Below are 115,343 nucleotides of genomic sequence, written 5' to 3'. Positions count from 1 at the left end.
ATCGTGTCCATTCCGCCATTTTTGAAGGTAGCCACGCCACCAATTCCCAACAAAAAGTTGATTTCGATTATTTTCTGAGCTTCCTCCAAGTTTCCCGAAAAACAATGAAATATACCTCTTAAATCGGCCCAGCCAAATTGCTTGATTAGCTCGATACAACGCAAGATAGCATTATGCTCGTTGTTTTTTGAGTTGCGAGAATGAATACAAATCGGCAAATTATATTTCTTGGCCAGAGCCAGTTGACGTAAAAAAACTTCCTCTTGCTGAGCCACAAAAGTCAAATCCCAGTAGAAATCAAGGCCAATTTCGCCAATCATGATAAACTTTCGGCGTTCGAGCCACTGCTCAACTACGGCCAATTCTTCTTCAAAATTCTCTTTCACATAACACGGATGCACACCCATCATGGCATGACATACATCGAGGTATTGTTGTTCGAGAGCCAACATGCCATCAATCGTTTCGTGGTCGCAGTTTGGCATCCAGATTTGTTTTACTCCTGCCGCAAATGCACGTTCGAGCATGGCATTGCGGTCTTCATCAAATTGCTCATCGTAAATGTGAGCGTGGGTTTCTATCATTATTCTTTGGTTTTTTGCTTCAAAACAGCCAAATATTCAATCACTTGGTTGATTTGTTCGGTACTTAATTTTTCCTTCCAACTGGGCATTTTACCTTTTCCGTTGGTAATGATTTCATAGTTTTCGGTGGTAGTCAATACGCTTTTTTGAAGGTTTTTTGCTCCTAAAAGGCGTTTTGTGCCATCTTTTCCGTGACATTTTGCACAGTTTTTCTCGAAAATCTCTTTTCCAGTAGATTCTTGATTCTTCTTGTTAAAACTTATGGCTGACAAGCCAATGGCAATCGAAATGATGATTGTTTTCATGTTAAATTTTTAGTTTTTATTTGAACACAAATCATTTACGTTGGTTTTGTCAATGAAGATTCAAGAATGACGAAAACTTATGGTTTCAAATTATTCAACAAAATTACGATTGAAAAATCAAAAACCTTAACTTTGGCAAAAAACCATTGATGAATGAAAGTTTCGGTAGTAATTATTACGCTTAATAATGTTCGTACGATTAGACAAGTTTTGGAGTCGATAAAAGGTTGGGCCGATGAGATTGTAGTAGTAGATAGTGGCAGTACCGACGAAACCCTAAGTATTGCCAACGAGTTTGGTTGTAAGACTCAATACCGAAAATTTGATGGTTTTGGTACACAAAAACGTTTTGCCGTTGACCAAGCCCAAAACGACTGGATTTTTATCGTAGATTCTGACGAAGTTGTGAGCGAAAAATTAAAAAAAGAAATTGATGTTTCTTTACAAAATCCTGAATATCAAGGATATATGGTGCCTAATACGCTTGTTTTTCTGGGCGGAATAATGCGATACGGGCGTGAGTACAAAATGCCTCATTTACGACTTTTTAATAAAAAATACGGAAATTATAACGACCGAGAAGTTCACGAAGATGTGGTTTTGAATGGAAAAATTGCGACCCTAAAAAATCATGTGTTGCATTATAGCTATGTCGATTTGGCGGAGGTTTTTCAGAAAATGAATAATTACTCGTCTCGTGGAGCAAACGAATTGTATAAAAAGGGCAAAAAAGCATCTTTACTCAAAGTCGTTACGAAGTTTCCTGTTGCATTTTTTACCGAATATATTATCAGGCTTAATTTTTTGAATGGTTATCGTGGTTTTGTTTGGGCTTTCACACAGAGCGTTTATGCTACGATGAAATATTTGAAGTTGAGGGAGATAAAAGAGAATGCTTCAATGATAGAGTGAGTGAATGATAGAATATTTTTAATTCATTTATTCTATCATCCATTCATTCTATCACTCAAAATTAAATTACATGACCAAAATTGGATTAATATCAGATACGCACGGATTTCTTGACGAATCGGTTTTTACGCATTTTAAAGAATGTGACGAGATTTGGCATGCTGGCGATATTGGCTCGCTCGAAATCATCGAAAAACTGGAAGCTTTCAAACCAACCCGCTTTGTGTTTGGCAATATTGATGAAAAAGAAATTCAGTGGAAAGTACCTGAAAATCAGAATTTTACGATTGAAGGACTTGAAGTTTGGATGACCCACATTGGCGGAAGTCCGCCCAATTATAATCCAGCTGTGAAGAAACAATTTAAAATTAAAACACCCGATATTTTTGTTTGTGGGCATTCGCATATATTGAAAGCCATGCGTGACCCCAAACAAAACAACATGATTTTTCTAAATCCAGGAGCGGCAGGAAAACAAGGTTGGCATAAAATGAAAACTTTGCTTAGATTTACGTTGGACACAGGAAAAATGTCTAACTTGGAGGTCGTGGAACTTGGCTTGCGAGGAAAATAACCCTTTGCCCTCAACAATATGAAAAACTATCAGAAACACATAGTTAGCATCTTATTTTTTCTGCTTGCGTTTTCTGCATCTGCACAACTCACGCAAGGAAAACGAATTGAGTTTGACCGTCGAAATGATATTGACGAAGAAAACCTTTTGATACCGCTCAAAGAAAGTGGCGTTTTGCTGATGCAGTCAAAAGTTGAGCCTTACCACCGAAAATCAACCTTTGATTTTTATAAATACGATAGCACACTGACACAAATCTGGAAAACTACCTTCCTTCCTGACCCCGAATTTGATTTAGTGAAAACCTTCCGAAACCAGCAGTTTATGTACGTTTTGTTTAAGAAAACCGACAAAATTGATATTGGTGTTCTGCGGATTGATGTGGAAACTGGTGATAAATCTTATGCTGAAGGTAATTTGCTTACCAACATGGATATTGAGCATTTTGTGGTTTTGCAGAGTAAGGCTTTTATCGGTGGAAAATACAATGACCGCCCTGTGGTTGTGATGTTTAGTTTTTTTGATTATACTTCAAAAGTTTTACCCGAAGTTCATAGTAATAACCTCGCTATCAATGAATTAGATGTTGACGAACACGGTAATTTTTTGTATTTAATGCTAAAAAATGACCGTAATTGTCAGTTTATCGTCAAGAAATATTCTTATGAAGGTAAGTTAATTAAGAGTTTTTCGTTGGGGAATCGAGATACGACGCCAATATCAGGCGAAGTGCTGAATATTGATAAAGAACACCCGATTCTGATGGGAAACTATGCCGATGGTTGTTCGCTTCTTGCTCTTGGTTTTTATATGCAACAGCTGAATGATGATTCCAAAATTCAGTATATCAATTTTGCAGATTTAGATAATTTTTTCAGCTTCTTGAACTCTAAAAGAGAAGAAAAAATCAAGCAGAGAATCAAGCAAAAGAAACAAAAAGGAAAAGACGTGAAGCTAAGATACCGATTGTATCTGCATGATATTATTCCGAGCAACGATGGTTGGATAATGCTGGCCGAAGTTTTTTATCCAGAATATAAAACATCACCAAGTTCGACAGGCTGGAATAACTGGCGAAATTATCGCATCGGGAACGACGTCTATAATAACTTTAGATATTCACACGCTATTGTTTGTGGTTTTGATAAGACAGGTAAGCTGATTTGGGATAATAGTGTTTCGCTGAAAGACATCGAAAGCAGCGAGTTAAACGCTAAAGTTCAAATGACTCAGCAGGATGATTACCATATTTTGGCATATCCTGATGAAAAACTTATTCGTACGGCTGTAATTCGGGGTAATCAAAAAGTAAAAAACTTAGAGAATTTCGACCTAAAAGCCAGTTCAGAATCTGATAGAATTGTTGATGCCGAACGTACAAATTTAGCTGCATGGTATGGCCGTAGTTTTTTGGCATATGGCTATCAAAGCGTAAAACGAAATAATGAAATGATGAATACTGATGTATTTTATATTTCTAAATTGACATATACCCTAAAAAAAGACAATGAGTAAAACTGAAAATTTATAGTATGCTCAGAGAAATCATCAACGATACCGAACGCTTTTCAATAATGATTTTGTGCTTGATATTGGCATTTATTGTCAATTTACTCGCTCAGAATCTTGTTTTTAAAAATATCCTTCGTAAGCTTTCTGAAAAATCGGATATTACTCGCATTAGGTTTTTTCAACATATTACCGCAACCTCAATTTGGTTGATTGGTATTGGGCTGGCTTTATCATTTATCCCTGCTTTCCAAACATTGAGCCATACAATTTTAGCAGGGGCCGGCATGATTTCTATTATTGTGAGTTTATCGTCTCAGCAAGCTTTGAGCAATATTATAAGTGGCGTTTTATTAATTGTCTATAAGCCATTTAAGATTGGCGAAACAATTAAAGTAGGAGATATTACGGGTAAAGTCGATGACATAGATTTACGCCAAACAACACTGATTGACAGCGATGGAAATATTGTTATAATACCCAATGCAAACATGAGCAATCAGACCATTACCAAGATTGTTAAGCAGTAGCTTTGAGTTATTTTATAGCCTTCGCTTTTAGTTTTTTTGCCAATTTTCGGCCACTATCTGTTGGCATTAAATATAAGGCTGTTGAAAGCCAGTCTGAAATTGTACCGTCTTTGGCAATGATACTAACTTGGTGAGGCTCGGCATAGCCAATGCCAGTTTTCGGGTCGAGGATATGAGCGTATTTTTTGCCTTCGATTTCTACAAATTGATAGGCATCGCCAGAAGTCGAAATTCCGCAGTTTTTCAAGAAATATTTTTCTTTATTGATAATAATTTCCCAGCCTGTGGGCGAATCAGTGGGTGAATTTGATACAACAATATTGCCCCCTGCTTCAATCAAGGCCGATTTTATGCCATTTTCTTTCAAAACCTTCATCATTTCATCTTCGGCAAAACCTTTTCCGATTCCGCCAAAATCGAGCCTCATTCCCTTTGTGTTGAGCATAACAGACTGATTTTTCTCGTTGAAAACTATTTTGTCAATGCCAATTTTAGCTTTTGCTTCGCTGATTTGTGTGGGCGTTGGTAATTGTTTTTGGCGTTTCATACGTCGCCAAAGTTGAGTGAGTGGACCAATCGTTACATCAAAGTTTCCTTCGGATAGTTGAGCTGCTTTGGCAGATGCTTGCAGTATGTTCCATAAATCTGCACTTACTTTTACGTATTGACCGCTACCTGATGTGCGACAGAGTGTATTCACTTCGCTATCTTCCCGATAATCGCTCAAGACCATATTCAATTCATCGAGCCTAACATAGGCTTTTTTTGTTATATCTCGTGCCAAAGCAGAATCGGAGGCATAAACTACCACTCTAAACATCGTTCCCATTTGTGGGTGTGTAAATTCAAAGCGTTTCTGTGCAGAAAGCTGCAAAGACAAAAAGAGGAATAGCCCTAAAAAGCTATTCCTCTTACTTATTGTATTTCTCGAAAAGAAAATCTGCATTGTAAAAACATCAAATCAAGATGAAGACTAAGTCTAACTGTGGACTTGTCGACTATTGACTGTGGACTAATTATTTAATCTCAAATAAAGCATCAGCTAAATTTGTATTTACTTGAACTTTAGTAGCTGTAAGAGCCAATTGAGCCATTCCTAAATCTTGGTTTAGTTTATGTGCAAATTTTACACCGCTAACGTCTTTGTAATCAGAGTAGTCAGAAGTGATGGTTTGGCTACCCATTGGAGTTTCGGCCGTAATTACTTGACGAACTTTCAATCCAGAAGCAACGTCATAAAATTCGGTCATCTTAACTTCACCCACGGCAACTTCAAGTTTGTGAGCATCTGCACCACCAACTTTTTCTTTACCAACATATGTTACTTTTGCTCCGATGGCAGCATAGTTAGCTTCTGGAACAATAAATGATTGCATAGCTATTGCTTTCACTTTTTCAGGCTCTGTAATATCCTGCGAGCCTTGCATTCCACCAACTTGTGCTTTTACACCATCACAAACTTGTTTCTGTACTTCGCCCATACCTACAATACTTACTGTTTGAAGAAATTTGTTGGTCGGTTTTTTCTGAATCAAAACTTCTAATGATTGTCCTTGGATTTCGCCAGTCATGGTCATTGACATATCCTTAATTTTGCCGATAGCATCGCTGCCACCTATTGCTTTTACATAATTAGCTATTACTTCGTCGGCAGTTTGAGCAAAAGAAACGGTGCTTACAAATAAGGCAGCTAATACGATACTAATTTTTTTCATTGTGTTTTCTGAGTATAGTTAAAGTTTAAAACTGCGACAAAGGTGTAAAACCGCCGAATATATTCCAAATCTTTTTATGATAATTGGTATTTTAAGGCGGTCTTTTGGTCAGAAACAGTGGCAGTTTTTACTGAGCGGTATCAGAATAGTAAATAAATCCCTGCTCCTGCAAAATAGCCCAGCAGTGCCAAAAGCGAAATCCGCTTCAAATACCACAGAAAATCAATCTTTTCCATCCCCATTACTGCTACCCCAGCAGCCGAGCCAATAATCAAGATACTTCCACCCGTACCTGCACAATAGGCCAAAAACTCCCAAATTTCGTGGTCAGTCGGGAAGCTACTGAGGTCGTACATTCCCATTGTGGCAGCAACCAATGGCACGTTATCAACAATTGCCGAAGCCAAGCCGATGAGCAGAATGATTAAGTCTTGATTTCCGAAAGCATCATTCATATTCACCGCCAAACTTTGCAAAAGTCCAGTTGCTTCTAAACACCCAATGGCCAACAAAATGCCCAAGAAAAACAAAATGCTGCTCGAATCTATCCTGCTGAGGGCATACGAAGCCGTAAATGGTTTGCGTTCTTCTTCATCTTTTTTACTGTGCAGAATTTCGCCCACAACCCAGACAATTCCTAAGCCAAGCATCATACCCATGTATGGCGGTAAATGCGTAATGGTTTTGAAAATAGGAACAAAAAGAAGTATTCCAAGTCCGACAAAAAACATTGTGTTGCGTTCTTTGGCAGTTGTTTCTATGAAATCATCTTCTTCGATTTTTTGATTATCAATGACTTGTCCTCGCATTTTGTAACTCAGATACATGAGTGGAATCACCAACGAAACCAAACTCGGAATAAACAAACTTTTCATGATGTGTAGCGGAGTAATTTGCCCGCCAATCCAAAGCATGGTGGTTGTTACGTCGCCAATCGGTGACCAAGCTCCACCCGCATTGGCCGCAATAATTACGATTCCTGCAAAAAACTTGCGTTGGTCGGCATCCGAAATGATTTTGCGAAGCAGAGAAACCATCACGATGGCCGTTGTGAGGTTATCGAGAACTGCCGAAAGAAAAAATGCCAACAAACCTATTGTCCAGAGTAAAGAAACTGATTTTTTGCTTGAAATTTGGTCGGTGATAATTTTAAAGCCTTGATGAGCATCAATCAGCTCCACGATGGTCATTGCTCCGAGTAAGAAAAAAAGAATTTCAGCAATGTCTGCCAAATGATGTGATAGATTCTCTTGAATCGAGTGGCTTTCCGTGCTGCTCATGGCATAGACTGTCCAACAGACCGTGCCAACGAGTAGGGCAGAAGCCGTTTTATTGATTTTAATTGTGTGTTCGAGAGCAATGGCTGCATAGCCAATGATAAATATAATTGTGATGAGCATGGAGGGTTATAGACTAATTTGATTTCAAAAGTACAAATAAATAAAAGGTTTATCAATCATTTACAAGACCCCATCAAGCCCCGCAACCACTCATTCAAAAAAATAATTGAGCAGATGAAAGTATTTCTCTATTTTTGCTCAACACTTATTTTAATTCACAAATAAACCAACAGTAAAATGAACAAATTAACCCCTTTTGCAAGATTTCTGATAATGCTTGTAATTCTTGGAGCAATCTTTTTCGGTGGGAAATATGTCCTCGAAAATACGTCTTGGGGCAAAAATATGCTTGCTAAAAGTTCAACTGAGCAAACTGATACCGATACAAAAGCTCCTGAGAGTGGCCCTGCTTCTGAGAGTGCAAGTACTGAAAGTTCGAGTTCTTCATCGTCAAACTCAAGCGATACTGAAGCAACTGCTGGAGGAGAATCGAGTTTCAGCTATGTTGCTCCTGAGCCAATTAATGGTAAACTAAAAGGTGTAGTTGAGCTTGGTGCAAGTGGTTTCAACTCATTTATTGTAAGAATTGATAAAGATAAAAACTGGAAGCTCGAAAAAGCAGATTTTGGTAATAGTTTAGTAACTGAAAATATGGCCACGGATGAAGATATTCGTGCTGGTTTGAAGCAATATATCGGTAAAATGCTTGATTTTGGTGTAAGTGGCCGTGATATTCACTTTGTGGTGAGTTCGGGTGCTGTAAAAGCAGAGGTTACACAAAAAATCATCAAGAACTTAAAAGCATTAAATTATTTCGTAAACACAGTTTCGGCTCAACAAGAAGGTGCTTTAGCCTTGAAATGCGTATTGCCAAAAGATTTTGAAGATGAAGCTTTTGTAACTGATATTGGCTCTGGAAACACAAAAATCTCTTGGTTAAACGGTGGTGGAGTTTCGGCGGTTGAGACTTACGGAGCAAAGTATTTCCAAGATGGAACTGATGATGGCAAGGTATATGACGAAGTAAAAGCCAAATGTGCGGGAATTCCGAGCATGAAACGTAAAACTTGTTTTATTATTGGTGGAGCTCCATTTACGATGGCAAAGCAAGTTAGAAATGGTAAAGAGCGTTATACGGTTTTGAAAGCACCGAAAGATTATAAAATGGATGATGCTAAAGGAAAAGCAGGTGTAAATATCTACAAAGCCATCAAAGATGCTACTGGTTGCGAACAATTTGTGTTCGACTGGGATGCTAACTTTACGATTGGTTTCTTGTTGAATTTGCCTTAATTTCAAAAAATATAAGTTTAAACTTAACGTCGGTATTGGTTTTAAACCATGCCGACGTTTTTTTTTGCAAAAAGTTTTTTTGCAAGAATCCCGCAAGTTTTATTTAAATTCCACATCTAATATTCAATACCAAAGCAAAACGCACCTGTTTGGACGAAAAACAACTCATTACTGATTTGCAGAAAGGCTCGCAAAGTGCTTTCCGCCACCTTGTTGATTCATTTCAAAATAAGGTGTTTAATACAGTATTGTCAATTGTGCAGAATGCCGAAGAAGCCGAAGATGTATCGCAAGAAGTTTTTATTGAGGTTTTTGAGTCGGTTGGTAAATTTAAAGGGGAAGCAAAACTTTCAACTTGGATTTATCGAATAGCAACCACTAAAGCCTTAGAGCAGCATCGCCGAAAGAAAGCCAGCAAACGCTTTGCATTTCTGACGAGCCTTTTCGGTGATAACGATGAAATTGTGCATCATCCCGCTGATTTTGAACATCCAGGGGTTGTGTTTGAAAACAAAGAACGAGCAAAAGTATTATTTAATCATATCAATCAATTGCCTGATAATCAGAAAGTTGCTTTTACACTTTGTAATGTAGAAGGGCTTAGTTATCAGGAAATTTCGGAGGTGATGCAACTGTCATTGTCGTCGGTTGAGTCATTATTATTCAGAGCAAAAACAAATCTCCGAAAAACACTAAAAGAGTATTATGTGAACCAAATCATATAAGAAAATGAAAAATCAAGAAGAAATTGAACGCCAAATAGACGAAACCTTAGATGCCCTCGCTGGTATCGAAAGAGCCGAGCCACGTCCGTTTTTTCAGACACGCCTCGAAGCCCGAATGGATATTCCCAGAATGCAACAACGCTACGCTCCACTACCAAAGTTTATGGTACGGCCAGCCTTTGTGTGGTCGTTTCTTGCTTTAGTTGTTTTGCTGAATGTTGGGGTCGTGATTCGATACAGCCAGAAAACAGTTTCAGAACCGCAAGATGCCTCTACTTTTGCCAAAGAATACGGCTTGGGGGCATTTGATACTAATTTATAGAATCATGAAAGAAAACAATAAATACAAGATACTTTGGGCGGCCATTAGCGTGCTTTTGCTGCTCAATATCGGTTTGCTTGTTTGGATAGCTTTCTTTTCAAACGGAAATTTTGCACCACCAAAACGTTTGTTTTTGGAAACTGAATTAAAATTTGATGAGAAACAAACAGAGGTTTACCGAAAACTTCGCCACGAACACGCACAGCAAATGCGAGGAATGCGAGAAGAAGTAAAAGCCATGAAAGAGGCGTATTTTAAAGATTTAGCTCAAGCAAACATATCAGAAGATACGCTACGTGCAAGAGCTAACAAAATAGAAAACAAAATGGCCGAAGCGGATGTAATTACGTTCCGTCATTTTCAGCAAGTTCGCCAAATGTGTACGCCCGCTCAGCAAAAACATTTTGATGAGGTAATTCTCGACCTTATTCGTTCTATTGACCGCCCAGGCCCTCCAGGCGGACCACATCAAGGAGGTCCACCGCCAAGAGACGGTCGCCCACCGATGGACGATATGCCTCCGCCACCAGAAAGATAAAAGAATAACCGATAATACTGCCGAATTTATTCGGAAAAAAATTAAAAAAGACCGCAAGTTTTTAAAAGTAAGTGCATCTAAATTTTAAATTCTAAAAAAACATTGACCAAAGCAGTATTCTATGGATTGAACTTTACGAGTAAAAACACTTTCAACTAATCAATGTTTCACTTTAAAAATCAACTCCAATGAAAAAGTCAGTCATATCTATTTGTGTTATAATTGTCAATGTCATGCTTTTGGTTTCGGCTTGTGGTAATGAGTCTGACTTATCGCCCAATACAACTTCAACCACTGGTACAACTGGTTCGAGTTCGACAACCACAACAACCGCCAATGCAACTACTTCGCTCGAAATCTTCAAGAAGATTTATGGAGCAACAGAGGTCTATATTGAAGGAAACTACGCCGTAATTAAAACCAATGGTTTGCCAGACCACAAAAGCCCATATTATAAAGATACACAGTGGGCTACTGCAAAATACGAAGCTTACAACGGAACAAATACAAAGTTTGCCTTGAATCCTAATAGAATTGCTTCGCAAAGTTTGGTTTTTAAGATTCCTATAAATCCAACAAAAGCAAGTTCTACAAGTGCTACACCGCTCGGCCCGATTGGTGTTTCGCTCAATGGCGTACCGTTTTTCAATCAATATGCGGCAATGAATGCTCCTTTGACCAACGAAGTGAACGGCTTTGACCAATATAACGGACACCCACAGCAACAAGGCCAGTATCATTATCACGTTGAGCCAACTTACCTAACCGCTCAAAAAGGGAAAGATGCACTTTTGGGCTTTTTGTTAGATGGTTACCCTGTTTATGGGCCACTTGAAAAAGGCAAAACCGTAAGCAATAGCGATTTGGACGGCTATCACGGACACTCGCACGCTACTACCGAATACCCGAACGGTATTTATCATTATCACATCACTGACGCAGACCCTTACATCAATGGCAATGGCTTCTATGGCACGGCAGGTACTGTTTCTAAGTAGCCTTTGGTTATTGTTGGCTGCTTGTCGGCAAGTAACCAAAATAACTACTCCGCTGATAAAAGTCGAAGCCAATAATGCTGCTTTTTCGCATAATCAAGGGGTTTTGCTGTATGAAAATAAGCCTTTTTCTGGTACTCAATTCTTGCTTTTTGCTAATCAAGATACCGCCAAAGTTTCGACTTTTGTAGCAGGAAAAGAACACGGATGGAGTAAAACTTGGTACGAAGATGGTCGATTAGCCGAAGAACGTTATTACGAAAAAGGCAAAAAAGAAGGTACACATCGTGCATGGTGGCCCGATGGAAAACTCCGCTTTGAATATCATTTTAAAAACGGCGAACATCACGGCGAGCAAAAAGATTGGTTTCCCGATGGAAAACTTGCCGAAGTGTTTCATTACGTGAATGGTCACGAAGAAGGTCAGCAGCAAATGTGGTTTGATGATGGCTCTCTCAAAGCTAATTATGTCATAAAAGATGGTCGCCGATTTGGCTTACCAGGTGTAAAAAACTGTGTTTCAGTAGTAGAAAACAATACTTTTCGAGCTAAAAAATGATTTTTAAAATTGTAAATATAATTCCCCCTTTGAATGGGGCAGGGGGATGTAAATATATTTGTATTCTATTTCTGGCTTTATTTGCCTGCCAACCCAAAGAGCAAACTCAAAAAGAAAACTTACCTTACTACAATACAGCAGACTTTACACCAAACTGGTACACAAAAAAACAACTTGATACACTAAAGCTGCATAAAATTGCTGATTTCAGTTTTATTGACCAAGATGGTAAAAGAGTATCCAGCGAAAGCGTTAAAGGTAAAATTTACGTAGCTAATTTTTTCTTTACGATTTGCCCAAGCATTTGCCCAACCATGACCCAAAACTTACTGACTGTACATAATACATTTAAAAACGATGCTGATATACTGATGCTTTCGCATTCGGTTATGCCTGCCACTGATACCGTAGCCCAACTAAAAAAATATGCTAATCGCTGGAAAATTGATTCTCAGCGATGGCATTTACTCACTGGCGAAAAGGATGAAATTTATGCTTTAGCCCGACAATCGTACTTTGCCGAAAAAGAAATTGGTTTACAGAAAGACAAAAACGAGTTTCTTCACACCGAAAATGCTTTTTTGATTGATAAAAACGGATATATTCGTGGGGTTTATAATGCAACTTTACCGCTTGATGTTGAGAATTTGGTGAAAGATATTCAGGTTTTGAAAACTGAATGATTTATTTGATTTCAGCAATACCTTTAAAAGTTTTTAACTCTTTGTAGATAACCGATTTTAAAAAATACCACTCCATGATGCCGTTTACATTGTAGGAATAATGTTTATTATCAATAAAATGAATATTAATTCTATCAGGATTCCACTTACGACTCCCCGTAAAACCTGTTAACATAGAGTTTGATTCAGTGTAAAAAGCTTTTTGTGTACTATCTTCAATAGTATAGAAAACCATTAAATTTACTGTGTTCAGTAAATTATCTTCAAGAACAATAGAATTCATTTTTGATAAGCCTTTTATTACTTTTTGCTGGTTATTTAGATTTTTAAAGTTTGAGTTGGTATTATTTTTATTTGAAGTTGATGAAGAACTCGAAAGTACTCCAATAACCAGAACTATTGCAGCCCAAAGTCCAATCTCTTTTCTGACCAAAACTATGGCTCTATATCCAATGTAAATAAATGCGATTAAGAAAGTGATGTTGAGTATTGCGAAAAGTAGGAAAAGCATAGTTGTGAGTTTTAAAATGAATTTCAATTATCTCCAAAATTTAGTCGTTTTTTTGTTTTTCTTCAAATTATCGTATCAGTTTTTTCTGTTTTGGTCTGATAGACCTATCCTTTGCTCTCTTTTTTGTTGAAAATTGCCTAAAAATCATAACTTTGTTAGTGAAATGGGGTTATATTTTTGGCCCTTCAACAAACTAACGCTATATGAAAAAAACTATCCTAACCGCAGCATTTCTTGGCTGCTCAAGCCTTTTTTTACAAGCACAAAACAATTTACTGCTCCGCCAACCAGCCATCAATAAAGATGGTTCGACGGTAGCTTTTTCGTTTCAAGGCGATATTTGGACTGTCCCAAGTTCGGGTGGAAAAGCCGCTCGCTTGACTATTCACGAAGCCTACGAAGGTAATCCAGTTTTTAGTCCAGATGGTACTCAAATTGCTTTTTCGGGAGCACGATTCGGCAATAACGATATTTTTGTCATGCCAACCGAAGGCGGAATGCCTAAACGACTAACTTTCCATTCGGGAGCAGACAATATTTCGAGTTGGACTCAAGCCGATAAGATTGTGTTCTCAACCAACCGAGAGTTTAAGCAAATCGAACGCCCTAACGAAGCCTACGCAATCAACCCAAAAGGTGGTACTGAATATCGCATTTTGGATGCCGTTGGTTTCGACCCAATCTATTCCCCCGATGGCCGATTCATTGCCTTTGTGCGTGGCGATATTAATCCAGTTGCTCGCCAAGAGTATAAAGGAAGTTCAGACCGTGACCTTTGGCTCTACGATACCCAAAACAAAACCTTCCAACAATTGCCAGGTTTCGAGACAAACGATGTTTCACCGCAATGGGCTGGTAGCAATACTTTGTATTTTTTGAGCAGCAATGATGGTGCGTACAATATTTATCGCCTGAAAATTGATGCCAATGGCAAGGCTTCTGATAAACCCGAAAAGCTAACGAGTTTTAAGGATGAATCAATCAGAGCCTTTAGCGTTTCGACTGATGGAAAAACAATAGTTTTTGAAAAAGATATGAATCTTTACACGCTAAAAACCAGCGGAGGTTCGGCTCAAAAACTTAATGTTCAAATCAGTGCCGACGACCGTCTGGATGCTTCCGAGCAAAAGACGTTTTCAACGGGAGCAGGCCAATACGCTGTTTCGCCCAATGGCAAATTATTGGCCTACTCGATTCGTGGTGAAATTTTTGTGAAAGAAGCCGATAAAGAGAAATCGAGAAGCATCAATGTTTCGGAGCATGGGTTTCGTGATGTTGAACCAACTTGGCTGAATGATTCGACGCTTCTTTTCAGTAGCGATAGAGCCAACGGAAACTTCGATATTTATATGGTTCGTTCGGCCGATACAACTCAACGCAATATTTTCAAATCGCTCAAACACGAACTCGTACAAATCACCAAAACGCCGACTGATGAAACCAACATGAGTGTGTCGTCGGATGGTAAAAAGATTGCCTACGTGCGTGGCCGAGGCACTTTTGTAGTAGCTGATATTTCTACTGATGGAAAATTATCTAACGAAAAAACATTGAATGATAGTTGGGCAGCCCCACGCAGTATCGTGTGGAGTCCTGATAATAAATGGTTGGCGTATTCGCTCGAAGACTTATATTTCAACGAAGAAGTTTTTATTCAGGCGGCCGATAATTCTTCAAAACCTGTCAACGTTTCGATGCATCCACGTGGCGATGGTCGTCCGTTTTGGAGTGCTGATGGCTCAAAATTAGGTTTTATTTCGGAACGTAGTGTGGGTCGAAGTGGCGATGTTTGGTTTGTGTGGCTCAAAAAAGAAGATTGGGAAAAAGAAACCCAAGATTGGCAAGAGCGTGAAACGCCAGCCGAAGCAGCACCAGCGAAACCAAATGATAAAAAAGATAAGACTCCGAAGCCAATTAAAATTGATTTCGATAAAATCTATGAGCGTGTTGTGCAAGTTACCAACTTCCCTGGCGACGAAGGTGACCTCGTTATCTCGAAAGATGGAGAAACTTTCTATTACACAACCAGCAGCAGCAATGCCAAAGGTCGTGATTTATTCAGTATCAAGTGGGATGGAAAAGATTTGAAAGAAATCACGAAGGGAGGCTCAAATCCGAGCGGAGTTTCGATGGATAAAGATGGAAAATATTTGTATTACAGCCGTCAGGGAGCTTTGGCTCGTATCGACATCAAATCGAGTGTTTCAGAAAATCTACCTTTCGTTTCAAAAATGAAAGTTGACTATAACGCCGAGCGTACGCAAGTTTTTGAAGAAGCATGGCGTACTATCCGTGATGGTTTCTATGACCCTAAATTCCACGGAAACGACTGGGTAAAATTGCATGATAAATATAAAGAACGTTGTATCAATGCCAGCACGAGCAATGATTTCAGAGATATGTTTAACCTCTTGTTGGGTGAACTCAACTCAAGCCACATGGGGCTTACCGTAACCGACCGAGCCGAAACACAACGTGAAGCAACTGGATTGTTGGGGGCAGAAATTTCGCCTGTAAATGGTGGTGTGAAAATCAATCATGTTGTGCCAGAAACACCAGCTGATAAAGAAAAAAGCAAACTTAATGAAGGTGATATAATTACGGCAGTTAATGGCGAAGCAGTGAGTGAAAATGCTAATTTCCATGAATTACTGAATGGCTTGGTGAATGAAAAAGTATTATTGACCGTAAAAGCCGCTGACGGAAAGACTCGTGAAGTAGCTATCCGACTTACGGCCAATATATCAAATAATTTATATGACGAATGGGTAGAAGGCCGTAAAAAACTGGTTGAAAAATATTCTAACGGACGTTTAGGGTATATTCATATCAAAGGCATGGATTTTCCGAGTTTTGAGGTTGTTGAGCGTGAATTTGCAGCAGCTGGCTACGGAAAAGAAGGTTTATTGATTGATGTTCGTTATAATGGTGGTGGTTCAACGACCGATTATTTAATGACGATTTTGAACTACAAACAACATGCCTACACGATTCCGAGAGGAGCGAGCAATGACTTGGAAAAAGACAAATTGAAGTTTAAAGATTACTACCCAACTGGCGAACGCTTAGTTTATGCTGCTTGGACAAAACCTTCGATTGCTCTTTGTAATGAAGGCAGTTACTCAAACGCTGAAATTTTCTCGCACGCCTACAAAACACTCGGAATCGGTAAATTGGTGGGTGTCCCAACCAATGGTTCGGTAATTTCGACTGGCGGAAAAGGCTTAATGGATGGTTCGTTTGTACGTTTGCCGTTTCGTGGCTGGTTCACGAAAGCTACCGATAAAAATCAAGAACTCGGGCCAGCTGTACCAGATATTATCGTAGAAAACCAACCAGATTGGATTGCTAAAGGCACCGACGACCAACTCAAAGCAGCCGTCGATGAACTTTTGAAAGAGATAAATGCTAAGAAATAATTTTTAAGAAGTAATTTTTTTAACGTCGGCATGGTTCTAAACCATGCCGATGTTTTTTTGATGACTGTTTGGACTTTTCTATAATAATGACTTAAGGATTTTTACTCTTTTTAAGAAGTTTATCAATAGTTATTAGATTTTTTCTAACCCCAATCTTCCATTATTTTTCTCCGCTCATCACAATTACGAAATATTTCGTAATAAAATTTGCAATCATAAAAAATTTCATCTTACCTTTGTTACGAAATATTTCGTAGATAAAATTTTACGCTTTCTAATTTATTGTGTAACCTTTTCTGATTAATAAAGTATTCACAATAAAATAGGCGAAACAACACAACTTTTAAGCAGTCACGGTTCATGAACGTGTGCTGTACCCTATAACATTTTATGAAAAAGCTATAACAATATTTCTTATGAAAAATCTATTACTCGTGTTACTCACGAGCTTGTCGAGCTATGTCTTTGCTCAGACCTACGCCATAAAAGGCACTGCTAAAACCCAGCAAAACGAGGCCGCTTCGTTTGCTACAATTTCGCTTCATAACGCTACCGATTCGACACTTTTTAAGGCAGACATTGCCGATGAAAACGGTGGTTTTAAAATCAATGGAGTAGCCAAAGGAAAGTATTTTGTGAAAATTTCGGCCGTAGGTTTTCGTGCCTTTGCTTCGCCTATTTTTGAAGTAATTGATACTGATATTGACTTTAATCCTTTCGTACTTACTGCCGATGCACAACAATTAAAAGAAGTAAAAGTGGTAGCTTCAAAGCCTTTGATTGAGGTGAAAGAAGATAGAGTGATATTCAATGTAGAGAGTAGTATTAGCTCTACTGGCACAAATGCTTTAGAATTGATGCGAAAATCGCCAGGTGTACAAGTTGATAAAGACGAAAATATTTTGGTAAAAGGAAAATCGGGTGTCAGAATCTATATTGATGGTCGCCCGTCGCCGATGAGTGGGAGAGATTTGGCTTCTACACTAAAAAGTATGAATTCGGCCGATATTGAAGCCATCGAAATCATTACGAATCCATCGGCCAAATACGATGCAGCAGGCGACTTAGGTATTATCAATATTCGACTAAAGAAAAACCGAAAGATGGGAACAAACGGAAACATCAGTTTGGGCGGAATGTTTGGTATAACGCCAAAGTATAATTCTTCTTTGAGCCTCAATCATCGAGATAAAAAGGTGAATCTTTTCGGTACGTATAGTTATAGTCAAGGTGCTTGGCATAACCGAACACTCGATGACCAGATTTTGAATAATATCATGTATAACAAAACTTGGAGAGGCTTGTGGCGAGATACTTCGAGTAACTTGAAGGCGGGTGCAGATTATTTTATTAATTCAAAAAATACCATTGGTTTTAATCTGAATGGTCGTGTAAGTGACCATAACGGCGGTGGAGAAAGTGAAACTTTGATAGGTCGTAGATACGCAACCGTACCAGATTCTTCTGTTTTATATTCACAGACCTCGAACCCCGAAAAGAATAAAAACCTGAATTTTAATATCAATTATCGCTATGCCGATACTACTGGACACGAACTAAATTTCGATGCTGATTATGGTATTTTTAGCTCACGAGGCATTAGCTATCAACCTAACCGATATACTTTTTTGAATAGCGATAGACCATCTTTTGACCGAAATTATGTAACAAAAACGCCCACTGATATTATCATAAAATCGGCTAAGATTGACTACGAACAGCCTTTTAAAAAGGGTAAGTTGTCTTATGGCGTAAAGCTATCGGATGTGACCTCAGATAATACTTTTGATTTTTTTACTAAAATTCAGAATGAAGAAATCAGAGATATTGACCGTAGTAATCAATTCAGATATACCGAGCGAGTATATGCTGCTTACGTCAATTACAACAAATCGTTGGGTAAAAAATGGAATCTTCAAGCGGGTTTACGAGCAGAAAACACGCAGTCGTTGGGTAAGCTGACGAGTTTCAAGCAGAATGATTTAGATAAAGTAGATACTACGTATTTGAACCTATTTCCGAGTGGGGCAATTTCTTATAAAGCCACTGATAATCATTCGTTTAACCTCAATTATAGTCGCCGAATCAATCGTCCGAGCTATCAAAATCTCAACCCGTTTGAATACCGAATTGATGAATTGGTTTATTCAAAAGGGAATCCATTTCTTCGCCCCGAATATGCCAATAATTTCAAGTTGACGCATATTTATAAAGGAAAACTAACAACCTCGTTTGGGTATTGGCGTACAAAATATCCTGTTGTGGGTTTACGTATTCCGTATGATGCCAGCAGAACCTATTTTATTTCCGAAAATCTCGATTATTCTGAAGGTTTCAACTTGGATTTGAGCCTTAATACACAAGTTACAAAATGGTGGGAGCTTAACCTTAACTTGAATGGCTACTATAATTTATGGCGAGCAAAATTAGATAATAACTTGATAATCAATAACCAAACAGTAGCTTTTAACGGAAATGGTCAAAGCACATTTAAGCTAAAAAACAATTGGACATTTGAACTTTCGGGTTGGTATAATTCGCCTTATCGACGCATTGACTATAACTCATCAATGGGTATGCTGGATGCTGGCGTACAGAAAAAATTCTTAAAAGACAATGCGACGCTCAAAGTTGTATTTAGTGATGTGCTAAATACTGCTCGTGGAGGGTATCATTCAGAATATGCAGGTATTGCTACCAATCTCAGATTTAAGTTTGAAGGTCGCTTGCTTCGTGTAACTTTTAATTATCGTTTTGGTAGTAAAGAAATCAAAGAAGCTCGTAATCGTCGCTCTGGGTCAGAAGATGAATTGAGAAGGATAAAAGGCTAATGGTCTTGCCATTTATCCAATAAAAAATCCTTTTATGTAAATGCAAAAATATGTTTTTGACATGAATAATATTGTGCTTTATATTTGCGTTTAGAAACATAATTATGAAATATAAAAAGCGTATTTACTTTACTTCTTCTGAGGAATGTAAACATTTTTTCGCTTCGGTAGTTTTAGGCTATAAGTCATAGTCAAAATCAGCAAAAACACGCATCAATAGCACAAAAGCATTAAAGATTTTCCTGTATGTGACCCATACAGTTTGTTGTTAGATTCATAAAATCCCAGCCGTTTTGTGCTGGGATTTTTATTTTTTGTGAGTGAAGCATAACAAGAATCGACTCAAATATTATTGACATCCGCCTATTTTAGCCGTAAAAATTACTCCAGTGTTCGTTTGAAAACCGGGATTTAACTCAATTGCATTTCCTGATGAATATGTAATCTTAGATAATGGATTAAGAGATGCAACTGATGTGATGGTGTATTTAGTCTTAAACTCTTGAAGTGGAGGATTGATGACGTGTGATGTTAAGTTTAAGTTTTCACTACAATTATTAGTGACCTCAATAGTTTTACTATTAGTGTATTGGGGGCAAGTTTCTTGGCAAATGGCGGTGTAAGTTACAGTCTGTGATACTAAGGCATTTATAATACCTGAACCTGTAAAATAGCCCGAAGTTCCATCACTATTATCGAATTTCCAAGTTACAAGATTTGAAGAACAAGTGGAAACCAATCCAACTGTCTGATTGACATTTACCGTTGATGGCCCAGCAAGTATTCTTCCATCATTTGTTATATTATGAATATTGGCGTCCATCCAGTCGAGGCGATTAGCAATGAAATTCTTCAATTTGTCAACTTCATCCAAAAAGCTCGTACTTTGTGTTGGAAACCATTTTTCTCGGTCTCTCATAGCCGCACTCTGAATGAGATTAGCTAAACTGTCAATTAAGAAAACTCCTTTAGGGTAGGTCAAAAAGGTCTTTCGGAAATCTTTATATTTTTCAATAACTTTATTCTTGAAAACACAATCTTGCATCATACGTTCGGCCCAAAAGAAACGAGGGTCACAAGTTGTACAAGAAAATCTCCAATCCGTTGTGTAATTATCATATAAGCCCAAAGAGGTATCCCATAAGGGTGAGGCTACCATTTTTTTGCCTCTATCTTTATAAAAGTATTGGCTACGAGCAAAGACATCAAGATGAATACTATATTCTTGAACCACAAAGTTTTCAACAAAACTATTTTCATCGATGTAATTTCTAAAACCTAATGTTGGGTCGCTGAAGTTATTACTTTTCAAAGCCTCTTCAAAGTCTCGGATATAAGTTTGAATATAATTTAACTGTGGAGCAACAGGCTCTTTCGGATATACACAATCAAAAAACATATAGTAATTCGATGCGGGCGACGATTGATGAGCTGATTGCCAAGCGTAATCCGAAGTAAGAATTTCTGCTTCACGAGTTGCTTCAATAATATATCCGCCTGAAATCTTAGCAGTGGTAGTATCTACAGCTTCTAATTTTTTAATATTTACTCTGTCTGTTCCTCTTTTTATCTTTTCTGTGAAAACATATAAACCCATGTACTCTCCATTGACAATCACTTCAACGTGTTTTAATCGAGGAGAATAATTGCCAGTTTTTGACCATAAATCATAGATATAGGCATTTTTTAGATAAGTTTTATCATCATAATTGGCAATTAGTACCCAATCGGAGTTTTTGGGAAACCCAAATACTGAAAATTCAAAATCTTCGCCTAAAGAATCGGTTAATTCAATACTGTAAGATTTTTTTGGAAAGGCTTGAGAAGAAGAACCCCGATATTCGATACCCGCAAAACCATCATAGTGAAAATCGGTATCTGATAGGTAATTTGTACTACCATCTGAATGGTATAAAATTTTGAGATTTACACTGATTTTTGGGTCATCTACTATTGTTCCACCATTTGTTTCTATGAGTATGATAGGTAGATTAGAACTTGTAAATTGAGCAAAACACAACTGTGAGATAAGTGTGAGACTTAAAATAAACTTTGTCATTGTACGTGGATATTATTTATACAGCAGAATTATTATCGACGCCAAAGATATAGCCTAATTAGTTATTTATAATCAAAAATTTATTATTCGGTATTTCGCAACTTCTGAGTCATTCTATCTCTAAAACTTTGATAACATCTATGGATAAAATTAGTTTAGCTTTCAAACTAACAAGTTCTAACATGAATTCAAGATAACGACTTATTGTATAAATAAATCATTGCTTCTTTAACAGCAATATCTGCTTTTTTAGGATTGAAGCCTAACTCATTTCTTGCCTTTGAAATATCGAAATCTTGTTGTAAACCCGAAAACATAGCAATATCTTTAACACTTAGCAAAGGTGCTTTACCTGATATTTTACTTCCCAGTTCCATAAACCAAGCAATTATAAAAAGTAAGGGTTTAGGCACTACCATTGGTAACTTAATTTTTAATTCAGGAAATAGATTTTGAGCAATTTTGGTAGTATCCTTTATAGATAAACATTTTTCGTTCGCTAAAATATAGCGTTCTCCGTTTTTGCCCTTGGTGGCGGCTAAGTAACACCCTTCGGCGACATCTTTTACATCTATCCAGTTGAGTGTAATGCCAGTTTCAACAGGAATTTTCTTTTTAAGTATTAAGTCGATGATATTGTAAGAAACACTTAAATTACCATAAGATTCGCTGCCAATCATCGCTGAAGGCAATACCGCAACCAATTCGATACTATACTTTTTGGCTAATTCAAATGCTAATTTTTCTCCATCATTTTTGGAATTGTAGTACGTATCCCTTCTGTCGGGATTTTGTCCAAAGCTTTCTTTGGTTGGAAGTTGAGCGTAATTCAATGCAGCAATTGAACTTACATATACTATTCGTTTAACTCCAGCTTCGGCGGCAGCTTCAATGATGTTTTGAGTTCCTCGAAGATTTACATCATAAATTTCCGTTTTGGGGTCTTTTGCCCAAAGTTTAAAAGCAGCACCTACTGCATAAAATGTTGTCACTCCTTGCAAAGCCATTACGAGAGAATTTTTATCGGTAATGTCTGATTGGACAATTTCGCAATCTAAACCAGCGAATGGTTCTCTATTTTTGATATTGCGAACTGAAGCTCGAACTGGAATACCTTTATCAATAAGCAGTCTCACAAGGTTATTTCCAAGATGTCCGTTTGCACCTGTAACTAAGGCTAAATTGTTCTGTGTCATATTTTATGATTTTAAAATGATGACACAAAATTCCCTAATGATTTTTCAAAAATACTTCGCAAATGTTACTTAATCATTTGTTTTCTGATTCTGCTCAAACTCTTTGGATTCATTCCTAAAAAAGAAGCAATGTATTGAAGAGGAACGTTATGGATAATATGAGGATAGCTATCTATTAATTTTTGGTAGCGTTGTTCTGCTGTAAGAGTTGCTAACTCTTTTGAGCGATTTTCATTATAAGCTATTGATTGTTGGAAAACCCAAATACTGAAATCCTTAAAAGCTTCACTTCTTGAAGTTATAAGGTCTAAATTATTCTTTGATATACGTAGGAGTTCACATTCTGTAATACATTCTACATTTTCCGCCGCTTTTGTTTGGTTGATGAAACTGGAATAGGAAGTAATGAAGCCAGGTGGGCAGTTGATATGTGTAGTTATTTCATCTCCATTATCATTGTAGTAGAACAATCGCATATAACCCGAAACAACAAAATACAAGTATTGAGGAATTCTTCCTTCTTCTTCAATAATTTTGTTTTTAGGAATAATTACAGGCTCAAAATATTCATTGCAGAGTTTAATTTCATTTTCTGAGATTTTGATTTGCTGCCGTATTATATTCAGTAGTTTCTCCTGCATTGCTTCTATCAATATCGCTTTGAAACATTTATTTCAAGGGTTGTTTAGACTATCTCGAACTGTTTTGTATTTTTCACAAAACAGTTCGAGAAGATAATACTCCTAAACCGATAAATTTTTATCAAATCCCTTTCACCATTTCAATCACCCGAATCTGCTCTAAAACTTGTTCGGGTTTGATATAGAGTTCTTTCCCTTCAACTATCGCAGCATGTAAGTTTTGGAAAAGTAAATCCCAGTTGCCAGCTTCGGTTTCGATATGCCCTCTGAAGTGCTGCCCGCCAATTTCAGTATTCAAAACACCCCATTTTTCTTTAGGTTCTACACCAAAACCTTCCATTCTTGGAAAAAGCCCTGCTTTTAGGTGGTCTTCTTGTACATCAATACCATATTTTACAAACGAGCCTTTTGTGCCGTGAATAATGTATCTTGGCCCTTCTTCTCGCACCAAAAGGCTCGATTTTAAAGTTACTTTTAGTTTTCCGTAGTCGAGTCTAATATCAAAAGCATCGTCAATGCTTGAGCCTTCACGCTGCGTGTAAGTCTCGCCCGAAACCGCCATTGGCGAACCAAAGAGTACAATCGTTTGGTCGATGATATGGGCTCCCAAATCATACAAGATTCCGTTGGCTGGTGTAACCTCTTCTTTCCATTTTTTAGGATTTAAGATGGGTTTGTGGCGGTCGAAATGCACTTCAAAGGCAACGAGTTCGCCCAAAAGCTTGTTTTCAATTACTTTCTTAACCGTCATAAAATCGCTGTCGAATCGGCGATTTTGAAAGATAGAAAGCACTTTTCCTTGCTTTTTCGATAACTCAATGAGTTCCTCTGCTTCGGCAACGGTGGCAGTGAAGGGTTTTTCGACCAATACGTGTTTGCCAGCCAAAAGTGCTTGTTTGGCTTGTGTAAAGTGCAAATGACTTGGCGAAGCAATACTCACTAAATCAATTTCGGTATCGGCCAAAACTTCGTCTATGCTGCGAGCTACGCCCACGCTTGGGTATATGACTTGCGGATTTTGCGAACCCGAAACGATAGTTTTTAGATTAAAATCTGGATTTGTAAGAAAAAACGGAGCTTGGAGGTATCTCCCCGAAAGTCCGAATCCGACAAGGGCAACGTTGAGCATAATGGCTTAGAATTTTTGGTTGAAGCCACTAAAGTACAGGCTTTTTAAGGTAAATCCAAAATTCTCATTTTTCTGCGTGAAACATCAATTCGTTGTCCAGTCGAAAGGCACGCAACGTGCCCATCTTTTGTTCGTTCAATACCTGTAAGATATTTTAGATTAACGAGTGTTCCTCGATGAAGACGTGTAAAATATCCTCGTTTGAGTAACTCTTTTTCGTAAGATTTCATGGTTGATGATGCCAAAAAACTTTTGCCATCACTCAAATAAAATCGGGTGTAGTTATCACAACTTTTCAAGTAAACCACTTCATCGGGATTAATACTTTTTTTGCCATAATTAAACCATAAAAAATTGGGATTGTAATTCTTACGATTGGGAATGGTAGTTTTCATGTTAGTTTTAGTTTGATTCGTATTTTCAATAGACTTCAGAGGTGGTGATTATTGTTTATTCAAAAGGAATTGCTACGCTATTGATTAGGTAATTTTTATTAGTGCTGAGGTGGGTGGCAGGATATTGAAAAAGCTTGATATTTGATATTTTAATGGTTTTGTTAGTTACCGTAATTGTGCTGCTACCATCACCAAAAAGATTGGTGAAGCCATCATGTCCACCAATTGATACATAGCCGCTTTCTTGATTGATGCTCGAAGTGCTACTAATTTTAAAAACACCCCCTTTTAAAGCTTCGGCCTTATTATGAAAGGTGACTTGCAGAAGGTCATATTTCCACTTTTTATAGTCAGGTGAAGACTCGTCGCTGTATTCGCACAGAACCGAGAAATTTTTGTTGACAAATTCTTGGGTACTTACTTTCCCATTATAAGTTTTACCATCTATTGTATAAGTACCTTGTTGGTCATTAGTATTGTTAAAATCAAACAAAAGGGCTGATAATAAGAGTGTTACGAATGAAGTTTTCATGGATATAAAGTTTATAGTTAAAGTGCTGTTATCAAATGACCAGAAAAAATACCGAAATAATCATTATAGTTTCCTTGAATAGTTAGAGTAACATTCGATGTTTGATAAGCAGATAATTTTACGGTTTGCCCTGCATTAAGTTTTACATCAACACTTGCCGTACTCGAAATGAATGTATAATTGGTGGTAGGAATTGAATAAGTAGTTTGGGTTAATGTAAAAAGCGGAGAACTTCCAATAATCTCTAAAATAAATGACCCTCCAGTAGCGGTTGCTGAACTCCAAGTAACCAAGGCATCGAAGTGATATATGCCATTGGTTGGGGCCGTGAAAAGATTGGTAGTAGTATTGAAATTGTTGCTCAAATCATATTTTTCGGCGTTTATACCTATTGTTGTATTAGTATTGGGAGGTATCGGAAGAGCCGAATTAAGATAAGCCGAAAAAGCCACTGGACTGATAGTTTTTAGCGTTCCGTTTGCATCGGCCTGTACATTCAAATTACCACTTCCTGCCAAGCCTGATGCCCTAATATTACCAAACACATGTAGTTTTTCTTGAGGAGCTAAAATACCAATACCCAAGTTGCCATTCAGAGTTGGCGTTGTAGAGTAACTCAAGGTCATATAAGGTCCACCATTATTTGTAGTAAACAATAGGCTGTGTGGGGTATGGGTTTGGATATATCCTCCAGAGTATGTCCCAACACCTATTACTCCATCTGTCGCTCGATGGTCTAAGCCAACACCATTTTTTTTTATTTTCAAGAATTCAGTATTATTAACACTTGATGGTACAATCGTAACCGCTTGCCCAAAGATTTTGAAACTAATAAAAAGCGAGATAAATAATGTTTTTTTCATGGCAATACTATTTTTTAGAATTTGATTTTTCAGTATTTGGTTGAATAATTGAAAGTATTGCTTCGATTTTATCAAGGCGAGACTCTAAGGTTTGGTTTTTGGTTTTGAGTGAATTGTTCTCATCTCTCAATTCCTTTATAGATTCAATTAAATGCGGTACAAGACCAATATAATTTACTGATAGAAACCCCTTTTCGTCAGTTTGCACCAACTCAGGGAAAATCTTTTGTACTTCTTGAGCAATCAAGCCCGTCTGTAAATCTCTGCTACGGGCTTCTTCTGTCCAATTAAATTGATAACCGTTTAGTTTGTAAATGCTTGATAAAGAGTTTTTTATGGGTAAGAAATTCTTTTTTAACCGCTTGTCAGAGGTCTGAATTAAGTTACCATTAAGATAGCCATTTCCTGCACTATTTATCCAAAAACGCCAACCATTTCCAATGTAAAAACCTGTTTCGGTATCGGTTTTCATGCCATAAAAAGCTCCGTCTGCACTGCTCAAACTATTAGTTGAGTTGCTCATCCAAATGCCTGAAGTACTTCCATTATGTCTGATTCGAGCTCGGCCATTGATGTCTAATATTTCGTTTGGATTATTTAGGCCAATACCAACGCTCCCGAGACCCGCTACATCATTTATTAATACTTGCGAGCCAACTTTACCTCCTCTGATATAAGTATCTTCTGAGCTATCACCTTTGTAATTAAAGTGAGACCGAAAACCAAGGTTACTTCCTTGAATATCTAAACTTGAAATAGGGTCGGCAATACCTATACCTGTATTGCCATTTTTCAAAATCGTAAAAGCATTCTTTCTATTAGCTTCACTTGTGCCGTTGCCGACTGCAAAAAGTTGTTCATTTGGATTGAATATGTCAGTACTTCCAATTGGTATTACATTGAACGAACCACACGCAAACATTGTAAAATCATTTGCCTCGACTTGCCATCCAAATGCAGTTCCTAAGTTTGCGAGTACTCTTGTCTGTAAACCAAAGGCTGTTGACCAATTTCCTTTAGCTACTGTATTATAACCGCCTGCAAATGACCAATTACCAACTAAACCTGTATCCCAATAATTTGTATTATTTTCAACTGTTCCTGCTCTAAACGCACTTAGTTTAGGCAACCACATTAATCTTGTACCACCACCACTTACTGGTACAGTGTTTCCGAAAGTGGCACAAGTAGAGCAAAGAGCTACATTTTTTGAAATAATGCCATCATCATTTGGTTTAAGCAGGATTGATTGTCCTAAACAATGAAAGTTGAATAGGCTCAGAACCAATAGAAGTTTTTTCATGGCAATAAAGATTGAGAAAAGATTTCAACAAAGGTCATTGATTAAACGGCATCTGTCAATTACGGTTTTCCGTGAATCGTATCACGGAAAACCGTGATTTTTTGTATTTTTTTGCTTTTTAGAGAAAAAAAAAGATAATTTTAGGATAAAATCACGGCCAATGAAGAAGTATCTATATATCCTAACATTGTTTTGTCTAACCCCATATTTCGTGCAAGCTCAAGTATCGAATTTGTCCGAAATTGTGGAGTCGAAACAACGCCTTACAGAGTTGGCTAAAGCCAAGCCTTCGTTTGTGAATGATACTTTGGAATTATTTTATTTAAACAAAATCTGCAAAAACTACTCGTTATTGACTCGGGTTTCGGCAGATACTGGTCTTTATTTTACCCAAAAACTTTACGATAAAGCACTAAGCCTCAAAAACAATGTTTATCAGCTTCGAGCCTTATTCTTGTTCTCTAATTTTTATATCAAAAAGAGCCTTTATACTAAAGCTTTAGAAGCCAACTTAAGTACCCTCAGAAAATGCGAAGAAGGAAATACCGTCTGTGACGATATTTGGAAAATAAATCTGCGTTTTGGACAGATTTATTATAATATCAAAGAATACGAAAAGACGATTGAGTTCCTCCGAAAAGCCATTGACTATCTGGCGGCAAAACCCAATCTTTCGACTGACCTTCAACTTCAAATTGCGGAAGCATATCGGATTTCGGGCATATCTGCTCAGCTTCTTGGACAAAAACGAGTGGCAAAGTCGATGTTTTTGAATGTTTTGAAGTATTGCGAACTCTCAAAAAATGATGTTCAGATTGCATTTGCTCAGTCGGTAATGGGCGATTATTATTTGGATGTCGAGCAGAATGCCGATGAAGCCCAAAAGTATTTAGATGAAGCCGATAAACTTTTTTCTAATAAAGGTTATTGGCAGGGAAAAGCATCATTATACTCAAGTTATGTCTCGCTTTTCAAACTAAAAAAAGACCCGACTAATGCCGAAAAATACGCTAAATTAACGCTTTCAAACGCCAACGAATCGAAAAATAATGCCGTAAAATTGCAGGCTTTGATAGATTTATCAGACATTGGCTTGATGCAAAATAATCCACAGAAAGCCTTGATGTTTTATAAAGAAGCTATCGCTTTGAGAGATAGTATTCAAAAGAATCAGAAACTCAATGAGCTGGTGGAAATTCAGAAGCGATATGACCTCGAAAAAATGCAAATTCGTTATGAAAACGAAAAGCTGATTCAGCAGAAAACGACAGATTTTCTACAAAAGCAATATGAAATAACGAAGCTGAAAAGTGAAAAACTTGCTCAAGATTTTGCTTTAGAAGCCATTAGTCGAAAACTTGAAAAAGAACACGCTTTGGCTACCGAACAGGCTTTGAAAATAGAAACTGATAAACAAAAAAACGAACAAGAAAGGCTTTCTAAACAAATAAAGGTCAATGATTTATCGAATAAACTGAAGCTCGAAAATCAACAACAGAAATCACTTTTGATAATTGTTGGGTTGATTTCTTTACTGGGTATTTCGGCAATCATTTATAGCTTTATTTTACGCAAAAAAAATAAAGAATTATTGGCTAAAAATCATGAGATTCAAGAAGCGTTGCTGAAGGGGCAAACCATCGAACGTAAGCGAGTAGCCAGCGAACTACACGATAACGTTGGCTCGTTGCTTTCGGCTGTAAGAGTAAGTTTATTGACACTTAATAGCGAGAAACTACCTAACCACGACCAAAAAGTATATGCCCAAATACAGGAGATGGTAGAAAATGCCTGCCGAGAAGTACGTCTGATTTCGCATAATTTATTACCTGAAGAACTCGAAAAATATGGACTTGAAGTAGCACTCGAAAAAATGGTTGAGCGACTTAATTTTTCTACTCCTATCGAATTTACGCTCAATACTAAAGGTTTAAAAGAAAATTACCTCGACCGTAAAGCGGCCTTTCACTTATATTCGATTTGTCTCGAACTTATCAATAATATCTTGAAACACTCAGAGGCGACTGATGCTGCCATGACGTTTCGCAAAAAAGATGAATCATTAGAGCTTTTTGTGCGAGATAATGGCAAAGGCTTACAAAATTATATGAAGGGCAAAGGACTAACGAGCGTTGAAGAACGAGTAGAAGCCATGAATGGCATATTAAATATTGAGTCAGAAATAGGAGAGGGGACACGTACGCACATAAGCGTACCTATTACTCAACCAGTTTATGCCTCATCGCAAATTTGATGAGCCCCACCACATTTTTAACATCCAGTTTTTTCATTAAACTCTTGCGATGACTCTCCACGGTATTGACACTCACAAAGAGTAAATCAGCAATTTCATTAGTCGAATATTCTTGGGCAATTAATTTTAAAACATCAATTTCTCGGGCTGATAACTGAGCTAATTCTTTGTCAATCAAAGATTTATCTTTTTCGCCAGTTGTGATTATTTTCAGAACCTTTTCACTATAATAAGGTAGCCCTTGATGCAGTTTTTTGATAGCTTCTTCGAGTTCGGTTTTATCAGTATCTTTCAATAAATAACCCGATGCTCCCGCCGAAATAGCTTGTCTAATTTTAGGAGGTTCGTCGTCAATCGTCAGAATTAGTACCTTTATATTGGGGAATTTTTCGTGTATTTTGGCTGTGAGCTGGATGCCATTCATTTCGGGCATTTGTAGGTCAGAAATAACCACATCGGCCGAGTTTGTTTCTAAGAAATTCAAAACTTCATTTCCACGCTGAAAAACATTGATGCTGGCAACTTCCTTCATTTGCATCAACAACGAAGACAGTGATTGGCCAAAAAGTTGGTGGTCATCAACTAAAATTATCTGCATGAAAAGAGTAAAGTCTGATTTTTCAGAGCAATTTATAGCTTTTTGCAATACAAAAAAAGAAAACAAGCAAATGACATTCCCTGGCAGATATTACTTTTCAATATTTTACCCCTATATTTGAGACAAATTCACAACCAAACAAAATGGCAAACTGGGTAAAAGTTTTTGAAACCAAAAATGTGTTCAAGGCCGAATTATTAAAAAATGAGCTACTAACCCACGAAATAATGGGCGTTGTACTCAACAAGCAAGATAGTAATTATCTCATCGGCTACTACGAAATACAAGTACCCGACGAACAAGAATCAATAGCAAAAGTAGTAATCGACATATTCAACCAAAATGACCTCGAAGCTCAATCAACTTCCTAATCTTGCTCAAAGAGCAATTGCGGCCGTAGTAGGTGTTTCTATTATTTTAGCAGGTGTACTTTATAATGAGTGGACTTTCTGGATTTTATTTCTGGCCATCAGTATTCTTACCCAAAGAGAATTCTACAAATTACTTAAACTCGACGAAAATCATCCATTAAGTGTCTATGGTATTTTTTGTGGTGTTGTGCTTAACGCACTCACATTTTTTATTGAGAAAGAGCTTCTGCCATTCAAGTTTTATTATCTAATAGTTCCGTTACTTACAACTACATTTTTTATTAAACTTTACCGCAAGAAAGACACCAAACCCTTTGCCAATTTGGGTTACACATTCTTGGGTATTATCTATGTGGCAGTTCCGTTTGCACTAATCAACGAAATGGTATTGACCGATAACCGTGGTTATGCTCCGCAGCTAATTTTGGGTTGTTTGTTTATCCTTTGGGCCAACGATACTGGGGCTTATTTTGCAGGAAGATTTCTTGGAAAAAGAAAACTTTTTGAGCGAGTTTCACCCAAAAAAACATGGGAAGGCTTCTTTGGTGGGGCAATAACTTCATTGATTGTAGCGTTTATTCTAACAAAGTATTTCGATAGCTTGTTAAGTTGGCAATGGTACGGCGTAGCTATCATTATTTTTATCACAGGCACACTCGGCGACCTCGTTGAATCGCTCTTCAAACGCAGTATAGCCATCAAAGATTCAGGGAATACCATTCCAGGGCATGGTGGGTTTATGGACAGATTCGACGGACTATTGCTTTCAATGCCTTTTATTGTTACATTTCTGAAAATTTTCGGTTGAATCACTCACAATGAGAAATACAATTACACTTCTGTTGATATTTATGGCCTTGATAATGAGCGACTTAGCTTTTTCTCAAGGAGAAGTAAAGTACATTACATTTTCGGGTTTAGTTATTGATAGCCAAACCAAAGAGCCACTTCCGGGAGCTTACATTACGATTCCGAGAGCAGGCCGTGGTACGCTCTCAAACAGTAAAGGGTATTTTGTATTGGGTGTTTTTCCAGGAGATACAGTTGTGTTTAGTTATTTAGGTTTCAAGAAGCAGTTTCATATCATACCAAAGAAAACAGACGTTGATTATTCGGTTTTTGTTGAACTTCAGACCGACTCGAAAATGTTAAAAGAAGTTAAAGTTTATCCTTTTAGTACCGAAGAAGAATTTAAGCAAGCATTGGTCGATATGAAACTACCTGACGACCGAGAACGTAAAATTTTGGCCGAAACCTATAGCCCAGAAAATATAGCAAAAATGGCTTCAGTACATGGTATGACTGCCGATGCCAATTATAGATATAGTCAAAATCAGTTCATCAAACAAATGGAAAATAGAGGCCAAGTAACAACCAATCCTTTACTAAATCCGTTTGCGTGGGCTAATTTCGTGAAAGCTGTCAGAGGTGGTGCATGGAAAGACCAATCATGGAAAGCAGGAGCAGCAGCTGCCCCTCGTGACAACGTAACCCGTGACCAGTTCTTCCGAAATAATACTAAGAAAGATTGATGATTGTTGTTTTTTTGTGCAATAGTTGTATTTAATCAAGAAATAAGGGAGTAGTTAATATTTTTTTACTACCTTTGTTTTCCGATAACCATAAGTTTTTTCGGAACTCTTTTATAATTCTTCGATGAATCACAAACCTTCTGATGCCCTTCTGCTCCTTGAAGATGGCACTTTTTTCAAAGGAAAAGCACTCGGCAAAATTGGTACTTCGGCTGGCGAAATCTGTTTTAATACAGGTATGACTGGCTACCAAGAAATTTACACAGACCCTTCGTACTACGGTCAGGTAATCGTAAATACTACTTCACATATCGGCAACTATGGCGTTGTGTTAGATGATGAAGAAGAATCATCGAGTGTAAAAATTAGTGGAATGGTCTGCAATGCTTATGCAAACCACTATTATTCTCGTTCGACCGCTGATTTTTCATTACAAGAGTATTTCGAGCGTGCCAATATCGTAGGTATTTGTGATGTTGACACTCGCCAAATCGTACGCCACATCCGTGATGCGGGCGTGATGAACTGTATTATCTCTTCCGAAATTCTCGACCCAGAAGTTTTAGCACTTGAACTAAAGAAAGTGCCTTCGATGGATGGCCTTGAGCTTTCTTCGGTTGTAAGTACGAAAGAGGCTTATTATTTGGGAAGTGAAGATGCAAAATACAGAGTAGCTGTATTAGATTTTGGAGTTAAGAAAAGCATCTTGAATAACTTCGTAGAAAGAGATTGTTACTGCAAAGTTTTCAATGCCAAAACAAGTTTTGAAGAAATAGCAGCATTTAATCCAGACGGTTATTTTCTATCAAATGGCCCTGGCGACCCATCGGCAATGCCTTACGCAGTTGAAACCATCAAACAGGTAATCGAAACGAATAAGCCTGTCTTCGGTATTTGTCTTGGTCATCAGTTATTAGCTTTGTCGAGCGGAATCGGAACATATAAAATGAAGAACGGTCACCGTGGATTGAATCACCCTGTGAAAAATCTACGTACTGGCCTTTGTGAAATTACTTCACAAAACCATGGTTTTGCCGTAAAGCCTGACCAAGTTTCGAGCATTGAAAATATCGAACTTACACACGTAAACTTGAATGATAATACTATCGAAGGTATCCGTAGAAAAGATAAACCAGCGTTTTCGGTACAATATCACCCAGAAGCTTCACCTGGCCCACACGATTCTCGCTATCTATTCGATGATTTCGTGAAGATGTTAGGATAAAATATTATTTCCTTAAACCTGTAAGGCATCTTGAAGACCTTACAGGTTTTTTTATATCTTTGTAGAAAAGGAGGTGAAAAATGTCTGAAGTTGTAAGAAGAAAATCGAAGAAACCATTTATTCCAAGAAGCAAAGACTCCAAGCTAAATCTTTATAGCCCGGATGATATAATGAAAGCAGGAGGGTTAGCGGCTTTTAGTAAATTAATCGGATATGATAAGCCGATTGCTCCGCCACATATCCATTTTACTGAAGAAGAATGGGACGATATGATGAAATATTTAGATTGATGACATGGTTTTGTTAGATACAAATGTAATTATTGGTTATATTAGAAAAGATGTTTCTTGTCCGCCAGAAAGATTTATTTCAATTATAACCGTTGGAGAATTAAAAGCATTTTCGATTAAAAGTAAGTGGGGAGCAGAAAAACGATTAAGACTAAATAAATATTTGCAAACACTGCAAGTACTTGATATTGATGAAAAAATATCAGATATATACGCCGAAATAGACGCTTTTAGCCAAGGTTTGCATCCCGAGAAAAAACTTACAATTTCTTCTCGAAACATGGGAAAGAATGACCTATGGATTGCTGCAACAGCCTACTTTTTTGATATTCCTCTACAAACTACTGACAATGATTTTGACCATCTGACTGAATTTGGTCTGAAACTTGATAAAGCATCTCTTTGATAATCAATTATTTATGAAATTATACAGCACAAACCACCAAAGTTCTGATGTTGATTTAGCCGAAGCGGTTTTTCGTGGGCTACCACCCGATAACGGACTTTATATGCCAACTGAGTTTAGACCATTGCCTCCGACTTTCTGGGAAAATGTTCAGAATCTTAGCTTGCAAGAAATTGCTTTTGAAATAGCCAATGCCCTAATCGGTGAAGATGTTCCGACCGAAGATTTACGTCAATTAATCAATAATGCGATAGATTTTACTGCACCGATTGTGGAGGTTGAGGCAAATATTTACTGCTTAGAGCTTTTTCATGGCCCTTCGATGGCATTTAAAGATTTTGGGGCAAGATTTATGGCTGCTTTGATGTCGTATTTTCTGCAAAAATCTCAGAAGCAAATCCATATTTTGGTAGCAACTTCGGGCGATACAGGTGGAGCTGTGGCTCAAGGCTTCTATAAAACACCAAATATTGATGTCACGATTCTTTACCCAAGCGGAAAAGTAAGCGATATTCAAGAAAAACAACTCACAACTCTCGGCGAAAACGTAAGAGCTTTAGAGGTAAACGGCACTTTTGATGATTGCCAAAAACTCGTGAAATTAGCTTTTTTGGATAAAGAATTGACTGATAAGTTTGATTTAGCTTCGGCCAACTCAATCAATATTGCTCGTCTGATTCCACAAGCATTTTATTATGTAAATGCGTATGCTCAACTAAAGAAATCGGGAGTTGATTTACCAGTCGTAATGTCGGTTCCGAGTGGAAACTTTGGTAATCTGAGTGCAGGAATCATCGCTTGGAAATTGGGCTTACCAGTGCATAAATTTATAGCTGCTACCAACGTTAATAAAGTTGTACCAGCGTATTTAGAAAGTGGCGTTTACGAGCCAATAAGCCCTTCATTATCAACGATTTCTAATGCAATGGATGTTGGAAATCCGAGTAATTTTCCACGCATGAAAGCCTTGTTGGATAATGATTTAGACACAATGCGTAGATTGGTAGTTGGTTACTTCTACGATGATGAAGCTACCAAAGTGGCCATGAAGGACGTATTCGACCGCACGGGCTATGTAATGTGTCCGCATACGGCCGTTGCGTATTTGGGTTTAAAGGCTTATACAAATACACTTTCAGAGCCAGTTAGTGGTGTATTTTTCTCAACGGCACATTATGCTAAATTTTTGGATGTGGTAGAAGAAGTAGTTGGAAAACAAGATATTCCAACACGCCTTTCAGATTTATTGAGTTTAGAAAAACAAGCAACACCAATGTCAACGGAGTTTTCTGATTTCAAGGCTTGGTTGATGGCAAATTTGTGATATATTTCATTGTTTTTTCTTCGTTGCCTTCGACTACGCTCAGGCAACGAAGAAAAAAACTTACATCTCAGCCTTCATAGTTTGGCTCGTAAATGTACTTTCAAAAATCTTATCGGCATTGCCAGTTTCAAAGCCATCTCGGCGATGAACCCTTTCGATTTTATCAATAGGTATTCCCGCAAATTGTGGCAACACTTTTCTTTCGGCAAATTCTACATAACTTCCCGAAATTGCGTGCGTACTTCCATCGGCAAATTCCGCATCAATCATTTCTGCTACCGTCGAACTTTGCAATAAACCCCCATCTGGACTGATTTTTATTTTTCCACCCGCATCATTGAGTTTTACTCCAATTCGCTCTAAAAAGGCATTAAATTCTTGAATTGTGCCGTAGCCTTCTTTCAGATTATGCACACTAATGGTATAATGATTGAGGTAATATCGGTTATAAATTACCCAAGCGGCATACTCGCTTTCTTGTTGGAGAGCTTCGTAATCTTCCCAAGTGGGTGTTCGCCACAATGGTTGATGCAGAAATTCATCAACGACCACGCCATCATTTAAATCCAAACTATCGGCTGGGTCAGATTTTACCTCGTCGGTATAACTTCTGATGATTCTTTGGGCATTTTCTGATAAATCATCTACTCGAAGTTCGCTCACAAAAATTCTTGGGAAATGAGGTTGGGGTGGCGAAAACCAATAAGCATTGAGTTTTTTGCCTTCAAAATTGAAAAAATCACGTTTTTCGTAACCGAAATGCAAGAAGATTTTCTCGAAAGATTGAATTCCTAACTGCGGAACGCCCATTGTACGAAAAGCTACGTGGTCGTTTTCAATCTCATTCCGCTCCGAAATAATTCCTTCGGCAATCATGGCATCGGCTACTTTATTTACATCGGGTACTCGCTCGCTGTATCTTCGCATCAGTCCGTTGAGTACGTATTCTAAGGTTTCTATTTTACTGTTTTTCATTATTTTATATACCAGTTGTAATGCAAAAGAAAAACTGTTGACCGTAGTCTGTTGACCGTGGACTACTTCAATCTTTAAAAAACGAACCGTTTTGGGTTTCAAGATAAGAACCGAAATCTATATCTTCTTGTTTCAAAAATCCTTGTTGTGGTAATTTTCCATCGGCTACCATTTCTACGACCGCAGCTACCGAAGCGGCTGTTGTCCACGAAATTGCTCGCCAATGTTTACCATCAATTTCGATTGGTTTGTAGGCTCTGTAAAATTCTTCACGAGCCAGTTCAGTGCCTTTCCAACCCTCAACAACCGCATAAACATAAACCACATCTTCTTGCACAGGTGGTTTTGCTTCGGTCAGGATTTGCTCTAACAATTGTCGTTTATCTTTCAAAATTAGCTCATAAAGTAAGAACTTCATCAATTTTGCGTGGCCTGGGTAGCGAATTGTTTTATAATTGAGTGTATCAACTTTCCCTGCAAAGGTTTCGCACATTGTACCAAGTCCACCAGAAGTGCTGAATGCCTCAAATTCTTGTCCTTCGATTTGGATATGCTCAATACCATCGAGAGAAGTTACCATTTTTACTTCGCCATTATGAATCACTTCGGCGTCATTGATGTATTCGTTTATCACACCCGCAGGCGACCATGTAAACGAATAACCCATCAAACCATTCGGAAAACGAGGCAAAGCACCCACTCGAAGCTCAATATCACGCAGTTTGGTGAAGCGTTTGGCTAAATCCGCTCCTACGATTCCGATTAGACCTGGAGCGAGTCCACACTGTGGAGCCATGACTGCCGTAGAAGTTTTGGCCATTTCTCTGATGGCCGAAGTTGTGGGTACATCTTCGGTCAAATCGAAATAATGAATGCCGAGTTTATGAGCCGTTTGGGCAATTGGCAAGTTAAGGTTGTAGGGCATGGCCGATACAACCGCATCAAAATCTTTGAGGGTGGATTCTAAAAAACTGATGTCGTTTACATCTCCGAGTAAGACATCAAAGGGCAATTTGGTAGAAGGTTGGCGTAGGTCAATACCCGTAACGGCAAAGCGTTTTGCGAGTAATGTACCAACCAATGAACCTACCTTGCCCATACCAATGACAAGTACGTTTTTCATTGTTAGGAAAAAGATTAAAATGTTATAGATGAAGTATAAATGCGACAACGAACAGCGAGTCATAAACTCGACAAGATAGACCAGAAATCTGCCCTACAACTGAGAAACTTTGTCGGGAATAAACGTAAAAAGATAACCTAACAGAAGTCAGGAACAAATGAGCAGGCACTACGTAGATAGGCGAGGCGTGCTAAGAGATATTTTAGGTCTTTAAACAATTGAAGAATAATATTTTTGTGCAAATGTAAACAAGTAAAAATTATTTGCAAGAAAAAAAGCGAGAAAAAAGAACCCTCCCTATTGGGGAGGGTAGGGAGGGGCTATTAAATCCTATCTTTGTAAGTTTCGTAACCAAAGCTTTTTAGTAACTTAAACTCATCGTTTTCCTTCCAAATACCGATGGATGGTAAACCAACGCCATTGAAAGTCGTAGTTTTTACCATTGTGTAGTGAATCATATCATCAAAAACTACGCTATCGCCCACTTGTAGAGGCTTATCGAAAGAATAATCTCCCATGTAATCGCCTGCCAAACAAGTCATACCACCCATGCGGTAAGTAGGTTTGCCTTCAACGGCATCGGTTGCTCCCCAAATGCGTGGTTTGTAGGGCATTTCGAGCGTATCGGGCATGTGAGCGGCAAAAGATACATCAAGAATAGCTACATCAACTCCTTGGGCATCAACGATGTCTAAAACTGTTGAGGTCAGATAGCCCGTCTGCCAACCAATGGCTGAGCCTGGTTCGAGAATAATTTCTATGTTATAAGTTTCTCGTAAACGTTTGATTAAGGCAATCAAATGTTCGTGGTTATAGCCTTCACGAGTCATTAAGTGTCCACCACCGAGATTAAGCCATTTTACTTGGTGTAACAAATCGCCAAATTTATCTTCGATATGCACCAGCGTGCGTTCGAGTGTGTAAGAATCATTTTCGCAGAGGGTGTGCGAGTGTAATCCTTCGATGCCTTCTGGGAGTTCTTTGCCCAATAATTCACGAGTGACTCCAAGTCTTGAACCTACGATACACGGATTGTACATATCGGTTTCAACCTCAGCGTATTGTGGGTTAATTCTGATTCCGCACGAGATTTTTCGTTCAAAACCTTGTACTTGGTCTTTAAACTGATTCCACTGATTCAAGGAATTGAACGTAATATGGCTACTATTGGCCATGATTTGCTCAAATTCTGCTGGTTTATAGGCAGGGCAGTAGGTATGTGCCAAACAACCCATTTCTTCTACAATGAGGCGAGTTTCGTTGAGCGAACTGGCGGTTGCTCCCGACAAATATTGCTTGACCATCGAGAAAGTAGCATACATCGAAAAGCCTTTTAAGGCGACGATGATTGAAGCACCCGATTCGGTTTGAACTCGGTTTAATAATTCAAGATTTCGGCGTAGGAGTCTTTCTTCTAAAACGTAGCACGGCGAAGGAATTTGAGAAATATCTATTGGCATTTTAAGGCAAAATGAATAATGTAAAAATGAATAATGCTTTGAAACGCATTTTTGTTTCACAAAATTACTTATTTAATACCAATCCATAACAAAAAATAGCCCGAACAATGTTGTGCGGGCTGTTTGTGTTGATTTAGGTAGAATAATTAAGAAATCGAAATTTGTTCTTCATCTTTTATAAACCAATAACTGCCTATTTTCTCTAAAAGATAAACTTTTTCAAAACCACACAAACCACCACATCGAAATCTACAAAATATCAGGCCTTTATTTTTATTCTTGTTAAAAAAAGGTTCAGATAAAGCTATCTTTCCTATTTCGCAACTGTCTTTAGGGGTTTTACCTACTCTAAAATAACGAGATTTAACATTATTTAGGCTATAAGAAAGATGTGTTTTTAATATTTCTAAGATTGCACAGCTATCATAATCTGTAAATTCATTATAGAAAGGAACTCTTTCTAAGTTTGCTGCAAATTTAAACTTTTCAATATGTTTTGTGTCATTTTCTAAATAGCAAGCAGAGTTCTTACCAGTAAAAAAAACACCTTCCAATAAATTCTTCTCTTCTTCAAATTCATTATGTATTTCGAGATATTCTTCATCTGTTTCTGCTTTTCTATAGAGTGGACGATATTTATCTACTAATTTTCCATATGCATCGTTAGCATCCCTATTCAAATAGTATCCATAGAATTTGTGCCGAACTAAATCTTCTACAATATCATTATAAAATCCTCGACCAACTTTTTCGGGTTTGGTTTTACAAGTCCAAAATGATATTGAAACAATAAAAATGAAGAGAGATATTTTCATGATTTGGTATTGGTTGATAGTTTCTGGATTTTAGTGTTAGACGGGAATAGGCGTGTTAGAAAAACGTTGTTATACGGTAGAGACAGGGTATACCCTGTCTCTATATTGTTCGATTTTATTGTATATTATTATACAAATATCTAATCATCAAGTCTAAAAAAAACAGGAATTGTAAATTTTACTCTTACATTTCTGCCGTTTTGTTTTCCTGCAATCCATTTTGGCATGAGTTTTACTACTCGCATGGCTTCTTCATCACAACCAAAACCGATTCCCTTCATAGTTTCGATGTCGGTAATGCTACCATCTTTTTCAACGATAAAACTTAAGAAAACTTTACCTTGAATATTGGCACGTTGAGCGGCCGTAGGATACTTTAGATTTTTGCTTAAGAACTTGTACATTTCGCTATTTCCACCCATAAATGATGGTTGTACTTCGACGGTTATAAAAGCTGTGTTATCTTCTTCAGGAAGCTCAACTATTGTTTTTTCAACGGATTTTACTTCAGTAGGAGGGGCTGCTGCAATTTCGTCTGTTTCAATTCCATCTTGTGTTTTATCGCTTATAACTGAATTTTCTATTGCATCATAATCTGGTGGAGGCATTTCATTATTTGTCTCTTCAACTACTTCAGGAACAAGAAATGTGATGGTTTTTACTTGTTCTACTGGCTTTGGAGGTTCTACTTCCTTAGGTTTTTCGAGTTCTGGAAGTGGTTCATCAGGAATTTTTTGAGCAGTCAAATCCACCGAAACAATTCGTTCAGAATTTTCTTTCTGTCTCGCAAAAATAAAGTTTGTAAGTAGCATTAGCCCAAAACAACCGACACCAATCCACAAGGCACGGTTGAGGTTTTGAGAGTATTTGGTGCGAAGCTCATAAGCACCATAATCTTTGTTGCGTTGCTCGAAAATGATTTCATCGAGCGTAGTTGGATTGGGTAAAGCAGTAGCTTGCACCCCTTGTGTGTGAGGTTTCATTTTAGTAAAAGTTTAAGTTGAACATTTGTAGTTTCGCTGAACTACGATACAATGTTAGGCAAGAAAAATGAATTGTGCAAGCAAATGGATAAAAATATTTAGATATTTATCTAAATATTTATTTTTTTTAAATTAAAAAGAATCACTAATCTAAAAGAAAAAGTGTCAGATTTCGTAGTTGATGTAACGAAATCTGACACTTTTGAAGGTACGAAGCAACAGAAGAAATGCTACAGGCTATCATAGTAAGCCAATACTTTGGCTACATCAATATCATTTTTGAATGAAAGGTTTTCTTTTTTGATGAAGGCTTCTATTTCGACTTTTTTATCTTCCAAAGCATCCAAAACTGAGCTTTTCTTTAATTTTACTTTCACCAGTGAATTATCTGTCTTACGAATGAAATATTGTGAATTATCGACATAAGAATCATAACGGCGGTCGGCACTGTATCCGCCTTGATAATTTGCTTTCAGAATATTTTTACTCACATATTTTAGCAGTGAAGATTTGTTTTTATACAATACCATCAAAAAGCAAACAGGTACTGTTCCGCCATCAGCTTTGAGATTTTCAACTTTTACGAATGGATAACTCACATTTTTGCTGACATCATTTATCGTAAATGCCGTGATTTGATTTGGGAATATAATAATGGAGTCTCCTTGCGGACGCTTCATTAATAATTCTTTGGTTTGAGTATTGTATTTTAACAAATGGCTTTTCTTGCCTGCATCGCCATTCGTGAAAACTAACTGCCCCGAAAGCCATTCATCAATAAAATAGGGAGTGCCTTGCATTCCTTCGTATCGTAGGTCATAAGTTCTTACTACACCAGTGCCTCCGCCAGTTTCTTCGTTGCGTTGCAGAGAATTATAAATCATGGCTGCTTGCACTGAAGGCTCGTCTTTGGCATTAACGTTTTTTTTCGGTTCTTCTTTTTTTTCTTGAGCGAAAGCTATGTTTGATAGGAGTGTAATGATTATAAGTGCTTTTTTCATAAGTTTAGGTTTGTTTCTGATGTAAATATAGTGAGCGAACAGAATATTTGCTCCACAGGAACGAAAAAATCCTGCCATTTTGTGTGGCAGGATTTAATTATATTTTCTAAAACTTTCTATCGACCATCGTCTGTGGACAATCGACTAAAATTTTAATATTCGTGAGGTAAAACTCCGTTTACTTGCTCATGCCATGGTAAACCTTGCGTATTGAGCAAAGCCATGAATGGGTCTGGGTTGAGTTCTTCGCAGTTCCAAACACCCGCTTTTTGCCAGTCTGGGTTTGTGAGCATCAACATCGCACCAATCATGGCTGGTACGCCAGTTGTGTACGATACTGCTTGTGCTTTTACTTCTTTGTAGCACTCGGCGTGGTCGCAGTTATTCCAAACGTAGTAGGTTTTATCTTTTCCGCCTTCGATACCCTTGATTTGACAACCGATTGAGGTTTGACCCGTATAGTTTTCACCCAAAGTATCAGGAGCTGGTAATACCGCTTTCAAAAACTCTAACGGAACGATGTCCATGCCGTTGAACTTCACAGGGTCGATGCGAGTCATACCCACGTTCTGAAGTACTTCGAGGTGAGTCAAGTAAGCTTGTCCGAACGTCATCCAGAATCTGGCACGTTTCAAAGTTGGGAAGTTTTTTACCAAAGACTCCAATTCTTCGTGGTATAAAACATAAGACTCTTTCGGGCCGATTCCTGGGTAATCAATGGCTTTGTGGATTGACATTGGTGGAATTTCTACCCATTCTCCGTTTTCCCAATAACGTCCGTTTTGAGTAATCTCACGGATATTGATTTCGGGGTTAAAGTTTGTAGCAAATGCTTTTCCGTGATTTCCTGCATTACAGTCGATGATGTCGAGGTAGTGCATTTCGTCGAAGTGGTGTTTGTTGGCATACGCACAATAAACTTGTGTTACGCCTGGGTCAAATCCACAACCCAAAAGAGCCATCAAGCCAGCTTCTTTGAAACGGTCTTGGTAAGCCCATTGCCAGCTATATTCAAACTTAGCTACATCTTTTGGCTCGTAATTTGCTGTATCGAGGTAGTGTACGCCAGTTTCCAAACAAGCATCCATGATGGTAAGGTCTTGGTATGGAAGGGCCACATTGATAACCATTTTTGGTTGGAAACTTTTAATTAAAGTTACCAATTCGGGTACGTTATCGGCATCGACTTGTGCCGTTTGGATTTTTACACCGTGCATTTCCTCAATATCAGCTGCAATTTTATCGCATTTTGATTTTGTGCGACTTGCCAACATGATTTCGGTAAATACTTGGGAGTTCATCGCACATTTGTGAGCGACAACGCTGCCGACTCCACCGGCACCAATGATAATAACTTTTGACATTCTTGACTCTGATTAAACTGGTTTATCAGATTTCCCTGATTTTATGATGAATTTGATTCGTCGGTATATGTTTAAAATGCTGAACAACAAAAGTTTGTTTAAAGCATTTTAGCATACACAAAGTCTTGCAAAGATACTACTTGAAAAAGAAATGAGGGTATAAATCAGGTAGGTTTTTTGAAAATATCAGTTACCGTTTAATAAATTTAACTTGATTGAGAAATCTTTTTTAATTAAATTCGTTTTAGAAAGGTAGATATAAGTTTAGATGTCGAAATGTATTTTGTGGCTTTTATATAAAAATTGCGTCCAAATAAAAACTCCATATAAACTAAATTGATTTGCCATGAACAGAGCAGCTAAATCTGAATCCCAAATGAAGTACGCTGAATTATTATTAATCAGCGGCCTGACCGTAGCAGTGGCTATCGGGCTGTATTTTACCAATGTTAAACTTTGGTAAGTGTCCAAATTATTATTTCCTTATCTAATATTTATAAACAAAAATCCCCGTTCTCGAACGGGGATTTTTTTATTTCTGTCTCTACAAATGCTCTAATTACGCAAGAGCAGCAACACCTGGGAGAGTTTTGCCTTCCATATATTCGAGCAATGCACCGCCACCGGTCGAAACATAAGAGACACGGTCGCCGTAGCCAGCATTGTTGATAGCCGAAGCTGAATCGCCACCACCAATAAGCGAGAACGCACCGTTTTCTTCAGTTGCTTTTACTACCGCCTCGGCGATAGCGTTTGTACCAACTGCAAAATTCGGGAATTCAAATACACCCATTGGGCCATTCCAAAGAATAGTTTTCGATTTTAAGATTGTTTCGGTGAAAAGTTTTACTGATTCTGGACCAATATCAAAACCTTCCCACTCATCACCAATCTGACCAGTTGCTACGGTTATTCTGTTGGCATCGTTCGAGAATTTATCACCACAAACATTATCAAGTGGCATGATAAGGTTTACACCCTTTGCCTTTGCTTTTTCGATAAGCTCTAAAGCGAGTGGCATTTTGTCGGCTTCCAAAAGAGATTTTCCGATTGAACCACCTTGTGCTTTTGTGAAGGTATAAGTCATACCGCCACCAATGATGAGGTTGTCAACAGTATCCAACAAACGCTCAATCAATAAGATTTTATCAGAGATTTTTGCTCCACCCATGATAGCCGTAAACGGACGCTCAGCGTTGTTTAAGATTTTCTCGGCGTTATCTACTTCGGCTTGCATAACGTAGCCACAAACACGGTCTTCAAAGAATTGACCGATGATAGCCGTAGAAGCATGAGCTCGGTGGGCAGTTCCGAAAGCATCATTTACCCAAACATTACCGAGTTTCGATAATTTTTCGGCAAATTCAACATTTCCTTTTTCTTCTTCTTTATAAAAACGAAGGTTTTCGAGCAAAAGCACTTCGCCTGGTTGTAAGCTGGCAGCTTGCTCGGCAGCCGATGCTCCGATACAATCATCAGCAAATTTTACTTGTAAACCTAAAATAACAGAAAGTGGGTTTACTAAGTGTTTAAGAGAGTATTTTTCGGTTGGACCATCTTTCGGACGCCCTAAGTGCGACATTAAGATACATGAACCACCATCTTTCAAGATTTTCTTGATAGTCGGGATAGTGGCAGTGATACGAGTGTCGTCAGTGATTTCGTACTTTTCATTAAGAGGCACATTGAAATCTACTCGAATGAGGGCTTTCTTGCCCGAAAAATCATAAGTGTCTAAGGTTTTCATTCAATAATGAATAATTAAGTGAATGGGCGTCTGAGCAAATAAGTAAATTTACTCATTTTTTGCGGCTCAAACATTATAAGAGGCTTTTTGAGAATCTTTTACAAATATAAATTTTCTTTTTGCTTTCATCACGAAATTCTACTACGTTTCTTTCGTTATTTATTGAAAAAACATAGAAAAGTTATATTATTTCTTTGCTAAATAAAATCTCGTTTTGCTTTGCTGGCAACTTTTAGTGAATGCGTGTCGTCTTTGTTAGTAGTTTTGGAAATATTTACAGAATGATGAAATCTATATTTATATTTTTGTTTTTGGTAGTAGGTATTTTCGCTGAGTTGAAGGCTCAAGATGATGAAGAATACTATAAACCACCAACCAAACGCTTGGATGTAAGAAATAATGCTTATCCGAACCTCAACCGCAAGGAAATGAGCTTGTATATGGGGCTTGAAGGTGGCTTTAAACTCAACTATGCTTCGCTTAGTAATACGATTGGTAATTTAGTGAACAGCCAAAATAATAACGATTTTGCTTGGGGAGTGTCGGTCGGATATAATCTGGATAATAGATGGGCGGTTGAGACTGGCTATTTGAAGAATCCTGTTTATTTCATTCAGTCGATTGCATCGGGAAGAGGCGTGCCTTTTACTTATCGAATCGGGGCAACTTTACATACAATACCTGTGAGATTTAAGTATAAAGTGGCAAATCTTGATGGGATTACTAAAAGTGCAGCTTTGTACATTGGTGGTGGTGTATTATTGAATACGAATGCTAAAGAAAAACTGATTTATACAAGAACCTTTACGGGGGTATCGGGTAGTCCTGCAAAACGTGATACTATTCGACTTACATCAGATTCTTATATAACAAAGAAAATGACGGCTGCATTTGAAGTGCAGACCGAGTTACAAGGACGAATTGCGAATGGTTTTTATATAAGTCTTTTTGGAAGAATGAATATAGGGCAGAGTGGCGGACTACGCTCTGACGTAGTTTATACGCAAAATTCTAATAAAATTGATGGTGCAACGCAGTCTTTGAGAGGAATAAGTTATAATTTTGGCTTGTTGTTGAGAATTGACCTTGCGAGAGGTTATAAATATCTGAGTAAAGTTGAATGAGCCATAAAGTTATTATAGTTAATCGCCACTATCCTCCAAACCCTGGAATTACGGGAGAATCTGCATGGGATTTGGCTAAATATCTCATCGAAAAACATCAAATCGAAGTACATATCGTAAACATCGAAGGTAACGACGATGGCGGTGGAGCTAAGCGAACTCCTGTGGGCAAACTACATACTTTGCAAACACTTTATGATGGTAAAAGCAAGCTACTGAAACAACTGGCGGGATTTTTGGATGGTTTTATGCTTATCAGAAAGGCGAAGAGTATCGACAAGAATGCTGCTATTATTGTAATGACGAGTCCACCATTGTTACCATTTTGGGCTTCGATGTTATTAGGGAGCAGGACGCCGCCCGGCGGGACGCCACCCAAACGAAAGTGGGCGTTGTGGTCAATGGATTTATTTCCCGAAGCCTTCGTAGCGATTGGCATGATTGCCGAGAAAAGTGCTGTTTATCAGTGGTTTTTAAAGAAAACATATAAAAATGCTCCTAATAAATTAATTGCTCTGGGACGAAAGCAAGCGGAGGTTTTGGGAGAAAAGTATATTGATAAGTCAACAGTCCACGGTTTACAGTCCACAAATAAATTAGATACAACCATTCTTCCTTGTGGTGTTATTTTTCATCAGACTTATGAAAGTCAGTTACCTGTTTGGCGAAAAGAAAATGATAATAAAATCTATTTTGGTTATTGTGGTAATTTGAATGATGCACACAATGGGCAGTTTTTGATAGAGTTTATCAAGGCTTTTAACCCCGAAAAGCATCATTTAGTTTTGGCTCTTTACGGCAAAAAAGCTCAAAAAGTGCTTGAATTTGCTAAAAACTATGAAGGAATAAGTACTTTGCCGAATGTACCAAGAAGCCAACTCAATTTTTTAGATGTACATTTGGTGAGTTTATTGACAAAATACACGCATCTGATGATTCCGTCGAAAGCGGTCAGTGCGGTGGCGGCTGGTGGAGCGATTTTGTTTTGTGGTAGTCAAGAAAGCGATAATTGGGATATGCTACAAGAGGCCGCTTGGCTGATTCGTGAAGATGCCGATTTGAGTGAACAGATTAAAGAATATTTAGGCAATTTGACAACCGAAGATTTAGCCATTAAAAAGCAAAATGCACAGAGGTTAAACGCTGATTTACAACAGAACGTGCTGAAAGCCTACGAAGAAATTGCTGATTTTGTAGCACAAGTTTCCTAACTTGTGCTTTGGGCGAAACAAGTTAGGAAACTTGTGCTACAAGATTTCGATAAACCCCTAAATACTGCTCAATCACCACTTTTTCAGAATAATTATCCAATACCTTTTGGCGAGCATTTTTTGATAATTCTTCGTAATTTGCCTCAAATAAAACCCATTGCATACCTTCGGCCAAACTCTCAGCCGATTTGTATTTTGCTAAGAAACCTGTATTTGGGTATTCAATCATTTCAGGAATTCCTCCAACTTCAAAACCTACGGCTGGTGTGCCACAAGCCATTGCTTCCATGATGGTATTGGGTAGGTTTTCTTGAATCGAAGATGTAACAAAAACATCGGCAGCTGAGTAAATAGAAACTATTTGATTGACATCCGAAATCCTGCCTAAAGCGTGAGCTTTAAATGGTAGTTTTTGAATTGTTTCTGCATCACTTTCGCCCAAAACTACTAATTCAATATCTTGATTATGAGAATATTGTGTTTTTAAAATCTCCAAAGATTCTTGAAAATAGCTAAATCCCTTCCAAATAACCGAAACCTTTGCCGCTACAAAAAGTATGAGTTTTTTATCAATCGGCAGCCCCAGTTTTGCTCTTGCCTCTACCTTATTTTGTGGCGAAAAGAGATTTGTGTCCAAAGGGTTTGGAATTGCTTTTACCGTAAAATCTTTAAATAAACTACTTTTTTTCGCCCTATTACTCAGCCATTGGCTACATCCTACTATTGCAGTGCCGTTCCCTGAGCGTAGTTCAATGTTGTTCCCTGAGCGAAGCCGAAGGGCGAAAATTGCACTTTTCCATTGCCAAATCCTATTCGATAAATCAGTTGGATATGGATTTTTGAGATATTGCACACAATTTCCACAAGTATCTTGAAAGTTTTCGCAGTCTCCACTGTGGTGGCAGCCGCCCGTAAAAGCCCACATATCGTGCAGTGTCCAGACGATAGGTTTGTTGAGTGCAAAAAGTTTTTCGAGCGATTTTAATGATAAAAAACCAAAATTTATCCAATGCAAATGAATGATGTCAGCCTCTTGCACGAGCGGATGCTCAGAAATATCAATACCCGAATTGGCTGGCGAAAAAGCAAATCTGATTTCTTTGTTTTTTTCTTGAAATTTGAAAAATAAACGCTCTTGTACGAATCGTGCGAATGCCAGTTTTTTTTGTAGCCAAGTTTCGGTAATCGCTTTTACGTTTGGGTTATCTCGCTTTTTTTCTTGCACCAACATTGTTGCTTCTATGCCTTCGGTCTGATTGAGTGTTTTGAGTAATCGCAAGCAAGCAATGGCGGCCCCGCCCATGGCATCGTCGGTATTGATAAGTAGAATTTTCAAACGAAAAGAAATTGATTGATAAATTGAATGCGAATTACGTGATTTTTTACGAAAAACCACCAAGGTCTTTTACACGACTGGATGGTTTTATTTGTATAAATTGTGCATTTCTTGAAAAAAGTTGTGGCGTAATTGTAAGTTTTGCATCGACTTGACGACTAATTGTTCAAACGAATCTAAAAATCAATATGGAAAAAGACTTTGTCGAAATGCTCAATACTCATCGGGGAATCATCTTTAAGGTGTGTAATCTATATTGCCACGATGAAGAAGCGAAGAAAGACCTTTTTCAAGAAATAGTTTTACAGCTATGGAAAGCGTATCCGAGTTTCAGAAACGAGTCTTTGAATACTTCATGGATGTATCGAGTTGGACTAAATACGGCTATTTCTAATTTGCGAAAAGAGACTAAAAAGCCTGATAAAAAGGCAATTACGGCAGAAGAATTCCAGATTCCGGATATGAGTTTTGATACCGATGAAGAAGAAAAATTGGGCATGCTCAAGTTGGCAATCGAAAAGCTTTCGGAAGTAGAAAAGGCCATAATTATGCTTTATTTGGAAGAAAAAACTTACGATGAAATAGCCGAGATTATCGGTATTTCTAACTCAAATGTGGGCGTAAGATTAAATAGAATTAAACAAAAATTAGAAAAAATCATAAAATCAAATACACTATGAACTTAGAAGAACTAAAATCAGCTTGGCAAGTTTATGACCGCAAACTTCAAGCATCGCAGGCAATCAACGAAAAACTAATTTTTAGTATGATTAGAGAGCGGTCGAATTCGAGAGTTTCACGCATCAAAAGAGAAAACATTTTATTAATGTTGCTGATGTTTTTGGAGTTCTTTTTCTTAGTGGCGGTTTTCGCAGGAAATCCTTTTGATTTTAAGTTTTTGTGGCAATATGTGCCTTTTTTGTTTATTTTAATTGGAAATCTGATGGCTATCGGTGTGCTTTTTAGAGCTTATAAAATGCTGAAAATTGATATTACAGATGCCAATTTAAGGTCGTTCTTGAAAAATCTGATAGTCACATTTGAGAGCAACAAAAAAGCCGAAGGTTGGTTTGGAGCAATTATGTTTGTGTCGGGATGTTTGACAATTTTCTCATTTTTGCCCCATAAACTGGCAACCAAAAGTCTATCAATGGCAATAGTTGATACATTGATTCCGTTGGCTATTTCGGTAGCTATTTACTTAATAGCTTATAAAATGGGGGCTTTTAATAATCAAAAAGAGATTGAATTTAAAAAAGATTTGAGCGAATTGGAGAAATTACAGCAAGAATTGCAAGACAATTAATTCAATGAAAGCCTTAAAACTTACAAGCGTTTTTTTTCGTTATATACTCATAAACCATGTATTCTAATGAAAAAAACGTTTGTTATTATCGGCTTTTGCGGTTTCACTTCTTTGCTGGCTTTTAGGTGTAGAGAAGCCGAAGATGCTCCTACAACTACAACCACAACGCCAACCACACCTACAACAGTGGTAGTCACTCCTCCAACAACCGTTTCGTATCAGGCAGTTGAGGCTTTTCCGAAATTATCTTTCAATTCGCCCGTTGATTTTACCCACGCCAATGATGGCACTAATCGTGTATTTGTGGTTGAACAAAGAGGTGTAATTCAGGCTTTTGAAAATAGCACTACCACTGAAACTAAATCGGTATTTTTGGATATTACCAGCCGAGTTGCTTCGGGTGGCGAAATGGGGTTGTTAGGCGTCACATTTCACCCTGATTTTAAAAATAATGGATTTTTCTTTGTGAATTATACCCGAAATTCTCCTCGTCGTCAGAGTGTAATTGCAAGATTTAAGGCTAATGGTCAGACTGCCGACCCAAGCAGCGAAACTATCTTGTTTACTTTCGACCAACCCTATACCAACCACAACGGTGGCCAATTGGCTTTTGGAGCAGATGGTTATTTATACATAGCTACGGGCGATGGTGGAAGTGGCGGGGACCCAGAGAATTATGCTCAGAATCGAGCCAGTTTATTGGGAAAAATGCTACGAATTGATGTAAACTCGACTGAGAAAGGAAATTATGGTATTCCGAAAGATAATCCTTATGTAGCTAATACACAGGGTTTTAGAGAAGAAATTTATGCTTATGGACTGAGAAATCCGTGGCGTTTTAGTTTTGATTCTGTCACAAAAGATTTATGGACTGGCGATGTTGGCCAAAATAAAATAGAAGAAATTGACATCATAACAAAAGGCGGCAACTATGGTTGGAAAGTGAAAGAGGGAAGTTCGTGCTATTCGGGAGATTGCTCGCAGACCAATTTAATTGCTCCGGTTTGGGAATATCAGCAAGGCAATGACGGCCGTTCAGTAACAGGTGGAATTGTGTATAGAGGTAAAAAATATACTGATTTAGTAGGAAAGTATTTCTGTGGAGACTACGTAAGCGGAAAAATTTGGGCTTTGACTTACGATGGCAAAACCGTGACAAAATCTGATGAAATTACGACTGTAATTGCCGTTTCAGCCTTCGGGCAAGATGCCAACGGCGAGATTTATATACTCAATTATAGTAATGGAAAAGTTTATACGCTGGCTAAGAAATAGTAGTTTTTTATGAATTAATCGTGGCAAATCTTAATGATATGCCACGATTTTTTATTGATATTTTATCAGAAAAACTTAGTCACTTTCAACCATAAATTCTTCATTGCACCGTTCAATTCGGGCGAAATATTGCTCCAATAAATAATTACTCCATACAATACCGTAAGAGCCGCCGAACGATAGCCCATATCTACGATTGACATCATTTTATTGCCTCCCAATTCGGGTAAAAATCTGATAATCAACCAAGAAACTGAGGCCACAACAATAACTTTTACCAAATCAAAAGTAAAAGGTTGCATGCCGAGTTTAATCAAAACTACTAAATAACGAGCCAAATTATAATAAACCGTAGCGATGGCCAGTGCAAATGCTGCACCATTCATGCCGTAGATGGGTATCAGAAAATAGTTGAGAGCAACTGTTATGAAAATCAGCCCAACCATTATATAAGTATCGTAGATGTAGTGTTTCGAAAGAGCCAAAATCGTTCCGTTCAGTCCCGTTGCCAAGTCGAAGAGTTTTCCCAGACAGATAATAATCACCACCATTTTTCCAGCGGAATATTCAGGCTTTAGGAAAAGAAAAAGGTTATCAATATTGAGATAAATGCCGAGGAAAATCCAACAACCGACAATCAAAGCGGTGGTGCAACTTTTCTTGTAAATGGTAGCTATATTAGACAAGTCACTGTTGGCAAACGAATCAGCAATCAAAGGTTGAGCCGCTTTATTTACTGCCAAAAGCGACATCCCCATTACGCTACCAAAAAATGAAGCGGTGTTGTAGATACCTGTTTCAGAAAAAGTAGTAATTCCTGCCAGCATAATTTTATCGATATATAAAATCACCATTGATGAAAAGCCTGTCAGAATCGTTAAGAAACTATAAAAACCAAACTCCTTGCTAAAAGCGGGCGTCATTACTGAAAAATTAGGTTTTAACGAAAAGCCTTCGAGTTTACTCGCTTTCCAGAGCATGGGTACCACATAAAACGATACCGCAAATACCCATACATACATAAATTGCTGAAAATCAACTATTTGAAATATGAAGAATAATATCGCAACTAACTGAAGCAATCGCTGTAGAAACTGAGCCAAGAAAGTCCCAGTTACGGTATCGTAGAGGTTTTTTGCGTAATTATCAAGCAGATTGAATAAGAGCGTGGCCAATGTAAGCGGCAACAAAAAATAGAAATTATCGGCAAAAAGCGTAGAGTTTTCTTCATTTTTAATGATACTTTCTTTCAATAATATAAGACCGAGAGTTGTGATGATAAAACCGAACATTCCCACGGAAAGTCCTAAGAATAGATAACCATTATGGCCGTTTTTTGCATTTCTGAAATGTGGAAAAAAACGACTTCCTGCTGCATTAAATCCCAATGATGAAAGTTGTACCAAAACGTACATATAGGAAAGCAAAACGGCTAAAAGTCCATTTTGGGCGGGTTCAAGATAATTACCAATTAAGAAAAACTGTGTGACGAATCCAACCAACACACCTCCATAAGAGAAAATTGTACCAAGAAAAGCCTGTTTTTTTATGACATTCATGAATTGTACAACAACTTTCCAAGTTGTTCCTTTGAGTGAAAATATATACCAAGTAAAATCGGTTTTAAACCTAAATCAAAATAATTGGCTTACAATTTGCAAAGTTAATCATCAAAATAGACAATATTTGCAGTAAAATTGAATTGTTTAAATAATGGCCGTTTCGGAAGAAATAAAAACCGCACCATTGGTGCTTGATAAAAATGATATTTGGCGTGCTTCTCACGCTGAAAAAATGTCCTATCCCGAAGAGGGAAACAACTATTGTTTTGCGGTTGAAGACAATAGTTTTTGGTTTAAACACCGAAACGATGTGATTCTGACGCTTACGCAACGCTTTAAATTTGCCAAAAACTTTGCCGATGTGGGCGGAGGAAATGGTTTTCAAGTTAAATTTTTGTCGGAAAAGTATCCCGAAAAACAAATATTTTTAATCGAACCAGGTTATGCAGGTTGTTTGAACGCCAAAAAACGAGGCGTAAAAGAAGCCTACAACATATTTTTTCAAGAGTTTCCGTTTGCCGAAAAGCAAATTAATGCGGTCGGACTCTTTGATGTGATTGAGCATATCGAAAACGATAAGGCATTTTTAACCTCACTTGCTCAGTATTTGCCTTCGGGGTCACACATTTACATTACCGTGCCTGCTCATCAGTGGCTTTGGTCAGAAGTTGATGACGAAAGCGGACATTATCGACGTTATAACCTCGAAATGTTTGATAAACTCGCCAAAGATTGCGGGCTTGAATATACTTATGGTAGCTATATTTTCTCGTATTTGCCGCCAATAATGGGCGTTTTGCGTGCGATTCCGTTTCGTCTCGCCAAACTTTTTGGCAAAACTCGCAAAAATACCCTCGATGCCGAGTTTGACAATCATACGCCATCAAAACTTGCTACTGCGATTTTCGATAAGATTCATAGTTGGGAATTAGCTCAACTGCGAAAGTCAAAAATGTCGTTCGGAGCAAGTTGTGCGGTGGTTCTAACTAAAAGATAATTTTGAGGCGGTTCGCCGCCCGTTCAGAATGAGTGAATGATAGAAAATGAAAAACCATTCACTCATTCACTCATTCACTCATTCAACATTCATTTTCTCGTGATTCCTTTCAACAAACCATACCTTTCGGGCAACGAGCTACAATACATCGGAGAGGCCGTGCAATCGGGCAAAATCTCTGGGAATGGTGTTTTTACTAAAAAATGCCAGCATTTTTTTGAAGAAAAATACGGTTTTCGTCGCTGCCTGCTCACGACTTCGTGTACGGATGCCCTCGAAATGGCCGCCATTTTGTGTGATATTCAAGCGGGTGACGAGGTAATTGTACCATCTTATACTTTTGTTTCTACGGCCAATGCTTTTGTGTTGCGTGGAGCAAAAATTGTATTTGCCGATAGCTCTACCGAAAACCCAAACCTCGATGCTGATAAACTTTCGGCCTTAATTACGCCTAAAACCAAAGCAATTGTGGTGGTGCATTATGCAGGAATTGCTTGCGATATGGACAAAATAATGGCAATTGCCGAAGCCAATAATTTATTTGTAATAGAAGATGCCGCCCAAGCCGTTGACTCATTCTATAATGGTCGTCCGTTGGGAAGTATCGGACATTTGTCGGCTTTTAGTTTTCATGAAACCAAAAATATTATTTCAGGCGAAGGCGGAATGTTGGTTATCAACGATGAACGTTTCGAGAAACGTGCCGAAATTATTTGGGAGAAAGGAACCAATCGTTCGGCATTTTGGCGTGGTGAAGTCGATAAATATAATTGGGTAGATATTGGTTCATCGTTTTTGCCTTCGGAAGTGGTGGCTGCGTATTTATTTGCACAACTCGAAAATCTTGAAAAAATACAAGCAAGACGCAAACAGATTTGGGCGAAATATTATAACGATTTCTCTTTTTTAGAGCAATCAGGTAAGTTAAAACTGCCAATAGTGCCAAGCTACGCCACTAATAATGCCCACATGTTTTACTTGCTCACCGATTCGATTGAGCAACGTGATGCCTTGATTGGTTTCTTGAAAAAAAACAAAATCTATGCTGTTTTTCATTATATTTCGTTACATAGTAGTCCATTTTATAAAGAAAAAGCGGGTGATGTTTCGCTGCCCATAAGTGATTATTACTCTGATTGTTTGGTGCGTTTGCCTTTATTTTACGAACTAACCGAAGTAGAACAACAATTGATTATTGATAAAATTATTGAGTTTTATAATTCGTAAGTTATGACAAGTATTGATAAGCCTTTATCAATGCCATTAATTTCTATTACATGCCTCTTTTTTTGAATAAATCATTTATTATCAGTTTTTTATCATTGCTGCTTTTCTTCGGCTTTATTGTGTTTTTGGGCGAAGATGCGTCAATCAGAGTGCATGATAATCTGGAAGCAAACATTGCTTGGTATAAATCATTGGCCGACCAGCACCTACTTTTGGCGAGTTCGTACACACCCAACGAAACCGTGATGCAAGCTCCACGCATTGCGTTTGGCTCCGAGTGGAGTTTGATAGCGTGGTTGTTTGTGTGGTTTAAGCCAATTGTTGCCTATAATATCAATGTGATTTTGATGAGTTTGGTGGCTTTTTTTGGTACCTATTTGTTTACAAAAGATACCCTCAAACTTTCGCCCAAAATTGCTCCTTTCATAGCTTTAGGATTTGCTTTATTACCTTTTTGGTTTTCTGGTGGACTGAGTTCGGCTGGGCAGCCATTGTTATTTTGGAGTTTTGATAGAATCTTAAAAAAACACAATTCTGTTATTGATTGGATTATCTTTTTATTATTCCCTTTTTACTCTTCATTGATTCTATCGGGGTTATTTATGATGGTTTTGATGGTGGGTTATTTAGGAGTAAATTTTCTTAAAAAGGAACGAAAAATAGCCTATGGTACGGGAGTTTTATCTTTAATAATTCTTACAATTGGCTACATTTTAGTAGATTATCGTTTGTTTTTAGATATTCTTAAAATCGGAACACCCGCTGGGTTTACTCCGCATCGAGTCGAGTTTGTGCAGGGAAATACGTTTGCTGAAAGCATAAAAGCTGCCAAAAACTCCTTCTTAGGTGGGCAAAATCACTTCCCTTCTTTTCATACTTATTTGATTCTACCGCTCGTATTTTTCTATTTGATATATGGTTTTTTCAAACAAAAGAAACTTGTCACAGTAGTTTTTTGTCTCGTCATTCTTGGAATTATTGCAATAATAGACGGCTTTTGGAATTTCACAGGGTTTGAATCACTAAAAGATAAATTGCCAATTTTAAAAGCCATTCAACTCGACCGCTTTTACTCACTTTACCCGAATCTTTGGTTTGGTGTTTTTGTGTTGATAATCAGAGAATTACCAATAAAAATAGCCATAATTTTAGCCAGTATTCAGGTTATGATTGTGTTATTTTCGAATCAATTAGTTGGTGATTACATCAAGAAAACCATTCATGGAAGAGACTACGTTTCTTACCGAGAATTTTATGCCGAAGACCTTTTCTCGAAAGTAAAAACGGTATTGAAGGAAGACGAAAATCCGAATAAACGAGTCGGAATGGTGGGGCTTCACCCTGCGGTTGCACAGTACAACCAAATTCCAACGATTGATGGTTATGTGGTGCTTTATTCGTTGGCCTATAAACATCAAATTCAAGCAATTATTCAGCCCGAATTGAATCAAAATAAATTCATAAAAAACTATTTTGAGCAGTGGGGGAGTAGATGCTATTTATTTGATAATGAAGCTGTTATTGCGGGTGATGGTATTCTGAAAAAACAAAAATGCTGTACTGAAAGCTTAGATTATGACTTCGATAAATTGAAGCAATTAAAGTGCGGTTATATTTTATCAGCTGTTGAAGTGAGGCATCCGTCAGAGCATTTGAAACTGCTTTCAAAAGTAGAAGATGCCAACTGGCGAGTGTGGATTTATAAGATTATTTAGTTCACTGTCGATAGTCCACAGTTTTTAAACTTAAATTTCTTTGACTTTTCGTTGATTTGTATGAGAAGAGCGACGGCATCGCTCGAAGCGATGCCGTCGCTGGGCTTTGTCAATTTAATTTCGAATGAATCAATGAAGAAACATTCCTTTAGTCTCATTACATAGATAAATTTATCTTTGCAATAAATTGATATTCAAAATTTTAATTCACTGTTGACCGTCGTCTATCGACCGTGGACTATTTCTTCAACCCTATAAAGTTTCATGAAAAATTATACTTACACGCTTTGTATCGTCGTAGCGGCTACTGTTGCTTATTTCTTTCCCCAATATTTTACCGAAATCAATGGTTTTCAGTTAAAAGAGTTAATCATTCCGCTGTTGCAAATTATCATGTTTGGTATGGGAACAACCATGACTTACGATGATTTTATGGGTGTAATCAAAATGCCGAAAGCCGTTGTGGTGGGTTTGGTTTGCCAGTTTACGATTATGCCATTTCTGGGCTTTGCTATCGCCAAAAGTTTCAATTTTCCACCTGAAATTGCTGCTGGAGTTATTTTAGTGGGTTGTTCGCCCAGTGGTTTGGCTTCCAATGTGATGTCGTATATTGCTAAAGCCAATGTTGCTTTATCAATCACGATTACTTCGTTTGCTACGCTGCTTGCACCGATTATGACACCTTTTTTGATGAAAATGTTGGGTGGTCAATTCATCGAAATTGATTTTTGGAGCATGACTCTCGATATTTCAAAAATGATAATTGTGCCAGTTGGAATTGGCTTTTTACTCACAAAATTACTGAAAGGAAGAGGCGAGTGGCTGCAAAAAGTGCTACCAATCATCTCAATGGCGGGCATTGCTTTGATTATTGTAATTATTACGGCAGCAGGTCAAAAATCATTACAAACCGTTGGTTTGGCTTTAGTTTTTGCTACGTTTTTGCATAATATCGGTGGTTTTGTTTTGGGTTATTGGGGAGCAAGATTATTCAAATTACCCGAGCAAGATTGCCGAACCGTAGCCATCGAAGTTGGCCTACAAAATGCAGGTTTAGCATCGGGTTTGGCCAAAGCAATGGGAAAACTCGCCACAGTCGGTATCGCTCCAGCACTTTTTGGCCCAATTATGAATACCAACGGCTCACTTTTGGCCAGTTTTTGGAGTACGAGAAAGCCTTAGTTGGGCCTTCGACAGCGTCGGCTGTCCGATTCGCTCAGGCACCAGCTAAGGCTTTACTCTATTTTGGGTATCCAAGTGGGGCATTTTTCGGTGCCTGAGCGAAGCCGAAGGGCCGAAAAATCATTTCAACTTCGCCACATTACTCATGGCACTTTCATTCTGCAAGCGGTCGAGTGCCGTAACAACATAAACATAGTTTTTCTCTTGATTGAGTGTTTTATCAGTGCAACTCAAAATTCCTTCGTTTCTCACAATCTGTAAGATTCTTGCTGGATTTTCGAGGTTTATTTGTTCATTTTCTTCAAAACGATACACCACAAACGCATTTACTTCGTCGCCATCTTTGGGAGGAGTTGCTGGGGCTTCCCAAGTGATAGCTACACCCAAATCAGCAATTTTACGAATCTTTACATTCTGCGGAGCATTTGGTGGAATTTTATCTTTCCACGGCATTGTTGGCATCAAAGCAGGATAGTAATAAAGTTTTTTTAGAGAATCGTTGACCGATAATTCATTATTGATGACCTGCTTAGAACTAAAATACATACTACCCGAAATCTGCGGTTTAGTACGATTGTATCGAATCTGACGAGGAATCTGATTGGCCTTATCCCAACCAATTTCTTTACTACCAGCTTTTACACGATACACGCCGTGTCCGATATAAAGATGGCGACCAAACGAATTCTTTGTCCACCAATCGGTCATGGTTTTGTACGGAACTTTATCAAACTCAAAGCTGAAATAAATCTGTGGCGTGATGTAATCCAGCCAGCCCTCTTTTGCCCATTTGCGGGTATCGGCATATAAATTATCATACGAAGGTTGTCCGCCTTGTGTGGCCGAACCAATTGGGTCAGTTGAAGCATTTCGCCAAACTGCTGATGGGCTTATTCCAAATTTTACTTTTGGTTTTTCTCGTTTAATGGCCTCACTGACATTTTTTACGACCATATCCACATTATAACGTCGCCAATCTTCTATATTTTTGAAGCCATTACTATATTTTCTGAAAGTATCTTCGTCTCGTAGTTTCTGATTTGGCTCGGTGTAGGGATAAAAATAATCGTCGAAATGAATGCCATCAACATCGTAGTTACGTACGATTGTCACGACCACATCCGTTATATAATCACGGACTTCGGGAATGCCCAAATTAAATAATTTATAGCCACCATAAGTCAAAAACCATTCGGGTTTGGTTTTTGTTATGTGTTCGTCCATGATGCTCTTTGATGCCTTATGTACGCCACGATTCATATTGAGCCACGCATGAAACTCCAAACCTCGTTGGTGGGTTTCTTGAATCATAAACACCATTGGGTCGTAGTAGGGTTCGGGAGCTTTGCCTTGTTCGCCCGAAAGCCATTCTGACCACGGTTCTTTGCCACGAGCATAAAAAGCATCGGCTGCGGCACGCACTTGTACCAAAACAGCGTTCATTCCATAGCTTTTTTGCTTATCGAGTATGGTTCTAAATTCTTGTTGTTGGGATTCCGAACTCAGACCTTTTCGGCTTGGCCAGTCAATATTATCGACGGTTGCTATCCAAACTCCACGAAATTCACGTTTTGGACCAGTAGGTTTTGAAACTATTTGTTGGGTTACCTTTTTATTACATCCGCTTAGAAAAGCGTAGATTATCAGACAAAAAGCAGCTTTTTTGAAGTGCATCGAAATACTTTTTTTGAAATTTTGTTCAAAATTAGAGAAAAATTTAACCCAAAGGTTATTTTTTGTTACTTTTGCTTTAAATAGTCCACGGTCAACTGTCCACAGTCCACAAATCAATTAACATTCTTTTTTAGATTAACGACATTTAAACTTAAATCTGTCATAGCTCCTTGAAAGACTATCGACAAAAATATACACTGTGAAAGAATACGGAAGTAATATACAAAAACTAACAGACTACATCGTGAGTCTGCCTGACCGTGAACAACGCACAAAATATGCCCATATTTTGATTGAGTTGATGCGTCAGATTCACCCAAATATGCGTGAGGGAATTGATTATTCTAAAAAACTTTGGGATGACCTTTATATCATTGCCAATTTTGATTTGGATGTTGACAGTCCATTTCCGCCACCACCAAAAGAGATTTTGGGTAAAAAACCAATGACCGTTCCGTACAATCAGCATCAGCTAAAACACCGTTTGTATGGCCGAAATTTAGAATTATTGGTAGTAAAAGCCATGATTACGCAAGATTACGACGAACGCAAGGCTTTTATTTCGTACATGGTACGCTTAATGAAGAGTTTCTTCCAAGTTTGGAACAAAGACACCATCGAAACGGCCGATTGTTTACAACAGATTCTCGAATTATCAGGCTTTAAACTTCAAAAGGAAATCGACGAGCTTCGTCGTGATGGTTTGATGGAATCATCGCCGAGAGATGGCAGCAGCAATCGCCAACGTACACAACAAAATCAGTCGCAGGGCGGAAATAACTACCAGTTTAGAGATAATCGTGGTGGCGACCGTGACAATCGTGACCGTAATCGTGGTAATGACCGTAACGACCGCAACAAAAATTTCGGCAACGGCAATTACAAAAACGACCGTAACGATAGAAACAACAATAATAAAAATAACAATAACCGCAGACCGAGATAAGTGCTGACGCACAATTGAGAATTAAAAATTGAGAATTAAGAATTATTGAAACTAAGGTTTCCTGATTCTATATACTCCTTTTCTCATTCTCAATTCTACATTCTCAATTCTTAATTCCATAAAATGGCATCTTTTAAAATTACAGGAGGACGAAAACTTAAAGGAGAGATTATTCCGCAGGGAGCAAAAAACGAAGCATTACAGATTTTGTGTGCCGTTTTGATGACCAAAGAACCCGTAACGATTCATAATATTCCGAATATCCGTGATGTAAACAAACTCATGGAATTGCTCGAAGATATGGGCGTAAGTCGCAATAAAGTAGGCGATGGCTCATACCGTTTTCAAGCCGATGCCGTGAACTTTGAATACTTCGAGACAGCCGAATACAAAGACAAAGCAGCTTCATTGCGTGGCTCAATCATGCTCTTGGGGCCGATGTTGGCACGTTTTGGCAAAGGAAAAGCTCCTCGCCCAGGTGGAGATAAAATTGGTCGTCGTCCGTTGGATACGCACTTTACTGGTTTTCAGAAACTCGGTGCCGAATTTATCTACGACCCGAACGATGCTTTCTACACAGTAGATGGTTCTAAAATGAAAGGTGCGTATGTTTGGATGGACGAAATTTCGGTAACAGGAACAGCCAACGTTTTGATGGCTGCCGCAATGGCCGAAGGCACGACCACCATTTATAACGCCGCTTGTGAGCCGTATCTACAACAATTGTGCAAGATGCTCAACCGTATGGGAGCAAAAATCAGCGGAGTTGGCTCAAATCTCCTCACGATTGAAGGAGTGAGCGAATTGGGCGGTTGCGAGCATACGATGCTACCAGATATGATTGAGATTGGTAGCTTCATTGGTTTAGCGGCCATGACCCAATCAGAGATTACGATTAAAAACTGTCAGATTCCAGAACTCGGTATTATTCCTGATGTATTCAAGAAATTGGGAATTAAGATGGAATTCCGTGGCGATGATATTCATATTCCTGCTCAGACTCACTACGAAATCAGTTCATTGATTGATGGCTCGATTCTGACGATTTATGATGCTCCGTGGCCAGGATTTACACCTGATTTGATTTCGATTATTTTGGTAACGGCTATTCAAGCCAAAGGTGCGGTATTGATTCACCAAAAAATGTTTGAAAGCCGCTTATTCTTTGTCGATAAATTGATTGAAATGGGGGCTCAAATCATTTTGTGCGACCCGCACCGTGCCAACGTGATTGGTTTGAACCGTGAGCATAATTTGCGTGGAATCAGAATGACATCGCCTGATATTCGTGCGGGGGTTTCGTTGTTGATTGCAGCACTTTCGGCCGATGGTACAAGTACGATTGATAACATTGAGCAAATTGACCGTGGCTACCAAGATATCGACAAACGTTTGAATGCGATTGGTGCAGAAATTATTAGAATTTAATTCCACTGACGATAGTCGATAGACCATAGTCAAGAAGGATTTTATTGAAAGATAATATTTTACTTACTATTGAAAAATGGGTTGTTTCGGCATCCCATTTTTTTGTTTAAAAGCTAAGTTGCTGATTATCAGCCTAAAAGCTAATTGCTAATTGCTTACAGCAAAAAACATTAAAATATTTTTGAAAATTTCTTGGGTTGAGTTTTGGATTTGAAAAATTAAATTCTACCTTTGCAGTCCCAAAGCGATTTGCCCGGATGGCGGAATTGGTAGACGCGTTGGTCTCAAACACCAATGAGGTTACACTCGTGCCGGTTCGACTCCGGCTCCGGGTACTCTAAGTATCAAAAAAAACCGTAATATGCTGATAATTAAGCAATTACGGTTTTTTTATTTCTCAAAAATCAGAATTGTTAGTAATAGCGTTAGTAACACAGATTTTAAGCCTCTGATTCAATTTCTTTTTTGGATAAAACTTGAATCTCACCACTTAAAAATCTTTCTTGAAAATCGGCAAATGCTTTAGTTCGTCTGATGGTATCATACTTTACTCTCCAATCGGTATCGTCCCACACAACAGCATTGATGTAATGATTAATTTCATCTTGAGAAACATTGCCTTTTAAATTCCTCCTTAAAAAACAAAAAGTGATTATATCGAAGTTTTCCCAGTTTAAATTTTGGTATTCATCTAAATAAAACACAGTCATTTCTTGGTCTTTATTAGGTGAAGGGCTTTTTTCAGTCGCTCTTTTGTGGTGTGCCTGTTGTTTACAGGTGTTTGAGCAATAAAGAGAATCACTTCTTTTAGCTTCAAAACTTTTGCCACATTGTTTACATTTTTTCTTTTCCATTGGAATATATTGGTTTGTTAATAGTTATAAAATACGTTTGATATTGGTATGAAATCCGTTAAACGGTTTCTATGGGTTTTCCTAACAGATAATCGTTAAAGTCCTTACTATTAGGGTATAGTTTTTGAGACTGATTTACTACGCTATAACCTTTGTTAATCAATTGATTTACAGTAGATTGACCACTTTTGTCGTTATCAAGAAAAGAATTGATAATTTGATTATCGGTTAGGGTCTTTAAGAATAATTGTAGATTGTTATTAGTATTAAGTACAATAGTAGTATTATTAAATGCTTTGGTATTATAGTACTGAAGTGCTGAAAGAAAATCGAAGAATCCTTCAAATAAATTAACAGTTTTTGTGCCTTTATCAAATACGGTTATTCCGTTAGCGGTCTTGGCTTTAAACTTTAAGGCATTTCTCAATTCATAACCACCACTATTATTCTGAAAGCCTACTGCAAAATACCTTTTGCCGTTATTGCTGAAGTGTATTTCTTTTAAATAGATTTTGCCTAAATCTATATTGATTCCTCGTTGTTCTATATATTGAATCAATGAAGGGTTTGTAATTGATTGAACGCTCTTTATTTCAATCTTTGATTCCTTGATAGTGTTATTACCGCTAAAAGAAAAAGATAAATCAGAAACGTTGTTTTCACGTCTCGGATACTTCTCTGTAACGTTGCTATTAGGTGCAAAACAGGTGCTTTTTAGGCTCTGTATTCGCTTGACTGCTTCAATGAAAGGTATTTGTTCAATTAGTTCAACTAATCGAATTATATCGCCTTTTTGACCGCTTGAATAATCATTGAATACGTTCTTGTTTGGTTCGACCAAAAACGATGCTGTTTTCTCGTTGGTTAATGGTGAATAATACACCATTTGCCTGCCAACTTCTTTAAATGGATGTATTCCATTACTGTTTAGATAGTCAATAATAGAATATTGCTTTACTTCTTCGATGTCTGATTTATTTATAAACATTGTACTTTTCTTTTAGCGGTAATAGAATTTAATGCGTTTTGGCGTGATATAGCTGTTTTTTTGGAACATTTGGAACAAAGACATTTTTGGTATTTTTTTTGGAACTTTGGAACACTTTTGGAACATATTTGGAACAGTATAATTAATTGATTATTAAATACTTATTGTCATTTGTTCCAATGTTCCAAGATTTTAAGAAAAATATAAACCAATCATTTTCTTGTCTTTTTGTTGTTCCAAATGTGTTCCAAGCACTTTTTATTTTGGAACAAAATCGGCTTTTTTGGAAATTAATTGTACTTTTCCAATATTTAAGAAAATGTGGTTTTGTGAATCTCCTGAGCGTACATATACCAGGTACTTTCACGCTTTACCGTCCCTAATCGAGTTATATTGAAATAAAGCTCTTTCACGGTTCTTTTGTAGTCTTTTTCTACACGCATCGGTTGCACTTTTCTTTTTGTTGGTGGTTATCCTTCCACAACCGCAAACACAAACTTTCGTATTGTGAATTGTTTTAGGATTCGTAGAAGTCGCCACGTCCCAAATAGCTTTAGCAATCACATAGGATACGCCTAAATGTACGCCATTACCTACGGCTTGATATTTAGCAGAACGTGTAAATGAATCTAATTCGGGTGTAGTATTGAACCCCTGTAATTTGCAAAAATCATCAAACTTTCTACGGTCTTGTTTTTTGCCTTCAGATGCAAGCACAATTCTTTGTTTTGTATCTGACTTTTTGAAGTCGAAAACATTTAAAATCATACCGTCAAGACTACCAAATTGGAAAGTTCTATTTCTACTTTGTTCAAATCCTAAATCGTTAGGTGATAAATTAAACCGTTGAACATGATAGCCGTCGATTGCTACCGTTGGCACTTGTAGAACATTTTCTAAGAGAAACCAATTAGGCTTGCACTCATTAACAATACGGCAAAAATGCCATAGCATTTCAATAGAATTGCCTTTAGGTGTTCGATTCAATAAGCTAAAATCTTGGCATGGACTACCGCCAATTATACCATCGAATTTGCCTATCATTCCTTTAAAGTTTCTAATGTCCCCACTAAGTAGTTTTTCGGGTGCAGCAACAACACAAAAACCGTTTTCAGTAAATCCATTATCCAACATTCCTATTCCTTGAAAAAGTGAAAGTATTAATTTCATAGTCAGTTATTTTATTTGAAAATCTGTGATTCAGCTTTACTACTTTACCGCCAGGAGAATCACATTTAGAAATGAAAAAGTAGGATTTTAAGGCTTTATAAATGATTCTCTTTTGAAAATGAAATGCCAATTATTTTCGTTTTCGGGGAAGAAATTACCTTCTTTAGTTCTTTCGGCTCGTTTTAGGCTATGGAAAGAATATCGGTTTTTCTTTTGTTCTGTTAGTCCAAATTCTTCGATTAGTGAGCGTTTGATTTTTGAACGGTCTAAAAACCTAAATCGGTCTTCAAGTTCGTCATACAGGTTACTTACAGAATACCTAAGTTCGTTTTCTTCATCGAAGTAGTTAAATGATTCTATCATTAGGTCTCTAATCGCTTTACCTGTGGCGGTTAGACTATTATCAAAATAGTATTGGAGTTGGTCGGTGTGGTATGCTTCGGGTGCAAAATACATTCTTCCAGCTTCTTCGTGTACTAATTTGCGGTTAGTTAAAAAGTATAAGAAAGCAGGCATTTCATTCATAAAATCCGCTTCAATGTTTGGGTTTTCTTTTATCCCTTTTTCTGCAAATGTTGGTACTTTAAAAACTGCAAATCTTGTTTCACCTTTTTCTATTGGTAGGGCTTTGCCTTCTTCATTGCTTAAAAAGATAAATTTGCCGAAAAAGTCAATTTGCTTTTGGGCTTTGTTTTTTTCGTTGGCGGTTATTTTGCCTGTTTCAGTACTGAAGCGTTTAAGCATTTGCATTATGCCATTCTTTTCTAAAGAGGTTTCATCTACAATAATGGCTAATCGTTTGACCCAAATAGAGTTGAAATCACTTTCTAATTCAGCGTTTCCAAGTTTGGCGGTATTATCTTGAAACATTAATTTAAGCAAGTTCCCAAAGGTACTTTTGCCCGTTCCTCGCTCTTTTGATTCCAATAATAATATTGGTAGTCGTTGTGTCGGTTTCATATATAGTATTTGCAAATAGTCTAAAATAAAGTCTATTTTATTACCAAATACATGATTTAGATAATCTAAAATAGCATCAAACTTGCCTTCTTTTGGTTCGTGTGAAATCTTATAATATTCATTAAAAAATCCTTGCACTACTTGTTGGTAGCGTATGTGTGAAGGCACAAGACAAAAACCTTCATATTTCTTAATTGACCTAAAAAAGTCACTATTTTTGCCCAAATCGTCTTGCACAGTTCCTTTGTCTCTTTTTACATAATTACGGTGTAATTTCCCATCTTTATCAGGTATAAATACTTCTTTCATGTATTCATCGCCTACACGGATAAAGCGTTTTGCTAATTCTTCTTTATCTTGAAATAGTTGATTATCATTATTTTTGCTCATATATTTGAAAAGCTAAAGATTTGATAGATTAGTGTAAAGCCCTATTCATGCCGTCGAATAGGGCTTTTTTGATTAAAGTCTTATTTGGTTAAATTCCTGTATTTTATCCGCTTGTATCAAAAGGGCTGTATTATGCTCTTTCAATATTCTACATTCATCAAAATTTGATTCGTATAGTTCTTGGTACTTTAGCTGACAATGGACAGACATTCCATATAACTCGACTAAAATATTATACTTTTCAACCAAATTTGCCATGTTTGAAGGTGTTGGCTCTATTGTTTGAGCATCTATTTTGCTTATCATTGTGGTAGTGCTTTGAGTGGTTTATAATAGATTATTATCAATTTTTGAAAGTTCGTTGAACACCCTGTTTTTCTTGATTTTTCGATAGTGTTTCAGATGCTTTGTAGTTTTGTGACCCATGAAATAGGCTATATTTTCATCGGAGAAACCCGAAATATTAGCTAAGTGATTAGCGTATGTTTTTCGGGCTATCTTGGAGGTTAGACGAATGTAGATACCAACGATTTTTGCAGCTTCTTTAAGTTCTCGGTTTAGTTCGGTCAAACTACACTTTGGGAGGTCGTTAATGCTTTTGTATTTGTCCAAAATCTTAATGGCAAAATTTAGCATTAAGGCATCGGCTTCCGAACCCGATTTTTGCCTTTCTTGCTTAATAAAATGCCTACCGTTTTCTAAATAGTAGTTATCATTTGTTAGTCGTGCATAGTCACAATGGTCGATTCCTGTGCCACACATAAACAGAAACATATCGACAATCTTTTCTAATCGTGGTGTAAATGCGTGGTTTTGCAGGCGTTCTAAATGCTCAATATCCAACGATGTAGTATTGATTCTTTCATCGAACTTTAGGCGTAGGGCTGTGAGTTGATTATTAGGAATGTATTTTTTGATAATAGCAAAATCTAATACTCTTTTCACAAGTCCAAGAACACGGCTTGTGTGATTATTGCCACTCTTGTTCCTAAACATGAATAGCTTAAATTCTTCAGCTAAATCATAGTCAAAATCTTGACATTTAATATTTTCCTTTTTGGATTGCTTTAGAAAAGTAATTAAATGCCTACGGTAAGTATTATGATTCTTTTTAGTTTGGTGCTTATTTCCATATTCGTTTTGGCGTTGTAAATACGCATCTAAAACCTTCAAGAATGGAGGTGTTTTATCTGCTTTAATAATTTTGCTTTCTAACTTACTTTTGTAGGCTTCAATGATTGTTTTGGCTGTTACTTCTTGGTTGCTTGCAGATAATTGGAGTTCAATTTGTTGTAAGGTCGAAGTGATTAACCTTAGTTTGGCGTTTATTGGCTCGTTTTCAACGCCATTAAAGCACTTTTTCTTTGCGTTCCATTGCTTTTCTTGACCTTTTACAAATGAATTAAACTGTGCCTTTTGACCATTACAGGTGATAGTTATATAAACAGAAACTTCACCGCTTTTACTTTCTGACTGTCGGCGTATCCATTGGAGATACGATACTTGATTGATAATAAATGGATTATCCATATATTTGAGTGTTTAAAGTTAAAATTTAAGTTTACAAGCCCCGACCTACTGCAATAGGAAAGGGCTTTTTGTATTTCTAAGGGTGAATGTCTAAAAAAGGTCTTTTGGATTTATCTTAAAGTAGTCTGATAAAGCCTTTATTTCAATCCGTGTTGGCTCTACTTCATTTCGCATAATTTTTGCAAATCGGTGTTTATTAATGCCAATAGTTGAGTAAAACATGGCATTAGGTTTAAATTCAGTATTAGGTAGCATGACTGATTTTAGAGATTCATTAATCAGCTGAGAAATTGGAGTTAATGTTTTATTTTGCATAATGTTAGTTTTTGTTTGTGCAAATATTGAATTTAAATTTAAAAAATGCAAATTTTAAATGTGCAAAATATGATTTTATCTATAAAATATAAATTCTGATTTTTGTATTATGAATAAGATTTATGCAAATATTAAAGCTATACGTCTCGCTAAGGGGTTGAAGCAAGAAGACGTAGCCGAAAAACTTGGATTAGCCCCAAGCAATTATGGACGTGTAGAACGTGGACTTACGGAAATATCCGTTGAAAGATTAGAAAAAATTGCAGAAATTTTTGAGATGTCGGTTAGTAGCGTTTTAAACTATGATAAAGAGAATCCGGTCGATTTTAAGGAGGATTTTGAATATTATTATAATTTAAGTAAAAAATTAGCGAAACAAGTCGAAAAATTAAAAGAAGAAGACGACCAAAGAGACGAAGAAGAAATTGAAGACTATCGCAGAAAATCAAGAGAGATTGATTCCTTAAAGACTAAGATTAAACAACTTCAAGATAAGATAAAAGAGAAAGAAAACATTATTCAAGAAAAAGAGAATATTATAAAAGATAAAGATAGAATGATTGGAATTCTTGAAAAAGCTATTGATATGATTGGGGCAAAATGATTATTATTTAGAATATCTCAAAATACAAATTTGTTATTTTGAATACTAAAACTCACGAATTATAAAAGTTTGTTGCTATAATGACCGAAGTTGAAGTTTCTTTTAAATTTATTAATCAAGGTTAAAAGAATAGTCTCGATACTTTTGTTTTTGCTGGAATTTGATTTTAGTCACATCTTATTTAGAAATTAAATCCCATATATAATAACAAGGCATTACTACTCCCAGTTTTCCTCCTGTATTATCTGAGTGAGTATGAGTGATAACTCCAATCATTGCAGTCATACTAAAATGACTTCTCATTATCCCCGAACCAGACTTCGTTGCCCTAACAAAAACGCTTGAACCACTTGCTCCCTGCATACTGGGTTTGTCTAAATAAAAGTATTCAACGTATTCATTAGTTTGTAATGACTCAAATACTCTTGATTCAAATATCTTAGTTGAATTTATTATACTTGATATTTCGGCAGAAAAACTTACAGGCGATATCTTTGGTGAATTGATGTCAAAATTAGGAAATCCATAAAAATAAGTTTCATCACCTCTCATTAGTGCATCTAACGATTTTGGAATACGTATGGAATTAATAGCAATTTGTAATAAAAACTGTTCCCAGTCTTTATTAATTGGTTCTACTTCCAAAGAAGAGATATCTGCTTTTGGATGATGTGTCCAAATTGTTGGCAAGTTTTTGCTTATGAAAATTATATCTATCTTAATTGGAACGCTATCTTTTCTAAAAGAAAAGACAACTTGTGCATGATTACTTAAATTTGAAGCAACGTGTTTGGCTGTAATTATGAAATATCGGTTATCATGACTTATTAATGTTCCCGTGCCAGATAATCTACATTCATTGTCATATAGAACAACTATACTTGTTGATATTTGGTCTAATGATAGATGAGGTAAGTCGATTTGTGAAAACCCAGCTTGAGAAATTAAAAAGAAAATAAATAAAAAATATTTGCTCATACTATTGTAGAAATAATACATCTGTTCCTATAAACAAAACAAGGATAAAATGATTTATGTTCATTCAAGAGGCTATTTAATTTTAGGCAGAATTTTGGTTCCATGCTAACACCATTACTAACAATTTACAGATAATACTATGCAAAGTGCTTAAAGTCAGATATTTATGGAGTTGATTTATTTGCCGGCTCCGGGTACTTAGAAGCTCTTAAATCATTGATTTAGGAGCTTTTTTTATTTGGTTTTAATTGAAATTTTTATAGATTTGAAACCGATAAGAGCGGAGTCACTAACACATTTACTAACAGAATATCATGAGTGCAGCACAGGGATTCTATGAGGTTTATAAGGCATTGCCAAAGAAGGTGCAAAAAGAGGTAAAACTTCTCATTGAAAATGACGAAACCGTAGAAGTTTCACTAAAAGCTATTGAAAAGGGTTTGGAAGAAGTGAAGCAAATTCGTGATGGAAAATTACCACGAAAAACATTTGCTGAACTCAAAAAAGAAATGGTTAATGAAAAATGAAGTAATTGTTACACCTCATTTTGAACGAAACTACAAACGATTTGCCAAGAAGTTCGCCTCGCTTGGAGGTGAGGTAGATACTTTAGTTAATGAATTGCTCAAAAACCCAACTTTGGGAGAATCTTTAGGGGCAGGTTTATACAAAATTCGTGTGGCCGTGGAGAGTAAAGGAAGTGGAAAAAGTGGAGGTTTTAGGGTAATTACATACTTAATAAATCAGACCAAAGAAGGAACTGATATTTATTTGGTAACGATTTATGATAAATCTGAAGAAAGTACCAAACAGAAGAATGTTCTCCTGAAATTAATAAAAGATATTTTATGAAAAGCCCTTAAATCACTGATTTAGGAGCTTTTTTATTGATAACAAATCAGAGTAAATATTTCTCGGCAACAGACAAGTTGGAAACTTGCCCTACAAAAAACTGACCACTTGGTGGTCAAACTTGAATAGCCCTAAATGAAATTCAGGGAGAAAGAATAGGAGAGATTTTCCGACTCTGGAGGAGTCGAACTTTTATTGTTTTTATTCTCGGCAACTGACATTTGGAAACTTGTCCTACAATTAGACACACATCATTTTCATTCGCAGAGTAAACCCATAATAAGCCTCTCTGACAAACTTCTACCTTTGTTAGGCTACTAAAAACCATATATTTATTCGATTGACGGCTAAGATATACTTTCTCAATTTTGTAGAATAAATTATCTAAAAACGAAAGTCATGAAAAATAAACTATCCAGAAAGCATCAAACCCTACTCAACGATGCTCCCAAACAAATCATAAGACTGGAGGCCGACATCAATTACACGGTATTTTATATGCAAAGTGGCAAAACCCAAGTGATGTCGTATTCGCTTAAAAATTATCAAGACAGCCTTACTTTTTCATTCGTTCGAGTTAATAAATCGTGTATTATTAATCTCCATTTTTTAGCGAAATAGATACTTCATCCAAGAAAATTTTGCTTAAAGATGGGTCAGAGTTTGTGATTTCAAGAAGACGATTGGAAGAAGTGTGCCGTAATATTTCTAATTATTAAACTCATTAAACCTTTATAGTCATGAAAAGACTACTTATTATATTCGTTTCCGTAATCAATTTTGCTTGGGGGCAATCAGTTTCTATCACACCTACTTCCTTGAAAAAAAATACGGATACTTATCAAAACGACATAGAGTTGAATCAATATGGCAATACAAGTGCGATAATTACAGGTAGGGCTGCTTCGGGTACGGCTGCTTCGCCAAGTAATACTGTTACGAGTACTGAACTTTTCAGGATTGGTGCGGGTGGCTATGCCAATAGTGCATTCACTCCCACAAGAACAAGTATCGGATTTTGGACCTCTGAGTCATGGACAAGCACGGGTAATGGAACAAGAATGGTGTTTTATACTACCCAAAATGGTACGGCTCTACAAACCGCAAAAATGCTCATAGACCATAATGGCAATATTGGCATGGGGACTGTTACACCATCGGCAAGGCTACATTTGAGTGGTACTGAAACCGAAAAAATGAGATTAGAAAATACTTCGACTTTAGCTACCAATATTACAAACGATATGTATTTCAAAACGGGTAGTTATTTTACGGGAGCTATTAAATCGATTGGTGTTACTTCGCAATCTGCCCGTATGGGTTTTTATACTTTTGCAGGAACCAATACACAAGATTTATTGGAAAGATTAAGCATAACAGATGGTGGAAATGTTGGAATCGGAGCGACGGATCCATTAGAAAAATTGCATGTGTCGGGAAATATACGTTCGTCGGGTTTGGCAGGGACAGGCGTTAGACAAGTTTTTGCCGATGTAAACGGTACTTTGAGTACGGGTGTACCACAAGTTATGGCTTACGGAGCATATCAATTAGCTACTGCGGATAATAGTGCATTAAATAATCTGATACAATTTAATAATCGTGATGCGTATGGAAATACAGGCTCAGATAGCGACTTCTCGATGGGTATTAATTTACCACAAGGGTCTGTTATAAGCAATATCATATCGTATGTAATTGATAATTCTGCCGTGGCAGATATTGCTATGGCCTTTTACAAAAAGAATCATACGACAGGAAGTATTTCTAATCTCTTGTTTATTACAACAAGTGGCATCAATTCAACAACTCTACAAACCACGAATATACCAACTACCGAAACAATAGATAATAATATTTACTCGTATTTTATTAATTTTTACCCTGTCATTAGCTCAGGAATTACTCCAAACTATTGGCAAGGTACTTCTATGAAAATTAGGAGTTTGGTTGTGAAATATAATTTGTAATTTTAAAAACAAATTTATTATGCCTAAACTGTTTTTATTCTTCTTGTTCTTTAGTACCAGTAGTCTATTTGCACAGCATATTGGACACATCGCTCAATGCGATATTGATATGGCCAATCAAAGTGCAAAAAATATGCGGCCAAATGCGGTTTCGATAAAAACTGTCAGAAAATCTCCTGCTGTACTAAATGCTAATACCGCTAATTTTCTTTTAGAAGCGATTATTACGGGAGGTACCCCCTCATCTATCGAATTTGAGTTTGATGGTAGCACTACTCGTACCAAGCTCCTTGATAATGCCACAAATGGCGATAAAATAGCTGGTGATGGAACGTACAGTATTACGATAAGTAAACCAAGTGCGGGCTGGAATCATGATAAAGTATTAGGCTATATTTATCTATTCGAAAACGGCGTACAGCAACTACGATTTAATATTTTTACAGAAATTCGGACTGCTGCAATGCCATCGCCAACTATCAGAAAAATCAATAATAACATTCAATTTACGGATTATATATTTAACATCACGGACGATGTTGGTTCTAAAAATTTTGCCAATGAAGCGGTTCTTGCCAAAGAATTTTATAAGTATCACCGAGATGAGTATGATTTTCTAAATTTTATTTTGGTTCCGGGTTATATAGATAACCGTTTTCATTCTTCGTTAAGAAATTCGGTACAAGGAATCGGACAAAGCAACCTTAATGCAGGCGACCAATATGGTAGTGCTGCAAGACTCAAAGGTTTTAATTATGCTCCACAATTATCTATTTTTGATGGTATCAATAATGGTTTTAACCACGAGACAGGGCATCAGTGGATAAATTATGCAAAAAACAGTTTTCTGAAAGATGGGGTGCCTCACATGCCCGCAAGTAATATAGCCAGTGGTGTGATGGGCATAAGCATTGGTGGTGCTGGCGGAGCAGGTGGCGATTTTCATAATAATTTTGTTGAAGAAGGAAATTCGTATCGATTAGTAGCTAAAAATAAAGCGGAAGATGATATTTTTAATGAATGGGAATTATATCTTATGGGGTTAATTCCTGCCTCTGAGGTTAAGAGTCAAGCGATAATATTTAAAGACCAAAGTAAATATCCATTGGGTTCGATTTATCCTAAAACGGATTTCAACTATTATACTATCAATGATTTTATTGCTCAAATGGGCAATCGTGTGCCTGATTTTACCCAGAGCCAGAAACAATTTACGATGGCAACGATTGTGGTTTCTGAAAAACTATTATCGGACGATGAAATGGCCTATTTGAATCATAACCTGAAACGTGCCGAAAGTAATGTAGCAGTAGAAATACGTAATGGACTTACGATGTCGCTTGCGAAGCCATTTAGATTGGCAACGAGAGATAAAGCCACCATGCGAACCTTACTAAACACTAACGTAAATTGTACTACAGTTCCTGCCAAACCAGTTATTACTTCAATCAATAATTTTAAGGTTTGCGAAGGCTCACAGACTGAATTATCAGTCAGTCTCAAAACGGGCGAGCAGGCAATTTGGTATTATAGAGGTGTTCCTTTAGATAACAGAACAGGTAAAATTAATGCCAATGAAACTTCTGGCGGATATACCGTCAGTATCAGAGGGGCTGATGGGTGTAATAGTTTAGAGTCGGATGAAGTAAAACTGGTAAAATTGCCTCAACCTACCAAGCCTGTTATTACCTCAACCACTAATTTCAGATTTTGCGAAGGCTCACAAACCGAGTTGGCGGTGAGCCTCAAAACAGGCGAACAAGTCATGTGGTATTACAATGGTACTTCACTCAATTTGCAAACCAATAAAATAAATGCTAAAGAAACAACAGCTGCATATACAGCAGTTATTCGTAATGCCGAAGGCTGTGAAAGTCCAATTTCAAATGAGATAAAGTTGGTAAAAATCACGCTAACTCCACCACAAATACAATCAAGTAATGGTACAGAAGTAGATTTTGGCAAAACAACTATATTATCTACAACTGCTACAACTGGCTTGAGTTTTCAATGGTTTAAAGACAATAACCCAATCGCCAATGCTACCAATAGTAGCTATACAGTTAGCGAAAATGGCAATTATACACTCAGAATAACAAATGCAGAGGGCTGCACGATTACTTCTGCTCCTACTCAAGTAACCATAAAACCGCAAGTTTTGGGCTTAAATGAAGAAGAAATTAATCAAAAATTAAAGCTTTCTCCCAACCCTGTAGAAGATAATCTAAAGATTGAAATTTATGCGTCAAAATCATCATTCGTCAGTCTATCCATTGTAAATATTGCTGGTAAATCTGTGTATAAATCAGCCTATATTGCATTAACTAACGGATGGAATAGCATCAAACTCGATATTCAAACACTTTCAGCAGGGTCTTACTTTTTGTTAGTTGAGAATTCAGAAAAAATGTATTCTAAAAAATTCTTGAAAGTGAAATGAAGATCTGAATAGGTATGATATGACTCGTAACTTAGTATTTAACTCCTTCAAAATAAAACCTATAAAAAATTACCATTTCTATTCAATTTATGGACAGTTACATTACTAACTCTGAATGAAATTTGAAGAGAATTGGTACTTTTTTATCATCCAAATATCATTTTCATTAGTAAAAACAAAACCGAAGGACAGAACAGACAGCCCAGACCTGTGTAGAAAGTGGCCGTTAATGCTCCGTAAGGCACTAATTTAGAGTCGGTGGCTGCTAAACCTGCCGTTACACCACTGGTTGTTCCCATCAGTCCACCAAAAACCATGGCTGTATGTGGGTTGTTTAGGCCTATGTATTTGGCAATAAATGGTGTGCCAATCGTTACGGCTACGGCTTTCACTACACCCGCTGCAATGCTCAAAGCCATCACATCAGAGTTTGCTCCGATGGCTGCACCCGTTACAGGACCTACGATATATGTACACGCACCCGCACCGATGGTGGTGAGGCTAATAGCATCGGTATAACCACCGAGCAATGCCACTACAACTCCACCTAAAAACGATAAAACAATGCCCAAGAAAAGTGATAATGCCCCAACCCAACCTGTGCGTTTCATGACAATAAAACTTGCACCCATAGCAGTCGAGACAATGGCAAAGTCACGTAGCATTGAACCGCCCATTGTGCCAAAGCCCGAGAATATTTTGATGTCGGCAATGCCTTTTTCACCTTTGGTATAAACGCCACCGATATAGGCCAAAACCAAACCCATAAGAATGGCGATAGCCGAAGCAGGGATTTTTTTGTTGGTAAACTTATCAGAGATAATGCCTGACACATAAATGATGATACCCACCAAGAGGAAAGCCACCACCAAACCATTTTTTTCGAGGAACTTTGCGATGATTTCCATGTTAGTCGAGTTGGGTATTTTTTGAAAGTTTAGCCAGTAAAGGAATCGTGATAGCACAAATAACGATAGGTACAAGGCCCGCCAAGACCGCAATGAATCCACTCGAAACGGCAACTCGCACATTTTGGGTTGCCGACATTGCTACTACGATAGGAATATACATCTGATTCCAGAACATAATCCCGTTTTCGGTATTTCGGTCGAGATAGTCCTTTTTATTGAACCAATCGCTGAGTAAAATCAGCAATAACATCGCAAAACCAACACCCCCAACATTGGCATCAACTCCGATGATTTTACCCAAAAATTCGCCAAAAAGTTGGCCAATTACATAACAAAAAGCCAAAATGGCTACTCCGTAGATTATCATTAATTTAGGTTAGTTTGTATTTGTCGGACATCAGTCGCAACATGGTTAAGAACAGAATATTTCTCCGTGAAATTCAGTGCAATCCGTGTCTCCGTGGTAACCGACGCTTAGTAAATCGTATTTCAGTTGAATAGTTTCTTCAAATCATTCTTAGTCACCTTGCCCATGGCGTTGCGAGGGAGTTCTTCTACAATTTTGTATTGGCGTGGAGTTTTGTAGGCAGGCATTTTTTCACGCATCCAAGTATTGAGGGCTTTTAGGTCTAAGTTTGTATCGTTTACGATAATGGCTGCCGCTACGAGTTCGCCCCATTCTTCGTTCGGAACCCCCACTACGCTACAATCTTCTATGGCAGGGTGCGTACGAAGTATTTCTTCAATTTCCAAGGCAGAAATCTTATAGCCACCCGATTTTATAATGTCGATGGAATCACGACCTAAAATTCGATAATAGCCTTTTTCTACTACTGCCACATCGCCAGTTTTAAACCAACCATCCTCTGTAAAAGCCTTTTGAGTAGCTTCGGGTTTATTCCAATATTCCAAGAAAACATTTTTGCCTTTTATCTGAATCTCGCCAGCTTGTCCACGTTTCACCACCACGTTGTTTTCATCAACCAGTCTGGCCTTTACACCCGCAAGTGGTTTTCCGATGTACCCAGCTTTGCGTTCTGCATCGTACGGATTACTGATTCCCATGCCGATTTCGGTCATTCCATAGCGTTCGAGTAGGGTATGGGTACTTATTGTTTTCCATTTTTCCATCACCGAAACAGGCAAGGCTGCCGAACCAGAAACCATCAAACGGAATTTGGCAAGTGTATCGGTAATTTGTGTCTGTTGGTCGGCCGAAAGACTTTCCCAGTGCGAAATAAGTTTAAAATAGATAGTAGGAACGGCCATGAAAACATTGATTTTACCTTTCTGAAATGCTCCAAAAACACCCTCGGCCGAGAATGAAGGCAAAAACTCAACCGTCGCACCCGACCACAAAGCACACGAAATAACATTGATAATGCCATGAACATGGTGAAGTGGAAGCACACATAAAATATGGTCTTTGGCCGACCATTGCCACGATTTTACTAAGGTCGAAACCTGTGCTTCGATGTTGGCGTGAGTTGTTACGACACCCTTTGGAAGGTTTGTCGTTCCACTCGTATAAAGTATCATTGCCTTGCGGCTTGATTGTAAATTGGGTAGTTTTTTTAGTTCGATAGTTGCTTTATCAACTTCGGGCAAAATAATAAAACGAAAGCCTTTTTCGGCCGCCAATGGGCGTAAGATTTCGGCATATTCAGCACCTGCAATCACAATTTCAGCCCCAGTATCTTCAATGACATATTGCAAAGATGGTAGCGGATAACTAATGCACAGAGGCACGGCAATTCCACCCGCACGCCAGATTCCCCTTTGAATACTCACGTAGTCGAACCCTGGTGAAACCATGAATGCTACTCGTGTTTCGTTGAGGTCTGATGTATTTTGAAGCAACAAAGAGGCAAATTGGTGCGAAGAATCAAGTAAATCTTTGTAAGTATATGAATGATTATCGGAAATGATAGCTTGGTTATCAGGGTTTGAGGTAGCGTTTTTTACTAATTTGAGCATGACTGGGCTTGGCTGAATAAGTTTTTTAGGAATAGGTTATCAATCGAAAAAAGAACGGCTAAAAGTATGAAATTTTGGTGAAATATTTGGACTACGGTCGCAGAATTTTAGTATTTCGGTTTTATGCCAACTTACACACAGCATTAATAAAACAATAAATTTTGATAACGAAGAAAAAAAATCACCATTCCTCGAAAAAAATATCAATAATTGATTTTAGTCTCATTGTTTTTTGAAACCTCAAGTGTATGAATCAATTAGGAATAAAGAATAGTACTCTGAAAATCAGCTACTTTACTCTCTAAACAGATTATTCGAGGGTGGTAAAAATATATGACTATACGTAATAGGCATGATTGTTGATTATGAAAAATTATTGAACGGTATCGTTTATGCTCTCCTTTATTTTCCTCCAAAAACACCCAATCTTCTCTTGTATTCGCACAAAGGTTTATTTATGGCATATTTTTTGGTAAGAAAAATTATTAAGCGGTATTATTTTATTTATTCTTAGCCGCTGAATAATTTTTTAATATGATAGTTAGAATGAAACATCTATCCAAAGTTAGTTTATTCCAAAGGCTATTAGGAATTGCTTTCCATACCATGAAAGCCAATAACTCGCCTCGATTGATTACATATTCGTATCGAATGTTGTTGGGTTTATTGCTATTTTTAGTAAGTAATCATTTATCGGCACAGTCTGGTACTTTTAGCTGGAGTACATCAGGTGTTGGTAACGCATGGGCGGTAAGCGACAATACAAAAACCTACAATATTACCTACACCGAAGGAGGAGTCACTAAAACGATGACTGTTACGATGACTATCATCGACCCACATAACAGAAACTACGATTTAGACGTTTATACGACTCACCCTTTTGATACTGGTGGTGGCTGTTTACCTTATCCAGGGTCAACAGAAACAGATAATATTACAGGCAATGGTACAATAACAGACCCTTGGGATTCTGACTGTGGAAGTATCTTTACTGAAACAGAAGGTGCTTATGGCACAGGGTATCTTACTTTTGCCATAAAAACGCTTAATTCTGCTGAAGATGTTACTATCAGATATACATTCTCCAAACCAATATTTTTAGATAATTATACGGTTGGCGATATTGATTATGTTGGCTTGGCTTACAGTAATTCAGTAAACCAATATGAAGCACCAGGTAACTCATACCAAGATGAAGTGAGTTTCACTGCTTCGGGTATTGGAGGAAATGTGCCGATTGACATCGTTGCTGGAGCGAACCTTACCAAAACAGGACAAACTGTAAAGGCAACATATAACACGAGTACAACAGGAGATGTTGACCCTAACTTGGCTGCAAATACAGCAACTTTATCAACAGCAAAAGCTATTACAAGTTTTGATGTAGCTTATTCAAATGGCCCTGAAGATGCAAGTGCAGAACAAAATAATCCTTCTTTGTATTCATGGTGGTCAGTGACAGCAGGAAAGGGTGCTACAAATGGAGTAAGTGATGACCACGCTATCCGAATTTCAGGTTTTACTTTTACGGTTTGCCCTACTTTTGTATATCCTTCAATTAATGCCACTATTTGTGCTGGGCAATCGGCAACGGTGACAGCAACTCCATCTAATGGTACAGCACCTTACACATATTCTTGGAGTACAGGCTCTACGGCAGCATCAATAACTGTTAATCCAGCTGCAACAACGCAGTATGTTGTTACAGTGACTGATGCAAATGGCTGTGCGGAAACAACAACTGCCCAAGTAACGGTGAATCCACTTCCAAATGCTAATGCAGGTTTAGATAAAACATTAACTTGTACAACAACAAGTGTAACTTTAAATGGAAGTAGCACTACATCAGGTGTAAGCTATTCGTGGACAACAACTGGTGGAAATATCGTGAGTGGTGCGACAACTGCAAGCCCAGTAGTAAATGCAGCAGGAACATATATATTGACAGTAAGAAATACAACAACAAACTGTACTGCAACTGATGCCGTAGTCGTAACATTAGATAATACCGCACCAAATGCTAATGCAGGATTAGATAAGACTTTAACTTGTACGACAACAAGTGTAACATTGAATGGAAGTAGCACTACATCAGGTGTAAACTACTCGTGGACAACAACAGGTGGGAATATCGTGAGCGGTGCAACAACAGCAAGTCCAGTAGTAAATGCAGCGGGAACATATATATTGACTGTAACCAACCCAACGACAGGTTGTACAGCAACTGATAATGCTATTGTGACTCTAAACAATACACCACCGAATGTAAATGCAGGAGCAGACAAGACATTAACTTGTACAACAACAAGTGTAACCTTGAATGGAAGTAGCACTACATCAGGAGCAACTTACGCATGGACAACAACGGGTGGCAATATAGTAAGTGGTGCAACAACTGCAAGTCCAGTAGTGAATGCCGCAGGAACTTATGTATTAACAGTAACCAATCCAGCAACAGGTTGTACTGCAACGGATAATGTTGTAGTAACTCTGGATAACACCGCACCAAATGCTAATGCAGGTTTAGATAAAACATTAACTTGTACAACAACAAGTGTAACGTTGAATGGCAGCAGCACAACATCAGGAGTAACTTACGCATGGACCACAACAGGAGGAAATATAGTAAGTGGTGCAACAACCGCAAGCCCAGTAGTAAATGCAGCAGGAACATATATATTGACAGTAACCAACCCAGCTACAGGTTGTACGGCAACTGATAATGTAGTAGTAACATTAGACAATACTGCACCAAACGTAAATGCAGGATTAGATAAAACTTTAACTTGTACAACAACGAGTGTAACATTAAATGGAAGTAGTACAACATCAGGAGTAACTTACGCATGGACCACAACTGGAGGCAATATCGTGAGTGGAGCAACAACTGCAAGCCCAGTAGTAAACGCAGCAGGAACATATATATTGACAGTAACCAACCCAACGACGGGTTGTATAGCAACTGATAATGCTGTTGTGACTCTAAATAATGCCCCACCAATAGCTGATGCAGGTTTAGATAAGACAATTAATTGTACGACTACCTCAGTAACTATCGGTTCAGACGGAATTTATCCCAATGCAACTTATAGTTGGTCACCGAGTACAGGTTTGAGTAGTTCAAGTTCAGCCTTACCGACAGCTACACCAACAGTAACGACGACTTACACCTTAACCATCACAGATAATGTAACAGGTTGTACAGCAACTGATGCAGTGGTAGTAACAGTAGATAAAATCCCACCAACAGCATCAATCACAGGAACAAATAATTTGACTTGTGTGGTAACATCGGTAACGAGAACAGCTTCAGGCGGTGGAAGCTATTCATGGGCAGGTCCAAGTTCATTTACAGGAACAACGGCAAGTGTTAGTTTAACAACCGCAGGAACTTATACAGTAACAGTAACGAGTGCTAACGGTTGTACAGCAACAGCTACAACAGTAGTAACTTTAGACAATACCACACCAAATGTAAATGCAGGAGCTGACAAGACTTTGACTTGTGTAACAACAAGTGTAACGTTGAATGGCAGCAGCACAACATCGGGAGCAACTTACGCATGGACCACAACAGGTGGCAATATCGTGAGCGGTGCAACAACGGCAAGTCCAGTGGTTAATGCTTCGGGCACTTATGTATTGACAGTAACAAATCCAACAACAGGTTGTACGGCAACAGATAATGTAGTAGTTATTACAGACAGCAATTTGCCAAACGTAAATGCAGGATTAGATAAGACTTTGACTTGTACAACAACAAGTGTAACGTTGAATGGTAGCAGCACAACATCGGGAGCAACTTACGCATGGACCACAACAGGTGGCAATATCGTGAGCGGTGCAACAACGGCAAGTCCAGTGGTTAATGCTTCGGGCACTTATGTATTGACAGTAACAAATCCAGCGACGGGTTGTACAGCAACTGATAATGTAGTAGTTATTACAGACAGCAATTTGCCAAACGTAAATGCAGGATTAGATAAGACTTTGACTTGTACAACAACAAGTGTAACGTTGAATGGTAGCAGCACAACATCGGGAGCAACTTACGCATGGACCACGACAGGTGGCAATATCGTGAGTGGTGCAACAACTGCTACCCCAGTAGTAAACGCAGCAGGCACATATATATTGACAGTAACGAACCCAGCTACAGGTTGTACGGCAACTGACAATGTAGTAGTAACTTTAGAAAACACAGCACCAAATGTAAATGCAGGATTAGATAAAACTTTGACTTGTACAACAACAAGTGTAACGTTAAATGGCAGCAGCACAACATCAGGAGCAACTTACGCTTGGACAACGACAGGTGGAAATATTGTAAGTGGTGCAACAACTGCAAGCCCAATAGTCAATGCAGCAGGTACATATGTATTAACAGTGACGAACCCAACAACAGGTTGTACGGCAACTGATAATGCTATTGTAACTCTAAACAATACACTACCGAATGTAAATGCAGGAGCAGACAAGACATTAACTTGTACAACAACAAGTGTAACCTTGAATGGCAGCAGCACTACATCAGGAGCGACATATTCATGGACAACAACTGGTGGTAATATCGTAAGTGGAGCAACAACTGCAAGCCCAGTAGTAAACGCAGCAGGCACATATATATTGACAGTAACGAACCCAGCTACAGGTTGTACTGCAACTGACAATGTAGTAGTAACATTAGACAATACTGCACCAAACGTAAATGCAGGATTAGATAAGACATTAACTTGTACAACAACAAGTGTAACCTTGAATGGTAGTAGCACGACATCGGGAGCAACTTACGCATGGACCACAACAGGAGGCAATATTGTAAGTGGTGCAACAACTGCAAGCCCAATAGTCAATGCAGCAGGTACATATGTATTAACAGTGACGAACCCAACAACAGGTTGTACTGCAACAGATAATGTAGTAGTTATCACAGACAGCAATTTACCAAATGTAAATGCAGGATTAGATAAAACTTTAACTTGTACAACAACAAGTGTAACATTGAATGGAAGTAGTACTACATCAGGAGCAACTTACGCATGGACCACAACAGGAGGCAATATCGTGAGTGGTGCAGCAACAGCAAGTCCAGTAGTAAACGCTGCAGGTACATATATATTGACAGTAACGAACCCAGCGACAGGTTGTACAGCAACAGATAATGTAGTAGTAACTCTGGATAACACTGCACCAAACGTAAATGCAGGAACTGACAAAACTTTGACTTGTACAACAACAAGTGTAACGTTAAATGGCAGCAGCACAACATCAGGAGCAACTTACGCTTGGACAACGACAGGTGGAAATATTGTAAGTGGTGCAACAACCGCAAGTCCAGTAGTCAATGCTTCGGGAACATATGTATTGACAGTAACAAACCCAGCGACAGGTTGTACTGCGACTGATAATGTAGTAGTAACTCTGGATAACACTGCACCAAATGTAAGTGCAGGAGCTGACAAAACATTGACTTGTACAACAACAAGTGTAACGTTGAATGGCAGCAGCACAACATCGGGAGCAACTTATGCTTGGACAACAACGGGAGGAAATATTGTAAGTGGTGCAACAACCGCAAGCCCAGTAGTAAATGCTTCGGGAACATATGTATTGACAGTAACGAACCCAGCGACAGGTTGTACTGCAACGGATAATGTTGTAGTTATCACAGACAGCAATTTACCAAACGTAAATGCAGGTTTAGACAAAACATTGACTTGTACAACAACAAGTGTAACATTAAATGGAAGTAGTACAACATCAGGAGCAACATACGCATGGACCACAACAGGAGGAAATATTGTAAGTGGTGCAACAACAGCAAATCCAATAGTAAATGCAGCAGGAACATATGTATTAACAGTAACCAATCCAGCAACAGGTTGTACTGCGACTGATAATGTAGTAGTAACTCTGGATAACACTGCACCAAATGTAAATGCAGGAACTGACAAAACTTTAACTTGTACAACAACAAGTGTAACGTTGAATGGAAGTAGCACAACATCAGGAGCAACGTACGCATGGACCACAACGGGAGGAAATATCGTAAGCGGTGCAACCACAGCAAGCCCAGTAGTAAACGCAGCAGGAACATATATATTAACAGTAACCAATCCAGCAACAGGTTGTACTGCAACGGATAATGTTGTAGTAACTCTGGATAACACTGCACCGAATGTAAATGCAGGAACTGACAAAACTTTAACTTGTACAACAACAAGTGTAACGTTAAATGGCAGCAGCACAACATCAGGAGCAACGTACGCATGGACAACGACAGGAGGCAATATCGTGAGTGGAGCAACAACCGCAAGTCCAGTAGTAAACGCAGCAGGAACATATATATTAACAGTAACCAATCCAGCAACAGGTTGTACTGCAACGGATAATGTTGTAGTAACTCTGGATAACACTGCACCGAATGTAAATGCAGGAACTGACAAACCTTTAACTTGTACAACAACAAGTGTAACGTTAAATGGCAGCAGCACAACATCAGGAGCAACTTACGCTTGGACAACAACAGGAGGAAATATAGTGAGTGGTGCAACAACGGCAAGTCCAGTAGTAAACGCCGCAGGCACTTATGTATTGACAGTAACAAACCCATCTACAGGTTGTACCGCAACGGATAATGTAGTAGTAACGTTGAATAATACTCCACCAGTAGCTGATGCAGGTTTAGATAAAACAATCAACTGTACGACTACCTCAGTAACTATCGGTTCAGATGGTATTTATCCCAATGCAACTTATAGTTGGTCACCGAGTACAGGTTTGAGCAGTTCAAGTTCAGCCTTACCAACAGCTACACCAACAGTAACGACGACTTACACCTTAACAATCACAGATAATGTAACAGGTTGTACAGCAACTGATGCAGTGGTAGTAACAGTAGATAAAACCCCACCAACAGCATCAATCACAGGAACAAATAATTTGACTTGTGTGGTAACATCGGTAACGCGAACAGCTTTAGGCAGTGGAACCTATTCATGGACAGGTCCAAGTTCATTTACAGGAACAACTGCAAGTGTTAGTTTAACAACCGCAGGAACATATATAGTAACGGTAACGAGTGCTAACGGTTGTACGGCAACAGCAACAACAGTAGTAACTTTAGATAATATTGCACCAAATGTAAATGCAGGAGCGGACAAAACTTTAACTTGTACAACAACAAGTGTAACGTTGAATGGAAGTAGCACAACAGCGGGAGCAACTTACGCATGGACCACAACAGGAGGAAATATTGTGAGTGGAGCAACAACCGCAAGCCCAGTAGTAAATGCTTCGGGAACATATGTATTGACAGTAACGAACCCAGTTACTGGTTGTACTGCAATAGATAATGTAGTAGTTATCACAGACAGTAATTTACCAAACGTAAATGCAGGAACTGACAAAACATTGACTTGTACAACAACAAGTGTAACGTTGAATGGTAGTAGCACAACATCAGGAGCAACGTACGCATGGACCACAACAGGAGGAAATATAGTAAGTGGTACAGCAACAGCAAGTCCAGTAGTAAACGCTGCAGGTACATATATATTGACAGTAACGAACCCAGCTACAGGTTGTACCGCAACGGATAATGTAGTAGTAACATTGAATAATACTCCACCAGTAGCTGATGCAGGTTTAGATAAAACAATCAACTGTACGACAACCTCGGTAACTATCGGTTCAGACGGTATTTATCCCAATGCAACTTATAGTTGGTCACCGAGTACAGGTTTGAGTAGTTCAAGTTCAGCCTTACCAACAGCTACACCAACAGTAACGACGACTTACACCTTAACAATCACAGATAATGTAACAGGTTGTACAGCAACTGATGCAGTGGTAGTAACAGTAGATAAAACTCCACCAACAGCATCAATCACAGGAACGGAAAATCTAACTTGTTCAGTTACGTCAGTAAATCGTACAGCCACAGGCGGAGGAACTTATTCATGGGCAGGTCCAAGTTCATTTACAGGAACAACTGCAAGTGTTAGTTTAACAACCGCAGGAACTTACACAGTGACTGTAACAAGTGCTAACGGTTGTACGGCAACAGCTACAACAGTAGTAACTTTAGACAACACCGCACCAAATGTAAATGCAGGAGCGGATAAAACATTGACTTGTACAACAACAAGTGTAACATTAAATGGAAGTAGCACAACATCGGGAGCAACGTACGCATGGACAACAACAGGAGGAAATATCGTAAGTGGTGCAACAACAGCAAGTCCAGTAGTCAATGCTTCGGGAACATACATATTGACAGTAACAAACCCAGCGACGGGTTGTACTGCGACTGATAATGTAGTAGTTATTACAGACAGTAATTTACCAAACGTAAATGCAGGTTTAGACAAAACATTGACTTGTACAACAACAAGTGTAACGTTGAATGGAAGTAGCACAACATCAGGAGCAACGTACGCATGGACCACAACGGGAGGAAATATAGTAAGTGGTGCAACAACGGCAAGTCCAGTAGTAAACGCAGCAGGTACTTATGTGTTAACAGTAACGAACCCAGCTACAGGTTGTACCGCAACGGATAATGTAGTAGTAATATTGAATAATACTCCACCAGTAGCTGATGCAGGTTTAGATAAAACAATCAACTGTACGACTACTTCAGTAACTATCGGTTCAGACGGTATTTATCCAAATGCAACATATAGTTGGTCACCGAGTACAGGTTTGAGTAGTTCAAGTTCAGCCTTACCGACAGCGACACCAACTACAACGACGACTTATACCTTAACAATTACAGATAATGTAACAGGTTGTACAGCAACTGATGCAGTGGTAGTAACAGTAGATAAAACTCCACCAACAGCATCAATTATAGGAACGGAAAATCTAACTTGTTCAGTTACGTCAGTAAATCGTACAGCCACAGGCGGAGGAACTTATTCATGGGCAGGTCCAAGTTCATTTACAGGAACAACTGCAAGTGTTAGTTTAACAACCGCAGGAATATATACAGTAACGGTAACGAGTGTAAATGGTTGTACGGCAACCGCTACAACTGTAGTAACAAGTGATTCAACCGTGCCACAGCCAACGACAGCTTCAGCCGAAAGATGTGGAGAAGGAACTCTAACACTTTCTGCAACTGGATGTACTGGTACTTACAACTGGTATTCATCAAGTACAAGTAATGTTAGTCTTGCTACAACAGCGGCCTTCACAACCCCTGTACTTTCTACTACAGCTGTCTACTATGTTAGCTGTACTGTTGGTTCGTGTACGAGTTCTCGTTCTTCTGTGACGGCCGAGATTAATCCAATTCCGTCGAATATAATAGCAGGAAGTAACAGTTCTGTTAAAGAAGGAAATCCAATTAATTTGACAGCAACATCGACTAACGGAACAAGTTACTCATGGGCAGGACCAAATGGCTTTACTTCAACGGTGCAAAATCCAGTAATCAGTGGTTCGACAGAATTAATGGAAGGAGTTTATACCGTAACAGTGAGTTCGCCTACAGGTTGTACCGCAACAGCTACGACAAATGTGATAGTCTTTAATCTATCTAATTTGCCAGAGTGTACAGAACAAGCTCAGCCAACAGTTTCTGCAAGCAGTAATAGTCCAGTTATTTCAGGAGGAACTATTAATCTTTCATCAGTTGCAACGGGTGCTATTGATAACGCTTGGACTGGACCAAATGGGTTTACTTCAAGTTTACAAAACCCAAGTATTTCAAATTCAACACCTTCAATGGCAGGAGTTTATACTGTGGCTGTAACTGTTGATGGAATCTGTAAAGTTACCGCAACTACAAACGTAATTATCAAATGCTTAGAAAACCCATTGGCAAGTAGTAATACGCCGATTTGTGTAGGAAACTCTCTTAATTTATCGGCATCGGGAGGTAATTCATATTCTTGGACTGGGCCTAATAATTTTACATCGACCCAACAAAATCCAACAATTAGTAATGCCCAAACTACTGCTCAAGGAGTTTATACAGTTACATTAACGGGAGTAAATTGTACAACAACAGTTACGACTAATGTTGTAGTAAATCCTCTTCCAAATGCAGAGGCAGGCATCGACAAAGTAATCAACTGTACAACGAGTTCAGTACAAATTGGTTCAGATGCCGTTATACCAAATGCAACGTATTTGTGGAGTCCGAGTACAGGATTGAGTGCAACAAATAGTTCAATCGTGACGGCAACTCCAACAACAACTACTACTTATATATTAACAGTGACAAATAACCAAACAGGTTGTACTGCCACCGATGCAGTAGTAGTAACAGTTGATAAATCAGCTCTAAATGCTGATGCAGGTATTGACAAAACAATTAACTGTACAACAACATCAGTAGAGTTAGGCTCAGATGCAGTTATACCAAATGCGACATATTTGTGGAGTCCAAGTGCAGGATTGAATGCAACAAATGGTTCAGTTGCCACAGCCACTCCAACTACCACGACTACTTATATCTTGACAGTGACCAATAATCTTACAGGTTGTACAGCCACCGATGCAGTAGTAGTGACAGTTGATAAATCAGCTCCAAATGCTGATGCAGGCATTGATAAAACAATTAACTGTACTACAACATCAGTAGAGTTAGGTTCGGATGCGGTTATACCAAATGCAACATATTTGTGGAGCCCAAGTACAGGATTGAATGCAACAAATGGTTCAGTCGCCACAGCCACTCCAACTACTACAACTACTTATATTTTAACAGTGACAAATAATCTTACAGGTTGTACGGCCACCGATGCAGTAGTAGTGACAGTTGATAAAACAGCTCCAACAGCAAGTATTACACGAAATGATAATTTGACTTGTACTGCTTCATCAGTAACAAGAGTAGCAAGTGGTGGTGGTACTTATTTGTGGTCAAATAACTTAGGTACATCGGCTACCGCAACTATTTCAGCCGCAGGAACTTATACTGTAACAGTAACTTCGGCTAATGGTTGTACGGCAACCGCAACTACGAGCGTAACTGTTGATACTGGCGTGCCAACGGTTACAATAACAGCAACTGAAGATACATTGACTTGCTTGAAAACACAGTCAGTATTGACAGCCAGTATTACACCAGCAGGTACTTATACATACTTATGGAGTAATGGAAGTACAGCATCAAGCATTAATGTAAACGATGCGAGTACATATTCGGTAGAAGTAACAGCTCTCAATGGTTGTAAAGCAAGTGCATCTGTCTTGATTAGAGAATTTAACACTGTGACGGCTCAAGTAGATGTAAAAGATGTTGATTGTAAAGGCGGAAATAATGGTTCAATTACAGTAACTGGCTTTGATGGAATCGCACCATATAAATTCAAACTAAATACTGGAGCATTCCAATCAAACAATGTGTTTGCAGGTCTGACTGCTGGAACTTACGCAGTAGCTATCCAAGATGCGGGAGGTTGTACGGCTTCGATTAATGTAACCGTAAAAGAGCCTTTAACAAGCGTAGCCTTGACCGTGACACCAACTAACTTGAAATGTAACGGTGCAACTGACGGCCAAATCCAAGCAACAGCAACAGGAGGAACGCCATCGTACACTTTTGCAATCAATGGTGGCACTGCTCAATCGAATGGCTTATTTACAAATTTAGTTGCAGGAACATACACAATTACAGCAACCGACACAAAAGGATGTTCGACAACGGCCACAACCGAAATAACACAGCCAACCAAACTGGCAATTACGGCCGTAGGTTCGATGATTGATTGCTCAACTCCAAAAGGTACAATTACAGCAACCGTAACGGGAGGAACACCAGCTTATCAATACTCAATTGATGGCACAAACTTCCAACCATCAAATAGCTTTGCTAACTTAAATGGTGGAACATACACGATTACCGTAAAAGACCTAAATCTTTGTGTGGGAACAGTTACAGCAGCTATTACAGTGGCTGATACCGTGAAACCAACGTTTACGTCAGTTACAGCAACAATGGCTACTTGTACGGCAGGAACAGCCAATAATGATGGAAAACTAACAATTACGGGTGTGGTGAATGGAGTGAAATATCAATACTCAGCTGGTAATACATTCAATGCTTCAACGGCAGTTCCAGCGGTTGCGGCAGCAATTCCATCGAATGGCGTATTGACTAATACACTTACAAACCCAACTGCAAACTCGCAGATGTACACCATCAGAATCTTCAATAACAACGGTTGTTATAAAGATGTAACAGTCGAATTATTGAAACGAGTATGTGATTGTAAAACCGATATTTGTGTACCTGTTTTGATTAATAAAACAAAAACAAGGTCTAAATAAGTAGAAGGACGAATTTAGATTTACGAATGACGAATATAAGGCATTTATTATCAATCATTTAAGTCTTTTCAAATTTAAAGTAATTTCATCTCTTTACTTAATATTGAGTAATTAAATAAAAGAAATGCCCCTTGATGTTGAATCGAGGGGCATTTCTTTTATTTAGGTATTGCCAATAGCAGTTACTCCCATTCCCAAGCATCATCATTGATGAGTTCGGCAACTACTGCCGTCCAACCTGTTTGGTGTGAAGCTCCAACACCATGAGCAGTATCACCGTGGAAATATTCATAAAAAAGCAACAGGTCTTTGTTTTCTGGTCTTTGATAAAACTCTTGGTAAATGCCATGCACGGGTCGAATTCCAGCGTTGTCTCTTTCAAAAATCGAAACAATTCGTTTGGCCAAAGTATCAGATACTTCTGCTAAATTCATAAATACGCCCGAATTTGTTGGAAATTCAATTCTAAAACTATCACCATAAAATTGATGGTGTTTTTTTAATGATTTGATAATCAGGTAATTGATTGGCGTCCAGACAGGGCCACGCCAATTAGAATTACCTCCGAACATACCCGAATCCGAATCGCCTGGAACATACGAAATCCCGTGGATAACACCTTCAATATTTACTACGTAGGGGTGGTCTTGATGAAATTTCGATACCGCACGAATACCGCCTGCCGATAAAAATTCATTTTCATCGAGCATTGCCGTTAATAACGCTGAAAGTTTTCTCTTATCAACCAACGATAGCAATATATTTCCATCTTCGGTTATCTGTTCGTTTGGTAGAAATTTGTGTGCCTTCTGCCGATAATTTTTTATATAATTCATTCTTTTTGAAAAGTCTTTGAGCGTTGCCATCTTCTGTTGGTCAATGACCGAAACCGCAAACAATACGCTCAAACCCACAACCGACCTTACTTTCATCGAGATAGGAGCTTGGTTATTTAGCTTCAAAGAATCATAAAAAAAGTGTTCGTTGGCATCCCATAGTTTTTCATTAAGCGATTCTGCAATCAGAATAAAATGCTCATAAAACTTGGTAGCTACGTCCTCAAAACTTTGGTCGGTTATAGCTATTTCTAAAGCAATATCCATCATATTTAGAGCATACATAGCCATCCAAGCGGTAGCATCTACTTGCTCTAAATTGGCATCATCGGGTAGGTTACTTCGGTCAATAGCTCCAATATTATCTAACCCTAAAAAACCACCACTAAAAATATTATTTCCATTTTCATCTTCTCTATTAGCCCACCAAGTGAAATTAATGAGTAATTTCTGGAAAATACGTTTCAAAAAATTAATGTCAGTTTTTCCATGAATACTTTTTTCGATACGATAAACAGACAAGGCTGCCCAAGCATGTACGGGCGGATTGACATCAGAGAAATTCCACTCATAAGCAGGTATCTGCCCGTTTGGACTCATGTACCATTCACGCATAATCAAAATGAGCTGGTGCTTGGCAAAGTTCGGGTCAACAATCGCCATTGGCACGCAGTGAAAAGCCAAATCCCATGCGGCATACCAAGGGTATTCCCATTTATCAGGCATCGAAATAATGTCTTCATTCTTCAAGTGCTTCCAGTTGATATTTCTGCCTAACGTACGCTCGTAAGGAGGAATAATTTGATTGGGGTCTCCTTCAAGCCAACGTTCTATATCGTAGCAGTAATATTGTCTGCTCCAAAGCAAACCCGCAAAAGCCTGCCTTTGAATATTCTTGACATCAACTGATTTTTCGTCTGAAAAGAAACTACTATAAAATACATCAGCCTCAGTTTTTCGATTACTGAAAGTTTTCTCAAAATCATCATTGAAAGGAGCTGAATGAGGTTCTTGCGAAAGTCTGAGTTTTATTTTTTGAGAAGAATCTCCTTCAAGATGAAGTTGATAAACTGGCGAAAATTTTGTCCCTAATTTGTTCGTAATCAACGAATTGAACAAGTTGTAGTTGCCTTCGCAAATCGCTTCATGGAAGGCGTCTTTTACAAAAATGCTATTTGTTTCTTCGTCAAAAAGTCGCTTCGTATTGGTTTCGTTTTCAGTAAAAAAAGTGTGGTTGGCATCATCAAAATATAGGTAATAATCCCCCAACGTCTCGTGAGTGGCTTTTGCACAATTTTTTGAAATCAAATTAATTTGTGGTTTTTGGTTCATTTCACCCGAAATCCAGCGATTTCTGAACCATAAAGTTGGCAAAACAGTTAAATCGGCACTTTCGCTACTTCGGTTGACGATTTCGATATTAATGCAAATATCCTCCGAAGTATTCTTGGCATACTCAACAAATACATCGAAATACCGATTATTGTCAAAAATGCCCGTATCCAAGAGTTCGTACTCCAATTCTTGTTTTGAGCGATTGCGATTTACTTCGAGTAGCTCTTCGTAGGGAAATGTGTCTTGTGGATATTTATATAGAAATTTCATGTAAGAGTGCGTCGGCGTATTATCTAAATAATAATAAAGCTCCTTCACGTCTTCGCCATGATTTCCTTCGGCATTGGTAAGCCCGAAGAAGCGTTCTTTCAAAATCTTATCTTTGCCATTCCAAAGAGCTAAAGCGAAACATAAATTCTGCCGATTATCCGAAATACCTCCTAAGCCGTCTTCTCCCCAACGATACGCACGAGAGCGTGCTTGGTCATGTGTAAAATATGCCCAAGCATCTCCGTTTTCGCTATAATCTTCCCTGACAGTACCCCATTGTCTTTCTGAGAGATAAGGCCCCCATTTTTCGAGCGGAACCGCCTTTTGGGCATTAATATCCAGCCGTTTTTGTTCTAAATTAAGCATCTCTATCAACCTCCAGTAGCAAATCCTTCAAAAACAGTCATTCCTCCATCAATAAACATACTACTTCCTGTTATATAATCAGAATCGTCAGAGGCTAAGAAAACGGCTAATTTGCCAATATCGCTTGGTTGACCAATTCGGTTGTAAGGAATAAGCGACATTAAGCTATTTAAGGCTTCGGGAGTTTCCCAAGCTGCTCGGTTGATTGGAGTCTGAATAGCACCCGGACAAATACTATTTACTCTGATTTTGCGGTCGCCATATTCTTGAGCGAGGCTTTGCATGAGCATTTTTATTGCTCCCTTTGAGGCCGCATAATTGACATGACCAGCCCACGGGATTAACTCATGGACCGAACTCATACAAATGATTTTTCCAGTTGCGAGCGAACGCTCTGGCACAGGCCCTCGACGCAAAAACTCTTTGATGGCTTCTCTGGCACACAAAAATTGTCCTGTAAGATTTACATCAATTACCAGTTGCCATTGGGCTAAGGTCATTTCGTGAAACTTGGCGTCTCGCTGTAAGCCCGCATTATTGACCAAAATATCAATCGTACCGAAGGTTTCAATCATTTGTTGAAACATGGCTTGTACTTGGTCTTCTTTGCTTACATCGGCCTGAATAGCGATGGCATTGCTACCAAAAGACTTTATTTTTTCGACGACGGCATTAGCAGCATCTGGATTTGAAACGAAATTGACAACCACATTTGCACCAGCTTCGCCCAAGGCAATCGCTACGCCTTCACCAATCCCCGAATTCGCTCCTGTAACCAGAGCGGTTTGACCTGATAATTTTTTTTCTGCCATTTGCTTAAAGATTTTTGTTTTATAAACGTAGAATATCTAAAGTTGTTTGCTTGCAAATGTATCAGAATCTTGTAAAAAGGCTTTAAAAAGGAAATTAAAGGATGATTAAAGTTGGAAAACTGAGTTTAATTTAAAACTCTTGCCATCATACCTTCTTTTAAGGCATAACTCGAAACTCTAATGCGTTGGATTTCAAGTGTTTGAATAATGAAACGAATCAAGCACATGGCTACTACAATCATATCTACTCGTAGCTCAATCATACCTGGAATTTGCATTCTTTCGGCGTGATTTTTAAAAATCAGTTCGTCATAAGCCCAATAAAACTCTGGGAGTGAATATTCAAACGCAACTTCATCGCTGGCAGGAAGTTGCCCTTTTTCTTTTATGTATTGCATATCAATGAGCGTATCAAACGACCCTGACGAACCAATCAAGACCTTCGGAGCGTATTGGTGACAAGCATTGGCCAAAGGCAATAGTTTTTCACGGAAAAAATCATCCATCATTTGCACCGAACGCATCGAAATCGGGTCAGATTTCATGAATTTATCCATCAAACGCTGCCCACCAATCTCGAAACTTTGCTTCCAAAATATCTTTTCATCATTGCAGATAATAAATTCTACGCTCCCGCCACCAATATCCATTATCATCGAAGTTTCAGGAATACTCATGGCTTGTTTTACGCCCAGACAAATCAATTCAGCCTCTTCATCGCCCGAAATAACTTGAATTTTTATGCCTGTTTCATCCAAAACTCTTTCTATAAATTCCGTTTTATTACCAGCATTCCGAATCGCACTTGTGCCAGTAGCAAAAACATTCTTTAGTGCAACCGATTGATTATCAATTACTTCTCGGAAACCTTTCAATACCCCCAAAGCTCGTTGGATACCTTCCTCCGAAATCACTCCTTGGCTAATTCCGCCCATCCCAATCTTGGCAGGAATCGAAGATTTATAAAGTGTTTCTGTGCCTTCAACAATCAGCAAATGAAATGTATTTGTGCCTAAATCAATAATGGCTGTTCGCATAACGCTCAGTCCCTAAAGGGAAGTTTTATTTTAAATTTTCACAAATGTAGTGTTAAACCTGTAAGGTTTTCTCAAACCTTGCAGGTTTTGCTACGAAAGTTTGTTTTTTTAATTAAATTTTACGAATTTTGCACTCCCAAACAAAAGGAGGTGTATTTATATGTTAGTAATCAACGTAAAGGAAAACGAATCTATTGATAAAGCTTTGAAACGTTTCAAGAAGAAATTTGAGAAAACGGGTGTATTGCGTCAACTACGCAAGCGTCAGGCGTTTGAAAAACCATCAGTAGCTCGTCGTAACGAAATTATTCACGCTACTTATGTGGGTAAATTGAGAAGCAACGAAGAAATGTAATATTATTGAGCAATTCAATTTGTTTCAAACAAGTATTGCAATCTAATATATTTAAACCATATTAGTAGATATTGTCATTGGAAAATAGTTATTGGTTATTGGTTGGTTATCTTTATTCGCAAATTGCTTATATTTTCAAACTGATTATAATTTTTAACTGTTCAAATTAGTTATTTACCAATAGCTAATCACCAGTAACTTATTTCTATTAATATGGTTTCTTATTTTCTACAACATATCAAATACGAAAAACGCCTCAGCCATCATACCGTTACGGCTTATGAGGGTGATTTGAAGCAGTTTTCGGCATTTCTACTATACCAGTACGAATTTAAAGAACCAGAGAAAGCCGATTTTCAGATGATTCGCTCTTGGATTGTGGCTTTGGTCGACGAAAAAATCGAAAACCGTAGTATCAATCGAAAAATTGCTACACTCCGCACTTTCTACAATTTTTTGCTTCGCCATAAGGCAATCATTACCGACCCAATGCTCAAAATCAAAGCATTGAAAACCGATAAAACGCTCCCTAAATACGTCGAAGAAAAACCCATGGAAAATCTGCTCGATGATATTGAGTTTTCGGACGATTTTTCTGGTTTGCGAGATAAACTCGTTCTTGAATTGCTCTACGGAACAGGTATGCGTTTGGCCGAATTGATAGGTTTGAAAATTACCGACCTAAATTTATATAATAATACATTGGTAGTTCTCGGAAAACGCAATAAACAGCGAATCATTCCGGTCAATAAATCGTTGGTTGAAGCCATCAAAAAATACCTTACGCTTCGCACCGATATTATTGACGACACCACTAATACTTACTTGATTGTGACTGATAGCGGAACGCAAGCATACCCGATGTTTATTCAGCGTTTGGTGAAAAAATATTTGTCATTAGTGACATCGCTCGAACAACGCAGCCCGCACGTTCTGCGGCATACCTTTGCTACTCATTTGCTCAATCGTGGAGCAGATTTGAATGCTATCAAAGATTTATTGGGACATACGAGCCTTGCCGCTACGCAAGTTTATACCCATAATTCGATTGAAAAACTCAAAAAAGTCTTCAAGCAAGCCCACCCGAAGGCGTAAGAATAACAAAATTGAATTTATTGAAGAAACACATCCATGAACAATACCATTCTGATAATTGATGATGAAGAAAAATTGAGAAATCTTTTGGCCAAAATCCTGACAATGGAGGGCTTTGAGGTTTTTCAGGCGGGCGATTGTAAAAGTGGGCTAAAGCGATTGGAACAAAATGCCATTGACGTGGTTATTTGTGATGTAAAACTGCCCGACGGTCGTGGCGTGGACTTGACCAAAACAATTAAAGATAAGTACCCAACCGTCGAGGTTATTCTGCTTACGGCTTACGGAAATATCCCCGATGGTGTGCAAGCCATCAAAAACGGAGCATTCGATTATATCACAAAAGGCGATGATAATAATAAAATCATTCCTTTGCTTCATAAGGCTATCGAAAAAGTGAGTTTATCAAAAAGAGTGCAGCAGTTGGAAAAACAATTGGGCGAAAAACACTCCTTTGATAAAATTATCGGTAAGTCGAAAATCATGCTACAAACCATTGATTTGGCAAAAAAAGTAGCCGAAACCGACACAACCGTGCTGCTCACAGGCGAAACTGGAACTGGAAAAGAAGTTTTTGCTCAAGCCATTCACCAAGCCAGCAGACGCTCTAACCAGAGTTTTGTGGCTATCAACTGTTCGGCGTTTAGTAAAGATTTGCTTGAAAGTGAAATGTTCGGCCACAAAGCTGGAGCGTTTACGGGTGCAGTGAAAGACCAAAAAGGCTTGTTTGAGGAAGCCCACAACGGCACTATTTTTCTTGATGAAATCGGTGAAATGGCTTTGGACTTACAAGCGAAACTCTTGAGAATCATCGAATCGGGCGAGTTATTGAAGGTCGGAGAAAGTAAACCAATCAAAGTAAATGTCAGAATCATTGCCGCCACTAATCGAGATTTATTGAAAGAAATTGAAGCAGGGCATTTCCGAGAAGATTTATATTATAGAATTTCGGTTTTTCAGATAAAACTTCCCGCACTGCGAGAAAGAATTGTTGATATTGAGCTACTAACCAATCATTTTGTTACGGTTTTTTCACACAAAATGAATAAAAAAGTACGAAAAATTGAAGAATCTTTCATCGAAACTCTCAAACTTCATAACTGGAACGGCAATATCAGAGAACTAAAAAATGTAATCGAACGAAGCATTATTTTGATGAATGATGATGAGTTAAAAACTGAAAACCTACCACTGGAAATTCAGCATGCTTCGCAATCTGCCAGTGCTACTTCGGGCAAAATCCTGACAAACTTTGAGCTGGCTAATGCCGAAAAAAGCCATATTCAGAAAGTACTTAACTACACAAACGGCAACAAAACCAAAACCGCCGAATTGCTCAATATTGCTCTCACTACTTTATATCGCAAAATCGAAGAATACAAACTTTAGGTATATCACCCTTTCAAAACGATAGTACAGACCCTTTCATTTTGAAAGGGTTTTTTATTTTACAAAATCCGATAAATTTTATAAAAAACTGATAATAAGGTACTTATAGATTGTTTCCTACTGCTGGCACATCTCTTGAAACTATATATAGAAACAAATAATTAAAATCATGTTTCTAACAATCACACTTACAGTTTTAGGGCTATTGGGTTTCGCCCTTTTCTACAAATCCATTAAATTCTTCGAAAACATCTAAGCCATGATAGCATTATTCATCGTCTCAATCGCCGTGTTTTTATACATGTGCTATGTATTACTAAAACCCGAAAAATTCTAAAACCATGAGATGGCAAAAAATCAAGGCTGCGTTAGTCATAATCATTATTTGGTTGATTGCTCTATCAATGTTTTATGCGGTTTTATTAAAATTTAAAATTTTATATAAATTCTAACACAAAATGAACTCAGAAATTCTCGGCGTAGTGCTAATGTTTGTGCTAACACTGGCCATCGCTTTACCTTTAGGAAGATACATCGGCAAGGTTTTTAACTACCAAAAAACTTGGTTAGATACTATCTTCAATCCGATTGATAAATTGTTTTTCAAGTTAAGCGGCATCAATGAATCTCAGCAAATGAACTGGAAACAGCATTTAGTTGCCCTCATAAGCATCAATGCTGCATGGTTTTTACTGTCGATGATAGTATTGACCAATATGGCTTGGCTACCACTAAATCCAGACAATAACCCATCAATGAGTGGCGATTTGGCCTTTAATACTGCCATTAGTTTTATTTGCAACACCAACTTACAGCACTACTCAGGCGAAAGCGGAATGTCATATTTAGGTCAACTCGTATTGATGTTGTGGCAGTTTTTGAGTGCTGGTACAGGCATTGCCATTGCAGCGGTTGTATTCGTGGCAATGAAAGAACGAACAACTGATAAGTTGGGTAATTTCTACTCATATTTTGTGCGTAGTTGCACTCGTATTTTATTTCCGATTGCGGTTGTGGTTGCTACGGTGCTGGTATTCAATGGTATGCCAATGACTTTTGAAGGGAAAGATACCGTAACTACGCTGCAAGGCGAAACCGTACAGGTGAGCCGTGGGCCAGTGGCAGCTTTTACGGCCATCAAACATTTGGGTACGAATGGAGGTGGTTTTTTTGGAGTAAATTCGGCACATCCGTTCGAGAATCCGAGTTATTTTACCAACATCGTCGAAATGATTACTCAGATGCTTATTCCATTCGCATTGATATTTGCTTTGGGCTATGTAATTAATCGGAAGAAACTTTCTTGGATGATTTTTGGAGTAATGACCATCGGATTTACGCTCTTAGTTGTGCCAACTATTATCTCAGAAATGAATGGAAATCCTGCCATTACTCGAATGGGAGTCAGCCAAAATCTCGGAAGCATGGAAGGTAAAGAAATCAGATTTGGCTCACCAGCTTCAGCTTATTGGAGCATCGCAACAACCGTAATTTCTACGGGAAGCGTCAATGCTATGCACGATAGCTTCACGCCTTTGAGTGGCATGAATCAAATGTTGGGCATGATGATAAATGCTTTTTATGGCGGTTGTGGCGTTGGAATGCTCAATTTCTATGTATTCATCATTCTGGCGGTATTTATTAGTGGCTTAATGGTAGGTAGAACTCCCGAGTTTTTGGGCAAGAAAATCGAAGCGAAAGAAATGAAAATAGCAATGGTAATTGCTCTGCTCCACCCGTTTTTGATTTTGGTTGGTACTGCCATCGCCAGCTATTTATACACTCATAATCCTGCTGAATATGCGGGTTGGTTGAGCAACCCAAACAACCATGGTTTTAGTCAAATGTTGTATGAAATTACTTCTTCAAGTGCCAATAATGGTAGTGGTTTTGAAGGTTTGGGCGACAATACGCCTTTCTGGAATATCGCTTGTGGCATTGTGATGCTCTTGGGGCGTTTTCTGCCAATCATCGGGCCAGTGGCCATTGCTGGTATTTTAGCCAACAAAAAATATACTCCCGAAAGCAACGGTACACTCAAAACCGATACTATGACTTTTGGCTTGATGGTCTTTGCGGTCATTGCCATCGTAGCGGCTTTATCATTCTTTCCAGCTTTGGCGTTGGGGCCAATCGCTGAATATTTCCTGCTCTAAAATTTAATAAACTTCTTGAAGGGGTATAATTAAAGGTTACTTAAGTCGCTTATTATAAGTGTTTTATGTAATTAAACATTCAGCATTTAACATTAATCATTACCTAAAATGTCAGCTAATAATCAATCAATATTTCAAAAAGACTTGATGCAAGAAGCCATCAAACAGTCTTTTGTAAAACTAAATCCTAAAATAATGTTTCGTAATCCTGTGATGTTCACGGTCGAAATCGGAACGGCAGTTATGTTTTTTGTGTGTGCTTGGATTCTCGCAGGCGAGCAGTCGCAAGGTAGTTTTGCTTACAATTTCACGGTCTTTATTGTTTTGTTTCTTACCTTACTATTTGCCAATTTTGCCGAAGCCATTGCCGAAGCAAGAGGCAAAGCCCAAGCCGATAGTTTAAGAAAAACAAGAGAAGAAACGCCCGCAAGGCTCGAAAATGGACAAGTCATTTCATCAGCAAAATTGAAAAAAGGAGATGTATTTGTCTGCGAAGCGGGCGAAATAATTGCTTCCGATGGTGAAATTATAGAAGGACTTGCCACGATTGATGAAAGTGCTATTACGGGCGAGTCGGCTCCAGTAATCAGAGAAGCAGGTGGTGATAAAAGTTCAGTAACGGGCGGAACTAAGGTTTTATCAGACAAAATAAAAGTACAGGTAACGACCGAGCAAGGCGAAAGTTTTCTTGATAAAATGATTGCTTTGGTCGAAGGGGCTTCTCGCCAAAAAACACCGAATGAAATCGCCTTAACTATTCTATTGGCAGGATTTACGCTCGTATTCATCATCGTTACGGTCACACTCAAACCATTTGCCGATTTTTCCAAAACGCCTATCACGATTGCGGCTTTTATTTCATTATTTGTCTGCTTAATTCCAACCACAATTGGTGGTTTATTATCGGCCATCGGAATTGCAGGAATGGACAGAGCTTTAAGAGCAAACGTAATCACAAAAAGTGGTAAAGCCGTAGAAACAGCGGGCGATATTGATGTACTTTTATTGGATAAAACAGGTACGATTACGATTGGAAATAGAAAGGCAACAAAGTTTTATCCATTTGATATTGATGAAAAAGAATTCATCAAAGCGGCAGTATTAAGCTCAATGGCCGACGAAACCCCCGAAGGAAAATCTATCATCGAATTGGCGGGTGTGAATCCTGCGAGTTATCAAATACAAAATCCGACTTTTATTAAATTTACTGCCGAAACTCGTTGTTCGGGCGTTGATTTTGATGGAAATCGTATCAGAAAAGGTGCTTCAGATGCTATTAAAGGCATTGCCGAAAGAGCAGGAAATGTTTACCCGAAAGGCGTACAAGAGTGCGTGAAAGTTATTTCAAGTAATGGCGGAACACCTTTAGTAGTAGCCAAAAACGAAAAAGTAATTGGGGTGATTGAACTCCAAGACATCATTAAAACGGGCATTAGCGAACGTTTTGAACGCCTCCGCAAGATGGGAATCAAGACCGTAATGGTAACGGGCGATAATCCACTCACCGCAAAATTCATAGCCGAAAAAGCAGGGGTTGATGATTACATTGCCGAAGCCAAGCCCGAAGATAAAATGAATTATATCAAAAAAGAGCAATCGGAAGGTAGATTGGTGGCCATGATGGGTGATGGTACAAACGATGCCCCAGCTTTAGCCCAAGCCGATGTAGGTGTGGCCATGAACAGCGGTACACAAGCCGCCAAAGAAGCAGGAAACATGGTTGATTTAGATAATGACCCAACCAAATTAATTGAGGTCGTTGAAATTGGTAAACAATTACTCATGACTCGTGGAACACTGACTACTTTCAGTATTGCCAACGATATTGCCAAGTATTTTGCTATAATCCCTGCCTTGTTTATTGTGGCTATTCCAGCTCTGCAAGGTCTCAATATCATGCACTTGCACAGCCCAGAAAGTGCCATTTTATCGGCAGTGATTTTCAATGCAATCATTATTCCGATGCTTATTCCTTTGGCTTTGAAAGGTGTTGAGTATAAGCCAATTGGAGCAAGTGCCTTACTCCGTCGTAATCTCTTGATTTATGGTTTGGGTGGCATCATTATTCCATTCGTAGGTATTAAACTTATTGACGTTGTAGTAGCAATGTTTATTTAAAATCTTAAATTTCAGAAATCATGGACGCATATATTTTTTCAGCTTTCCGTCTAACAATCGTAAGTTTATTGTTTTTTGTCGGAATCTATTCAGCTATCGTTTTTGGGATTGCTCAGTTTGCTCCCAATCATGGCAAAGGAGAAATTATTTCTCAAAACAACAAAACATATTATGCCAATATTGGTCAAACTTTCACCGATGATAAATATTTTCAATCTCGTCCGTCGGCGGTAGCTTATAATGCCGCAGGAAGTGCAGGAAGCAATAAAGCACCTTCAAACCCAGATTATTTGAAGGAAGTTCAAGCCCGAATTGATACATTTTTGGTGCATAACCCAGGTGTACAAAAGTCAGAAATTCCTTCCGATATTGTCACCGCAAGTGGAAGTGGTTTAGACCCAAATATTTCGGTACAAGCCGCAAAGATTCAAATCAAAAGAATTGCAAAAATTAGAGGAATTGCCGAGGCTAATCTCAAGCAATTGATTATTTCAAACACCGAACCGCCATTACTCGGATTATTCGGCCCTGAAAAAATCAATGTTTTAAAGTTAAATTTGGCACTCGATGAGTTAAAGAATTAGAGTGGTTTTGCTTGCAAAGTATTCATATATCATTTTCTCACAGAAAGTTGATGGAGTCTGAAATTTCCCCTCCTTAAAAAGGAGGGGTGTCCTGACGAAGTCGGACGGGGTGGTTCTTAGCCTATGGGTGCTTTGAAAAATGCTTAGTTGGAACAAACCACCCCGACTGGGCGTCCCCGTCAAAATTCGACTATGTCTGAATTTTGCCACCGAAGCGTCGGTCGCCCCTCTTTAAAAAGGAGGGGAAACTAAGAATAGAAACAGTTAATGAGATATCTCTTTATATAGAAGTCAAATGTTTTTTTCATAAATCCAACTATAAAATCAATGAATTATTCGAAAATTAAATTATTTATGCTGTTTTGTCTGATGGCATTTAATAATTCCCTTTACGCACAAAAAGATAGTATAAAATCAAATTTGGTAATCAATGCTTATTTAGAAACCTACTATACTTTTGTAGCTAATCAAGCCAGCCACACACGCCCGAGTTTTATTTATTCACACAACCGTAGCAATGAAGTCAATATCAATTTAGGATTTATCAAAGCTGCCTATCAAAACGATGCTCTGAGAGCAAATTTGAGCATTGCCACGGGAACTTACATGAATGCCAATTATGCTGCCGAAGTAGGCGTTTTGAAGAACATTTATGAGGCGAATGTGGGGGTAAAAGTAGCAAAAAATAATAATTTATGGCTGGATATGGGCGTAATGCCCTCGCACATAGGTTTTGAAAGTGCCATCAGTAAAGATTGTTGGAATCTTACCCGAAGTCTGATGGCCGATAATTCACCTTACTTTGAAACTGGGGCAAAACTTTCTTATACTTCCCGAAATGAAAAATGGTTTTTTGCGGGTTTGGTGCTAAATGGCTGGCAGCGAATACAGTTAGTTGATGGAAATAATCAACCTGCTTTTGGACATCAAATAACTTATAAAAATGCAAAGCTAACGCTCAATAGTAGCTCATATCTCGGAAGCGACAAGCCAGATAGTGTAAAACAAATGAGGTATTTTCATAATTTTTATGCCATCTATCAGGCAACTGATAAAATCGGATTTACTGTCGGACTTGACTATGGCGTAGAGCAAAAACAAAAGGGTAGTAGTAGATACAATTCTTGGTACAGTCCAATTTTGATTTGTCGAATAACACCTAACTCAAAGTCTGCTATCGCTGCCAGAATTGAGCATTATAATGATAAAAATGGCGTAATTATAGCAACAAATACTCAAAATGGTTTCCAGACTTGGGGATATTCGTTAAACTATGATTATAAAATAAATGAAAATTTATTATGGCGAGTAGAAGCCCGAACTTTCAAAAGTAAAGACATGATTTTTATGAGTGATAATCGACCGCAAAATTCCAATGTGTTTCTAACTACCTCGTTTGCCATAGCTCTATAAATTGTTTTTTGAAAAGCAAAATACCAATGGAAGAAACTAAAAAATCTGCCCAAGAATTTCTCAATTTAATCAAGAAATCGAAGCGGGGGAAATTCAAAGTGTATATCGGAATGAGTGCGGGCGTAGGAAAAACCTACCGAATGTTGCAGGAATCACACACGCTTTTGAAGAATGGCATCGATGTGAAAATTGGTTTCATCGAAACGCACAACCGCAAAGAAACACACGATTTACTGGTAGGCTTACCGCTTATTCCACGCAGAAAAATATTTTATAAAGGCAAAGAACTGGAAGAAATGGATGTTTCGGCCGTAATAAATGCCTGCCCAGAAGTCGTGATTGTCGATGAATTGGCACATACCAATATAGAAGGTAGCAAAAACGAGAAACGTTGGCAAGATGTGCTTGAAATTCTGGAAGCAGGTATCAGCGTTATTTCGGCTTTGAATATTCAGCACATCGAAAGCCTCAACGAAGAAGTGAAAACTATCACGGGCATCGAAGTAAAAGAGCGAGTTCCTGATAGCATTATTGCCCAAGCTGATGAAGTAGTAAACATCGACCTAACGGCCGACGAACTTATTTCACGCTTAAAAGAAGGGAAAATTTATCAGCCCGATAAAGTAGAAATGGCCCTGAAAAACTTCTTTAAGAGTGAGCATATTTTGCAGCTTCGTGAGTTGGCACTGAAAGAAGTAGCCTCGCAAGTTGAGCGAAAAGTTGAGTCCGAAATTACGAAAGTCAATACTATCAAACACGAGCGTTTTTTGGCTTGTATTAGCAGCAATGCCAATACAGCCAAGACCGTTATTCGTAAAACTGCTCGCTTGGCCAACTATTATAACAGTAAATGGTTTGTACTTTACGTGCAGACACCCAAAGAGTCGGCCGATAAAATTCCGTTGGATAAACAACGACATCTCATAAATCATTTTAAATTAGCCACCGAATTGGGAGCAGAAATCATCAAAGTTGAAAACTCTGAAATCGTAAAGGCAATTATGCAGCAAGCCGAAGAACGTAAAATTTCAACGATTTGTATCGGAAAACCGCATTTTAGCTTAATTAAAATCATTTTAGCAACTAATGTTTTCAACGAACTCCTTAAAAAACTCTCCAGTAGCGATACTGACCTTGTAATTCTAAGCTAATGAAAATCAAACATAAACTCATTTCGGGCATTGGACTTCTGTTTTTAATGATAACCCTACTTACGGTTATCGGGTCGGTGTTTATTCATAAATTATCGACTGAAACCAAGAATATTTTGGTGGCAAATTATAACACCATCGACTATTCCCGAAATATGCTCATTGCACTCAATGGAAACGTTTTTTCTGAAAAAGAGCTAAAGTTTTTTGAAGAAAATCTAAGGAAACAGCAAAGTAATGTGACAGAAGTAGGAGAGAAGGAACTCACCGATAAACTAAGCAATGATTTTGAGCAACTAAAGAAAAACAATGTTGATGCTGAAATAATCCGAACAATCCGTAGCGATATTTCTGACATAATATTGCTCAATATGCAGGCTATTCAGCGAAAAAGTAGTATCGCCGAGAGAACCTCCGATAGTGCCATTGCTTGGATTGGACTAATCGGTGCAGTTTGTTTCTTAATCGCCTTTACGCTTTTGGTGAATTTACCCAATAATATTGCTAATCCAATTTCCGAACTGACCAAGAGTATCAAGCAAATTGCTTCCGAAAATTATTCAGAAAGAGTACATTTTGAGGGCCACAATGAGTTTGGCGATTTGGCGAAATCATTCAACACAATGGCTCAAAAATTGGAAGAATACAAAGCTGGGAATATCGAAAAACTATTGATGGAAAAGAAGCGTACCGAAACTCTCATCAATAATATGCGAGAGCCAGTAATTGGCTTGGATGAAGATAATAGAGTGCTTTTTATGAATAATAATGCCTTGAAAATCACAGGATTGAAATCTGAAGATGTACTAAATAGGCCTGTTCAAGAGATTGCAACTAATAATGATTTGGTTCGGACACTCACCAAAGATTTATTCATCAATGCAGATAATAGCATTATACATAAAATTGAACCTATTAAAATCTACGCCGACAATAAAGAAAGTTATTTTGAAAAGGAACTGATTCCGATAAATATCATTCCGACTGGCGAAGAGCATGAAAAAAGCATCGGGAATGTGATTTTGTTGCAGAATATCACCGAGTATAAAGAACTGGACTTCGCCAAAACTAATTTTATCGCTACGGTTTCGCACGAATTTAAAACGCCAATTTCATCAATCAAAATGAGTGTGCAACTCTTAGAAAACAATCAAATTGGTCTATTGAATGCAGAACAAAAAGATTTGATTGACAGCATAAAAGACGATACAAATCGCTTGCTGAGAATAACGAGCGAGTTGCTAAATGTGACACAGGTCGAGAGTGGAAGTATTCAATTAAATCTTTTACCGACCAATACGCAAGAAATGCTGAATTATGCCATCAGTGCGAATAAAAATGCGGCTGAACAAAAGCAAATTCAACTTCGCACCAGTACGCAGACGCCCGCACCAGAAGTTTTTGTTGACAGCGAAAAAACCGCTTGGGTACTAACTAACCTGATTTCCAATGCCATTCGTTATTCTTACGAACATTCTACTATTAATATTAATATTTCTTCAGATAAAGATAGCGTCAAATTCTTAATCATTGATTCTGGACAGGGCATTGCTCCACAATATTTATCCAAAATCTTTGACCGATATTTTAGAATTCCCGGCACACAAAAAGAAGGGACTGGTTTGGGGCTAAGCATCAGCAAAGAATTTATCGAAGCTCAAGGTGGTAAAATTGAAGTCGAAAGTGAATTTGGAAAAGGAAGTAAATTTTCGGTGATTTTACCACTCCATGAAGCAGCTACTGAACCGACTTATTAATGAAAATAGTTAAATAAACAAGGAAGTCTTCGCTCAAAGCGAAGGCTTCCTTAAACTTCCTAAATTATTAAAAAAACTACTTCACCAAATTCCAACTCAAAGCAGTTCCTGCTTCAATATCTTGCGTGGCTGTTTTGCCTAAAATCTCATCATAATATCTTGTGTGTAAGCCATTTGATGGGCGAATCGAACGTACATTTTTTTCGCTGAAAACATCTCCCGCTTTCATTGGCTCGACTACGTAAAGTGAACGTTTATATTGCAAACTCTTTTGTTCTTTTTCTGACAAAATATAATTCACTTTTCCCATTGCCAAAAATGCTCTTTCCGACTCAATGACCAAGTTTTTGAGTTCCTCTGGTTCGAGCGAAAAAGCAGAGTCAACACCACCATCGGCACGGCGAAGCGTAAAATGTTTTTCTAAAACTCTCGCCCCAAGAGCTACAGCCGCTACTGCTGCCCCAATTCCCATTGTATGGTCTGAAAGCCCGATTTGGCAATCAAAAAGGTCTTTCATGTGCGGAATCGTAAGCAAATTGGTGCTTTCGGGTGTAGCAGGGTAGGTGCTGGTGCATTTCAACAAAACCAAATCTTTGCAGCCATATTTACGCAAAACCGCTACTGATTCTTGAATATCGGCAATACTCGCCACACCCGTACTCATGATTACTGGTTTGCCAGTTTGAGCTACTTTTTTGAGCAAAATATGGTCGGTATTTTCAAATGACGCAATTTTATAGCATGGTACATCCAGACTTTCAAGAAAATCAACGGCTGTAGTATCAAATGGACTACTAAACGCCAACATTCCGTGAGCTTTGGCTCTATCAAATATTGGTTTGTGCCATTCCCACGGCGTGTAGGCCATTTGGTAGAGTTTATGCAAATTTTGGTTTTTCCAAAGTGAATTTTGGTCTTTTATCACAAACTCATCGGAAGTACCATTGAACGTAATCGTATCGGCGGTATAAGTTTGTAATTTGAGGGCGTGAGCTCCTGCTTCAGCGGCAGCATCGACAATCTCGAAGGCACGCTCAAGCGATTGATTATGATTGCCTGACATTTCTGCAATTACAAATGGCTTGTGGTCAGGACTGATGATTGTATCTTGAATTTTAAACATATTTCTTTTCCAAAAGATAGCTTGCTTCGTTGCTGATAATTAACTCGTTAATTATCTCAAAACCCGCCTTTTTGAACGAATTTAAGGATGCTAAGTTAGTTTTTTTGATGTATGCGTGGATATTTTTTGCTTGAAATTCAGTAAAGAAAACTTCACAAGCACTTGTGAGCATCGGTACTGCTAAACCCAAGCCTCGAAAGTTCTTATCAATCGAAATTCCGATGATGTTTTCATCTGTTTTCTGTTCGATTCTGATTTGGCCAATTGGAATGTTTTCTTCGTTTTCAAAAACTAAAAGTAAGGCTTTTTTATCTTCAATTTTTCTCGAAAACCAATTTATATGCTCTTGATAATCAACTTCTTGCGTGTTGAATGAATTGCTGCGAGTAGCAGGGTCATTTGTCCATTCAAAATATAAATCGAGGTCTGATAAATTAGCTTTTCGGTGATGAATCTGCATATTTGGTATGAATCAAAACGTCGATAAATTTTCCTTCAAAATAACAATGTTCTTTTAATCGAGCTTCTTCTGTAAAGCCATTTTTGAGCAACATTGGGTATAAATGTGGGCGTAAATCAAAGGCATAGGTGAATATTTTATGAAAATTGATTTCTGAAAAAGCCACTTGCTGGATTAAACTTAGATAACTGCTCCAATGATACTCAAAAAAGTCTTTTTCGAGAGCGGTTTCCATGATGAATGAAATTTCAGCATTTCGGTCAATCCAGTTGATATGAACCAAGCCACCGTAGCCAATACATTCACCGTTTTTTAAGAACGAAAAAAGCAACTGACTTGGTTTCTCTTGTTCAAAAAGTTTCGAGACTACATTATCGAAGTAATTTTTTTGGTCGGCTTCAGTGAGTGGTTTTGCTTGGCGAAGATGATAAATTTGCTCATTTCTCCATTGCATTATCGAAAACTGGTCTTCATCTCGAAGTGGTATCAACGTAAATTCATTATATTCAAAACGTTGATTTTTTAAACATTTGTAGGCTCTCATATCTTCGATTTTATTCGATATTTAAACTCCGCTACTTTCCAATCTTCTTCGTTGTCAATATCGTGAGCATTCATTTCTGAAATAACAATTCCGCTGGTGTTTTCGGTCAAAATAGTGCGGTTTTTTAATAGTTTTTCAGTTTTAAAGAAATAAAACTGCCCTGCATCATGGTAAAGTGGCGTAAGGTCTTGCGAACGCACTTGGGCGTTTTCGGGGTTTTGCCAACGGAGTTTATTATCTTGAAAAATTACTCCTCGTTGTGGAGGGAATGAGAATTTCTGAACTGGATACACCGAATCGAGCTTTTGAGATTGAAGCAAATCAAATGCTTTTTGTAGCGTTTCTGCCGAAACGAATGGGGCAGTTGGATAAATGCAACAGCCTATTTCAAAAGATTTACTGATATTTTTATATGCATCCAAAACCTCTACCAAAACATCAACGGTGGTTGCGTAATCATTGGCGTTTTCGGTGCTTCTAGTGAACGGGACGTTCGCTCCACAATTTCTTGCAATTTCTGCAATTTCTTCATCATCCGTCGATACCATTACTTCGTCGAATAGTTTGCTTTCTAAAGCTGCTTCTATCGAATAGGCAATGATTGGTTTTCCGAGAAAATCCTTTATGTTTTTTCTCGGAATTCGTTTGCTTCCGCCCCTTGCGGGTATTATAGCGATAGTCATAAATTAGCTTATTACTTGATTTTCTAATTCTGTTTTTTGACGTAAATGGTGACGGTAGTGCATTTCGTGTAAATAATACCATTCTTTGGCATCGAGCCAGCCCATTGCTACTTGTAGGGCTTTATAAGAGCCATCATCATTGCTGACGGCTTCGATTAAATTCTGAGAATCAACCAAAATTTTTGCTAAAATACTTTTGTATTCTTCTCTTGTTTTGGCAACTGGCTCTGGCCCACGAATTGCATCGGGAATTTTGAGCTTTACGGGAGGAAAACCACCGTATTTGAATTGCTGCTCACCAAAATGAGTTTTTTCTCCGCCGAGTTGTCCTTTTCGTTTTTCGAGACAACGTACACAGTTTGCCAAGAAAAAGAATTGTGAAGAAACCGTCAGATGTTCATACATTTGTCCAAGCGACCAAGTTTCATCATTAGTTTTGAAGAAAAAATGTTCGTCAGAATAATCATCGAGGCTATTAATGTATTGATTGACGATAGTTTCGAGATTTGGATAAACTTCGGTCGGAGACATATCAGTGAGCAGTTAACAATTATAATGTGCATTTATCCGTGACACGCCCTTTTACAATTTGCAAGTAGGCGTACCACGGAATTTGTAAGTGCTTATTTATACATTTTCTCGTAATACTTTGTATAATCGCCGCTTGTTACGTTTTGAAGCCATTCTTTGTTGGCGAGATACCACTCAACGGTCTGAGTAAGGCCTTCTTCAAATTGCAAAGATGGCTCCCATCCGAGTTCTTTCATAAGCTTATTAGCATCAATGGCATAACGTAGGTCATGTCCAGCACGGTCAGTTACGTAGGTGATGAGTTTTACAGAAGTTCCTTCTGGGCGACCTAATTTTTCGTCCATGATTTTGCACAAAAGATGCACTAAATCAATGTTTTTCCATTCGTTAAAGCCACCGATATTATAAGTTTCACCGTTTCCTCCATTATGATAAATTACGTCAATGGCACGAGCGTGGTCTTTTACAAAAAGCCAGTCACGCACGTTTTCGCCTTTACCATAAACTGGAAGTGGACGATTGTGCATAATGTTATTAATCATCAACGGAATCAATTTTTCGGGGAAGTGATTCGGCCCGTAATTATTTGAACAGTTTGAGATAACAACTGGTAATTTATAAGTATTATGATATGCTCTTACGAAGTGGTCAGAAGAAGCCTTCGATGCCGAGTACGGCGAACGTGGGTCGTAGCTTGTAGTTTCTAAGAAAAATTCCTCAGGGTTATGTAGTTCGCCATAAACTTCATCGGTTGAAACATGGTAGAAACGTTTACCCGAAAAATCGCTTTTCCAAGCGTTTTTAGCTGCATTTAGCAAATTCACAGTTCCGATAACGTTGGTCATTACAAATTCCATTGGATTGGTAATTGACCTATCAACATGAGATTCGGCTGCTAAGTGAATAACACCCGAAAAATTATATTTTTCAAACAAACTATTGATGTATGCTGCATCAGTAATATCGCCATGCTCAAAAGTATAATTTGGTGATTTTTCGATATCGGTCAAGTTTTCGAGGTTTCCTGCGTACGTAAGTTTGTCAAGGTTAACTATCTGATAGTTTGGGTATTTCGTAACAAAAAGTCTGACTACATGAGAGCCAATAAAACCTGCTCCGCCTGTTATGAGTATTGTTTGATTCGAGTCCATAATTGAAATTTTCTAATTAATATATCTACAAGTCATATGATAAAATTGCAAATTCAAAATTATCTGACCAGCCAGTTTTTAATGGTAAATTTTGCCTTTTTCTTCCTTCGAGAGTCATACCAACTTTTTCTAAGACTCGAACCGAACCGATGTTTTCAACTGCACAACCTGCTCCGATTCGATGAAGTTTGAGTTCATTAAAACCAAAGTTGATGATTGTTTTTAATGCTTCGGTTGCGTATCCTTTGTTCCAAAAATCAGTATGAAGTTTATACCAAACTTCAGCATTTCGATATTTTTCTTTGCCCAAATTAAGTGCTATTAAACCAATAAACTGATTTTCTGCTATTATCGTAAAAGTAAAAATCCGATTATCTTCTTTTTGGTTTTCTGAAATCCATTGTTCTAAAATTGCTTGTGTTTGCTCAATATTTTCTGGAATTCCCAAGGCATTGAACTCATCAGTTTCGGGCAACGAATGTAATTGATGAATAGCTTCTAAATCAGAAATATCAATTGGTTTTAAATGTAACCTTTCTGATTTTAAGTAGATGTTATTCATTACTTCTTCATCAATTTCTTTTCCCAACGCCACGCGTCTTTTAGACTTTCGGCGAGTTTTTTTTCTACTTTCCAGCCCATAACTTTTTCAGCTTTTTCTACACTTCCGTATATTTTCTCTACATCACCCGCACGGCGTGGCCCGATTTCGTAATTGAGTTTAAGTTTATTTACTTTCTCAAAAGTTTTAATAATTTCGAGAACTGTGTTGCCTGTTCCTGTTCCTACATTAAATACATCGTAGTAGTTCTCCGCCTGTTTATCAAGCAATTCGAGTGCCGAAACGTGAGCTTTTGCCAAATCTACTACATGAATAAAATCTCGGATGTTTGTGCCATCAGGTGTATTATAATCACTACCAAAAACAGTCAGTTTTGGTCTGATTCCTGCGGCAGTTTGTGTGATAAACGGCACTAAATTGCTCGGTACGCCATTGGGGAGTTCGCCAATATGTGCTGATGGATGAGCTCCAATTGGATTGAAATAGCGAAGTGCGATAATTTTAAGCGGATTTCCTGCGGTGATTGTGTCACGCAAAATGTCTTCGCACATTGTTTTTGTATTTCCATAAGGAGAGGTAGCTGGTTGACGAGGCGTTGCTTCGGTTACGGGAATTTGGTCGGGTTGACCGTAAACCGTACACGAAGATGAAAAAACTAAATTTTTTATACCCAATTTTAGCATTACTTTTAAAACATTGAGCGTTGAGCCGAGGTTGTTTTCGTAATATTTGATTGGTTTTTCGACAGATTCTCCAACAGCCTTGTAGGCCGCAAAGTGTATGATGCCTTCGATATTTTCTTTTTTACAAATTTGTTCTAAAACCTTGATGTCATTGCAGTCTTTTTCGTAGCATTTAATCGATTTTTTGACAATTTTCTTGATACCTTTTAGTGCAGATTTGTCAGAATTATTGAAGTTGTCGATAATAATTGGTTCGTGTCCAGCATTGATTAGTTCTACAACTGTGTGTGAACCAATGAAACCAGCTCCGCCCGTAACTAAAATTTTCATAAAAAAATGTTTGTTTTTTTTACAAAAGTATGAATTTAGCACTTGAATTGGAAATGCTTCGTATAAATATGTGTTTTAAGATAGTCGTTGGAGTGCTAAAGTGTTAGTAGCCAGTTGTTTATGTTTCTGTGCGAGCGTTTGAACACTTTTACGTATTAGTTTTGAGTAGCGATTTAGACCAGTGAAAATAGATAACCTAAAAAGACATCAACAAATAAAATGAACGAATCGGAAATTAAAGCTTTAGTTACCTTGCTCGATGATGAAGATAGTGAGGTGGTGCAGCACGTTGAGAGTCGCTTACGGACTTTGGGTGGTTCGATAATTCCTTTATTAGAAGACCACTGGCAAGGAAATGGGTTAAACCCAATTTTACAGAAAAAAATTGAAGATTTGATACACGATTTGCAGTATAATACTGTAATCGACCGCTTGGTGGCGTGGAAAAATAACGGCCACGAAGACCTGCTCGAAGGAATGTGGATTGTGGCAACTTATCAGTATCCCGATTTGAATATCGACAAGCTTCGCCAATATATCAATGATATGTATTTTGATGCTTGGCTCGAACTTCGAGAAGACATGCACCCGCACGACCAAATCAGGGTGTTGAATCAGATTTTCTTTGATAAATACAAATATTTGCCAAATACTAAAAATTTTCATTCGGTGGCAAATTCGATGCTTAATCAGGTTTTTGATTTGAAAAAAGGAAATCCGATTTCGTTGTGCGTTATTTATTTGCTTATGGCTCGTCGTTTAGGGCTTCCTGTAAGTGGCGTAAACCTGCCGAGTTTGTTTGTGCTTACTTACAAAACACCGCAAATTCAGTTTTACATCAATATTTTTAATCGTGGACTGATTTTCTCGAAGGTTGATATTAGTAATTATATCAAGCAGATGCAGCTTAAACCACAGGATTCTTTTTTTCAACCTTGCTCAAACCTGGATATTGTATCGAGGGTTTTACGAAATCTGATAGTTTCGTTTGAGAAAATCTCTGACCTCGAGCGTGCCAAGGAAGTTGAAAGTATTTTGAAGGCAATTTCGTAGGGGCGTATCGCATACGCCCAAAGCTATTTCCCTGTTACTACCAGAATATAACCATCTATTTTCTCGATATAGATGCTATATTTTTCATCTAATTCATTGATTGTCAGCTTTCCTGTGATTTTTTTTTGCTCTTTTTGGAATGGGAAAACGTGCAGGTTTTCATTGAAAATTACCTTTCGTTTGCCATAGAGTTTATAAAGAGCCTCTTTGGCCGACCAGTAAATACAGAGTTTCTCAATATCTCCTTCGGCATTGATTCTTTCGGATTCAGACAAAAATTTGTGTGCAATTCTTTTTAGTTTCTCCGAGGGCTTTTCCATATCCATTCCCAGTGCTTCGCTTGGGTGCATGACGGCCGCTACGTAATTTGAAGTGTGCGTTATCGACATTTGCCAGTTGCTACCCACCAAGTAGGGTTTTCCGTGTTCATCTTTCTTGACTCCTAAATACTTTATACCAAGTGAATTTGCTAAGTATTTGATTACGAGCCTACTACAAAAGAATTCAACTTGTTTTTGTGGATGGCTAATTGATGCCAGTTCAGCATCGGTCAGTATTTCCGAAGGCAGCATCGCCTGTAATTCATCGTGCGATTCGGTGATTTGCCAAACTGCCAATGAAATATCGTTTTCGTATTTTTTTTCTAAGATTATGGGCATAACACATACTTTGGATTCAAAGATACGGATAAAAATGTATCACTAACCACTAATATTGATAATGAGCCGTTTATAAAAAAAAGGCTTTAAAATGGAAGTATGTATTGCAAGGTATAGTGTATAACATTATATTTGTTTGAAATTATGAAAATCTTTTAATTTAAACATTACTCAAATGAAAAAGCTCAATTACTTTCTTGGATTTATTTTGTTTGCGACTCTTGTATCGTTTCCTTTTTTGAAGAAAGAAATGAATGGCGATAATATCAAGGTTTCGGTCAATGAAACAAAAGAAGAATATCGCTTCGAGGCCAGTTTCAATAAAGATAAATCAGATGCCGTGTCTGAATACATGGATGATTATTTAGACCAAAAAATCTTTGAAAATGCCCAAGTTGATGCCGCAATGAGGCTTAATGACGGTACACAAATTTATGTCAAAACCGATGATGGCGAAGTGAAAATTAGGTTAGATAAGCAATTAAACTCAAGAGAATCTTATGAGAAAATCAAGAAGATGGGAGAGGGGATAAAGCGAATTTTGACAAAGAAATAAGCATTTTAGGTGTATATTTGGGCAAAAACTACAAACTATGACAATCCTAAGAAAAATTACCTTCAGTTTTATTTTTTGCGTATTCATTCTTGATGTTTTTGCTCAAAAAAAAACTCAATTCAAAGTAATTGCTTTTTATACGGCCAAAAACGACAAAGCTCATATCAGTTTTGTGCATGAAGCCAATCGCTGG

General features: G+C 38.0%; 101 protein-coding genes and 1 tRNA gene (2 of these 102 running past the window's edge). 53 read left to right on the top strand and 49 right to left on the bottom strand.

Features of this window, described 5'->3' with window-relative positions:
- Both IEX65_RS01485 and IEX65_RS01480 read right to left on the bottom strand, forming a co-directional pair.
- Positions 1-584: the 5' portion of a TatD family hydrolase gene (locus tag IEX65_RS01485; protein ID WP_188763922.1), read on the bottom strand. It extends 205 nt beyond the left edge of the window; only the first 584 of its 789 coding nucleotides appear in the window; the start codon lies at positions 582-584; its stop codon lies beyond the left edge, outside the window.
- Positions 584-889, bottom strand: coding sequence for a c-type cytochrome (locus IEX65_RS01480; protein WP_188763920.1), 306 nt, complete (start codon positions 887-889; stop codon positions 584-586). The genes IEX65_RS01485 and IEX65_RS01480 overlap by 1 nt, the downstream gene beginning before the upstream one ends.
- 153 nt (positions 890-1,042) lie before the next feature.
- Here IEX65_RS01480 and IEX65_RS01475 point away from each other — a divergent pair, with 153 nt between their 5' ends.
- The 4 genes from IEX65_RS01475 to IEX65_RS01460 all read left to right on the top strand — a co-directional run bounded on the left by IEX65_RS01475 (position 1,043) and on the right by IEX65_RS01460 (position 4,414).
- A complete protein-coding gene (locus tag IEX65_RS01475; protein WP_188763918.1) occupies positions 1,043-1,801 on the top strand; it encodes a glycosyltransferase family 2 protein in 759 nt (252 codons plus the stop codon).
- A 70-nt stretch (positions 1,802-1,871) separates the two neighbouring features.
- The gene (locus IEX65_RS01470) at positions 1,872-2,375 is read left to right on the top strand and encodes a metallophosphoesterase family protein (RefSeq protein ID WP_188763916.1); all 504 of its coding nucleotides are present in this window, start codon (positions 1,872-1,874) and stop codon (positions 2,373-2,375) included.
- 18 nt (positions 2,376-2,393) lie between these two features.
- The gene (locus IEX65_RS01465) at positions 2,394-3,890 is read left to right on the top strand and encodes a hypothetical protein (protein ID WP_188763914.1); all 1,497 of its coding nucleotides are present in this window, start codon (positions 2,394-2,396) and stop codon (positions 3,888-3,890) included.
- A 17-nt stretch (positions 3,891-3,907) separates the two neighbouring features.
- Positions 3,908-4,414 carry a mechanosensitive ion channel domain-containing protein gene (locus IEX65_RS01460; protein WP_188763912.1) on the top strand — a complete coding sequence of 169 codons (507 nt, stop codon included), beginning with the start codon at positions 3,908-3,910 and terminating at the stop codon, positions 4,412-4,414.
- A gap of 7 nt (positions 4,415-4,421) precedes the next feature.
- On the opposite strand, the gene IEX65_RS01455 is transcribed toward IEX65_RS01460, so the two are convergent.
- The 3 genes from IEX65_RS01455 to nhaD form a co-directional block, all read right to left on the bottom strand.
- Entirely contained in the window at positions 4,422-5,288 is an 867-nt protein-coding gene (locus tag IEX65_RS01455; protein WP_188763910.1) for an FAD:protein FMN transferase, read from the bottom strand.
- A gap of 142 nt (positions 5,289-5,430) precedes the next feature.
- On the bottom strand, positions 5,431-6,129 hold the full coding sequence (locus IEX65_RS01450; protein ID WP_188763908.1) for a LolA-like protein: 699 nt from the start codon (positions 6,127-6,129) through the stop codon (positions 5,431-5,433).
- Positions 6,130-6,269: 140 nt separating this feature from the next.
- A complete protein-coding gene (nhaD, locus tag IEX65_RS01445; RefSeq protein ID WP_188763906.1) occupies positions 6,270-7,529 on the bottom strand; it encodes a sodium:proton antiporter NhaD in 1,260 nt (419 codons plus the stop codon).
- Positions 7,530-7,706: 177 nt separating this feature from the next.
- Between nhaD and IEX65_RS01440 the strand changes: the two genes are divergently transcribed.
- From IEX65_RS01440 to IEX65_RS01410, 7 genes are all read left to right on the top strand, one after another.
- Entirely contained in the window at positions 7,707-8,762 is a 1,056-nt protein-coding gene (locus IEX65_RS01440) for a hypothetical protein (protein WP_188763904.1), read from the top strand.
- A 149-nt stretch (positions 8,763-8,911) separates the two neighbouring features.
- Positions 8,912-9,487 carry an RNA polymerase sigma factor gene (locus IEX65_RS01435; protein WP_188763902.1) on the top strand — a complete coding sequence of 192 codons (576 nt, stop codon included), beginning with the start codon at positions 8,912-8,914 and terminating at the stop codon, positions 9,485-9,487.
- A 4-nt stretch (positions 9,488-9,491) separates the two neighbouring features.
- Positions 9,492-9,809: a hypothetical protein gene (locus IEX65_RS01430; RefSeq protein ID WP_188763900.1), complete on the top strand. Its 318-nt coding sequence runs from the start codon at positions 9,492-9,494 to the stop codon at positions 9,807-9,809.
- Positions 9,810-9,813: 4 nt separating this feature from the next.
- On the top strand, positions 9,814-10,347 hold the full coding sequence (locus IEX65_RS01425) for a Spy/CpxP family protein refolding chaperone (protein WP_188763898.1): 534 nt from the start codon (positions 9,814-9,816) through the stop codon (positions 10,345-10,347).
- Between the two features lie 188 nt (positions 10,348-10,535).
- Positions 10,536-11,345 carry a YHYH protein gene (locus tag IEX65_RS01420; RefSeq protein WP_188763896.1) on the top strand — a complete coding sequence of 270 codons (810 nt, stop codon included), beginning with the start codon at positions 10,536-10,538 and terminating at the stop codon, positions 11,343-11,345.
- Positions 11,302-11,901, top strand: a complete 600-nt coding sequence (locus IEX65_RS01415) for a toxin-antitoxin system YwqK family antitoxin (protein ID WP_188763894.1) — start codon at positions 11,302-11,304, stop codon at positions 11,899-11,901. The genes IEX65_RS01420 and IEX65_RS01415 overlap by 44 nt, the downstream gene beginning before the upstream one ends.
- On the top strand, positions 11,898-12,584 hold the full coding sequence (locus tag IEX65_RS01410; protein WP_188763892.1) for an SCO family protein: 687 nt from the start codon (positions 11,898-11,900) through the stop codon (positions 12,582-12,584). Before IEX65_RS01415 ends, IEX65_RS01410 begins: the two co-directional genes overlap by 4 nt.
- Position 12,585: 1 nt before the next feature.
- Here IEX65_RS01410 and IEX65_RS01405 read toward each other — a convergent pair whose 3' ends face one another.
- Positions 12,586-13,095 (bottom strand): hypothetical protein, encoded by a 510-nt coding sequence (locus IEX65_RS01405; RefSeq protein WP_188763890.1) that lies wholly within the window; start codon positions 13,093-13,095, stop codon positions 12,586-12,588.
- Between the two features lie 203 nt (positions 13,096-13,298).
- Between IEX65_RS01405 and IEX65_RS01400 the strand changes: the two genes are divergently transcribed.
- Positions 13,299-16,514 (top strand): S41 family peptidase, encoded by a 3,216-nt coding sequence (locus tag IEX65_RS01400; protein WP_188763888.1) that lies wholly within the window; start codon positions 13,299-13,301, stop codon positions 16,512-16,514.
- Positions 16,515-16,930: 416 nt separating this feature from the next.
- Positions 16,931-19,345 (top strand): TonB-dependent receptor domain-containing protein, encoded by a 2,415-nt coding sequence (locus IEX65_RS01395; protein ID WP_188763886.1) that lies wholly within the window; start codon positions 16,931-16,933, stop codon positions 19,343-19,345.
- Between the two features lie 349 nt (positions 19,346-19,694).
- Here the strand turns inward: IEX65_RS01395 and IEX65_RS01390 are convergent, their stop codons facing one another.
- From IEX65_RS01390 to IEX65_RS01355, 8 genes are all read right to left on the bottom strand, one after another.
- On the bottom strand, positions 19,695-21,404 hold the full coding sequence (locus tag IEX65_RS01390; RefSeq protein WP_188763883.1) for a CotH kinase family protein: 1,710 nt from the start codon (positions 21,402-21,404) through the stop codon (positions 19,695-19,697).
- A 188-nt stretch (positions 21,405-21,592) separates the two neighbouring features.
- Positions 21,593-22,600, bottom strand: coding sequence for an NAD-dependent epimerase/dehydratase family protein (locus tag IEX65_RS01385; RefSeq protein WP_188763881.1), 1,008 nt, complete (start codon positions 22,598-22,600; stop codon positions 21,593-21,595).
- A gap of 65 nt (positions 22,601-22,665) precedes the next feature.
- Entirely contained in the window at positions 22,666-23,241 is a 576-nt protein-coding gene (locus tag IEX65_RS01380) for a Crp/Fnr family transcriptional regulator (protein WP_188763879.1), read from the bottom strand.
- Between the two features lie 121 nt (positions 23,242-23,362).
- Positions 23,363-24,370 carry a Gfo/Idh/MocA family oxidoreductase gene (locus tag IEX65_RS01375; RefSeq protein WP_188763877.1) on the bottom strand — a complete coding sequence of 336 codons (1,008 nt, stop codon included), beginning with the start codon at positions 24,368-24,370 and terminating at the stop codon, positions 23,363-23,365.
- Positions 24,371-24,414: 44 nt separating this feature from the next.
- On the bottom strand, positions 24,415-24,765 hold the full coding sequence (locus IEX65_RS01370) for a LytR/AlgR family response regulator transcription factor (RefSeq protein WP_188763875.1): 351 nt from the start codon (positions 24,763-24,765) through the stop codon (positions 24,415-24,417).
- Positions 24,766-24,820: 55 nt separating this feature from the next.
- Positions 24,821-25,297 carry a hypothetical protein gene (locus IEX65_RS01365; protein WP_188763873.1) on the bottom strand — a complete coding sequence of 159 codons (477 nt, stop codon included), beginning with the start codon at positions 25,295-25,297 and terminating at the stop codon, positions 24,821-24,823.
- 17 nt (positions 25,298-25,314) lie between these two features.
- On the bottom strand, positions 25,315-26,160 hold the full coding sequence (locus IEX65_RS01360; RefSeq protein WP_188763871.1) for a C1q-like domain-containing protein: 846 nt from the start codon (positions 26,158-26,160) through the stop codon (positions 25,315-25,317).
- Positions 26,161-26,167: 7 nt separating this feature from the next.
- A complete protein-coding gene (locus tag IEX65_RS01355; RefSeq protein WP_188763869.1) occupies positions 26,168-27,463 on the bottom strand; it encodes a tail fiber domain-containing protein in 1,296 nt (431 codons plus the stop codon).
- A 160-nt stretch (positions 27,464-27,623) separates the two neighbouring features.
- Here IEX65_RS01355 and IEX65_RS01350 point away from each other — a divergent pair, with 160 nt between their 5' ends.
- Entirely contained in the window at positions 27,624-29,717 is a 2,094-nt protein-coding gene (locus IEX65_RS01350; RefSeq protein ID WP_188763867.1) for a tetratricopeptide repeat-containing sensor histidine kinase, read from the top strand.
- Here IEX65_RS01350 and IEX65_RS01345 read toward each other — a convergent pair.
- The gene (locus IEX65_RS01345) at positions 29,683-30,315 is read right to left on the bottom strand and encodes a response regulator (protein WP_188763865.1); all 633 of its coding nucleotides are present in this window, start codon (positions 30,313-30,315) and stop codon (positions 29,683-29,685) included. The two genes, IEX65_RS01350 and IEX65_RS01345, sit on opposite strands and share 35 nt — an antisense overlap.
- Before the next feature lie 143 nt (positions 30,316-30,458).
- Here IEX65_RS01345 and IEX65_RS01340 point away from each other — a divergent pair, with 143 nt between their 5' ends.
- From IEX65_RS01340 to thrC, 7 genes are all read left to right on the top strand, one after another.
- Complete coding sequence (locus IEX65_RS01340) at positions 30,459-30,686, top strand: putative signal transducing protein (protein WP_188763863.1); 228 nt, start codon at positions 30,459-30,461, stop codon at positions 30,684-30,686.
- Complete coding sequence (locus IEX65_RS01335) at positions 30,658-31,494, top strand: phosphatidate cytidylyltransferase (protein ID WP_188763861.1); 837 nt, start codon at positions 30,658-30,660, stop codon at positions 31,492-31,494. The genes IEX65_RS01340 and IEX65_RS01335 overlap by 29 nt, the downstream gene beginning before the upstream one ends.
- A 10-nt stretch (positions 31,495-31,504) precedes the next feature.
- Positions 31,505-32,218, top strand: a complete 714-nt coding sequence (locus tag IEX65_RS01330) for a carboxypeptidase-like regulatory domain-containing protein (protein ID WP_188763859.1) — start codon at positions 31,505-31,507, stop codon at positions 32,216-32,218.
- 124 nt (positions 32,219-32,342) lie between these two features.
- A complete protein-coding gene (gene carA / locus IEX65_RS01325; protein ID WP_188763856.1) occupies positions 32,343-33,443 on the top strand; it encodes a glutamine-hydrolyzing carbamoyl-phosphate synthase small subunit in 1,101 nt (366 codons plus the stop codon).
- 80 nt (positions 33,444-33,523) lie between these two features.
- Positions 33,524-33,733, top strand: coding sequence for a hypothetical protein (locus IEX65_RS01320; RefSeq protein WP_188763854.1), 210 nt, complete (start codon positions 33,524-33,526; stop codon positions 33,731-33,733).
- Positions 33,734-33,737: 4 nt separating this feature from the next.
- On the top strand, positions 33,738-34,139 hold the full coding sequence (locus IEX65_RS01315) for a type II toxin-antitoxin system VapC family toxin (RefSeq protein ID WP_188763852.1): 402 nt from the start codon (positions 33,738-33,740) through the stop codon (positions 34,137-34,139).
- Between the two features lie 13 nt (positions 34,140-34,152).
- Entirely contained in the window at positions 34,153-35,463 is a 1,311-nt protein-coding gene (gene thrC, locus IEX65_RS01310) for a threonine synthase (RefSeq protein WP_188763850.1), read from the top strand.
- Positions 35,464-35,523: 60 nt separating this feature from the next.
- Here the strand turns inward: thrC and IEX65_RS01305 are convergent, their stop codons facing one another.
- The 8 genes from IEX65_RS01305 to IEX65_RS01270 all read right to left on the bottom strand — a co-directional run bounded on the left by IEX65_RS01305 (position 35,524) and on the right by IEX65_RS01270 (position 44,931).
- Entirely contained in the window at positions 35,524-36,438 is a 915-nt protein-coding gene (locus IEX65_RS01305; protein WP_188763848.1) for a DUF1338 domain-containing protein, read from the bottom strand.
- Between the two features lie 67 nt (positions 36,439-36,505).
- On the bottom strand, positions 36,506-37,561 hold the full coding sequence (locus IEX65_RS01300) for a saccharopine dehydrogenase C-terminal domain-containing protein (protein WP_188763845.1): 1,056 nt from the start codon (positions 37,559-37,561) through the stop codon (positions 36,506-36,508).
- A 323-nt stretch (positions 37,562-37,884) separates the two neighbouring features.
- Positions 37,885-39,021 carry a carboxynorspermidine decarboxylase gene (gene nspC / locus IEX65_RS01295; RefSeq protein ID WP_188763843.1) on the bottom strand — a complete coding sequence of 379 codons (1,137 nt, stop codon included), beginning with the start codon at positions 39,019-39,021 and terminating at the stop codon, positions 37,885-37,887.
- Between the two features lie 146 nt (positions 39,022-39,167).
- Complete coding sequence (locus IEX65_RS01290; protein WP_188763841.1) at positions 39,168-39,836, bottom strand: hypothetical protein; 669 nt, start codon at positions 39,834-39,836, stop codon at positions 39,168-39,170.
- 140 nt (positions 39,837-39,976) lie between these two features.
- The gene (locus IEX65_RS01285) at positions 39,977-40,819 is read right to left on the bottom strand and encodes an energy transducer TonB (protein WP_188763839.1); all 843 of its coding nucleotides are present in this window, start codon (positions 40,817-40,819) and stop codon (positions 39,977-39,979) included.
- 230 nt (positions 40,820-41,049) lie between these two features.
- Positions 41,050-41,820: a hypothetical protein gene (locus IEX65_RS01280; RefSeq protein ID WP_188763837.1), complete on the bottom strand. Its 771-nt coding sequence runs from the start codon at positions 41,818-41,820 to the stop codon at positions 41,050-41,052.
- A gap of 152 nt (positions 41,821-41,972) precedes the next feature.
- A complete protein-coding gene (locus IEX65_RS01275; protein WP_188763835.1) occupies positions 41,973-43,184 on the bottom strand; it encodes a saccharopine dehydrogenase family protein in 1,212 nt (403 codons plus the stop codon).
- Between the two features lie 559 nt (positions 43,185-43,743).
- A complete protein-coding gene (locus IEX65_RS01270; RefSeq protein WP_188763833.1) occupies positions 43,744-44,931 on the bottom strand; it encodes a phosphoglycerate kinase in 1,188 nt (395 codons plus the stop codon).
- 284 nt (positions 44,932-45,215) lie between these two features.
- Here IEX65_RS01270 and IEX65_RS01265 point away from each other — a divergent pair, with 284 nt between their 5' ends.
- On the top strand, positions 45,216-46,055 hold the full coding sequence (locus IEX65_RS01265) for a hypothetical protein (RefSeq protein ID WP_188763832.1): 840 nt from the start codon (positions 45,216-45,218) through the stop codon (positions 46,053-46,055).
- Positions 46,052-47,266: a glycosyltransferase family protein gene (locus IEX65_RS01260; RefSeq protein WP_188763830.1), complete on the top strand. Its 1,215-nt coding sequence runs from the start codon at positions 46,052-46,054 to the stop codon at positions 47,264-47,266. Before IEX65_RS01265 ends, IEX65_RS01260 begins: the two co-directional genes overlap by 4 nt.
- Before the next feature lie 22 nt (positions 47,267-47,288).
- Here IEX65_RS01260 and IEX65_RS01255 read toward each other — a convergent pair whose 3' ends face one another.
- The gene (locus tag IEX65_RS01255) at positions 47,289-48,602 is read right to left on the bottom strand and encodes a glycosyltransferase family 4 protein (RefSeq protein WP_188763828.1); all 1,314 of its coding nucleotides are present in this window, start codon (positions 48,600-48,602) and stop codon (positions 47,289-47,291) included.
- Between the two features lie 188 nt (positions 48,603-48,790).
- Here IEX65_RS01255 and IEX65_RS01250 point away from each other — a divergent pair, with 188 nt between their 5' ends.
- From IEX65_RS01250 to IEX65_RS01240, 3 genes are all read left to right on the top strand, one after another.
- On the top strand, positions 48,791-49,282 hold the full coding sequence (locus IEX65_RS01250; RefSeq protein WP_188763826.1) for an RNA polymerase sigma factor: 492 nt from the start codon (positions 48,791-48,793) through the stop codon (positions 49,280-49,282).
- Positions 49,279-49,908 (top strand): hypothetical protein, encoded by a 630-nt coding sequence (locus IEX65_RS01245; RefSeq protein WP_188763824.1) that lies wholly within the window; start codon positions 49,279-49,281, stop codon positions 49,906-49,908. The genes IEX65_RS01250 and IEX65_RS01245 overlap by 4 nt, the downstream gene beginning before the upstream one ends.
- A 66-nt stretch (positions 49,909-49,974) precedes the next feature.
- Positions 49,975-51,183 (top strand): PQQ-dependent sugar dehydrogenase, encoded by a 1,209-nt coding sequence (locus IEX65_RS01240; protein ID WP_188763823.1) that lies wholly within the window; start codon positions 49,975-49,977, stop codon positions 51,181-51,183.
- A 65-nt stretch (positions 51,184-51,248) separates the two neighbouring features.
- Here the strand turns inward: IEX65_RS01240 and IEX65_RS01235 are convergent, their stop codons facing one another.
- Positions 51,249-52,742, bottom strand: a complete 1,494-nt coding sequence (locus IEX65_RS01235) for a lipopolysaccharide biosynthesis protein (protein ID WP_188763820.1) — start codon at positions 52,740-52,742, stop codon at positions 51,249-51,251.
- Between the two features lie 154 nt (positions 52,743-52,896).
- On the opposite strand from IEX65_RS01235, the gene IEX65_RS01230 reads away from it, so the two are divergent.
- From IEX65_RS01230 to IEX65_RS01215, 4 genes are all read left to right on the top strand, one after another.
- Positions 52,897-53,742 (top strand): class I SAM-dependent methyltransferase, encoded by an 846-nt coding sequence (locus IEX65_RS01230; RefSeq protein ID WP_188763818.1) that lies wholly within the window; start codon positions 52,897-52,899, stop codon positions 53,740-53,742.
- A gap of 99 nt (positions 53,743-53,841) precedes the next feature.
- Positions 53,842-54,969 (top strand): dTDP-4-amino-4,6-dideoxygalactose transaminase, encoded by a 1,128-nt coding sequence (rffA, locus tag IEX65_RS01225; protein WP_188764763.1) that lies wholly within the window; start codon positions 53,842-53,844, stop codon positions 54,967-54,969.
- Positions 54,970-55,019: 50 nt separating this feature from the next.
- Complete coding sequence (locus tag IEX65_RS01220; RefSeq protein WP_188763816.1) at positions 55,020-56,684, top strand: DUF6044 family protein; 1,665 nt, start codon at positions 55,020-55,022, stop codon at positions 56,682-56,684.
- Between the two features lie 264 nt (positions 56,685-56,948).
- Complete coding sequence (locus tag IEX65_RS01215; protein ID WP_188763814.1) at positions 56,949-57,866, top strand: bile acid:sodium symporter family protein; 918 nt, start codon at positions 56,949-56,951, stop codon at positions 57,864-57,866.
- Between the two features lie 120 nt (positions 57,867-57,986).
- Here IEX65_RS01215 and IEX65_RS01210 read toward each other — a convergent pair whose 3' ends face one another.
- Positions 57,987-59,540 carry a glycoside hydrolase family 10-like protein gene (locus tag IEX65_RS01210; RefSeq protein ID WP_188763812.1) on the bottom strand — a complete coding sequence of 518 codons (1,554 nt, stop codon included), beginning with the start codon at positions 59,538-59,540 and terminating at the stop codon, positions 57,987-57,989.
- 199 nt (positions 59,541-59,739) lie between these two features.
- Here IEX65_RS01210 and IEX65_RS01205 point away from each other — a divergent pair, with 199 nt between their 5' ends.
- The 3 genes from IEX65_RS01205 (at position 59,740) to IEX65_RS01195 (ending at position 62,249) form a co-directional block, all read left to right on the top strand.
- Positions 59,740-60,486, top strand: a complete 747-nt coding sequence (locus IEX65_RS01205; RefSeq protein WP_188763811.1) for a DUF4290 domain-containing protein — start codon at positions 59,740-59,742, stop codon at positions 60,484-60,486.
- 123 nt (positions 60,487-60,609) lie between these two features.
- The gene (gene murA / locus IEX65_RS01200; RefSeq protein WP_188763809.1) at positions 60,610-61,914 is read left to right on the top strand and encodes a UDP-N-acetylglucosamine 1-carboxyvinyltransferase; all 1,305 of its coding nucleotides are present in this window, start codon (positions 60,610-60,612) and stop codon (positions 61,912-61,914) included.
- 251 nt (positions 61,915-62,165) lie between these two features.
- Positions 62,166-62,249 (top strand) — tRNA-Leu (locus IEX65_RS01195).
- A gap of 105 nt (positions 62,250-62,354) precedes the next feature.
- Here IEX65_RS01195 and IEX65_RS01190 read toward each other — a convergent pair.
- The 7 genes from IEX65_RS01190 to IEX65_RS01160 all read right to left on the bottom strand — a co-directional run bounded on the left by IEX65_RS01190 (position 62,355) and on the right by IEX65_RS01160 (position 68,121).
- The gene (locus IEX65_RS01190; protein ID WP_188763808.1) at positions 62,355-62,768 is read right to left on the bottom strand and encodes a hypothetical protein; all 414 of its coding nucleotides are present in this window, start codon (positions 62,766-62,768) and stop codon (positions 62,355-62,357) included.
- Between the two features lie 58 nt (positions 62,769-62,826).
- Positions 62,827-63,756 carry a DUF8464 domain-containing protein gene (locus tag IEX65_RS01185; protein WP_188763806.1) on the bottom strand — a complete coding sequence of 310 codons (930 nt, stop codon included), beginning with the start codon at positions 63,754-63,756 and terminating at the stop codon, positions 62,827-62,829.
- A gap of 363 nt (positions 63,757-64,119) precedes the next feature.
- Complete coding sequence (locus IEX65_RS01180; RefSeq protein ID WP_188763804.1) at positions 64,120-64,926, bottom strand: DNA cytosine methyltransferase; 807 nt, start codon at positions 64,924-64,926, stop codon at positions 64,120-64,122.
- A gap of 87 nt (positions 64,927-65,013) precedes the next feature.
- Positions 65,014-66,276, bottom strand: a complete 1,263-nt coding sequence (locus IEX65_RS01175; protein WP_188763802.1) for a primase-helicase family protein — start codon at positions 66,274-66,276, stop codon at positions 65,014-65,016.
- A 72-nt stretch (positions 66,277-66,348) separates the two neighbouring features.
- The gene (locus tag IEX65_RS01170; RefSeq protein ID WP_188763800.1) at positions 66,349-66,582 is read right to left on the bottom strand and encodes a hypothetical protein; all 234 of its coding nucleotides are present in this window, start codon (positions 66,580-66,582) and stop codon (positions 66,349-66,351) included.
- Positions 66,583-66,603: 21 nt separating this feature from the next.
- Positions 66,604-67,806 (bottom strand): phage integrase SAM-like domain-containing protein, encoded by a 1,203-nt coding sequence (locus tag IEX65_RS01165; protein WP_188763798.1) that lies wholly within the window; start codon positions 67,804-67,806, stop codon positions 66,604-66,606.
- A 90-nt stretch (positions 67,807-67,896) separates the two neighbouring features.
- Positions 67,897-68,121, bottom strand: a complete 225-nt coding sequence (locus IEX65_RS01160) for a hypothetical protein (protein ID WP_188763796.1) — start codon at positions 68,119-68,121, stop codon at positions 67,897-67,899.
- Positions 68,122-68,230: 109 nt separating this feature from the next.
- Between IEX65_RS01160 and IEX65_RS01155 the strand changes: the two genes are divergently transcribed.
- The gene (locus tag IEX65_RS01155; protein ID WP_188763794.1) at positions 68,231-68,725 is read left to right on the top strand and encodes a helix-turn-helix domain-containing protein; all 495 of its coding nucleotides are present in this window, start codon (positions 68,231-68,233) and stop codon (positions 68,723-68,725) included.
- A gap of 177 nt (positions 68,726-68,902) precedes the next feature.
- Here the strand turns inward: IEX65_RS01155 and IEX65_RS01150 are convergent, their stop codons facing one another.
- Entirely contained in the window at positions 68,903-69,703 is an 801-nt protein-coding gene (locus IEX65_RS01150) for a trypsin-like serine protease (protein WP_188763793.1), read from the bottom strand.
- Between the two features lie 314 nt (positions 69,704-70,017).
- Between IEX65_RS01150 and IEX65_RS01145 the strand changes: the two genes are divergently transcribed.
- The 5 genes from IEX65_RS01145 (at position 70,018) to IEX65_RS01125 (ending at position 74,965) form a co-directional block, all read left to right on the top strand.
- Positions 70,018-70,230, top strand: coding sequence for a hypothetical protein (locus IEX65_RS01145; RefSeq protein WP_188763791.1), 213 nt, complete (start codon positions 70,018-70,020; stop codon positions 70,228-70,230).
- Positions 70,220-70,555 carry a type II toxin-antitoxin system RelE/ParE family toxin gene (locus IEX65_RS01140; protein ID WP_188763789.1) on the top strand — a complete coding sequence of 112 codons (336 nt, stop codon included), beginning with the start codon at positions 70,220-70,222 and terminating at the stop codon, positions 70,553-70,555. Before IEX65_RS01145 ends, IEX65_RS01140 begins: the two co-directional genes overlap by 11 nt.
- A 399-nt stretch (positions 70,556-70,954) precedes the next feature.
- Positions 70,955-71,176, top strand: a complete 222-nt coding sequence (locus IEX65_RS01135; protein ID WP_188763787.1) for a LytTR family transcriptional regulator DNA-binding domain-containing protein — start codon at positions 70,955-70,957, stop codon at positions 71,174-71,176.
- A 119-nt stretch (positions 71,177-71,295) separates the two neighbouring features.
- The gene (locus IEX65_RS01130; protein ID WP_188763785.1) at positions 71,296-72,525 is read left to right on the top strand and encodes a hypothetical protein; all 1,230 of its coding nucleotides are present in this window, start codon (positions 71,296-71,298) and stop codon (positions 72,523-72,525) included.
- Positions 72,526-72,544: 19 nt separating this feature from the next.
- The gene (locus tag IEX65_RS01125; protein WP_188763783.1) at positions 72,545-74,965 is read left to right on the top strand and encodes a T9SS type A sorting domain-containing protein; all 2,421 of its coding nucleotides are present in this window, start codon (positions 72,545-72,547) and stop codon (positions 74,963-74,965) included.
- Positions 74,966-75,111: 146 nt separating this feature from the next.
- On the opposite strand, the gene madM is transcribed toward IEX65_RS01125, so the two are convergent.
- From madM to IEX65_RS01110, 3 genes are all read right to left on the bottom strand, one after another.
- Positions 75,112-75,873: a malonate transporter subunit MadM gene (gene madM / locus IEX65_RS01120; RefSeq protein WP_188763782.1), complete on the bottom strand. Its 762-nt coding sequence runs from the start codon at positions 75,871-75,873 to the stop codon at positions 75,112-75,114.
- A 1-nt stretch (position 75,874) separates the two neighbouring features.
- On the bottom strand, positions 75,875-76,243 hold the full coding sequence (gene madL / locus IEX65_RS01115; RefSeq protein ID WP_188763780.1) for a malonate transporter subunit MadL: 369 nt from the start codon (positions 76,241-76,243) through the stop codon (positions 75,875-75,877).
- Between the two features lie 122 nt (positions 76,244-76,365).
- Entirely contained in the window at positions 76,366-77,853 is a 1,488-nt protein-coding gene (locus tag IEX65_RS01110) for an acyl-CoA synthetase (RefSeq protein WP_188763778.1), read from the bottom strand.
- A gap of 546 nt (positions 77,854-78,399) precedes the next feature.
- Between IEX65_RS01110 and IEX65_RS01105 the strand changes: the two genes are divergently transcribed.
- Complete coding sequence (locus IEX65_RS01105; RefSeq protein WP_188763776.1) at positions 78,400-90,141, top strand: beta strand repeat-containing protein; 11,742 nt, start codon at positions 78,400-78,402, stop codon at positions 90,139-90,141.
- Between the two features lie 182 nt (positions 90,142-90,323).
- Here IEX65_RS01105 and IEX65_RS01100 read toward each other — a convergent pair whose 3' ends face one another.
- The 3 genes from IEX65_RS01100 to IEX65_RS01090 all read right to left on the bottom strand — a co-directional run bounded on the left by IEX65_RS01100 (position 90,324) and on the right by IEX65_RS01090 (position 94,797).
- Positions 90,324-92,948 (bottom strand): MGH1-like glycoside hydrolase domain-containing protein, encoded by a 2,625-nt coding sequence (locus IEX65_RS01100; RefSeq protein ID WP_188763774.1) that lies wholly within the window; start codon positions 92,946-92,948, stop codon positions 90,324-90,326.
- A gap of 5 nt (positions 92,949-92,953) precedes the next feature.
- Positions 92,954-93,760: an SDR family oxidoreductase gene (locus tag IEX65_RS01095; RefSeq protein ID WP_188763772.1), complete on the bottom strand. Its 807-nt coding sequence runs from the start codon at positions 93,758-93,760 to the stop codon at positions 92,954-92,956.
- Between the two features lie 125 nt (positions 93,761-93,885).
- Entirely contained in the window at positions 93,886-94,797 is a 912-nt protein-coding gene (locus IEX65_RS01090) for a Ppx/GppA phosphatase family protein (protein ID WP_188763770.1), read from the bottom strand.
- 160 nt (positions 94,798-94,957) lie between these two features.
- On the opposite strand from IEX65_RS01090, the gene rpsU reads away from it, so the two are divergent.
- The 10 genes from rpsU (at position 94,958) to IEX65_RS01040 (ending at position 106,815) form a co-directional block, all read left to right on the top strand.
- Positions 94,958-95,152 carry a 30S ribosomal protein S21 gene (rpsU, locus tag IEX65_RS01085; RefSeq protein WP_188763768.1) on the top strand — a complete coding sequence of 65 codons (195 nt, stop codon included), beginning with the start codon at positions 94,958-94,960 and terminating at the stop codon, positions 95,150-95,152.
- Between the two features lie 213 nt (positions 95,153-95,365).
- Positions 95,366-96,247, top strand: a complete 882-nt coding sequence (locus IEX65_RS01080; protein WP_188763766.1) for a tyrosine-type recombinase/integrase — start codon at positions 95,366-95,368, stop codon at positions 96,245-96,247.
- A gap of 36 nt (positions 96,248-96,283) precedes the next feature.
- Positions 96,284-97,636 (top strand): sigma-54-dependent transcriptional regulator, encoded by a 1,353-nt coding sequence (locus IEX65_RS01075; RefSeq protein WP_188763764.1) that lies wholly within the window; start codon positions 96,284-96,286, stop codon positions 97,634-97,636.
- Positions 97,637-97,895: 259 nt separating this feature from the next.
- Positions 97,896-97,973, top strand: a complete 78-nt coding sequence (locus tag IEX65_RS28200) for a potassium-transporting ATPase subunit F (protein WP_188764762.1) — start codon at positions 97,896-97,898, stop codon at positions 97,971-97,973.
- A 121-nt stretch (positions 97,974-98,094) separates the two neighbouring features.
- A complete protein-coding gene (gene kdpA / locus IEX65_RS01065; RefSeq protein WP_188763762.1) occupies positions 98,095-99,792 on the top strand; it encodes a potassium-transporting ATPase subunit KdpA in 1,698 nt (565 codons plus the stop codon).
- A 108-nt stretch (positions 99,793-99,900) separates the two neighbouring features.
- Complete coding sequence (gene kdpB, locus IEX65_RS01060) at positions 99,901-101,910, top strand: potassium-transporting ATPase subunit KdpB (RefSeq protein ID WP_188763760.1); 2,010 nt, start codon at positions 99,901-99,903, stop codon at positions 101,908-101,910.
- A 20-nt stretch (positions 101,911-101,930) separates the two neighbouring features.
- Positions 101,931-102,494 (top strand): K(+)-transporting ATPase subunit C, encoded by a 564-nt coding sequence (locus IEX65_RS01055; protein ID WP_188763758.1) that lies wholly within the window; start codon positions 101,931-101,933, stop codon positions 102,492-102,494.
- Between the two features lie 327 nt (positions 102,495-102,821).
- Positions 102,822-103,907 carry a porin gene (locus IEX65_RS01050; RefSeq protein ID WP_229250471.1) on the top strand — a complete coding sequence of 362 codons (1,086 nt, stop codon included), beginning with the start codon at positions 102,822-102,824 and terminating at the stop codon, positions 103,905-103,907.
- 26 nt (positions 103,908-103,933) lie between these two features.
- Positions 103,934-105,058, top strand: a complete 1,125-nt coding sequence (locus IEX65_RS01045; protein WP_188763756.1) for a sensor protein KdpD — start codon at positions 103,934-103,936, stop codon at positions 105,056-105,058.
- Positions 105,058-106,815: a HAMP domain-containing sensor histidine kinase gene (locus IEX65_RS01040; RefSeq protein ID WP_188763754.1), complete on the top strand. Its 1,758-nt coding sequence runs from the start codon at positions 105,058-105,060 to the stop codon at positions 106,813-106,815. Before IEX65_RS01045 ends, IEX65_RS01040 begins: the two co-directional genes overlap by 1 nt.
- A gap of 76 nt (positions 106,816-106,891) precedes the next feature.
- Here the strand turns inward: IEX65_RS01040 and pseI are convergent, their stop codons facing one another.
- From pseI to galE, 8 genes are all read right to left on the bottom strand, one after another.
- The gene (gene pseI / locus IEX65_RS01035) at positions 106,892-107,938 is read right to left on the bottom strand and encodes a pseudaminic acid synthase (protein ID WP_188763752.1); all 1,047 of its coding nucleotides are present in this window, start codon (positions 107,936-107,938) and stop codon (positions 106,892-106,894) included.
- Positions 107,931-108,398 (bottom strand): GNAT family N-acetyltransferase, encoded by a 468-nt coding sequence (locus IEX65_RS01030; protein ID WP_229250469.1) that lies wholly within the window; start codon positions 108,396-108,398, stop codon positions 107,931-107,933. Before IEX65_RS01030 ends, pseI begins: the two co-directional genes overlap by 8 nt.
- A complete protein-coding gene (locus IEX65_RS01025; RefSeq protein WP_188763750.1) occupies positions 108,373-108,942 on the bottom strand; it encodes a GNAT family N-acetyltransferase in 570 nt (189 codons plus the stop codon). Before IEX65_RS01025 ends, IEX65_RS01030 begins: the two co-directional genes overlap by 26 nt.
- Positions 108,939-109,625, bottom strand: a complete 687-nt coding sequence (pseF, locus tag IEX65_RS01020) for a pseudaminic acid cytidylyltransferase (protein ID WP_188763748.1) — start codon at positions 109,623-109,625, stop codon at positions 108,939-108,941. Before pseF ends, IEX65_RS01025 begins: the two co-directional genes overlap by 4 nt.
- 3 nt (positions 109,626-109,628) lie before the next feature.
- On the bottom strand, positions 109,629-110,156 hold the full coding sequence (locus IEX65_RS01015; RefSeq protein WP_188763746.1) for a DinB family protein: 528 nt from the start codon (positions 110,154-110,156) through the stop codon (positions 109,629-109,631).
- A 92-nt stretch (positions 110,157-110,248) separates the two neighbouring features.
- Complete coding sequence (rfbB, locus tag IEX65_RS01010; RefSeq protein ID WP_188763744.1) at positions 110,249-111,307, bottom strand: dTDP-glucose 4,6-dehydratase; 1,059 nt, start codon at positions 111,305-111,307, stop codon at positions 110,249-110,251.
- A 25-nt stretch (positions 111,308-111,332) separates the two neighbouring features.
- Positions 111,333-111,869 carry a GNAT family N-acetyltransferase gene (locus IEX65_RS01005; RefSeq protein WP_188763742.1) on the bottom strand — a complete coding sequence of 179 codons (537 nt, stop codon included), beginning with the start codon at positions 111,867-111,869 and terminating at the stop codon, positions 111,333-111,335.
- Positions 111,869-112,882: a UDP-glucose 4-epimerase GalE gene (gene galE / locus IEX65_RS01000; RefSeq protein WP_188763739.1), complete on the bottom strand. Its 1,014-nt coding sequence runs from the start codon at positions 112,880-112,882 to the stop codon at positions 111,869-111,871. The genes IEX65_RS01005 and galE overlap by 1 nt, the downstream gene beginning before the upstream one ends.
- 219 nt (positions 112,883-113,101) lie before the next feature.
- Between galE and IEX65_RS00995 the strand changes: the two genes are divergently transcribed.
- Entirely contained in the window at positions 113,102-113,935 is an 834-nt protein-coding gene (locus IEX65_RS00995) for a transglutaminase-like domain-containing protein (RefSeq protein WP_188763737.1), read from the top strand.
- Between the two features lie 23 nt (positions 113,936-113,958).
- Here the strand turns inward: IEX65_RS00995 and IEX65_RS00990 are convergent, their stop codons facing one another.
- Positions 113,959-114,594: a 4'-phosphopantetheinyl transferase family protein gene (locus IEX65_RS00990; RefSeq protein ID WP_188763735.1), complete on the bottom strand. Its 636-nt coding sequence runs from the start codon at positions 114,592-114,594 to the stop codon at positions 113,959-113,961.
- Positions 114,595-114,769: 175 nt separating this feature from the next.
- On the opposite strand from IEX65_RS00990, the gene IEX65_RS00985 reads away from it, so the two are divergent.
- Both IEX65_RS00985 and IEX65_RS00980 read left to right on the top strand, forming a co-directional pair.
- Positions 114,770-115,150, top strand: coding sequence for a hypothetical protein (locus IEX65_RS00985; protein WP_188763732.1), 381 nt, complete (start codon positions 114,770-114,772; stop codon positions 115,148-115,150).
- A gap of 37 nt (positions 115,151-115,187) precedes the next feature.
- Positions 115,188-115,343: the 5' portion of a ThuA domain-containing protein gene (locus IEX65_RS00980; RefSeq protein ID WP_188763730.1), read on the top strand. The gene runs 672 nt beyond the window's last position; the window shows 156 of its 828 coding nt (coding positions 1-156); its start codon is at positions 115,188-115,190; the stop codon falls past the right edge of the window.

The organism is Emticicia aquatilis, from assembly GCF_014644295.1.
Taxonomy (GTDB): Bacteria; Bacteroidota; Bacteroidia; order Cytophagales; family Spirosomataceae; genus Emticicia; species Emticicia aquatilis.
Note: the sequence above shows the minus strand (reverse complement) of the source record. Positions and strands in the feature narration are given on the sequence as shown.

Bases quoted from the DNA above. Each gene is read 5' to 3' on its own strand.
- IEX65_RS01375 (WP_188763877.1), bottom strand. From the start codon at position 24,370: ATGCTCAACGTTGCCCTTGTCGGATTCGGACTTTCGGGGAGATACCTC.
- IEX65_RS01400 (WP_188763888.1), top strand. From the start codon at position 13,299: ATGAAAAAAACTATCCTAACCGCAGCATTTCTTGGCTGCTCAAGCCTT.
- IEX65_RS01175 (WP_188763802.1), bottom strand. From the start codon at position 66,276: ATGAGCAAAAATAATGATAATCAACTATTTCAAGATAAAGAAGAATTA.
- IEX65_RS01425 (WP_188763898.1), top strand. From the start codon at position 9,814: ATGAAAGAAAACAATAAATACAAGATACTTTGGGCGGCCATTAGCGTG.
- IEX65_RS01450 (WP_188763908.1), bottom strand. From the start codon at position 6,129: ATGAAAAAAATTAGTATCGTATTAGCTGCCTTATTTGTAAGCACCGTT.
- IEX65_RS01075 (WP_188763764.1), top strand. From the start codon at position 96,284: ATGAACAATACCATTCTGATAATTGATGATGAAGAAAAATTGAGAAAT.
- IEX65_RS01405 (WP_188763890.1), bottom strand. From the start codon at position 13,095: ATGCTTTTCCTACTTTTCGCAATACTCAACATCACTTTCTTAATCGCA.
- IEX65_RS01430 (WP_188763900.1), top strand. From the start codon at position 9,492: ATGAAAAATCAAGAAGAAATTGAACGCCAAATAGACGAAACCTTAGAT.
- nhaD (WP_188763906.1), bottom strand. From the start codon at position 7,529: ATGCTCATCACAATTATATTTATCATTGGCTATGCAGCCATTGCTCTC.
- IEX65_RS01480 (WP_188763920.1), bottom strand. From the start codon at position 889: ATGAAAACAATCATCATTTCGATTGCCATTGGCTTGTCAGCCATAAGT.
- rfbB (WP_188763744.1), bottom strand. From the start codon at position 111,307: ATGGACTCGAATCAAACAATACTCATAACAGGCGGAGCAGGTTTTATT.
- IEX65_RS01165 (WP_188763798.1), bottom strand. From the start codon at position 67,806: ATGGATAATCCATTTATTATCAATCAAGTATCGTATCTCCAATGGATA.
- IEX65_RS01395 (WP_188763886.1), top strand. From the start codon at position 16,931: ATGAAAAATCTATTACTCGTGTTACTCACGAGCTTGTCGAGCTATGTC.
- IEX65_RS01415 (WP_188763894.1), top strand. From the start codon at position 11,302: ATGGCAATGGCTTCTATGGCACGGCAGGTACTGTTTCTAAGTAGCCTT.
- IEX65_RS01140 (WP_188763789.1), top strand. From the start codon at position 70,220: ATGAAAAATGAAGTAATTGTTACACCTCATTTTGAACGAAACTACAAA.
- IEX65_RS01080 (WP_188763766.1), top strand. From the start codon at position 95,366: ATGGTTTCTTATTTTCTACAACATATCAAATACGAAAAACGCCTCAGC.
- IEX65_RS01135 (WP_188763787.1), top strand. From the start codon at position 70,955: ATGAAAAATAAACTATCCAGAAAGCATCAAACCCTACTCAACGATGCT.
- IEX65_RS01365 (WP_188763873.1), bottom strand. From the start codon at position 25,297: ATGAAAACTTCATTCGTAACACTCTTATTATCAGCCCTTTTGTTTGAT.
- IEX65_RS01210 (WP_188763812.1), bottom strand. From the start codon at position 59,540: ATGCACTTCAAAAAAGCTGCTTTTTGTCTGATAATCTACGCTTTTCTA.
- IEX65_RS01270 (WP_188763833.1), bottom strand. From the start codon at position 44,931: ATGAAAACCTTAGACACTTATGATTTTTCGGGCAAGAAAGCCCTCATT.
- IEX65_RS01290 (WP_188763841.1), bottom strand. From the start codon at position 39,836: ATGAAAATATCTCTCTTCATTTTTATTGTTTCAATATCATTTTGGACT.
- IEX65_RS01090 (WP_188763770.1), bottom strand. From the start codon at position 94,797: ATGCGAACAGCCATTATTGATTTAGGCACAAATACATTTCATTTGCTG.
- IEX65_RS01170 (WP_188763800.1), bottom strand. From the start codon at position 66,582: ATGATAAGCAAAATAGATGCTCAAACAATAGAGCCAACACCTTCAAAC.
- IEX65_RS01260 (WP_188763830.1), top strand. From the start codon at position 46,052: ATGAGCCATAAAGTTATTATAGTTAATCGCCACTATCCTCCAAACCCT.
- rpsU (WP_188763768.1), top strand. From the start codon at position 94,958: ATGTTAGTAATCAACGTAAAGGAAAACGAATCTATTGATAAAGCTTTG.
- IEX65_RS01150 (WP_188763793.1), bottom strand. From the start codon at position 69,703: ATGAGCAAATATTTTTTATTTATTTTCTTTTTAATTTCTCAAGCTGGG.
- IEX65_RS01190 (WP_188763808.1), bottom strand. From the start codon at position 62,768: ATGGAAAAGAAAAAATGTAAACAATGTGGCAAAAGTTTTGAAGCTAAA.
- IEX65_RS01265 (WP_188763832.1), top strand. From the start codon at position 45,216: ATGAAATCTATATTTATATTTTTGTTTTTGGTAGTAGGTATTTTCGCT.
- IEX65_RS01440 (WP_188763904.1), top strand. From the start codon at position 7,707: ATGAACAAATTAACCCCTTTTGCAAGATTTCTGATAATGCTTGTAATT.
- IEX65_RS00985 (WP_188763732.1), top strand. From the start codon at position 114,770: ATGAAAAAGCTCAATTACTTTCTTGGATTTATTTTGTTTGCGACTCTT.
- IEX65_RS01390 (WP_188763883.1), bottom strand. From the start codon at position 21,404: ATGACAAAGTTTATTTTAAGTCTCACACTTATCTCACAGTTGTGTTTT.
- IEX65_RS01330 (WP_188763859.1), top strand. From the start codon at position 31,505: ATGAGAAATACAATTACACTTCTGTTGATATTTATGGCCTTGATAATG.
- IEX65_RS01465 (WP_188763914.1), top strand. From the start codon at position 2,394: ATGAAAAACTATCAGAAACACATAGTTAGCATCTTATTTTTTCTGCTT.
- IEX65_RS01350 (WP_188763867.1), top strand. From the start codon at position 27,624: ATGAAGAAGTATCTATATATCCTAACATTGTTTTGTCTAACCCCATAT.
- IEX65_RS01340 (WP_188763863.1), top strand. From the start codon at position 30,459: ATGGCAAACTGGGTAAAAGTTTTTGAAACCAAAAATGTGTTCAAGGCC.
- kdpB (WP_188763760.1), top strand. From the start codon at position 99,901: ATGTCAGCTAATAATCAATCAATATTTCAAAAAGACTTGATGCAAGAA.
- IEX65_RS01320 (WP_188763854.1), top strand. From the start codon at position 33,524: ATGTCTGAAGTTGTAAGAAGAAAATCGAAGAAACCATTTATTCCAAGA.
- pseI (WP_188763752.1), bottom strand. From the start codon at position 107,938: ATGTTTAAAATTCAAGATACAATCATCAGTCCTGACCACAAGCCATTT.
- IEX65_RS01380 (WP_188763879.1), bottom strand. From the start codon at position 23,241: ATGCAGGAGAAACTACTGAATATAATACGGCAGCAAATCAAAATCTCA.
- IEX65_RS01230 (WP_188763818.1), top strand. From the start codon at position 52,897: ATGGCCGTTTCGGAAGAAATAAAAACCGCACCATTGGTGCTTGATAAA.
- IEX65_RS01235 (WP_188763820.1), bottom strand. From the start codon at position 52,742: ATGAATGTCATAAAAAAACAGGCTTTTCTTGGTACAATTTTCTCTTAT.
- IEX65_RS01280 (WP_188763837.1), bottom strand. From the start codon at position 41,820: ATGAAAAAAGCACTTATAATCATTACACTCCTATCAAACATAGCTTTC.
- kdpA (WP_188763762.1), top strand. From the start codon at position 98,095: ATGAACTCAGAAATTCTCGGCGTAGTGCTAATGTTTGTGCTAACACTG.
- IEX65_RS01470 (WP_188763916.1), top strand. From the start codon at position 1,872: ATGACCAAAATTGGATTAATATCAGATACGCACGGATTTCTTGACGAA.
- IEX65_RS01015 (WP_188763746.1), bottom strand. From the start codon at position 110,156: ATGTCTCCGACCGAAGTTTATCCAAATCTCGAAACTATCGTCAATCAA.
- IEX65_RS01300 (WP_188763845.1), bottom strand. From the start codon at position 37,561: ATGAAAAACGTACTTGTCATTGGTATGGGCAAGGTAGGTTCATTGGTT.
- IEX65_RS01385 (WP_188763881.1), bottom strand. From the start codon at position 22,600: ATGACACAGAACAATTTAGCCTTAGTTACAGGTGCAAACGGACATCTT.
- murA (WP_188763809.1), top strand. From the start codon at position 60,610: ATGGCATCTTTTAAAATTACAGGAGGACGAAAACTTAAAGGAGAGATT.
- IEX65_RS01420 (WP_188763896.1), top strand. From the start codon at position 10,536: ATGAAAAAGTCAGTCATATCTATTTGTGTTATAATTGTCAATGTCATG.
- galE (WP_188763739.1), bottom strand. From the start codon at position 112,882: ATGAAAATTTTAGTTACGGGCGGAGCTGGTTTCATTGGTTCACACACA.
- nspC (WP_188763843.1), bottom strand. From the start codon at position 39,021: ATGCCAATAGATATTTCTCAAATTCCTTCGCCGTGCTACGTTTTAGAA.
- IEX65_RS01040 (WP_188763754.1), top strand. From the start codon at position 105,058: ATGAAAATCAAACATAAACTCATTTCGGGCATTGGACTTCTGTTTTTA.
- IEX65_RS01145 (WP_188763791.1), top strand. From the start codon at position 70,018: ATGAGTGCAGCACAGGGATTCTATGAGGTTTATAAGGCATTGCCAAAG.
- IEX65_RS01005 (WP_188763742.1), bottom strand. From the start codon at position 111,869: ATGAATAACATCTACTTAAAATCAGAAAGGTTACATTTAAAACCAATT.
- IEX65_RS01155 (WP_188763794.1), top strand. From the start codon at position 68,231: ATGAATAAGATTTATGCAAATATTAAAGCTATACGTCTCGCTAAGGGG.
- IEX65_RS01220 (WP_188763816.1), top strand. From the start codon at position 55,020: ATGCCTCTTTTTTTGAATAAATCATTTATTATCAGTTTTTTATCATTG.
- IEX65_RS01095 (WP_188763772.1), bottom strand. From the start codon at position 93,760: ATGGCAGAAAAAAAATTATCAGGTCAAACCGCTCTGGTTACAGGAGCG.
- IEX65_RS01245 (WP_188763824.1), top strand. From the start codon at position 49,279: ATGAACTTAGAAGAACTAAAATCAGCTTGGCAAGTTTATGACCGCAAA.
- IEX65_RS01025 (WP_188763750.1), bottom strand. From the start codon at position 108,942: ATGAGAGCCTACAAATGTTTAAAAAATCAACGTTTTGAATATAATGAA.
- IEX65_RS01100 (WP_188763774.1), bottom strand. From the start codon at position 92,948: ATGCTTAATTTAGAACAAAAACGGCTGGATATTAATGCCCAAAAGGCG.
- IEX65_RS01130 (WP_188763785.1), top strand. From the start codon at position 71,296: ATGAAAAGACTACTTATTATATTCGTTTCCGTAATCAATTTTGCTTGG.
- madL (WP_188763780.1), bottom strand. From the start codon at position 76,243: ATGATAATCTACGGAGTAGCCATTTTGGCTTTTTGTTATGTAATTGGC.
- IEX65_RS01110 (WP_188763778.1), bottom strand. From the start codon at position 77,853: ATGCTCAAATTAGTAAAAAACGCTACCTCAAACCCTGATAACCAAGCT.
- IEX65_RS01285 (WP_188763839.1), bottom strand. From the start codon at position 40,819: ATGAAACCTCACACACAAGGGGTGCAAGCTACTGCTTTACCCAATCCA.
- madM (WP_188763782.1), bottom strand. From the start codon at position 75,873: ATGGAAATCATCGCAAAGTTCCTCGAAAAAAATGGTTTGGTGGTGGCT.
- IEX65_RS01475 (WP_188763918.1), top strand. From the start codon at position 1,043: ATGAAAGTTTCGGTAGTAATTATTACGCTTAATAATGTTCGTACGATT.
- IEX65_RS01360 (WP_188763871.1), bottom strand. From the start codon at position 26,160: ATGAAAAAAACATTATTTATCTCGCTTTTTATTAGTTTCAAAATCTTT.
- IEX65_RS28200 (WP_188764762.1), top strand. From the start codon at position 97,896: ATGATAGCATTATTCATCGTCTCAATCGCCGTGTTTTTATACATGTGC.
- IEX65_RS00990 (WP_188763735.1), bottom strand. From the start codon at position 114,594: ATGCCCATAATCTTAGAAAAAAAATACGAAAACGATATTTCATTGGCA.
- IEX65_RS01160 (WP_188763796.1), bottom strand. From the start codon at position 68,121: ATGCAAAATAAAACATTAACTCCAATTTCTCAGCTGATTAATGAATCT.
- IEX65_RS00995 (WP_188763737.1), top strand. From the start codon at position 113,102: ATGAACGAATCGGAAATTAAAGCTTTAGTTACCTTGCTCGATGATGAA.
- carA (WP_188763856.1), top strand. From the start codon at position 32,343: ATGAATCACAAACCTTCTGATGCCCTTCTGCTCCTTGAAGATGGCACT.
- pseF (WP_188763748.1), bottom strand. From the start codon at position 109,625: ATGACTATCGCTATAATACCCGCAAGGGGCGGAAGCAAACGAATTCCG.
- IEX65_RS01305 (WP_188763848.1), bottom strand. From the start codon at position 36,438: ATGAAAAACAGTAAAATAGAAACCTTAGAATACGTACTCAACGGACTG.
- IEX65_RS01045 (WP_188763756.1), top strand. From the start codon at position 103,934: ATGGAAGAAACTAAAAAATCTGCCCAAGAATTTCTCAATTTAATCAAG.
- IEX65_RS01345 (WP_188763865.1), bottom strand. From the start codon at position 30,315: ATGCAGATAATTTTAGTTGATGACCACCAACTTTTTGGCCAATCACTG.
- IEX65_RS01105 (WP_188763776.1), top strand. From the start codon at position 78,400: ATGAAACATCTATCCAAAGTTAGTTTATTCCAAAGGCTATTAGGAATT.
- IEX65_RS01460 (WP_188763912.1), top strand. From the start codon at position 3,908: ATGCTCAGAGAAATCATCAACGATACCGAACGCTTTTCAATAATGATT.
- IEX65_RS01185 (WP_188763806.1), bottom strand. From the start codon at position 63,756: ATGTTTATAAATAAATCAGACATCGAAGAAGTAAAGCAATATTCTATT.
- IEX65_RS01275 (WP_188763835.1), bottom strand. From the start codon at position 43,184: ATGTCAAAAGTTATTATCATTGGTGCCGGTGGAGTCGGCAGCGTTGTC.
- IEX65_RS01050 (WP_229250471.1), top strand. From the start codon at position 102,822: ATGAATTATTCGAAAATTAAATTATTTATGCTGTTTTGTCTGATGGCA.
- IEX65_RS01030 (WP_229250469.1), bottom strand. From the start codon at position 108,398: ATGCAGATTCATCACCGAAAAGCTAATTTATCAGACCTCGATTTATAT.
- IEX65_RS01180 (WP_188763804.1), bottom strand. From the start codon at position 64,926: ATGAAATTAATACTTTCACTTTTTCAAGGAATAGGAATGTTGGATAAT.
- IEX65_RS01410 (WP_188763892.1), top strand. From the start codon at position 11,898: ATGATTTTTAAAATTGTAAATATAATTCCCCCTTTGAATGGGGCAGGG.
- IEX65_RS01355 (WP_188763869.1), bottom strand. From the start codon at position 27,463: ATGAAAAAACTTCTATTGGTTCTGAGCCTATTCAACTTTCATTGTTTA.
- IEX65_RS01315 (WP_188763852.1), top strand. From the start codon at position 33,738: ATGGTTTTGTTAGATACAAATGTAATTATTGGTTATATTAGAAAAGAT.
- IEX65_RS01055 (WP_188763758.1), top strand. From the start codon at position 101,931: ATGGACGCATATATTTTTTCAGCTTTCCGTCTAACAATCGTAAGTTTA.
- IEX65_RS01240 (WP_188763823.1), top strand. From the start codon at position 49,975: ATGAAAAAAACGTTTGTTATTATCGGCTTTTGCGGTTTCACTTCTTTG.
- IEX65_RS01215 (WP_188763814.1), top strand. From the start codon at position 56,949: ATGAAAAATTATACTTACACGCTTTGTATCGTCGTAGCGGCTACTGTT.
- IEX65_RS01370 (WP_188763875.1), bottom strand. From the start codon at position 24,765: ATGAAAACTACCATTCCCAATCGTAAGAATTACAATCCCAATTTTTTA.
- IEX65_RS01335 (WP_188763861.1), top strand. From the start codon at position 30,658: ATGACCTCGAAGCTCAATCAACTTCCTAATCTTGCTCAAAGAGCAATT.
- IEX65_RS01125 (WP_188763783.1), top strand. From the start codon at position 72,545: ATGCCTAAACTGTTTTTATTCTTCTTGTTCTTTAGTACCAGTAGTCTA.
- IEX65_RS01250 (WP_188763826.1), top strand. From the start codon at position 48,791: ATGGAAAAAGACTTTGTCGAAATGCTCAATACTCATCGGGGAATCATC.
- thrC (WP_188763850.1), top strand. From the start codon at position 34,153: ATGAAATTATACAGCACAAACCACCAAAGTTCTGATGTTGATTTAGCC.